Below are 114,034 nucleotides of genomic sequence, written 5' to 3' on the forward strand. Positions count from 1 at the left end.
CGGCTGACGGCACCGGGCTTGGCCTTGCCATCGTCAAAAGCCTGGTGGAACAGGCAAGCGGTGAGCTGGTGCTTTCCTCTCCTGTCTCCGGCCGGCAGGATGGCTTCGAAGCCCGCGTGATCCTTCCGGTCGAAACGGCCTGAAAACAAAAGCCCCGCCAGGAGACGGGGCTTTCTTGGAGCCGGTATGGCTGAGGCTCAATCCTCGTGGATATGGCTATGATCACGCGTATCGCGCATCTTCACATAGACCACCAGAGACAGTGCGATCATGATCGTCACATACCAGAAGAACCAGTTTTCATGTCCGATCTGCTTGAACTTCAGGGCCACGAATTCCGCCGTTCCGCCGAAGATCGTGTTCGCCAGCGCATAGGGCAGAGCCACGCCGAGCGCGCGGATATGGGCGGGGAACATTTCCGCCTTCACCACCGCATTGATGGAGGTGTAACCGGTGACGATCAAAAGCCCGACCAGCACCAGAACGAAAGCCATGATCGGATCCGTCGTCGTCGCCAGCGTACTGAAGATGAGATAGGTAAACAGCGTTCCGAGAATGCCGAAGCCCACCATCAACGGCTTGCGGCCCACCCTGTCCGACAGCGCGCCGGCAAGCGGCTGGCACAACATGAAGACGAACAGCGCCGCCGTGGTGATTTCCGTGGCACTTTCCTTGCTGAAGCCGGAGGTGTTGACGAGGAATTTCTGCAGATAGGTCGTATAGGCGTAAAAGGCGAGCGTGCCGCCTGACGTCAGCGCCATGACCATCATCGCTTCCCGCGGATAATGTTTGAACAGCGCCCAGCCGCTGGATTTCGGCTTGTCCGCCTCACCGGCCTTGGCGTTTTCGAAGGATTGCGTTTCGGCAAGTCCTCGGCGGATATAAAACACCGCAATTGCCAGCATGCCGCCGATGAAGAAGGGAATGCGCCAGCCCCAGGAGCCGAGCTGTTCCGGCGTCAGGACCCGCTGCAGCACCAGAAGCACCGCCAGCGCCAGAAGCTGGCCGGAAATCAGCGTCACATACTGAAAACTGGAGAAGAAGCCACGGCGGCTCTTGCCGGCCATTTCGCTAAGATAGGTTGCGCTGGCACCATATTCACCGCCGACGCTGATGCCCTGCAGGAGGCGGGCGAAAACCAGGATGGCAGGTGCTGCAATGCCGATCGTTTCATGGCCGGGCGTGATCGCGATCAAAAACGAACCGAGACACATCAGGGTAACGGAGAGTGTGAGGCCCGCCTTGCGGCCCTTGCGGTCGGCATAGGTGCCCATGAACCAGGCCCCGATGGGCCGCATCAGAAAGCCGACGGCGAAGACGGCGGCCGCGCTCAGCAATTCGGCGGTCTGGTTGCCGGAGGGAAAGAAGACCGGCGCAAAATAAAGGGTGAAGGCCGAATACACATACCAGTCGTACCATTCGACGAGGTTGCCCGCCGAGCCGCCGATAATCGATTTCAAACGGGTTTTCTGATCCGGCGCCGTGGCGGGACCATTTGCCATAATATTCACAGGTAAACTCCAATTCATCTTCGTCTGGAGATTGAAGGGCGAACGGAAGGTGTGATGATTTGTCGCTCTCGGGTGGGGGTATATACCCGCCATGCTGCGATGCGCAAGTTTATGCGGCATTGCAGCAAGAGGGCAGGAAAAGCGATGCTGGTGCCTGTCTTTCTGATCCCGGTCCTCCACACGGGATCCGCACAACAAGACGAAGACCATGATAGCGGGAAAAATAAAGCCACGCCATTCCGATCCGTCTTGTAAGCCGCCCACGCTCAAACTAAAAAATATCAATGATTTACGACATATCTGACATCCAGATCGAAAAGCTCCTCATCGCCGCCGCCCGTGCGGGCGAAGCGCTTGCGCGGCTGGACGAGCGGATCAGCCGCTCGCCGATGAAACAGGGCTTTATCGAAAGACAGGATTTCACCGATGCCATTTCCTCCATGTGGGTGGATGGTGAACTCGTGCATATGGAAGATCTGGTGTTGCATGATGCCCACATGGATGTGCGGGCACCCAGCCATGAAATGACGGCGGCACACCGGATTCTACGATCGAGACGGCTGATCTTTTCCAATGCGGCCGGCTGGGCCTTCACCGCGCCCGGCCTTGCGAGGTTAAGGGGCAAGATCGCACCTGCCGGTGCGGAGACCGTCGCACCATCACGGGAAACCTTGGATCGATCACCTGAGGAAGATGACGACGCCGTGGGAGAAACAGCGCTGGATGGCGCCTTTTCGGAGCTGGATGCGCTGCTGGCGCGAAGCTCCGCGACCCTTGATGCAATCACCACCGGCAACGCGCTTCCGACGATACGCAGGGAGGAAAGCCATGACATCATCAACGAACCCGACTGGGACGAGGATGAACGGCTGAAAGAATGGTGGGACGTGCATGCGCGCACGCAGGAATTGCCGGCAATCCTTCGCACCGCCATTCTGCTCGATGCCTGGAACATCATCGAGGTGCTGCAGCGCAGCCCCTGGCTCGGGCGGCTTCTGGCCGCCGCCTTCCTGCGTGAAGGCACTGTCACGCCAGATCACCTGCCGGCACTGAGCATCGGTCTTCGCGCCGTGCCGCGCGAACGCCGGCACGCGCGAAACCAGACACAGCGCCTCTCTGCCCTGCTTGACTGCTGTTACGAGGCGGCACAGGCCAGCCTGAAGGAACATGACCGGCTGAGCCACGCAAGGGAGCGCATGATGCGCAAACTGACCGGCCGGCGCTCCTCCTCGCGGCTGCCCGAACTGGTGGAGCTCGTCGTCTCCCGGCCGGTCGTGTCGGCGGCGATGATCGTCAAGGAACTCGGCACCACGCCTCAGGGGGCAATCGGCCTCGCCAAGCAGCTGGAATTGCGGGAAGTCACGGGTCGCGGCCGTTTTCGCGCCTGGGGCATGCTTTAACCGTCACCGCACTCTGCAAAGGCCCCGAAAACGGCGATATCTTAGGCCTCTTTTCTTGAAAACCGCCGCGGCAATGCGGCGATCACGAATCTTAACAAAATTTAACTATTGCGTAGGTGGGCGAAGCGTCTATGTTCCCCGCTGCGTTGCAGCACGATTTCTTCTCCGGCAACGCGGTCGCATTCGGCCCGGCAACTTTTCTGTGCCGCCCGCATTTAAGTGTCCACCATGAGGGAGATGCAATAATGACAATTTCAATTACACAACCTGATTCCGATCACGAAACCGATGCTCCTTTTGCAAAAAAAGTTCTGATGGCGCGCACGCTTGCCGGCTATACGGTCGAACAGCTTGCCGTCACCTGCGGCCTGACCACCAGCGAAATCCGCGCGCTGGAAGAAGGCACCGACAGCGATCCGCTGCGCATCCGCCGCGTTGCCGCCGCCCTGCATATTCCTGTCGAAACCGTTATCTGATCGTCCGCCGCGAACGGTCACTGAAACTCTGAAGCGCCGCCGGGGACGATGTTCACGGGAACATCGGGGCGGCGCGCTTGGCCCTGCGTCCACAAATCTCTTCCGGAACATTTTCCGCAGCGCTCTCTTAACATTTTCGTTATCCGGCACCACATGGGGTTCACGAGCGACCATGGTCGGCATGATTGCGCCCGTGCGAGAGCGGCAACAACCTCCGGAATCCTGCCATGACACTAAGCCTTGACACCGAAGAACGGGTTTCTTCCGCAGTGGATGAATTGTGGCCTGTGGAGAGGACCGAAATCCTTGACTGGCTCGTCACTGGCACCAAGGACGAACGCTTTATCGACGAGATATTCGTGGAGCTTTGCGACAGGCTGCGGGCGAGCGGAGTTTCCGTCGCAAGGGGCGTGCTTGCTTTCCGCATTCGCCATCCGCAATGGCTCGGCGCGCGCATTCTGTGGAAAGCCGGCCTGCCCACCGCCGATATCGCCACCTATGGCTATGGATCGGAAAATACGCCCGAATATCTCAATAGCCCCATCAACGACATTCACCAGGGCGCCACCGAAGTCCGCCACCGGCTGACCGGCGAAGAAATCGACGAGCCGGGCTATTCCATCTATGAAGAGTTGCGGGCCGAAGGGCTGACGGATTATTGCGCCTGGCCGATCGAACACACCTTCGGCAAGCGCCATGTGGCCACCTTTTCGAGCGACCGGCCGGGCGGATTTACGGAAGCGGAAGTCCTCGCCCTGAAGAACCTCCTGCCCGCCCTGGCGCTGGTGAGTGAGATTCGCCTGAAAAACCGCATGACCCGCACCCTTCTCGAGACCTATGTGGGTCCACATGCGGGTGAAAAAATCCTCAATGGCGCAACGACGCGCGGCAGCGGCATCACGGTGGGTGCGGCGATCCTGATTTGCGACCTGCGCAATTTCACCCATATTTCCGACCTCTGGCCGCGCGACGATGTCATCGAGCTTTTGAACGGCTATTTCGACGCCATGTGTGATCCCATCGAGGAAGCCGGCGGTGAAATTCTGAAATTCATGGGCGATGGGTTGCTGGCGATTTTCCCCCTCAGCGATCCCAAGGCCTGCGAAAACCTGCTGAAAGCCATCGTCAGCGCGCGCAAGAGCCTCGTCGCGCTCAATGAAATCAATTGCCGGAAGGGCCATGATCCCCTGGGTTACGGTATCGGCGTGCATGTCGGTGATGTCATGTATGGCAATATCGGCTCGAAAACCCGCCTCGATTTCACCGTCATCGGCCCCGCCGTGAATATCGCCTCACGGCTGGAAACGCTGACCAAGGAGACCGGGCGCAACGTGCTTTTCTCCGAAGAATTCGTCCGCATGGCCGGGAATCGCGACGCGCTGGAAAATCTCGGCCCCTGGCTTCTGCGCGGCCTCGAAACCCCGGTCGAGGTCTATGCGCTTCCGCCAGAGACGGACACGATCGCCCCTTAAACCGGTCGCCAGACCCCTTCGTCCCGCAATCCCCCGCAAGGCCTTTTGGCAAGGCGGGGGATTTTGCTTTCTCGACCTGCTTCCCGCCCCTCGCCCCCTGTCAAAACGCTTGACACATCTGCGATGTCGATCTAGCAAAATAGAACATATATTCCATATCGAAACACTACTTGCATTCATATTCTGTCTCTCCAGGAGTGAGGGACGGGTGTGAGAAAACGGAGGAAAGATGGTTACGAAATTGGCACTGCTCGGCGCTGGACGGATCGGCAAGGTCCACGCCAAGGCGATCACCACCGACAGCCGTGCGAAGCTGGTGGCCGTTGTCGACGCCATGGCTGGTGCTGCCGAAGCCATCGCCCGCGAGGCGCAGTGCAAGGTGAGCACGATCGACGAGGTTCTGGCCGACAAGACGATCGATGCCGTCATCATCTGCACGCCGACCAACACCCATGCCGACCTGATCGAGCGTTTCGCCCGCGCCGGCAAGGCGATTTTCTGCGAAAAGCCCGTTGATCTCGATGTCGCCCGCGCGGAAGCCTGCGCCAAGGTGGTGGAAGAGACCGGCGCGAAGGTGATGCTCGGCTTCAACCGCCGTTTCGATCCGCATTTCCAGGCCGTTCACAAGGCAATCGAAGACGGCCGCATAGGCAAGGTGGAGATGGTCACCATCACCAGCCGCGATCCCGGCCCGCCGCCGGCCGACTATATCAAGGTTTCCGGCGGTATTTTCCGCGACATGACCATTCATGATTTCGACATGGCCCATTTCCTGCTCGGCGAGGAAGTGGAAAGCGTGTTTGCCACAGGCTCCGTTCTCGTCAATCCGGAGATCGGCAAGCTCGGCGACTTCGACAGCGCCAGCATCATCCTAACGACAAAAAGCGGCAGGCAGGCCATCATCTCGAATTCACGCCGCGCGACCTATGGTTACGACCAGCGCATCGAGGTGCATGGTTCGGAAGGCTCGGCAGCGGCCGAAAACCAGCGTCCGGTTTCCATCGAGATCGCCAATGCGGACGGTTATACCCGCCCGCCGCTGCATGATTTCTTCATGACGCGTTACACGGCGGCCTATGCGGCGGAAATCGCCGCCTTCATCGACAGCATCGAAAACAATGTCGCGCCTTCACCTTCCATCAAGGACGGCCTGATCGCGCTGAAACTTGCCGATGCGGCGCTGAAGTCCACCGCTTCCAAGGCGGCCGTGAAGATCGGCTGAAGCCGCGCCTATCGTCACCTTGGATTTGTCCCGCGGGGATCTCGCGGGACATAACATCCTTGGTTGCGGTCTTGGAGCGGAATGCAGCCGACGCGGCCCGCGCGCGGCGAGAAGAATCCTTTCCAGCCCAAAGACTTGGGGACTGACTGGATACCGGCTCAAGGCCGGCATGACGAAAAGTAAGCATCGCGCCCATCTTGCCCGCACGGCATCGGCCACCAACTCCAATTTGCCCTTCTAAAAAGCCGGCGTCCGGACTTGCATGGCAGCTATTCGGAAAATAAGGTTGTCTGACAAGGTTCGGCCGTAACATATGGCCGACACCCACCTCATTCACCCCGAATACTCTTTTGCCGGCGGCAGTCGGATAGCGGTTTTCTTATGCCATCAGCCAAGACCGGTTTTCTTTATGCGCTTGTCGCCTTCACGATCTTTGCGGCGCAGGATGGCATATCGAAACATCTGGGCAGCGCCTATCCGCCCGTCTTCGTCGCCATGCTGCGATACTGGGCTTTCGCCGTCTTCGTTTTGTTGATGGCTGCAAGGTCGGCCGGCGGCATTCGCGGTGCCGTCATGGCCAACCGTCCCTGGCTGCAGATCAGCCGCGGCGTGCTGCTTGCCGTGCAGATCGTTTTTTCCATTTTCTCCTTCGCCGTCGTCGGGCTGGCGCATAGCCATTCCATCCTCGCCTCCGCACCGTTGATCGTTGCGGCACTGTCCATGCCTTTGCTGGGAGAACATGTGGGCTGGCGGCGCTGGTGCGCCATTTTCGTTGGCTTCATCGGCGTTCTCGTCATCCTCAAGCCGGATGGCGACGGTTTTGACAATAAGCTGATCATCACCTTCGTGGCCGCCTTCATGCTTGCGCTCTACAGTGTCCTGACACGCCTCGGCAGCAAGAGCGATTCAGCCATGACCAGCTTCTTCTACACCGGGGTGGCCGGCGCAGCGGCGCTGACGCTGGTCGGCCCGTTTTATTGGGCCAACCTCGCCCCTCAGGATTGGGGATGGATGCTGGCGCTGTGCATTACCGGCATGAGCGGCCATTATTGCCTGATCAAGGCGTTCGAACTGGCGGACGCAGCCTCCGTGCAGCCCTTCTCCTATTACCAGCTGGTGCTCGTCTCCATTATCGGCGTCACCATCTATGGCGAGGTGGTGACGTCCAATATGCTCATCGGTGCAGCCATCGTTATTGCCGCCGGCCTCTTCACCATCTGGCGGGAGCATGTGGTTGCGCGAAGGAACCGCCGGGAAGCCAATTAGGCCGGCTGGCGATCACCGGTTGGGACGAGAGCCGCCTGACAGCGCAGTAACATGCCGAACAGATCGCGCGGTTCATCCGGATCGGCCAACAGGTCAAGCTCGATATAAAGCCCGGTGGCAGCCAGTTTCGAGCGCACGTAACGCAGCGCCGAAAAATCCTCCGTCGCAAAACCGACGCTATCGAACAGCGTGATCTGCCTGTCGCCTGCCCGCCCTTGCTTTTCACCTGATATGACCTGCCAGAGCTCGGTGACCGGATAATCCGCCGGCAATTGCTGGATTTCGCCTTCAATGCGTGTCTGCGGCGGATATTCGACGAAGATATCCGATCGCAGCAGAATGTCCCGGTGCAGTTCCGTCTTGCCGGGGCAGTCGCCGCCGACGGCATTGATGTGGATGCCGGGCCCGACCATGTTGTCGGTCAGGATCGTCGCATATTGCTTGTCAGCCGTGACCGTGGTGATGACGTCAGCCCCTTCGACCGCCTCTTCGGCAGAGCCGCAAATCTCGATGGCAAAACCCTGCCCGGCGAGATTGCGGGCGCATTTTTCACTGGCGGAAGGGTCGATATCGAAAAGCCGCAGCGTATCGATGCCGAGAATGGCCTTGAAGGCGCGCGCCTGGAATTCGCTCTGTGCACCATTGCCGATGATGGCCATGGAGCGGGCATTTGGGCGGGCGAGATATTTCGCCGCAACAGCGGAGGTGGCGGCGGTGCGCAGCGCCGTCAGGATCGTCATTTCGGTCAATAGCAGCGGATAGCCGTTGCCGACGTCGGAAAGCACGCCGAAGGCCGTCACGGTCTGGCGGCCCTCCTTCATGTTCTTCGGGTGGCCGTTGACATATTTGAAGCCGTAAAGCGTGCCGTCGCTGGTCGGCATCAGCTCGATGACACCCTCCTTCGAATGCGAGGCTATGCGCGGGGTCTTGTCGAAGCTTTGCCAGCGGCGGAAATCCTCTTCCACCACATCGGCCAGCTCACGCAGGAACGTATCGATTCCCACTTTGAGCACCAGCTTCATCATGTGATCGACGCTGACAAAAGGCACGATATTGAGATTTGGTATCACGGTCATCGCATCACCCCTTTCAGCCGGCCCGCGTCGGGCGGTCCATGACGCGTTTGCCCATCAGGCTGGTGGCGAGATCCACCATCAGGGTCGCCGTCCTGCCACGCTCATCGAGAAACGGATTGAGCTCCACCAGGTCGAGACTGCAGACCAGCCCGCTATCATGCAGCATTTCCATCACCAAATGCGCTTCGCGGAATGTCGCGCCGCCCGGAACCGTTGTGCCGACAGCGGGCGCGATGGACGGTTCGAGAAAATCCACATCGAGACTGACATGCAGAAGCCCGTTTGCCGCCTGAACCCGCGCCAGGAATTCGCGCAGCAGAACGGCAACCCCATGCTCGTCTATCGAACGCATGTCGTGAACGGTGATGCCGCTCTTTTCCAGCGCAGCCCTCTCGGCCGGATCGACGCTGCGAATGCCGATCATGCCGATATTTTCTTCCGCAACGGCATGGGAAAGCGGCGGGAAATAGCCGGAAAAGCCGTCACGTCCGCTGAAATAAGCGACCGGTGTGCCGTGCAGATTGCCGCTGCGGGTGGTCTCCAGCGTGTGATAATCGGTATGGGCATCCAGCCAGAGCACGAAAAACGGCCGGCCCGTTTCAGCCACCCGACGCGCCATGCCGGCGACGGTTCCGGCCGAAATCGCATGATCGCCGCCGAGGAAGATCGGCACGGCATCCGCGCTTTCGCGATAGGCAGCCTCCGTCAGCGCTTCGGTCCAGGCCACGGTTTCGGCGAGATGATGTACAGCCGGGTTGGGATGGCAAAACTCCCTGAGCGGCGCCGGCGTCACATTGCCGGTATCGACCACCCGATGCGCCAGTTCTTCGAGAGCATGGGCAAGCCCTGCGACACGATAGGCACTTGGCCCCATCTCGCAACCCAATTGCCCGGCCCCGATCTGCAACGGCGCACCAACAAGCCTGATATCCATTCCCGTCCTCGCTTTCCCAACCGATCGTTGCACTAGACCATGGAGACATGGCAGAATGAACATCAAATATTGGCAATATTATTGAAATGATCTACCATTCTGGTAAAATTCTTTTATCGAAATGGCATAATGGACACTCTCGACGAACGCCTCATCACCCTTTTGCGCCATAATGGCCGACGCAGCATTTCCGATCTGGCGGTGGAGACGGAAACCTCGCGCGCGACGGTTCGCTCGCGCATCGAAAAAATGGAAAATGACGGTTCCATCATCGGTTACACCGTCATTCTGCGAGCCGACGCCGTGGAGGCCGCTATCCGCGGTATCATGATGATCGAGATTGAAGGCCATGTGACGGACCGCGTCATCCGCACCCTCGGCGGCTTTCCGGAAATCTCCGAAATCCATACCACCAACGGCCGCTGGGACCTGATCGTGGAACTGAATGCCGCCACCCTCAGCGATTTCGACGCCGTGCTGCGCCGCATCCGCCTCGTGCCCGGCATCACCGGCAGCGAGACCAGCCTGCTGCTCTCCACCCCCCGCTCCACCCGCGCGAGACTCTGACCCGGCGAGGGAACGCAAAAGCGGGATAAAACGCATTTTTCGATTTTTTCGACTTGCGCGCCGCAATAAATCATCTATATGACGACCCACCAAAGCGAACGCGGCAACGCGCTTCCGGCTTTTGGGGAATAGTTCAATGGTAGAACGACGGACTCTGACTCCGTTAATCTTGGTTCGAGTCCAGGTTCCCCAGCCAATCCCTTCAAAATACCCTTAAATCTTCGATTTTCCCCTCGTGCCTGATATCATTTGGCACTACTCACCTGCGCCTGATACCGCAGCGACAAGAGCCCTGATGGCCGATGCGTGAGACGGTGTCCGCGCACGAGACAGAAGAACGATGTCCGAGGGTGGCAACGGTGGCAGGCCGAGTTCGGCGCCGCGATCAGGCAGGCCTCGGGCGCTGATGTCGCCAAGGGCGGCGACGCCTGCACCGGCAAGCACCCCTTCAAGAAGCACCGAGCAGCTTCCGGCAGTGAATGCATCGCGCCAGGCCACGCCGGCCTTTCCAAGCTCGGATATTGCAATATCCCGGACACCACATCCAGGCCCAAGAGACACCAGCGGAACGGCGCTGTTGGCGCGCGGCCGAAAGTCCGGAGCCACACGCCATCCCAGCCTGTCGGTGCGCAGCACTTCACCGTCGGACCCGCCGCCATTGCGACGGATGATGGCGGCATCGGCCAGGCCGGATGCGAAGCTTTCCTTCACCTGGCGAGAAAACCCCAGGGTTACGTCGATGACCGCATTCGCCGGCAGCGATGCGCGCATCGCTCTTATCGCGGCCGAGAGGCGGGTCCCGATCGCGTGATCACTGGCCGCCAGCGCGAAATGCAGCGGCGGCTCGTCACTGAAGTTCAGCGCGTCCTCATGTTTGGCCAGCAGCTCGCGCGCCTTGGGCAGAAACACCTGCCCGTCCTCCGTCAGCCGAAGGTGGCGTGGCGAGCGGTCTATCAACCGTCTGCCGAGGCGCTGCTCCAGCATCTTCAGTTTCTGGCTGACGACGGGCTGCACGGTCCCCGCAGCCTCGGCCGCCCTCGTCAGGCTACCCAGTTCGACGGAGAGAATGAAGAGGCGCACGCTTTCAAGGTCAATCATATGAAATCGCTATAAATGGAATAATAATCATTATCTTCTCATTATGATGAAATCTGCGCAAGGTGGTTTTCGGCAACAAGGAGATAACACCATGCCCATGATCAAAGCCCGCTACACCAGACCGCAGAATACAGCAGATCCAAAACTGGAAGTCGCAGCGCTCCTGTCCCGGCTGACCGCTGAAATCCTGCACAAAGACCCCGCTGTCACCGCCGTTCTCGTCGAAAGTGCCGATCCCGCTGACTGGATCATTGCCGGATCGAGCGTCGCCGAACAGAAGGTCGCAACATTTTATGTCGAGGTCTCGATTACCGACCACACCAACATAAAGGACGAGACGACCGAATGGGTGCGCCGCGTTTATGAAGAGATGAACAGGCTGCTTGGCCCCGTGCACGAAGCAAGCTATGTGCTGGTCCACGCCGTGGATGGCGACGCCTATGGTTATGGCGGGCAAACGCAGAACCAGCGATGGGCGCGCAAGCACGCATGATAGGGCGAGACGATGAGGCAGGCCCGCGGAGCAGTGGAACGAGATGGTAATCTATGAACTGGCTGCCGTGGGCGCCGCAACCTGCTGGGCGATGACGGGGCTTATTTCCGCCCGCCCGGCGGGACATCTTGGCGCGCTCGCCTTTAACAGGACAAGGCAACTTTTTGTCGCCTCGGTGCTCGGTCTTTACGTCCTCGCATCGGGAACCTGGCGGGATTTGCAGCCGGACGCGTTGTGGGCGCTGCTGCTGTCCGGCTTCATCGGCATCTTCGTTGGCGATACGCTGCTTTTCACCTGCCTGAACCGGCTGGGGCCGCGCCGCTCGGGAATCCTGTTTGCGCTCAATGCCCCGATCGCCGCCGTGCTTGGCTGGGCTGTTCTCGGCGAACAACTTTCCGCGACGGCCGTCGCCGGCATTGGCCTTACCCTTGCGGGCGTTCTGCTCGCCATCCTCTTCGGCAAACGCAAGTCGCAGCTGCACGCATGGGAAAGCGTGAAGGGACCGCTCTGGCTAGGCGTGCTCTTCGGCCTTCTCGCAGCGCTCAGCCAGGCCGTCGGCTCCCTCATCGCAAGGCCGGTCATGGCCTCGGGGGTCGATCCCATTGCCGCATCCATGCTGCGGGTCGGCGTCGCCGCCATCTGCCTTACCACCTTGACGATGCTCCCCATCAAGGCCGTCAAACCCAATGGGTCGTTAACCGTCAGCATTTTCCTGCGGACGGTGCTGACCGGCAGCATCGGGCTTGGTTTCGGCATGACACTGCTGCTTTTTGCGCTGTCCGGCGGCAAGGTCGGCATTGTCTCGACGCTCTCCGCAACAACACCCGTCATCATCCTGCCATTGCTCTGGCTGCGAACGGGCGAGCGGCCGGCATCCGGCGCATGGGTGGGGGCCGCGCTCGTCGTTATCGGCATGGCGCTGGTGTTCTGGCGCTGAAACGCGCCGCGTCACCTCATTGCGATAGCCGAGAGGCTAGACGCGATAAACCACCGCCCCGCCCGTCATGCCTGCACCCGCCGCGGTCAGAAGCAGGGTTTCGCCGCTCGCAAAGGGCCGTTCGGCATTGGTGATGGACAGCGACAGCGGGATGGTTGCAGCGGAAGAATTGCCGAAGCTTTCTATGGTGCGGACCGTCTTTTCCCGCTCGATACCGAGATTTCCGCAGACGGCATCGAACATCCGGGCATTGGCCTGATGCGGTACGAAACGGCCGACATCGGCTGCGGTCAGTTGCGCCTCATGCAGCACACGCTGAGAGGTCTCTGTCATCAGCGCTACGGCGCGGGAGAAAACCTCCCGGCCATCGCGCATCGTCATCAGGGCATCTTCGCCAGGCATACCGGCGAAAAAAGGCTGGTTACTGCCGCCTGCCGCGATCTGAATGAGATCGTAACCGCTGCCATCGGCAACGAGATCGGCCGATAACAGCCCTCGTTTCACCTCCGGGCAAGGGGTCAGCACCACGGCGCCGGCGGCATCGGCAAACAGGACGGCGCTCGCCCTTTCCGCCGGATTGATGCGGCGGCTCAAAATATTGGCGGCGACGACAAGGACGGCGCGGCCGTGGGTGCGGACAAAACCATCCGCGAGGGTGAGCGCATAAAGAAAACCGGAGCAGGCCCCAGCAAGATCGATCGCGCCAGAGCGCGTCAAACCGAGCCTGTGTGCCAGCAGCGGTGCGGAGGGCGGCAGAAGATGGTCCGGCGTGGAGGTGGCAAGCAGCGTCAGCGCGATGTCATCGGCATTGGTCTTCGCATCCTCCAGGGCCATCCGGCCAGCCCTTTCGGCAAGGCCGCTCAACGTGTCGTCCGCCTCCGCCCAATAACGGGAGCGAATGCCGGTCCGCCGCTCGATCCACCCGGCCTCCAGCCCCAGACTGGCCTCTATCTCGGCATTGTCGACGCAACGGGCCGGAACGGCGTGGCCAAAACCGGCCATGCGGGAAGAGCGTGTCTGCATTGTCAGGACTTTCGCAATGGTCTGGACATCGCCATTTTCATTTGTCGACGCCGTAAGATTTTGCCGATGCGACATCGGTAACGATCCCGGCGACCTCATCGATAACGTCGAAGGCGCGCGTCAGATCATCAGCCGTCGAACAATAGGGCGGCATCAGATAAAGCACGTTGCCGAGCGGACGGATGAGAAAGCCGCGCTCACGGAACAGCTGCCGCATGCGTGGACCGGCCTCGGAAAGATAACCACCGGCCGGCACCACGAGATCGAGCGCGGCAATGGTGCCCGCCTGCCGGATGTTGGCGAAACGGCCATCATCGGCAAAGCGCTTGATATGATCGCCCAGCGTCTGCTGTATTTGCCCGATGCGCTGGAGAACCGGTTCATCCCGCCAGACCTGAAGATTGGCGACGGCGGCGGCGCAGGCGATCGGATTGGCCGTATAGGAACTCGAATGGAAAAAAGTCTTGCGGCGGTCGGTCGAAAAATGAGCATCGAAAATCTGCGCGCTGCACAGCGTCGCCGCCAGCGGCAGCGAACCGCCGGTCAGCCCCTTGGAGGTGCAGAGAATATCCGGTGAGATTGCCGCCTGCTCGCAGGCGAAGACGGTCCCGGTCCTGCCCCAGCCGGTCATCACCTCATCGGCGATGACGAGGCAGCCATGGCGTTCGGCGATCTGCTTCAGCCCGGAAAGAACATCTGCGCCATAAATCTTCATGCCACCGGCACCGAGCACAAGTGGCTCGATCAGCAATGCGGCGACACGGCCCGAACGGCAGTAAGCCTCGAACATATCCAATGTGCGCTGTTCCGTGCCCGCCTCCGGAAAGGCCAGCCGGTCGACGCCGAAAAGCAGCGGTTCATAGGCAGCGTTGAACACGCCGCGTTCGCCGGTCGACATGGTACCGATGGTATCGCCGTGATAGCCATGCTCCATCACCACGATGCGATCGCGCTTTTCACCGCAATTGTGGAAATAACCGAGCGCCATTTTGAGCGCCACCTCCACCGCCGTCGAGCCGCTATCGGAATAAAACACATGGCTCAGTCCGGCGGGGGCAAGCTCGATCAGCCCACGGGCGAGCGTCTCGGCCGGTTCATGGGAAAACTCGGCGAAGATGACCTGATCCAGGGTCTCGGTGGCGGCGCGGATGGCCGCCATGATCGCCGGATGCCGGTGCCCATGGCTAATGACCCACCAGGATGAAATGGCGTCGAACAGCCGATTGCCATCCTCATCGACCAGAAACGCCCCTTCCGCTGAAACCACACGTTTCATCGGCGGTTCCAGCCCATGCTGGGTGAAGGGATGCCAGACGCGGGAACGGCTCATGCCGGCACCTCCAGAAAATTAGCGAGATTGAAGTGTTGGGCGAAGGCCTGATGTAATGCCTCGGGCGTCAATTCCGGCAGGTGCGGCAACCGGCCGAGCCGGCGCACCGCGCCGATATCGGTTATGACACGCTCATTTTCCCTGTCTTCATCGCCGATGAAAACCACGCCATGCACCGGAATGGCGCGATGCCGCAGCGCCTCAAGCGACAGCAGCGTGTGGTTGATGGTGCCAAGCGCGGTTCTGGCGCACAGGATGAGCGGAATTTGCCAGCGGGCAAAGATATCGGCGAAGAGCACCCTGTCCGTCAGCGGCACCAGAAGCCCGCCTGCCCCTTCGATGACAAGCGGCCCGTCCAGTCGCGGCGGCTGTAAAAGCGCGGGATCGATCGCGACATTATCGAGACGCGCCGAAAGATGCGGCGAGGCAGGGGTCTTTAGCCGATAGGCTTCCGGCAGGATGCGCGTGCGCGGCACGCCGGCAAGCCTTGCCACCGTCTCGCTGTCGGTTTCTTCCTCGAGACCTGACTGCACGGGCTTCCAGTAGTGGGCCTCAAGAGCATGGGTGAGCGCTGCCGCAAAAACTGTCTTGCCGATGCCGGTATCCGTTCCGGAAATCACGAAACGCAGGCTCATGCCGCTTCCTCCCGCATCGAAACGGCAAGCAAGCCGACCATGGCGGCAATCTGGCTTTCATCCACGTTGAGCGTGATGGCGATGCGTAGCCGCGCCGTGCCTTCCGGCACCGTCGGCGGGCGGATCGCCCGAACATCGAATCCGCCGTGCCGCAGCCGCGCAGCGATCTTCAGTGAGCGGGCATTGTCGCCGATCATCACCGGCAGGATCTGCGAGCCGCTGGGTGTCACACCCAGCTGGCGGTGCAATTCTTCGCCGGCAAAACCTACCAACTCGGCCAGTCGCGACCGCCTTGAGGGTTCGTCCGCGACGATGCGCAGGGCTTCCCGCACCGCCGCCGCCATCAGCGGCGAAGGTGCGGTGGAATAGATGAAACCGCGGGCGCGGTTGACGAGATAATCGGCAAGAACCGCAGGCAGGCTCAGAAGCGCGCCGGAGGCACCAAGCGCCTTGCCGCAGGTGTGAAGCGCCACCACATTACCCCGGCCTTCCAGTTGCGCGGCGAGACCACGCCCACCGGGGCCGAAGACGCCGGTGGCATGTGCTTCATCGACGACGAGAAAACCGCCATGCCGTTCGGCAAGATCGGCCAGGGCTGCAAGCGGCGCGCAATCGCCATCCATGGAATAAAGGCTCTCGACCGCGATCCATGGCCGGCCGCTACCGCCCGCCTGCCGCCAGCGGATTATCTCCCGCTCGAAAGCCTCCACCTCATTATGCGGCACGGCCATCGCCTTCGCCTTGCCCCCCGCAATGCCATCATGCACGCTGGCATGGATCAGGGCATCGCAGAGCACGATATCGTCCCGCAACGGCAGGGTGGAAAAAAGCGCGACATTGGCGGCAAAACCGCTGCCGAAATAGATGGCTTTTTCGGCCCCGAAAAACGCCGCCGCTTCCGCTTCCAACGACTCGTGCTCGGGGTGATTACCGCGCAGCAGCCGGGAGCCGCCGGAACCCACCGGCACCCCCTTATGAATGGCCTCTGTGATTGCCGCCTTCAGGCGCGGCGCTTCGGCAAGCCCGAGATAATCGTTGGAGGTGAAATCGATCCCCTCCCGGGGCGCAAGCGCACGCAGGCGCGATTTGCGGCTAAGGCCGGTAAGCTTCGCCTCATAGGGAGAGAGCGCCGCAATATTCACCGGCAGCCTCCCGCCTCGGAAGACTGCAGCTCCATCGGCTTCAGGCCGAGCCGCCGGAAGAGCGCGGTATCCTGATCCTCCCCCGGATTATCCGCCGTCAGCAGCGTTTCGCCGATGAAGATGGAATTGGCGCCGGCGAGGAAACACAGCGCCTGCGTCTCATCACTCATTTCCGTGCGCCCGGCCGAAAGCCGCACATGCGAACGCGGCATCAGAATGCGCGCGAGCGCAATGGTGCGCACAAAATCGATCGGATCGACGGGGTCGGCATTGGCAAGTTTCGAGCCCGGGATCGGGATCAGCATGTTGATCGGCACGCTTTCCGGCGGCACCGGCAGGTTGGCGAGCGTCACCAGCATCGAAATCCGGTCTTCGACCGTTTCGCCCATACCGACAATGCCGCCTGCGCAGACCTTGATGCCGGCATCGCGGACATTGGCGAGCGTTTCCAGCCGGTCCTCGAAGGTGCGGGTGGTGATGATCTGAGAATAAAACCGCTCTGATGTGTCGACGTTGTGATTGTAATAATCCAGGCCGGCATCGGCCAGCCGCTCGGACTGTTCCGGCGTCAGCATGCCGAGCGTCATGCAGGTTTCCATGCCGAGCGCTTTCACGCCCTCGACCATAGCCACCACGGCCTCCATGTCGCGCTCCTTGGGATTACGCCAGGCCGCACCCATGCAATAACGCGTCGCCCCGCCGTCCTTCGCCTTGCGTGCCTCGGCCAGCACCCGTTCCACTTCCATGAGCTTGGAAGCCTTGAGACCGGTCGGATTGCGGGCGGACTGGCTGCAATAGCTGCAATCTTCAGGGCAGCCGCCAGTCTTGATCGACAAGAGCCGGCTCATCTGGATCACGTTCGCATCGAAATGACAGCGGTGCACCTGCTGCGCACGGAACAGCAGGTCGCTAAACGGCAAATTATAGATAATTTTTGCCTCCTCAAGAGAGGAGTTGGTTTGAACCGCCGGAATTGGGGCTAGTTTTCCGTCAATTTGCGTCGCAAGCTGGTCCATAGGTCGACCTTTTCCAAAAATAAATAGATAGAACTTCTTTTTATCTATTTTTTTCGGGCGGCATTTTGCAAGCACTTTTTTCGAAAGCGTTTTCCAGCACCGAAGACAGAAGGGATCAAGCGCGGTCGGACACCCCCGTTTTGGCGTAGAAATTGATTGAGTACGCACATGCTCACCAAAAGATCGGGCAGGCCCATAGCGCGAAAAGATCGCAATTGCTAAGGGTGGGCATGATAACACTTCGTGCCTCCAACAGCCGTGACGCGGCCCGCATCCTCGACATATGGAGCAGGGCTGTCGATGCGACCCATGGCTTCCTGCTTCCGGCGGATCGCGCCGCGATCGGCGAGGAAGTCAAAGCGTTCCTGCCGCAAGTGTCGCTGATGCTCGCCGTCGATGCAGCCGACCATGCCCTCGGCTTCATGTTTCTACATGAAGGGCATATGGAGGCGCTTTTCATCGATCCGGACCACCACGGCAAAGGCATCGGCAAGGCTCTGGTAGAAAGCGCGCTGGCGCTTCACCCCGCGCTGACCACCGATGTCAACGAGCAGAATGGCGAAGCACTGGGCTTTTATCGCCGGCTGGGTTTCGAGCCGACGGGACGCTCCGACCTCGACGGACAGGGGCGACCCTATCCGCTCGTCCATCTTCGATTTCGCGCAACGGAAAAATAGACCGCCGGCATCGTCGGGGAGGGCAAGGCCACGAACACCATCATCCGTTTCGCAACCGATGATTTTCTGCCCGAGCACCGCTTCGACCAATGGCGGGAGGTGCGCGGCAAAAGCCTGTTCGGCGTGACCATCGAACTGGCACGGGATCTCCGCCACAGCTTCAAGGGTTCGTTTCAGGCGCGGGCGCTCGCCGGTGCCGTCGTAACCGAAATGCGCGCCTCCTCCTACCGTGTCAACCGCACCGAGGCCGATATTGCCCGCATTGCCGGCGACAGCCTCTGCATCGGCTTGCAGGTGAAGGGCTCTGGATTTCTGCATGCCGGCCGAGACCGGGTTCATAACGTTAGCGGCGGCGATATCACCATCAACTATTCGGACCTGCCCTATGATGCGATACCGGGCGACGAGGCGGCTTTTCACTACAGGATGCTGAAAATCCCGGTACACTATGAGGTCATGCTCGGCCAGCCGACCGACGACCTGTTTGCGACGCGTTATGCGGAGAATACCGCCGTTTTCCGCCCGTTCCGGGCGCTTTTCGATGCGCTCAACGCCGATCACACCAGGCTTATCGACCCCACCCGTGATGTGGCCCACTCGGCCGTTCCGCGCGGTGGATCTCGCAGGGTTTTTACGAGGAATATGCCCGCACGCAGGCCCGCAAGCTGCTCATTCTCGATGAGGCCTTCATCGATTTCGTATGAAATTGGAGAGACGATCAGCCTCACAACAAGGTTTTCATCAATGGTTATGAAGTATATCCATTGACAAATCACGGCATAGCGGCTTTTCTAGAGCACATGCGTGATACGTTGCGAGCATCGAAATTGCTGGCCCTTATGTTTAGACTGGTGATGATCCTATCACTGGCGGGCTACAGCGTTTCCACCGTCAACGCCGCAATGCATGGTCCCGACACCGGGGGAATGCAGCACGATCAATCCGCCATGATGGACCACGGCAAGATGATGGATCATGGCGGTTCGGCCATGACGTCAGACAATCATGATAACCACGACATGGCCGACAGCGACAGTGGGGTCAAAAAGCCCGCGAAGCCGCAATGTTGCGGCGATTTCTGTCTCGGCATGGCGGTTCTGATTGACCACGACAGCATTGGCACGCCCGTCATCAGCAGCATCCGCTCCTTCCTCGACGACAGCAAGGCACCGGGCCAGAGCCCGCTGCTGCACCGTCCGCCTAATATCTGAACAGGCAAAGCCCGCCTTTGGGCAATGACCGTGCGTGAGCGGCTTTAGCGCCGTCGCGCCGCTGCATCTCCTGTTCGGAAAACACCCATGAACCCGATCCATATTGTGGTCGCGGCGCCCCTGCTTCTGGGCGGCTGCACAGCCACATCCGTGATGAATAATGCCGCCTCCTATGACGACGCGGCAAACCCGACGCTTGGCGTCGCCCCTTTCCGCTACCAGACCCCGGTCTCGGGTTACACGGCCCGCATGCCGGTCGATCCGAAACCCTGGCGCGACCAGAACGATGCGCAGGCTCCGAAAGGAGGCGCATCATGATGCCACGCTCATTCCCACTCCGATCAAAACTTGCGGCAATCCTGTCGTTGCCGCTTTTCCTCAGCGGCTGCGTATCCGCCGCACAATATGCTTCCCGGGACGCCGGTTTTACGACTGTCTCGGCGAAGACAACAGAGGCGACAGGAAAACAGACCGCATGGGTTCAGAACCGGGCCGAGGCACGGGCAACAGAGGCCCGCGTCAAAACGCTGATGGCAGCCAGCAAGACCCTCGACGTCGAAACGGCAGTGCAGGTCGCGCTGCTGAACAATAAGGGCCTGCAGGCAGCTTACGCCGATCTGGGCGAATCGGCTGCCACCGCATGGCAATCGACCCTGCTGGTCAACCCAAGCATCGGCCTGGGGCTGACGGGTATCGGCACGCCGGGCCTCAGGGCCTACAAGACAATCGAAGGTGTCCTCACCAGCAATATTCTGGCACTCACCACGCTCAAAAAGAATGTCGAAATTGCCGATACCGGCTTTCGCAAGGCGCAGCTGGGTGCGGCGCTGAAAACGCTGCAACTGGCTGCGGATACGCGGCGCGCATGGATTTCCGCCGTGGCGGCTTCGGAAAACGTCGGCCAGTTGGCCCAGTCGCAGACCGCTGCGGCCGCCGCTTCGGAACTTGCCACCAAACTCGGTGAGTCAGGCGCGATGAACAAGGAAGGCCAAGCCCGTGAGCAGGTGTTTTACGCCGAACTCACCGGCCAGATCGCCAAGGCAAGACTGGAAGCCCGTCTTGCCAGGGAGGAACTGACGCGACTGATGGGCCTGTGGGGATCAGATATCGAATACAGCATCCCCACCCGCCTGCCGTCACTTCCCAAGGCACTCGCCCAGCGCGACATGATCGAGGCCGAGGCGCTGCAGCGTCGGGTGGACTTGCAGATGGCCAAGCTCGACCTGGAGGCAACCGCACGGTCATTCAAGCTCACCGAAGCGACCCGGTACGTCAGCGATCTCGCACTAAGATCCGGTTTCGAGACCGAGCGTGAAAAGGATGAAGACCGCATAAACAAACGAACGACCGGTCGCGCCGAACTGGAATTCGTCATTCCGATCTTCGATTCCGGTCAGGCCCGCATGCGGGAATCCGAACTCGCTTATATGCGCGCCGCCAATCTGCTGGCGGAAAAAGCGGTCAATATCCGCTCGGAAGCCCGCTCCGCCTATCAAGCCTATCGCTCGACCTACGACATCGCCCGGCACTACCGCAACAGCGTGGTGCCGCTGCGCAACCGGATCGAGGAAGAATCGATGCGGACCTATAACGGCATGCTCACCAACACTTTTGAGCTGCTGACCGACAGCCGGGAAAAGGTCAATTCGAACCTGCTCGCCATCGATGCCAAACGCGACTTCTGGCTCGCCGAAGCAGGGCTCGTTCCGGCCATTTATGGCGGCGGTTCGGGTGTGGCTGGCGGAGAGACCGAGGTTGCCGCCGCGTCCGGTGGCGGCGGTGGCGGACATTGAGAGAGGAAAAGACCATGTTCAATAGAAGACAACTTCTGGGCGTCAGCGCCGCAATGGTCTCCTCGGCGGCCTGGGCGAAAACCTCAAACAGCAGCCTGCCGGAAGCGGCACTAATGGAAACGGCGGCGACGCAGGCACCGGTGAAGCCAACCACCGGTCCCGATTACAATCCGGTCGTCACCATCAACGGCTGGACCCTGCCCTTCCGCATGAATAACGGCGTCAAGGAATTCCATCTTGTCGCCGAGCCGGTGGAGCGCGAAATGGCCGAAGGCATGACCGCCCGCCTGTGGGGCTATAACGGCCAGTCTCCCGGCCCGACCATCGAGGCCGTCGAGGGCGACCGGGTGCGCATCTTCGTCACCAACAAGCTGCCGGAACATACGACGATCCACTGGCACGGCATGATTTTGCCGTCGGGCATGGATGGTGTGGGCGGTCTGTCGCAGCCGCATATCCCCGTTGGCAAGACCTTCGTCTACGAGTTCGACCTCGTGAAATCAGGCACCTTCATGTACCACCCGCATTCTGACGAGATGGTGCAGATGGCCATGGGCATGATGGGCTTCTTCGTGATCCACCCGAAGGATCCGACCTTCATGCCGGTCGATCGCGACTTCGTGTTCCTGCTCAACGCCTTCGATATCAATCCCGGCGCCTCCGTCCCCAAAATCATGACGATGACGGATTTCAATCTGTGGGCTTGGAACAGCCGGGTGTTCCCGGGGATCGATCCGCTGGTGGTTTCCAAGGACGACCGGGTGCGCGTGCGGGTCGGCAACCTGACGATGACCAACCACCCAATCCATATGCACGGTTACGATTTCGAGGTGACCTGCACGGATGGCGGCTGGGTGCGGCCGGAGGCGCGCTGGCCGGAGGTCAGCATCGACATCCCCGTCGGCGCCATGCGGGCCTATGAATTCGACGCCAAATATGTCGGCGACTGGGCGATCCATTGCCACAAGTCGCACCATACGATGAACGCCATGGGGCACGACGTCCCCACCTTCATCGGCGTCGACAAAAAAACCGTCGCGGAAAAGATCCGCAAGGTCCGGCCGGACTATATGCCGATGGGCACCGCCGGCATGGCCGACATGGGCGCGATGGAAATGGAAATCCCTGAGAACACCGTTCCCATGATGACGGGATGGGGACCGCATGGCCCCATCGAAATGGGCGGCATGTTCTCCGTGGTGAAGGTTCGCGAAGGCATCTCCGCGGGCGATTACTCAGATCCCGGCTGGTACGAAAACCCGCCCGGAACCCAGGCCTGGGAATGGACCGGCGCACTGCCGGAGACGCAGAAAACCACCGACCCAAAAACGCAGATCACGCCGCCACCGATGAAACACGGCTGAATACGACAGAATCCCATCAAACCCCAACGCACTACAACCAAGGAACAAAGACATGACCAGACTGAAACTCGCACTTCTCATCGCCACTTTCGCCACGCCAGCCCTTGCATCGGGCACCCACGGCGGTGGCCATGAAGCGATGGCGATCGGCGAACCCGGCGACAAGGCCAAGGTGACCCAGACCATCCAGGTGACGATGAAGGAAACGCCTGATGGCAAGATGATCTTCACCCCCGGCAAGTTCGAGTTCAAGAAGGGCAAGACTGTGCGTTTTGCCGTGAAGAATATCGGCGAACTGGACCATGAGTTCATCCTCGACGAACAGAAAGCCAATCTGGAGCACAAGGCCGTCATGGCAAAGGCTCCGGAGATGGAACACGACAATCCGAACGCCATCAGCCTCGCGCCAGGCGAAAGCGGCGAAATCGTATGGAAATTCACCAATGACGGCATGTTCGAATTCGCCTGCCTGAAACCCGGGCATTACGAAGCCGGCATGCGCGGCGATCTCAAAGTTTCGGCAAAGTAACCCATTCAACAAGGATCACGACCATGAAAACCATCGTTAACATCACCCTCGCCGCAGCACTTCTGCTCACCGCTCCCTTCAGCGCCTTCGCCCAGGAATTCACCAAAGGTACGGTGAAGAAAGTGGATGTTGCCGCCAAGAAGGTCACCATAACCCATGAAGACCTGAAAAACCTCGACATGCCTGGTATGACCATGGTGTTCCGCGTGAAGGACGACGCCATCCTCGCCAAGCTCAAGGAAGGCGCTGATATCGAGTTCATCGCAGAACGTGCCGATGGCAAGCTTATCGTCGCCCAGGTGAAATAAGACAGCTGAAACCAGCCCAAAAAACCGAAAGGGCAGCTACTATCCGTTGCCCTCTCCTCGCTGGCGGCCGAAGACCACGAAACTGAGCCCGGCAAGCAGCCAGACACCAATGCCCGCATAAAGCATGACCAGACCAAAACCGTCTGCAAGCGCTTGATGAAGGAGCGTTTCTGAAACGCCCTGCGCCGATGCACGGGCGGTTCCGGCCGCAATCTTTTCCGCAAGCGATTGCAGGCCATTCATATCCATGCCCGCAGGCAGGTTTGCCCGCAACGAAGCCCGGACGCCCTCCACCAGAATGAAGCCCATGATGGGGATGTTGATGGCAAGCGAGATCATGCGGGCGCTCATGTCGATGCCGGACGCCATGCCGGAGCGGGCGGGGGAAACCGCGCCCGTGGTGGTGTTGGTGACCGGCGTATTGGTCAAGCCGAGCCCGATGCCGGCAAGAATGCAGCCGGGCAGCATGCTAAGCCAGCTTGCATTTTCGATGCCGCTTCCGAATTTCATCAGCATGAAACCGAGACCGATGGTGAACAACCCGGCCGGAATGACAAGGCGCGGCTGATAACGCAACGACAGGCGCTCTGCGAGCGGCGGCACCACCAGCGCCGGCAGCGTATAGGCAAGCAGGCCGAGGCCGGCGGTGACACTGTCATAACCGAGGCCGGCCTGAAACCAGATCGGCAGATAGATCATGAACGGCCAGAAGCTGATATTCATCGCCGCCGAACCGATGATCGCCCCGGAAAAAGGCCGGATGCGGAACACGGAGAAGTCGAACATCGGCCTTTGCGTGCGCTTTTCAGCGACCACGAAGGCAATGAAGCTCGCAACCGAGACACCGAGGATAAGAAGTGCCATGGGGCTTGCAAAACCAAGTTCGGGTCCCTGCGTGATGAAAAAGGCAAGGCAAAAGACGGCAACCGAAAGTGTGGCCATGCCGGCAAGATCAAGACGCGCCGCCTCCGGATCGCGCGATTCTCCCACGCCACCAGCGGCAAGCAGCCACGTCACGATGCCGAGCACCACATGAACGAGAAACACCCATTCCCAGCTCCACAGCGCGACAATGGCGCCGCCGATGATCGGGCCGAAACCCAGCCCAACGCCGGAGACGATGCCCCACCAGCCGAACGCCATGCCACGCTCCCGGGCCGTGCGGAACTGGTGCGACAGGATGGCGATCTGGCACACCAGCATCGCCCCACCGCTCAAACCCTGAAGGAAGCGGGCACCGGTCAGCACGGAAACATTCTGCGTCATTCCGCAGGCGAGGGAAGACAGCGCAAAAGCGGCAATACTGCCAATAAAGACGCGTTTGCGGCCGAAACGGTCGGCCAGCGCACCTGTTGTCATCAGCACCACGGTCACGCCGATCGTATAGGCGTTCATGATCCACTGAAGCTGGCGGAAATCCGCCTGCAACACCTCCTCGAGTGTGGGCAGGATTGCCGGAACACTGGAGATTTCCAGTCCGAACATCAGGGCGGAGAGACAAACTGCAGCGAGCGCCATGGCGCTTCTGCTGCCAGCCTGTTCGGTAACAGCAAGGGTCATTCTTCAGCCTTTCGTGGGTGGAGGCACACAGGCGCCATCCGCTCAATAAACCAAAGGCAAACTAGTCAAGGCTTGACCATAACGGAATTGGATGATTGATTATTTCAGAGACAACAAATTGGAATGACAGAGATGAGCACGCTGGATGTGGAAGCCGTCGAGGCCTTCGTCACCATCGCCGATCTGCAGAGCTTCACCCGCGCCGCCGAAACGCTTGGTACCACCCAGGGCGCCATCAGCGTCAAGCTCAAACGGCTGGAAGACAGGCTTGGTCAGCGACTGCTCGAAAGAACACCGCGTTCGGTGCGCCTGTCCGCCCAGGGGGCGGTGTTTCTTGCACCCGCCCGCGAATTTCTCGCGGCTCATGATCGGGCACTGGCAGGCCTTTCCTCGCCGCGCCGCCGTTTCGGCCTCGGCATTGCCGCGCATGTGGCAGGGCCAGAGGTGCCAACGCTTCTCGCGCGGCTCAACGACCACGACCCCGGCCTTACGATTGAAGTGCGGATGGACAATTCCCGCTCCCTGCTCGATGCCTTTGACCGTGGTGAAATCGATGCGGCCATCATCAGGCGCGAGGACGACCGGCGCGACGGCGAGGTGCTCGGACCGGAGCATTTCGGCTGGTACGCAACTCCGCAATTCGAACATCGTCAGGGCGAACCGCTCCGACTGGCGGCACTTTCACCCGCCTGTGGCGTGCGCAACATCGCCACCCATGCCCTGGATGCGGCGGCGATTGCCTGGACGGAGGTCTTTCTCGGTGGCACATCGTCGATGGTGACCGCAGCCGTCTCGGCCGGGCTTGCGATTTCCGTCTTTTCCTGCCGTCTTGCGCCACCCGGCACAGTCGAGGTCAGCCAGCGTTTTCGCCTGCCGCCTCTGCCCTCCAGCGAAATCATCATGTTCTCGACCCTGACCGACAGCAGGTCCCGCGAAGCGTTGCGAACACTTGCCGCCGCCTTTCGAGAGCACCGGCCGGGAGCAATTTCGCCTGATATCGGCTAAGCGGCAAGCGTGAATTCTTCCGGCTTCAACTTTCCGCTCCGCAGGAGATGTTGCAGGGCATAGGAAACTGAAAGCGCATCATCGAGCGCATCGTGGCCCTGCAAAGGCGGATGCTCAACGCCGTAATAGTCGGCGAGACTGTTGCTGGGCGTTTTCGCCAGGTCCTCGACCGGCATCCCCGCCGCAAGCAAGAGCCTGACGGCATTGTCGAAGCGACGGGCAGGCATGGGCGGCTGGATACCCGCGACGTAAGTGCTGATCGCCATCATATTCAACTCGTCCTTGCCCCATGACCAGCATTGGGCACCTTCGGAGAAGCTGTCGAAACTCGAGAGGGCTTCCTGCAAAGGAACGCCTTCCGCTTCAATGATCTCCTCGGTGATACCCGTTAGCCTGGTGAAGAACGGATCGATCGCATATCGCCTGCCACGACGGTCGACCGCAGAGACAAGGACCTTATAGGTCTCCAGAAGCGGAAATCCGCGCTCCAGCCCGAGCTTGACGGCACCGATCTGCGCGATGACGGGATCGGGATCATGGGCCGCACACCAGAATCTGCGTTGCGACCCCTCCAGGCAGAGGAACTCGCAGTCGAATATGATTGCCTTTTTCATCGATGGCTCTCCCGCCAAAAAAACAGGTCAGCCGGAACCGGAAGTGGCGACCCCCATGTCAAATTCAATAGCAGTCCCACATAATCGGATGTGGCGGGCTTCGTTTCAATTGCAAATTAACGCTATCTGCTTGTCGACAATTCCCGGCGGAGAACTTAGCATCGGATGGAAATGACACAGCCGATGCCTCTGTCGGCCCATTCGCCGCAGTGGAGTATTCATGTCCCTTCCCCAGAAAATCGGTTTCATCGGAACGGGTGCCATCACCGATGCGATGGTGCGCGGCCTGCTTGCCAAGCCCGCCGCCGTACCGCATGTCATGGTGTCCCAGCGCAGTGCGGATATCTCGGCCACCTTGGCCAGCGATTTTCCGCAGGTGATCATCTCCGGCGACAATCAGATGATCGTCGATGGCTGCGATACCGTCATGCTGGCAATCCGCCCGCAGATCGCCGAAGAGGTCATCCGGCCTCTGCGGTTCCGGGACGGGCAGAAGGTCATCAGCGTCGTGGCTGCAACCAGCCGCGACGCGCTTCTGGACTGGATCGGTGCGGATGTGCGGCTCACCCAAGCGATCCCGCTGCCCTTCGTCGCCCGGCGCAAGGGCGTCACCGCCATCTATCCCGCCGATACGGATACCGCCGCGATCTTCAACGTGCTCGGCAATGCGGTGGAATGCGCGACAAAAGCGGAATACGACCTTCTGGCCGCCGCCAGCGCGCTGATGGCCACCTATTTCGGTATCATGCAAACGACGACGGAATGGCTGGCGGAGAACGGCCTGCCGGAAGAAAAAGCGCGGGCCTATGTCACGCCCCTCTTTGCCGGTCTCTCCGAAGTGGCAGTGCTATCAGGCGGAAAGACTGATTTCACCGAGATGAGCCGCGAATTCGCCACCAAGGGCGGCCTCAACGAGCAGGTCATGCAGGACTTCGACAGAAATGGCGGTTCCAATGCGCTGAAAGAGGCATTGAGCCGGGTGATGCAGCGGATCGCGCAATAACCGGCAGGCTTTAAAGAACGAGAACGAAAAAGGGGCCTTTCGGCCCCTTTCTGTTTATGCTTTTCCTGGACGATTGATCGTGAGGAAGTGGCGCACGACAGGCTTTTCCAGCCCGGAATGGTAAGCAAGCACCTTGCCCTGCAAATCCGCATCGGCATGGGAAACCCGCTTGTGCTGGCGCAGATGCTCGGCCCAGGATTCCACCATGAACCATTCCACGATCTTCTGCGGATCGGCGGAGTCTTCGGTGACACCCCAGCCATAGGCTCCATCGCGGCGGCGCTCCTGGGAGAGTTCGTCCAAGGCATGCAGAAAAGCCGAACGGTGATGCTTCTCGACAATATATTCGATCAGGATCAGAACCGGGCCGCGATCATGGGCCACAGGCTCGGCCACGAGCGGTTCGGGCCAATGGTTGGACGGCACCATATCCGCATCACCCGCAGGCAGTTTCAGGCGATGCATGATGAGGCCGGCGATGAAGAGACCGGCTGCACCGATCAGCAGGGTGCCCGGCACACCCGCGGCTTCACCCACGGCACCCCAGCCGATGCTGCCCGCCGTCATCGCGCCATTAAAGACGGTGAGATAGACGGCCAGACCACGACCCCGCACCCAGTTCGGCAAGATCGCCTGCGCTGCGCCATTGAGCGTTGTCAGTGCCGTGATCCAGGCGCCGCCGAGGAACAGCAGGATGATGATGGCAAGCCATTTCGGCGGTGCGAATGACAGCCCGGCCATGACGAGCGCGGTGATGAGGGCGGCGCCGAGAAGCAGGCCATCGGCATCAAAACGGGCACGCAGCTTCGGCATGACCAGCGCACCGGCGATCGCACCGGCCCCGACGGCGCCGAGCAGGATACCGTAGAAACTCGCATCTCCACCCAGCAATTGCCGGGCGACCAGAGGCAACAGCGCCCAGACGGCACTGGCGAAAGCAAAGAAGATCGCGGCCCGCAACAGGACGACATGCAGCGGCCGGCTGGCGCGGGTGTAACGAAGGCCGGCCCGGAATGCACCGAAGAAATTCTCCTGAAGTGCATCATTGGCGTTCTTCGCCCGTGGCCACCATAGAAGAGCGGCGATGACAAAGAAATAGCTGGCGACATCGGCACCATAGGTAAAGGCAGCACCGAAGGCCGCAAGCAGGATGCCGCCGACAGCGGGGCCGATGGAACGGGCGATGTTGATGCCCAGCGAATTCAGCGCCACGGCGCTCTTGATGTCCTCGCGCTTCACCAGTTCCGGCACGATGGCCTGCCAGGTCGGTCCCATCAGTGCCGCACCGATGCCGCCGAGGAAGGTGAGGCCGATCAGGGCGCTGACGGACAACATGCCGGTATGAGCGAGAACCATAAGGGTGACGCTGACCGAGGCCAGCAGCAGCTGGACTGCGATCAGGAATTTGCGGCGGTCGAGAATATCGGTCAGCACACCGGCCGGGATCGCCAGAAGAAAGATCGGCAGGGTTCCGGCCGCCTGAACCAAGGCGACCGCCGCCGGTGAGGCCGAAAGATCGGTCATCAACCATGAACTGGCGACATCACGCATGAAGCTGCCGGTATTGCCGAGCACCGTCGCGGCCCAGAGGACGGCGAAAACCGGCTGCGCAAGAGGAGCAAAGCTGCTCGCGGAGGATTTTTCGGCACTCATTTGCCTGTTCCTTTCGTGAGATCGATTGCAGCGACGATAACAAAGGCGCCGGCCAGGCCGAGATGTTCGAAGAAGGCATTGGTGGCCATCATGCGGTCCATGCCGGGTGCCATTTCCCAGAACCGCAGCGCGATGAAGGTCGCAAGAAGCGTGAAGCCCGAAAGCGCCAGAACACCCGCCCAGCGCAGGACACCCGATACCACCATGGCGGAGGCGGTAAGTTCAAAAATAATGACAAAGACGGCAAATGCCGCCGCCGGCTGCAGGCCAAAATGGTTCATCTCGGCAATCGCGCTGGGGAAATCGAAAATCTTGGTGAGCGGCCCCTGAATATAGGCCGAACAAAGCGCCAGAAGTGCCACGGTTCGTGTGACAGGCGCGGCGACGATTTCAGCAAGAAGCCCGCGAAGGCGAAGGGTCGAAGATGGGTCAGTCATTTAATGCTCCTGCGATCTGGCCGTCGATATGTGCGGCGCCGCGTTCATCTGATGGAGCGATATTGGCGCAAAGGATTGCTGCCAACAATTGCACTAATAGTTTCGATATAATTGCATAATCTGCAATATTCTTTTTGTTGCCGTCCGAGGTTTGCAGTCAACGGGCGGCGGCATGCGTCGCCCGTTGCATTTCTCTTGTCGATCGGGCTCAGACTGCCCAGCAGGAGCAGCCCAATGCGCCGAAGAAGCCCTTCAGATCGGCAATCGGCAGTTTCGATGTCCAGGCACCGGCATGGTCGTGACCATGAACACCACAATCACTGGCGCAACCGCAGGAGGTGATGGCGGCGCGTCTCAGCGAGTTCTTTCCAGCACCCTGCGGCTCGCCCCAGGCGGCATAACCGCCGAAGGTGCGGACCGGCGACCAGTCGGGCATGGCGGGCGGAATATTGCTCTCGTCGAGCACCCTGAAGTCGCCTGCACCGTAAACGATCTTGCCTCCCACCATGGTCAGTTCCGAGGTGAGGAAGGAGATTTCATCTTCCGCGCAGGAGAAATAATCCTTGTCCGGCACGACGAGATCGGCGAACTGCCCTTTTTCGATGCGGCCCTTCTTGCCTTCTTCGTTCGAGAACCAGGTGACCTTTTCCGTCCACATGCGCAGCGCTGTCTCACGGTCGAGGCAATTGGCGCGCGGATAGAGCTGCATACCGCCAACGGTCTTGCCGGTCACCATCCAGAACAGCGACACCCACGGATTATAGGAGGCAACGCGCGTTGCATCCGTGCCCGCCGAGACATTCACGCCCTTTTCCAGCATCCGCGCAATGGGCGGCGTGGCTTCCGCCACGCCCTGGCCATAACGTTCGACGAAATATTCGCCCTGATAGGCCATGCGGTGCTGGGTGGCGATGCCGCCACCGAGGGCGGCGATGCGATCGATCGAGCGATCGGAGATGGTTTCGGCATGGTCGAAGAACCAGTTCAGCCCTTCGAGCGGGATATCCCGGTTGACCTTTTCGAAAACATCCAGCGCCCGGGAGATGGTCTCGTCATAGGTGGCGTGCAGACGCCAGGGCCAGCGATTTTCCGCCAGAATCCGGACGACATCTTCGAGTTCGCCTTCCATCTCCGGTGGCATATCCGGCCGCGGCTGACGGAAATCCTCGAAATCGGCAGCGGAAAAGACCAGCATTTCGCCCGCACCATTATGCCGGAAATAATCGTTGCCCTGCTTGTATTTGACCGATGACGTCCAGTTGAGGAAGTCCTCCTTTTCCTGCTTCGGCTTCTGCGTGAACAGGTTGTAGGCCAGCCGAACCGTCATCTGGTTCTCATCCGACAGCTTCTGGATCACCTCGTAATCGTCAGGATAATTCTGGAAACCGCCACCGGCGTCGATCACGCCGGTCACACCCAGCCGGTTCAGCTCGCGCATGAAGTGGCGGGTGGAATTGACCTGATAGTCGAGCGGCAGTTTCGGCCCCTTGGCAAGCGTCGAATAGAGAATGCCGGCATTCGGCTTGGCAAGCAGCAGACCCGTGGGATTGCCGTTGGCATCGCGGGTAATCTCGCCGCCGGGCGGGTTCGGCGTATCCTTGGTATAGCCAACGGCGCGCAGAGCTGCGCCGTTCAGCAGTGCCCGGTCGTAGAGATGCAGAAGGAAGACCGGCGTATCCGGTGCCACCGCATTGATTTCCTCGATGGTCGGCAGACGCTTTTCAACGAATTGATGCTCGGTGAAACCACCAACGACGCGCACCCATTGCGGGGCCGGCGTGATTGCCACCTGACGCTTCAGCATGTCCATGGCATCGGCAAGCGAGCGAACGCCGTCCCAGCGCAGTTCCATGTTGAAGTTCAGGCCGCCACGAATGACGTGGGTGTGATTGTCGATCAGGCCGGGTAACACGCGCTTGCCCTTGAGATCGATGATCTTCGTTTCCGGCCCGGCAAGGGCCATGACCTCGGCATCGCCTCCCACTTCAACAAACAGACCATCCTTGATGGCGACTGCCGTTGCATTCGGATTGCCGCGATCAAGTGTCGTGACGCGGCCATTGTGAAGGATGGTATCTGGATGCATGGACGAAGCTCCGCTCTTGATGGGATCAGCGGCCTTAGCCGGTGAAAACAGATTCGGAAAGGCGAGACTGGATGCCGCGCCGAGGAAAGTGCGTCGTGTCGGCATCAGCTTTTCTCCCGGTTGGTCGGCTGCTGCGTCTGCACGAGATCAGTGGTTTCAGCGCCACCCTTGGGCATATGCCCGAACATGTGCGGCTTGATCTGGTTGAACCACGAAACGGCGGCCGGTTCCCTGTCGATGATCGTCCTTGCGAAGGGAATGATCTGTTCTCCGACCAATATGCCCAGCAGGCCGACAAGCGCAATGACGGGCGGCGCAGGCGAGCGCACGTTAAGCAGGCTGTAGACGATGCCGACCAGCAGGCCGGCGCCAAGGGACAGAAAATAGACTTTCATGGAAACCTCCTTTGGATGGATAAAGCCGCGCCGGCCGGGATATTAATCCCGCCGGCGCGGCATGGTTGAAAGCTTATTTCGCGGGGTTCGGGCCGATGCGCTTGCCGTGCTTGACGCGCTCTGCACCGCCGTGGACATGGGTAACGGCATAATCGATGCCCATGCCGTAGGCGCCGGAATGTTCCTTCACCAGCGAGGTGACGGCATCATAGGTTTCCTTGCGTGCCCAGTCGCGCTGCCATTCCAGCAGCACCTGCTGCCAGGTAACGGGAATGACACCCGCCTGCACCATGCGGTCCATGGCATATTTATGCGCGTCGAGAGAAGTGCCGCCTGAGGCGTCCGCCACCATGTAGATCTCGTAATCCGCGACATCATGCAGCGCCGAGAGTGCGAAGGTGGTGTTGCACACTTCCGTCCACAGACCGGAGACGACGATCTTGTTGCGGCCGGTGGCGGCGTTTTTCGCCAGCGCATCGCGGACATTCTGGTCATCCCAGGAATTCATCGAGGTCCGTTCGAGAATATCGTTTTCCGGGAAGACCGCGAGCAGCTCCGGGAAGGTGTTGCCGGAGAAGCTTTCCGTTTCGACCGTGGTGATGGTCGTCGGGATGTTGAAGATCTTTGCCGCCTTGGCGAGGCCGACGACATTGTTCTTCAGGGTCTGGCGGTCGATCGACTGCACACCGAAAGCCATCTGCGGCTGCTGGTCGATGAAGATCAGCTGGCTGTTTGCGGGAGTAAGGACTTGAAGCTTCGACATGGTGGTTCTCCGTTCAGGTAGTGATTGCCGGTCTACGGCGGTGAAATGGACAAGGCTTCGCCGGCCGGCTGCCCATCAGGGGCAGCCGTCTTGAGAAGGCGGAATGGTATGGTCAGTCGATACGGATCAGCGATCCGCCTATGCGGCGAGCGACACCAGGTTCGCCTCGATCTGGTTGCGGAAAGGCTCGTAGCGGCTGGGCAGCTTCAGCGCTTCGCCCAGATGAGCCGTATCCTCGTCGCGGTCGAAACCGGGTTCGTTGGTTGCGATCTCGAACAGGATCCCGCCCGGGGTGCGGAAATAGATCGCCCAGAAATAATCGCGATCGATGACGGGGGTGACCTGGTAACCAGTATCCATCAGGGCCTTGCGCACTTCCAGCTGCTTTTCGCGGTTTTCGACCGCAAAGGCGATATGGTGGACCGAACCTGCTCCCTGACGGGCAAAGGGCGTATTCGGCAGGGTCGCAAGATCGATCGTATCGGCGCCGTTGCCGCCGGGAATGACATAACGCGTCACATTGCCCTCGGCATCCGCCCGCTCATATCCCATGAAGCGAAGAAGTTCTTCGGTGGCAGTCGTGTCATTCAGGTTGAAGCGTGCACCGGAGAAACCGCGTATGGCGTTCTCCTCGGAAATGCCCTCGGCCTGCCAGGCGGCGCGTCCATCATTTGCCGTTTCGATCAGGGCCAGGGCATCGCCATCGGGACCGGTGAAACGCAGGCGATTGGCGCCGAAGACCGTGTCGGCTTGAATGCCGGCGGCGCCCTTTGCAATCAGCCGGTCTTTCCAGAAGCCCATGGCACCCTTCGGGATGGAGAACTGCGTCTCGCCCACCTCGCCGACGCCGGGGCGGCCCGCCATCATGTGGTCGAAAGGAAAATAGGTCATCACCGTGCCGGGCGTTCCCGTTTCGTCACCATAATAAAGGTGATAAACGCTGGGTTCGTCGAAGTTGACGGTCTTCTTCACCCGGCGCAGGCCGAGCGTATCGGTGAAAAAGCTGTTGTTCTGCCGCGCATCCGACGCCATCGAGGTAACGTGGTGCAGGCCCTTGATATCCTTGATCATCATCGGCGCCTTTCTTGGTCGCTGTGTTTGTTTCGATGGACAAAGATGTAACCCGCTTGATCACATCACGGAATTGCAATATTTCTCTCGAATGAATTGCGATTTTTGAAATAATGCGATGAACGATCACAAAGCTCTGAAAATCTTTCTGATGGCGGCCGAGAAGCGCAATTTCGCGCAGGTCGCCCGCGAACTCAGCATGACGGCCGCCGGCGTCACGCGAGCCATTGCCGCGCTCGAATGTGATCTCGGTGTGCAACTATTCGTCCGCACCACCCGGCAGGTATCTTTGACCACGGATGGCGCCGTCTTCGCCGCGCAGATACAGCCCGCAGTCGAGGCGCTGGAGAATGCCCGGCGCGATGTCCGCAACGCCCACAAGGCCGATGAGGGGCGGCTGAGGATCAGCGCGCCGACATGGCTCGGCAAGACGGTACTGCCGCCGATCCTGTCGGGTTTCCGGGAATTGTATCCGAAAATGTGTTTCGAGATTTCCCTGTCAGACGGCCTGGTCGATATTGTCGATGACGACTACGATCTGGCGATCCGCATTTCCTCGGCCCCGTCAGACAAATTCACCATCTGGCGCAAGATCAGGGCCGTGCCGAGAATTCTGGTGGCGGTACCGGGCAGCCGGTTCACGCAGATGAAACATCCAAGCGACCTCACCCCTGACGATTGCCTTGCCTATAGCGGTGAAAGCCGGCGGGAAAACTGGATCCTCTCGGATGGCGGGTCGAGCATCACCATAACGGCCGGTCGCGCCTTCAGCGCCAATAATGGCGAGGTTCTGGCCGATATGGCAGCCGATGGCGCAGGTGTGGCCATGCTGCCGGGATTTCACATCGCCGAACATATCCGCAGCGGCCGGCTTGTCCATATTCTGCCGGGCTGGGCTCCGCCGGAACTGTGGCTGACGCTCTATTATCCGCCCTATCAGACACTGCCGCCCCGCATCGCCACCTTCTCGAAATTCTTCGAAGAACAGTTGACGGCCCATATGGTGGCGCTCGACTAAAGCCGGCACGTTCCAGCATGACGACGCACGGAAGAGCGGCGGTTATAAGAGTGAACTGACTGCAATCGCCGGAAGGCTCTTTCGACACCCGTTTACGGAATGTCGTCATCAGCGTGTGGCTGAATTAGCCTATTTGTCGCATCTGCCCGGCTGAAGCATTGTCATGGCCTAAAAACAGCTTCCGATTTTAAAAAACTCTAATCCCAGCGTAGAGAATGAAGAAAAAAACGATTTTTCAACCGCGGCTGGCAAGCGTTACATAAGCTCATTAGCCCCTATCAAGCATCGTTATTCAGTTTAGGACGAGACCGGCAATCAGAACCCGATACCCCTGCCATCTTAAAGTCATGCTACTTATACGGTAGCGAACGCATCTGGCTTCTGGCAGTGAAAGATGGCCAAACCGACACTTGTCCGCTTTATTTTATACTTCACTAGAATCTAAAATATGCATCTATCAAGAATAGATGGCGCCACTCTAAATATTAACTCGGCTTTAAATGTTCGCCTGATATGACACGCACGTCGTGAGCTTCTTAAGCGGCAAGAAATTATTAGCGGCATTCGCACAAGCTAGCGTGGAAAATCCGGGTCCGATCTCCGGCTCGAATTGCATGAAGCGTTTCCAGCGCAGGTTCACATGAGCCATGTTCTCCACAATTTCGCTTTATTTGCGGATGCCGGATCCCTGTCATCATGGGCAGTGTCTGGCAGCAGATAGGCGTGACCATCCGCCATTCGGTAAAGGACACGTTCATGACTTCGATCCTCTCTTCATTGTCTGCTGTGCAGATTTCCAAGCTTTCCACGTCGACGATCGCCAGCCTGACGTCGGAAGACGTGAATGCTCTTGATAGCACCAAGATCAAGGCTCTCTCTTCGTCTCAGATCGCCTCGTTGAGCACGGATAACCTTGCTCTTTTTAGCTCCGAAGACCTCCGCGCCATTTCGGTAACGGCGGTCAAGGGCCTGACGCTCACCCAGATGGCGAAACTGAGCTCCGCCCAGGTCAGCAGCCTGTCTTCGTCCCAGGTCACGGCACTTTATGCCAGCCAGATCGACGCCATGTCGACCGACCAGATCAAGGCTCTCAATTCGTCTCAGATTGCAGGCCTCAGCTCCGCCCAGATTGCGACGCTCAGCAGCGACGAACTGGCCCTCTTTTCCACCGACGAGATCAAGTCGATCAGCGCCAATGCCATCGCAGGTCTTTCAACAGCAGCCATCGCTGCTCTCAGCACCGACAATGCAGCCGCACTGACGAAGACGCAGATCGCCGCCTTGTCTTCCACGCAGTTCAATGCGCTGAGCTCTGGCAGCCTGGCAACCTTCTCGTCAGACGAAGTCAAGGCGATCAGCAACAAGATCCTCGCTGGCCTCGATGTCACCAAACTCAGCACGGGCAACATCGCTGCCCTCAGCAAGGCACAGGTTTCGGCGCTTTCGACGACGCAGTTTGCAGCCATGTCGACCGACCAGATCAAGGCCCTCACCTCCGAGCAGGTCGCCGGTCTCAGCTCCGCGCAGGTTGCGACACTCAGCAGCGACGAACTGGCTCTCTTCACCACAGACGAGATCAAGGCGATCGGCGCCAACGCCGTTGCCGGCCTGTCTGCCGCAGCCCTGGCGGCGCTTACCACCGACAATGCATCTGCACTGACGAAGACGCAGATCGCAGGTCTGTCTTCGACACAGCTGAATGCCCTGACCTCCGCCAACCTTGCCACCTTCTCTGCAGATGAGATCAAGGCCATCAGCACCAAGGCGCTGGCCGGTCTCGATGTCACCAAGCTCAGCACCGGCAACATCGCAGCGCTGACCAAAACCCAGGCCGCATCGCTGTCCTCGACGCAGTTCGCAGCCATGTCGACCGACCAGATCAAGGCCCTCACCTCCGAGCAGGTCGCCGGTCTCAGCTCCGCGCAGGTTGCGACGCTCAGCAGCGACGAACTGGCTCTCTTCTCCACCGATGAGATCAGCGCCTTCAGCGCCACTGCCGTCGCTGGCCTTTCCACAGCAGCTCTGGCTGCCCTCACGACCGGCAATGCCACCGCACTGACGAAGACGCAGATTGCTGGCCTGTCCTCGACACAGCTTAATGCCCTGACATCGGGCAGCATCGCGACTTTCTCCGCCGATGAAGTCAAGGCAATCAGCACCAAGGCGCTGGCCGGCCTCGATGTCACCAAACTCAGCACCGGCAACGTCGCTGCCCTCAGCAAGGCACAGGTTTCGGCGCTGTCGACGACACAGTTTGCAGCCATGTCGACCGACCAGATCAAGGCCCTCACCTCCGATCAGGTCGCCGGTCTCAGCTCCGCTCAGGTTGCGACGCTCAGCAGCGACGAACTGGCTCTCTTCTCCACCGACGAGATCAAGGCGATCGGCGCCAACGCCGTTGCCGGCCTGTCTGCCGCAGCCCTGGCGGCGCTTACCACCGACAATGCATCCGCACTGACGAAGACGCAGATCGCGGGCATGTCGTCCACGCAGATCAATGCCCTGACCTCCGCAAACCTTGCCACCTTCACGGCAGACGAGATCAAGGCGATCACCACCAAGGCTCTCGGCGGTCTCGATGTCACCAAGCTCAGCACCGGCAACATCGCCGCGCTGACCAAAGCGCAGGTTACATCGCTTTCCTCGACGCAGTTTGCAGCCCTGTCGACCGACCAGATCAAGGCTCTCACCTCCGAGCAGGTTTCGGGCCTCAACTCTGCCCAGGTTGCGACACTGAGCAGCGACGAACTCGCTCTCTTCACCACCGACGAGATCAAGTCGATCGCCGCCAACGCCGTTGCGGGTCTGTCTGCCGCAGCCCTGGCTGCCCTCACAACCGACAATGCATCCGCATTGACGAAGACGCAGATTGCTGGCCTCTCATCCACGCAGCTCAACGCCCTCACCTCCGCAAATCTCGCTACCTTCACGGCAGACGAGATCAAGGCGGTCACCACCAAGGCGCTGGCCGGCCTGGATGTCACCAAGCTCAGCACCGGCAACATCGCCGCACTCAGCAAGGCACAGGTTTCGGCGCTGTCGACAACACAGTTCGCTGCCATGTCGACCGACCAGATCAAGGCTCTCACCTCCGATCAGGTTGCCGGCCTCACCTCCGCGCAGGTTGCAACGCTGAGCAGCGACGAACTGGCTCTCTTCTCCACCGACGAGATCAAGGCGATCGGCGCCAGTGCCGTCTCCGGTCTGTCTGCTGCGGCTCTGGCGGCGCTTACCACCGACAACGCAGCGGCACTGACGAAGACCCAGATTGCCGGCATGTCTTCGACGCAGCTCAATGCCTTCAACTCCGCGAACCTCGCCACCTTCACGGCGGACGAAGTCAAGGCGATCACCGCCAAGGCTCTCGGCGGTCTCGATGCCACCAAGCTCAGCACCGGCAACATCGCCGCGCTCAGCAAGGCACAGGCCGCAGCATTGTCCACGACGCAGTTCGCAGCGCTCTCGACAGACCAGATCAAGGCCCTCACATCCGAGCAGGTCGCAGGTCTGAACTCTGCTCAGGTCGCGACGCTCGACAGCACCGAGCTGGCCCTGTTCTCGACAGACGACATCAAGGCCATTGGCGCCAACGCCGTTGCCGGTCTTTCCACGGCAGCTATTGGCGGTCTCAACAGCGCGCAGGCTGGAGCACTTTCGCCCCAGCAGCTGAAGGTCATGAACGATGCCCAGGTCGAGGCAGTCATCAAAGCCTATAAGACCGTCTAAGACTTAAGAACCCAGACAACACACGACGCGGCCAAAAGCCGCGTCGTCGTGCATTTGAAATAACCTTACAGAATGCTTCAAAAGAGCTATCAGTATCTGTCAGCGAAAATATTCATCGCCGCGCCGACCTTCAAAATTGCCTTTCTTTTCAGTGAAGTACGCGACAGTTCTATCCACCATAAACCGCAATAAACACCCTTGCGATTGGCGATTATTACATCGTACTTTCTTTCCGATACTCCATGCGTGAGGGGATCGGCAATGTTGTTGGATCAACCCTTCAATCATCATGAGAACGGCGGGATGAAACACCCCCATCCGCAGAACATGTGAGCAAGCATCGCTTCGCATGACTGCGCCAGCGCTTCGGAATCTGCCGTTTAACTAGAGGGTCATTTCACCTCCCCGGGCCAGCTGCCGATCCGCGCAAGCAATCCGGCTTTAAACACATCCAGCCACAGGCAAGTTATCTGCGATAGCTAAAGACGGCCCATCAACAGGCTGTTTTATCTTCGACCCTTTGTCGCCTTGCCGCAGGATGTCATGACCGCCAACCACGTCTCTCCTTCAAACGACGCCGCCGCTCCCAGCGCCCTTGATCTCGCGCGGAACCAACGGTTGAGCCTCATGGATCTGCTGAGCGTATCAGAGGCGCTCAATGCCGCCGGCCAGCAGGCCGCTGCGGCGGAGCTTTACAAGACCTGGGTCGCATTCAACGACAATAATCCGACGATCCATCTCGCCTATTTCAACTATGCCGTCATGCTGAACCAACTCGGCGACCGCGCAGGTGCGGTACAGGCGTTCCGGGCGTGTCTGAAGGCCAATCCGGAATTTGCTCCCGGCCACATCAATCTCGGCCGCGCGCTTGAAGATGCCGGGTTGATCGGCCACGCGGTGGAGCAATGGTCGCATTATGCCGAGGCGACGAAAAATGTCGACGCCGAGACGATCGGCCATCGGCACATGACCCTTCAGAACATGGGCCGGGTTCTCGAAGGCGCCGGCAAGCTCGAAGAGGCCGAAACCGCTTTGCTGCAGGCATTCGAACTGCGGCCGGAACTGCCGGAAGCAGGCCAGCACTGGGCATCGTTGCGACAGCGCCAGTGCAAGTGGCCGATCCTCGCTCCTTCGAACCACATTCCTGCGCGCAAGATGCTCGATGCGATGTCGTCGCTGACGCTGAGCTGTTACGCCGACGACCCGATGTTCCAGCTGGCCAAGGCTTACCGCCTCAGCAAAACGCTGATCGGCGCGCGTCCGGACCTCAGCCGTTTTCCGCGAAGATCACCGAAGCAGAAATCCGGCACCGGTCAGCGTCTGCGGGTCGGTTACCTCTCGTCGGATCTTCGCGATCATGCCGTCGGCTTCGCCCTTTGCGAAGTTCTGGAACTGCATGACAAGGACAGCCTCGAAGTCTTCGCCTATTATTGCGGCAATGTCCGCGGCAGTGACAGCACGCAGGAGCGTATCAAAGCCGCAGTCCATTGCTGGCGGGATATTCACGGTGTGGATGATGCCACTGCCGCATCACAGATCATCGCCGACGAGATCGATATATTGATCGACGTGAATGGCTACACCAAGGACGCCCGCGCGAAAATCTTCGCCTATCGTCCTGCACCTGTCATCGTCAGCTTCTGCGGTTACCCCGGATCGATGGGCAGCCCGTTCCATCAATATCTGATCTCTGACGGCTACATGATCCCGCCGGAGAACGAAATCTATTATTCCGAGAAAGTGCTGCGCATCGCCTGCGACCAGCCGCTCGACCGCAAACGGCCCATCGCCGCCCGGCCGAGCCGTGCCGACGTCGGACTGCCGGAGGATGCCTTCGTTTATGCCAGCTTCAACGGCATGCAGAAGATCACCGAAAACTGCTTCGCACGATGGATGACCATCCTGTCGGAGACGCCCGGCAGCCTGCTATGGCTGCTGACGGGTGATGACGACGTCAATCAACGCCTGCGAGATCTTGCGGAAAAAAGCGGCGTTGCGTCCGACCGGCTCGTCTTCGCGCCGAAGGCCCAGAACCCGCAGCATATTGCCCGCATCGGTCTTGCCGATCTGTTTCTCGACACATTCCCCTATGGCGCACATTCCACGGCATCGGATGCGATAACCTCCGGCCTGCCCGTCCTCACCATGTCCGGCAAGACCTTCGCCGCCCGCTTCTGCGGCAGCATCGTCAACGCAGCGGGCGTGCCGGAGATGATCTGCTCTTCACCGGAAGATTATGTCGCCCGTGCCATCGGTTTCGAACGAGACCGCCAAAGCCTTCTCGAGGTCAGGGAATCGATCGCCCGGCAGCGCGAGACAAGCGTCCTGCGGGATATCCCTGCCCTCGCACGGCGTCTGGAAGAACTCTTCTGGCAAATGCAGGGCGAATGCGAGCGCGGCGAGACCCCGGTGCCCGATCTCAGCAATCTCGATATTTATTATGAAGCGGGCGCGGAAGCGCTGCTGGAAAATATCGAGTTCGAGGACGAACAGAGCTACCGCGAGCGTTACCTGAAGAAGCTGAGGCAATGGCACGATTATGCGCCGATCCCCTATGATAGCCGCCTCTGGCAAAAACCGGGTAATTGAGCGCGGGATCAAACGGCATCGGCCAGGACAAGCGCCATGCGGCGCCCGGCAAATCTTGACCGCCTGCGGGGCGACGGATGAACAGGACTGAGTTACCAATGATCGCGGACGAAAGAATTGTCATTGTGGGCGCCGGGCTTTCCGGCGCGGTCATTGGCCGGGAGCTCGCACTGGCGGGCCATCTGGTCGACATCATCGATGCCCGCGATCACATTGCCGGCAATTGCCATACCGAACGCGACGGCGAAACCGGCGTCATGGTGCATGTTTATGGTCCGCATATTTTCCATACCGACGACCGGGAAGTCTGGGACTACGTGAACAGCTTCCAGACCTTCATGCCCTACAAGAACCGCGTCAAAACAACGAGCAGCGAGCAGGTCTACTCCCTTCCCGTCAATCTGCACACGATCAACCAGTTCTTCGGCAAGAATTTCCGGCCCGATGAAGCGCGAACCTTCATCGAGGACAAGGCCGACAAATCGATCACCGATCCACAGACCTTCGAGGAACAGGCGCTGCGTTTCGTCGGCCGCGATCTCTATGAGGCTTTCTTCAAGGGATATACCGAAAAGCAATGGGGCTGCTCGCCGACGGATCTGCCGGCCTCCATCCTGAAACGCCTGCCCGTGCGCTTCAATTACGACGACAACTACTTCTTCCACAAATATCAGGGCATGCCGGAAAGCGGTTATACTGACATGATCGAGCGCATCCTCGATCACCCCAATATTACGGTAAAACTCGGCACGCGCTTTGACCGCGCCGAAGCGCCGGCCACCGGACACGTCTTTTACTCCGGTCCGCTCGATGGCTATTTCGATTTCGAATTCGGCCGCCTGGCGTACCGGACGCTCGACTTCGAACGGTTCACCTATGACGGCGACTACCAGGGTTGCGCGGTGATGAATTACGGCGACGTGTCGGTACCCTTTACCCGCATCACCGAACACAAGCATTTTTCGCCGTGGGAAGACCATGCCGGCTCCGTCTGCTACCGGGAGTTTTCCCGCGAATGCGGCCCGCAGGACATTCCCTATTATCCGATCCGGCTGGTCGAGGACAAAGAACAGCTCGCCGACTATGTGGCGCGGGCCGAACGGGAGGCGTCGGTCACCTTTGTCGGACGGCTCGGGACCTACCGTTATCTCGACATGGATGCGACCATCCGCGAAGCGCTCGACACTGCCCGCCTCTATCTCGCCAGGCGATCAGAGGGCGGTTCCATGCCGGCATTTCTGCATTCACCCGTCTGAGATTTATCGGCCGGCGAGCACGCCGGTGTCCGAGCCTCTGCTGTACTGAACTCAATATTGCAAAGGGCGATCGGCGGAAGCGCAACTTAAGGTTCAGGCAAGCCCGATTGCGTACTCAACATCTGAAAAATGATGGACCTGAGTAACCGATGCTCTTCCGAGGGCTGGGGCAGGAAATTCATCTGTCGAGGCTTGGGCTTTAGGATTTTCCAGACATGACGTCGATCATTGCTTCCCTGAATGTCAATCAGATCAGATATCTCTCGACAGAGGCGGTCGCAGCCTGGACAACCGAGGACGTCGCGTCACTCTCCACAACGCAGATCAAGGCGCTCTCATCGGATCAGATCGCGGCATTGGATGTGGAGGATGTGAAAATCCTCAATTCTCAGCAGCTGAGCGCCATTTCACAGGGCGCCATTGTTGGTCTGACGCTAGACCAACTCAACATTCTCGACCAATACGCCATCAAAAGTCTGAGTGCGAGCCAGGTTTCCGCGCTGACGACCACCCAGTTTCATGCCCTGACGACGGATCAGGCAGAAGCCCTGACCTCCTCCCAGGTGCGCGTCCTCAGCGCAGCGCAACTTGCGGCGCTGAGCGCAGAGGATATCGCAACCTTCTCGACCGCTGACATGGCGGCGATCACGGCCAAAGCCATGCCGGGCCTCGGCACGGAGGTGATCGCGGGACTTACCCCGGATCAGATCGCGGCGCTGAACATCAGCGCGATCGCAAGCCTGACGACCGAACAGATCGCGATCCTGAGCCCGCAGCAGGCCGAAGCCCTGACCCCGGCCCAGGTGAGAGTGTTGAGCTCGCTTCAGCTCGCTGCCCTCGGCACAGACGATATCGCCACCTTCTCCGCGGCCGACATCGCCGCTATTACCGGCAAGGCCATAACGGGCCTGAGCATCGAGGCAATCGCGGAACTGACGGCGGATCGCGTCGCCGCTCTGAATGCAAGCGCGATTGCCGGTCTGACGACCGAGCAGATCGAGGCCCTGAGTACCGCCCAGATCGCCGCCTTGACGACGGCGCAGATTGCCGCACTCAAAACGACCCATGTCGCGGCCTTGAGCACGAGCCAGGTCGAAGCCCTGTCACCGTTACAGGTGCGGTCGCTGACTGCGTCACAGCTCGCGGTCCTGAGCGCGGAGGACATCGCAACATTCTCCACCGCCGATATCGCCGCGATCACGGGCACAGCCATGCCCCGCCTGAGCACGGAGGCGATCGGTACTCTGACGCTGGATCAGATCGCCGCGCTGACGACGGCCCAGCTGAACGCCCTCAGTTCGGCACAGTTCCAGGCCCTGAGCGCCGGTCAGGTCGAGGCCCTGTCGGCCACTCACATTGCGGCCCTGAGCACCGGCGTAATCGCTAGCCTGACAGCCGATCAGATCGAAGCCTTCAGCACCCGGCAGGTCGAGGCCCTCTCCGCGGCACAGGTGAAGCTGCTGAACTCGGCTCAAATTGCAGCCCTGAGCCCGGATGATATTGCGACATTTTCGACCGCCGATATTGCGGCGATTGCCGGCAAGGCAATATCAGGCCTGAGCACCGGCGCAATCGCAGCGCTGACCACCGCTCAGATCGCCGCCCTGACGACCGGTGCGATCGCCAGCCTGACAGACGACCAGATCGAAGCTCTGAGCACCAGTCAGGTCGCGGCCCTCTCCCCGACACAGGTGAAATCGCTGAGTTCAACGCAACTCGCTGCCCTGAGCGTGGAGGATATCGCGACCTTCTCGAGTGCCGATCTTGCCGCGATTACCGGCAAGGCCATGTCGGGCTTGAGCACGGATGTCATTGCAGCACTGACCGCCGCTCAGATCGCCGCCTTCGGCGCCAGTGCGATTGCCGGCCTGACGTCCGATCAGGTCGAAGCCTTGAGCGGCAGCCAGGTCAGCCTTTTGTCCGCCACGCAGATCAAGGCGTTGAGTTCAACGCAGGTCGCCGCCTTGGGTAGCGATGTCGCTGCCTTGTCCACCAGCCAGACCGCCGTATTGAGTGCGGCAAGCATCAAGGGCCTGACCCCGGAGCAGATTGCAATCCTGCGCGCCGATCAGGTCTCGGCTTTGACCACGGCCCAGATCGCGGCTCTCAGCTCGGGACAGATAACGGCGATGGGCGCCAGCAACATCGCATCGCTTTCCGTGGCCCAGATCACGGCCATAAGCACGTCAAGCATGACCGGACTTTCAACCGGCCAGATCGCAGCGCTCAGCACCGAGCAGATTCCCAGGCTGTCGAGCAGGCAGATGGCAATGTTGAGCTCGGCACAAATTGCAGCCCTTGGCACCGAGGCCGTAGCGGCTCTTTCGACAGCACAGATTTCCGGCCTGAGCGCTGCGGGTATTTCTGGGTTGAGCAAGCAGCAAGTGGCGACATTCAGCACCGCCCAGGTTGAAGCCCTGACGAGTGCGCAGATCCTCAATTTCAGTTCCATGCATATTGCCGAACTGGGGACGGAAGATCTGGCGAAATTCACCACCAAGGATATCGCTGCGATTAGTTCAAGTGCGATCGCGGGATTGTCGGCGGAGGCAATAGCCTCCCTGACGACTGCTCAGATTGCGGCTCTGAACACGCAAAGCGTCAATGCGCTGAGCACCGCGCAGATTGCCGCCTTGACGACCGCTCAGGTTGAGGCCTTGACCTCCAACCAGGTCAGTGCACTCACCTCGAAGCAGATCGCGGCCTTGAGCACGGATGACATCGCAACATTCTCGACCAAGGACATTGCCGCGATCAGTTCGGATGCGATTGCAGGCCTCTCCGCCGATACCATTGCGTCGCTCGCAACAGGCCAGATCGCCGCACTGAATGTGAGAAGCATCGCGGCGCTCAGCACCGTGCAGATCGTGGCCCTGACCAGTGCTCAGGTCGAGGCATTGACCACCGTTCAGGTCGGCGCGCTCAGTTCTACGCAGCTCGCCGTCCTGAGCACGGACGATATCGCAACCTTCTCGACGAGGGACATGGCCGCGCTCGGTTCAAGTGCGATCGCCGGCCTCTCGAAGGACACCGTAGCGTCGCTAACGACAGCCCAGATCGGCGCGCTGAGCATGGCCGGTATCAGCGGGCTGAGCACGGGGCAGATCGCTGCATTGACGGGTGATCAGCTCAACGTCCTCACCAATACCCAGATCGCCGCCCTCACCTCCAAGCAGGTTGCGGCGTTTGATGTGAGCGACATCACGGCACTGTCGACAGGCCAGATCGCCGCCCTCAGCGCGGCGGGTGCGGCAGGTCTCACCACCGATCAGATCGCCGCCCTGAGTACCGATCAGGTCGGGGCGATGACCAGCGGCCAGATCGCGGCTCTCAGCGCAAAACAGATCGCCGCTCTCGGCACCGACGACATTGCGACTTTCTCGACCGGGGACATTGCCGCACTCAGTTCGAATGCGGTTGCGGGCCTCTCAAGCGACACCGTGGCATCGCTGACGACAGCACAGATCGCGGCGCTGAGTTCGGCCGGTATCAGCGGGCTGGGCACCGGACAGATCGCAGGCCTGACAAGCGAACAGGTCAACGTCCTCACCAATGCCCAGATCAGCGCCTTCACCTCAAAGCAGGTTGCGGCACTTGAGGTGACCGATATCGCCTCGCTTTCAGCGGCACAGATAGCCGCCATCGGCGCCGCAGGCGTGGCAGGCCTCACCACGGATCAGATCGCCGCCTTGAGCACCAGCCAGGTCGAGGCCCTGACCAGTGCCCAGATCGCGGCCCTGAATTCGAAACAGATTGCGGCTCTCAGCGCCGACGATCTGGCTATCTTCACCACCGCGGAAATGGCCGCGATCGGTTCTGGTGCAATCTCCGGCCTGCCGGCATCGACCATCGCATCCCTGACGACGGCCCAGATCGCGGCCCTCGGCGCGGCGGCCGTATCGGGACTCACCACCGACCAGATCGCCGCCCTCGGCACCGGCCAGGTCGATGCCCTCACCAATGCGCAGATCGGCGCCCTCACCTCCAAACAGGTTACGGCACTCAGCGTTTCCGGCATCGGCTCGCTTTCATCAGCCCAGATCGCCGCTCTCAGCACAGCGGGCGTGGCGGGCCTCACCACGGATCAGATCGCGGCCTTGAGCACCAGTCAGGTCGAGGCCCTGACCAGCGTCCAGATCGCGGCCCTGAGTTCGAAACAGATTGCGGCCCTCGGTGCCGATGATCTTGATATCTTCACCACCGCTGAAATCGCCTCGATCGGCTCCAGTGCGGTCGCTGGCCTGTCGGCGTCGACCATCGCCTCCCTGACGACGGCGCAGATCGCGGCCCTCGGCACCGCGGCCGTATCGGGCCTTACCACCGGCCAGATTGTAGCCCTCGGCACCGGCCAGTTGAACGGCCTCACCAGCGCACAAATTGGCGCCCTCACCTCCAGACAGGTTGCAGCCCTCAACGCGACCGGCATCGCCGCGCTGACGAAAGGCCAGATCGCCGCTCTCGACGCCAAGGCTGTCGCGGGCTTTGGCAGCGCGCAGGCAGGCGCGCTGAGCGTCGAACAGGTCGAAGCCCTGTCCACCCGTCAGATTGCGGCGTTGACTTCGGATGCACTTCAGGGACTGTCTACCGACATGCTCGAGACCTTCTCGCCGGAGGAACTCGCAGCGATTGGCGCAAGCGCGATAAAGGGGCTGTCCACGAACTTTATCGCCGCGCTTTCCACGGCAGAGGTTGCCGCCCTGAGTACCGCAGGCGTCTCCGGATTGACCAGCGAGCAGGTCGATGCCCTTGGTAAGGACAGGATCGAAGCCCTGTCCACCAGCCAGATCGCCGCATTGAGCTCGTCCGGGCTCGCCGGACTGTCACTGGAGGATATGGGAACATTCTCCAGCGGCGAACTTGCTGCAATCAGTTCAACGGCCATCAGGGGCTTGTCCAATGGCGTCGTCGCGTCCCTGTCGTCAGAGTCAATAGCCGCTTTAACGACAGGCCAGGTGGCGTCGCTGAGCTACGGCCAGGTGGCGGCAATGAATGCTGCACAAATCGGCGCGTTGTCGACATCCCAGGTCAGCGCCCTCAGCGCAAGGCAGGCGGCCGCGCTTGGTGCAGACGACCTCACGACATTTTCAGCCGAACAGATCATCAGCCTGAGTTCAAGCGCGATCCCGGGATTGAGCACCAGCACACTCGCTGGCCTGACGGCTTCCCAGGCCGCAGCCTTCACGCCCGGCCAGATCGCCGCCATGACATCGGCGCAGGTGACGGCGTTGAACAGCAGCAATCCGGCAAACAGCTCCGTGCAGGAGATCGCTTCCTTCCTCTCGACCCCCGCGGCGGCGACGTCTTCGGCGCAAGATAATACGGACAATACCAGCGGATCGGTCGGCACGTCGACCACGGCGCAGGACCAGTCCGACGTCGCCTCAGCCATCCTGTCTTATCTTGATGTCTGAGCGGTCCTTTCCCTGACGCAGCGGACAGGATTGTTCGCGAAACGCTAAAAAAAGGAAACGGGCGTCACCGCAAGGGACGCCCGTCAATGCGAATAGCCTTGAGAACGATCAGCGTCCGTGCTGTTTGCGCCATGCGGCAAAGGCGACCTGATGCTCTTCCTTGGTGCAGGGGTAAAGGCCGATGATCGTCTGGCCGGCCTTGACCTGCTCCACCACGAAATCTTCGTAAGCCGTCATTTCCACCGCTTCCGTCGCCACTTCATCGGCAATGCCGGCGGGAATGACGATGACGCAATCCGCATCGCCGACGATGATGTCACCCGGGAAAACCGGCGCGTCGCCGCAGCCGATCGGGCCGTTGATCTCGATCGCCTCGTGTTTGGTGAGGTTGGTGGGGCTGGAAGGCCGGGTGTGGTAGGCCGGAATATCCAGCTCGGCAATGGTGGCCGCATCCCGGAAACCGCCATCGGAAACGATGCCCGCTCCACCGCGAACCATCAGGCGCGTGACCAGAATATCGCCTGCCGAGGCGGCGGAGGGATCCTTGCGGCTGTCCATGACAAGCACATGGCCGGGCGGGCAGGTTTCGATGGCGACGCGCTGCGGATGGGCGGGATTGCGGAATTCCACCAGCTGATTGCGATCCTCGCGTGCCGGCATGTAACGCAGGGTGAAGGCCGGGCCGACCATATTCTTGCCCTTGTAACCCAGCGGGCGCACGCCCTGGATGACCTGGTTGCGCAGGCCGCGCTTGTAAAGCGCCGTCGCCAGCGTGGCGACGGAAATCGTCAACAGTTTTTCGCGCGTTTCATTGTTCATGTCTGTCTCCTCGCAATGGCCGAATAATGTATTTCAAGTTCTGTGAATGGGCTCGTCTATGAAGATGCCGCCCTGATATTTCGCGATCGCGGCCTCCGGGTCGGGGCGCGGCACATCGCGTTCGATTTCCGCCAGGTAGCGTGCGGCATTGTCGCGCCGCTGCCAGCCGAGAAAATCGACATGGGAATTGTCCCACCAACTGTCGTCATTGGCCGAAACGCCCCAGATGACCGGGCATCCGAGCTTCGGCACGCGGAATGCGGCCTCGATCAGCGAAACGAAGTCGCCGTAGCTCAGCCAGGTGGACAACATCCGCCAGTTGGAAGGTTTTTCTTCGCAGGAGCCGATGCGGACAATCGCGGTCTCCTGACCGAATTTGGAATGATAGAGGCTCGCCATCGCCTCGCCGAAAATTTTCGAGACGCCATAAAGACCATCCGGCAGAAAGGGCGTCTCAGGGGCAAGCTGCTGACCCTGCGGATAATAACCGATCGTGTGGTTGCTGGAGGCGAACAGAATGCGCGGCATGCCGTTCAGCCGTGCCGCCTCATAGAGATTGTATACCCCACGCAGATTGGCGGCCTCTATCGGGTCAAACGCCCTCTCGACGGAAACGCCGCCGAGATGGACGATGCCGTCGCAACCCTTGACGAGATCGTGCACCGCCTGCTCGTCTTCGAGCGCGCAGGAAACGAGTTCCTCGTGAGCTGCCGGCGTACCGAGGTCAACAACGTCGGAAAGGCGGATGGTCTCGGCGACATGGCCAAGCCGTGCCCGCAGCATGCTGCCCAGCTTGCCGCCGGCACCGGTGATGAGCAATCGCTTCAACATGTCACGTCCTTAGAAAATATCGGGCTCGCCGGCAGTGCGGCCGAAATCCGTCTGCAGGAAGTCGAAGTCGCAACCCTGATCGGCCTGGGTGACGTGCTTGGAAAAGAGATAACCGTAACCGCGTTCATACCGTGGTGCCGGCGCCTGCCAGGCCGCCCGGCGACGAGCGATTTCCTCTTCGCTGACCAGCATGTCGAGGCGACGCTGCGGCAGGTCGAGACGCACAATATCGCCGGTTTTCAGGAGCGCCAGCGGGCCGCCGACGAAGCTTTCCGGCGCGACATGCAGCACGCAGGCGCCATAGGACGTGCCGGACATGCGGGCATCGGAAATACGAAGCATATCGCGATGACCCTTTTTGATCAGCGCCTTTGGGATAGGCAACATGCCCCATTCCGGAAAGCCCGGACCGCCGAGCGGACCGGCATTACGCAGCACTAGCACATGGTCGGGCGTTACATCGAGATTCTCATCGTCAATGGCGGCTTTCATCTCGGGGTAGCTGTCAAACACCAGCGCCGGGCCCTGATGCACATGCAGTTTTGGATCGCAGGCCGCTGGCTTGATGACGGCGCCGTTAGGGCAGAGATTGCCACGCAGCACCGCAAGCGATCCTTCCGCATAGACGGGATTGTCGAGCGAGCGGATGACGTCGTCATTATAGACTTTCGCACCTTCGAGATTTTCACCCATGCTGCGGCCGGTCACGGTCAGTGCCGAACAATCGAGACGGCTTTCCAGCTGCTTCATCAGTGCCCGCAGACCACCGGCGTAAAAGAAGTCCTGCATCAGATAGTCCTTCCCGGAAGGGCGGACATTGGCGATGAGTGGCGTAACGCGACCAAGTTCGTCCAGCTCGTCCAGCGTCATCGGCACACCGGCGCGGCGCGCCATGGCGATGAGATGCACAACGGCATTGGTGGAGCAGCCGGTGGCCATCGCGACGATGGCCGCGTTGCGGAAAGCTGCCGCCGTCAGGATATGGTCCGGTGTCAGATCTTCCGACACCATCTCAACGATGCGGCGGCCGCAGGCGGCGGACATGCGCTGATGTTCGGAATCGACCGCCGGAATGGAGGAGGCGCCCGGCAAGGTGATGCCAAGTGCGTCGGCAATGGCCGTCATGGTCGAGGCCGTGCCCATTGTCATGCAGACGCCGGCAGAGCGGGCGATGCCGCCCTGCACGCCACGCCATTCCTCGTCCGTGACATTGCCTGCGCGGCGCTCATCCCAATATTTCCAGGCGTCCGAACCCGAGCCCAGAACCTTGCCGGCATAATTTCCGCTCAGCATCGGGCCGGCGGGCAGATAGATCATCGGCACACCTGCTGAGATCGCACCCATGACGAGGCCCGGCGTCGTCTTGTCGCAACCGCCCATCAGCACCACGCCGTCAAGCGGATGCGAGCGGATCATTTCCTCCGTCTCCATGGCCAGCATGTTGCGGTAAAGCATCGATGTCGGCTTGGTGAAGCTCTCGTCCACCGAGAGCGACGGCATTTCGACCGGGAAACCACCCGCCTGCAACACGCCGCGCTTCACATCCTTCACCCGTTCAGGGAAATGCGAATGACAGGTGTTCAGCTCCGACCAGGTGTTGAGGATACCGATGACGGGTTTGCCGACAAAATCCTCCTCCGCATAACCAAGCTGCATCATGCGCGAACGGTGGCCGAAGCTGCGCAGGTCGTCGGGGGCGAACCAGCGGTCGGAACGGAGTTTTTTATCGGTCATGTCAATGGTCCTGCGTTGCGGGTTGCGCCAAAGGCTGTCAGTCCTGCCGGAGCGTCAGCCCGCTCGTCGTATCGAAAAGATGGATGTGTTCCAGCGGCGCCGACAGGCGGATGACTTCGTCCGCCGATGTCGAGGTCTGGCCGGAAAGATGCAGCGTCACCCGGGTGCCATCACCCAGAGTGCCGTAAAGATAGGACTCGCCGCCGAGCTGTTCGGCGGTGCGCACCGACATGGTCAGTGCACCTTCGCCACCCGCCTGCACATGGTTTGGACGGATGCCGAGCGTCACTTTCTGACCGGGCTTATAGGCAAAACCGGTCTGCGGCAGGGGGATCAGTTCGCCGGTGGCGATCTTCAGGGACGGCGTTGCATCCGACGTTACTTCGCCGGCAAAGAAGTTCATCTTCGGCGAGCCGATGAAGCCGGCCACGAAGAGATTGGCCGGGCGGTTATAGAGATCGAGCGGCACACCGAACTGCTCGAGCTTGCCGGCGCGCAGAACCGCGATCTTGTCAGCCATGGTCATGGCCTCCACCTGATCGTGCGTCACATAGATCATGGTATTGCCGAGCCGCCGGTGCAGGCTGGAAATCTCGCCGCGCATATCGACGCGCAGCTCCGCATCAAGGTTGGAAAGCGGCTCGTCGAAGAGGAATACGCGCGGCTCGCGCACCACGGCGCGGCCGATGGCGACGCGCTGGCGCTGACCACCCGACAGGTCCTTCGGGCGACGCTCCAGCAGCTGGTCGATCTGCAGCATCTTGGCGACCTGGCTGACCTTCTCGGCGATGTCCTTTTTGGGGGTGCCGATATTCTCAAGTCCGAAGGAGAGGTTTTCGCGCACGGTCATATGCGGGTAAAGGGCATAGGACTGGAACACCATGGCAAGGCCACGATCCGCGGCCGGCACCGTGTTGACCACGTCGCCGCCGATGACGATATCGCCGCCGCTCAGTTCCTCGAGACCCGAGATCATCCGCAGCAGGGTGGACTTGCCACAGCCGGAAGGGCCGACGAAGACACAGAATTCGCCGTGCTTGATATCGAGATCGATACCCTTGATCACATCGAGGGCACCATATGTCTTTTTGACCTGACGAAGCTGAATACTTGCCATTGTCGTATTTCCTCCCTGAGGATTATTTGCCGCCAGTCGATGCAATGCCGGTGGCGATGTATTTTTGCAGGAACATGAAGACCAGCGCGATGGGTGCAAGCGTCAGCACCGTCATGGCCAGAAGGTTGCTCCATTCCGTCGTCATCTCCCCCTGGAAGGAATTGAGCGCCAGCTGCAGGGTGAAGTTGTCGTTGCGGGTCAGCACGATCAGCGGCCAGAGGAAGTCGTTCCAGCGCCACATGATCGCCAGGATCGCCAGAACAGCAAGCGCCGGGGCCGAGAGCGGCAGGATGATGCGCCAGTAGATCTTCCACTCGCTGGCCTTGTCCATGCGCGCCGCATCGAGGATTTCATCCGGGATCGTCAGCATATATTGCCGGAGCAGGAAGACGCCGGTCGGTGTTGCGGCACCCGGAATGATGACGCCCCAGAGACTGTTGATCAGACCGAGCTGGCTGGTGATGAGAAACAGCGGCACGAGCACGACGGTCTGCGGGATCATCAATGTGCCGACGACCAGCGCCAGCACCACACCCCGGCCCTTGAACTCGTATTTCGAGAGCGCGAAGGCCGCCATGGAATTGACGATCAGCATGATGAGGGTGGAAGTCACCGTGATGAAGGTCGAATTCCAGAAATAAAGCGGGAAATTGAAACGCTGGAAAAGCTCGGTGTAGTTTTCCGTCGCGAGCGCCACCTTTTCGGCCGGCTTCAGCTCGTTGAACTGCATTTTCAGCACTTCCGCCGGCTTGGCGGGATCGACCACCTGGGCCACGAGGCCGATGCGTCTGATCATGCCGAGCTTGCGGCCATCCTTGTCGACATAGGCCGGCAGCGGCGCCGCCTGCCCATCCACAACAACGGTTTCCTGGCTATAGGGCAAAAGGCGCGGCGGGAAGCGCTGGAGATCGGCTTCCGTCTTGAACGAAGAGAGCACGAGCCAGACGACGGGACCGAACATCATCAGCACGGCCACGCCGAGATAGGCGTAGGACAGCCAGTCGGTCCAGTGCAGCTTGCCGTTGCGGCCGCGGGTACGGGTCAGAAATGCGCCAATCCTAGCCATCGACCTTGCTCCTGTTTGCCCGGAATTGCAGGGCGGTCAGCACCACGAGCACCACGGCGAGCAGCAGCGAAGCGGCAGCCGCAAGGCCGAAATTGCGGGGCGTCCCGGCAAAGCCGGTCTGATAGATGAACTGAATAATGAAGGTGGTCGCCGAACCCGGGCCGCCACCCGTGAAGGCAAAGACTTCATCGAAAGTCTGCACGCCCTTGATGAGCGACAGGACGAGAACGACAAGCATGGTGGGTGCGAGCAGCGGCAGGGTGATGCGCCGGAAGATGCGCCATGGGCTTGCCTTGTCGAGCTGCGCCGCCTCGTAGACATCACGCGGGATGGCCTGCAGGCCGGCGAGAAGAATGAGCGTATAGAAGCCCATATGCGCCCATACCGACAGGAAGACGGACCAGCCGAAGGCAAGATTGGCTTCAAGCAGCCAGTCCACCGAACCGAGGCCGAGCCCCTCCATCGCAGCATTGAGAACGCCGAAACGCTGGAGAATCCACTTCCAGATCAGCGCGACCACGACGGGCGACAGCAAAACCGGGAAGAAGAACACCGCACGGAAGAAACCCCGCGCCCGGATATCGCGGTTGAGCACGACGGCCGTGATCAGCGAAAAGCCGACCATGAAACCCACCTGCAGCACGACGAAGAACAGCGTGTTCCAGACGGAGCGCCAGAACAGATCGCGCTGACAGGAATTGGGATCAAGGTAATTCTGACAGGAAAGAAGGACCGAAAAGTTTTCGCCGCCCACGGAAGGGCGCTCCGAAAGCAAGATGTGTTCGCTGCCGGTCACGGAATAGGCCATGTTCAGCGCGATCGGCAGAAAGGCGAAGACCGCGAACAGGATCAGGTTGGGTGTCAGAAACACCCAGGCGATCCGCCGGTGGCCAAGAACCTTCTGCAGGAAGGCAAAGGGCAATTCGACAATGCCCATGACGGGCGCAAGAAATTTATACATGAGGGTCCTCCTTCGATCCGGCGCGGCGCGGCATGCGCCACGCCGGAAGGCGATGGATCACTTCGCCTGTTTCAACGCTTCCTCAAGGTCCGTCTTCGCGCGGGCCATGGCTTCATCAACGGTGCTTTCACCGACGATGGCCTGCGTGATGCGCTGGACGGAGATGTTGAACATGGCGCGGTTGTTCTTGTAGCCCTGATAGGCATAGGCAATCGGGCTGAGGCTGGGGATCTGGTCCAGCCAGGCATTCATGGCCTTCTGCGTCGCAGGCGTTGCACCGGTATAGGTCACGCCCTTGTCAGCCACGGACTTGTTGGCCGGAACGTTGCGGGTGCGAACCGTGAAGTCGAGATAATTCTCGTCCTGCGCCATGAAGTTCAGGATATCGGCAACGATCTTCGGGTTCTTGGTCTGCTTGAAGCCGACGATGCCGGTACCACCAGGCATGCCGGTGCAGGCGGCGCCACCACAAGGCTGCGGCACGACTTCCCAGTCGAACGCATCACCCACCTGGCTGTCGAAACGCGCGGTCTGCCAGCTGCCGGAATAATAATAGACCAGCTGGCCGTTGATGAATTCCTGGGCGGCGTCCCGATAGGTATTGCCGCCCTGCCCGGCCCAGACGTCACGCGCCATGGTGCCGTCCTTGTTCCATTCGACGAATTTCTTCACGAAAGTGGTGAAGCCTTCATCGACCAGGATGGGCTTGCCATCAGCGTCGAAAATCTTCGCGCCGTAGGAAATGGCCGGGCCGGCAATACGGTGGCCGGAGCGGTCGATTGCCATCGGATAAGGTGTGCCGGTCGCCTTGGCAACGGCATTGGCGGCCTTCGCCCAATCGTCCAGCGTCGCATCCTTGCCGGGTACGGCCACATTGGCCTGATCGAACAGGGTGCGATTGATAAAGGCACCGGTGATGGTGAGCTGGGTATGCATGCCGTAGATGCCCTTGTCGTCAGGGCCGCTGCGGTACCATTTCAGCACGTTCGAGAAATTGTCTTCCCAATATTTCGCGTCCACATAGGGCGTGAGATCGAGATAATAGCGGTTGAGACCACCAAGGTCGGTCACCGTCGCGAAATCCGGGCCGCTGCCGCCGGCGAGCTGAACGGGCAGGCCTTCCAGCAGTGCCTTGTAGGGCACGACGTCGGTGACGATCTTGACGTCCGGATGCTGCTTTTCGTAACGCGCGAGAATGTCCTTGAGGATTTCGCAGCCGTTTCCGTCATAAGCGCAGGTAAAGCGCACTTCCTGGGCCGCCTGGGCTACGCCTGCAAAGGACGCCGCGCCCAGGGCGAGCGCCAATGCCATGCTGTATTTTCTGGTCATCTGGTTTCCTCCCGTTAGATGATTATGCGTTGGCGGATGCGCGCGGGGCCCACCCCTTGATCCACTCGCCTTCGGCAGCGTCGGACAGGCGAACCGGCTTTCCTTCCCGGACCGAGCGATAGATGGCGGTGACGAGTTCGATGGACTGCAAGCCGTCATTAACAGTCACTTCCTTGCCGCCACGTCCTTCCATCGCGTCGGCAATGGCTTCGACAAAACCGGCAAAGCCGTTTTCGCCATCGGCCACACCTGCCAGAACGGCGTCGATCTGGTCCTGCGTCGTCGGTGCACGCGCGATGAAGCGCCATGTGTCTTCAGCCGGGCGATAGGGCAAGGTGCCGCTTTCGGCGGTGAAACCTTCAAAGCAGAAGCGCAGGCGCGAGGTGTCTTCGGCCGCGCCGAGTGTAACAGAACTCGTCGCCAGGGCACCGCTTTTCATGCGGAAGCTGAGGGCTGCGCAGTCTTCGGTTTCGATCGTGTTGACGCGCGTGTCGGCCATGGCAAACACTTCATCGATCGGGCCGAGAATGTGGCAGAGAAGATCATGGGCGTGGATGGCGTGGCCGAGGATTGCGCCGCCGCACTCGCCCTTCCACGTACCGCGCCACGGAATGTCGTAATAGCTGGCGCCACGGTTCCAGTGAACTTCCGAGCTCGCGACGAAGGCCTTGCCGGCAAGACCGGCGTCGATCAACGCGCGCAACTGCCGCATGGCCTGTCCGAAACGGTACTGGAAGACCGGAAACACGCCACGGCCGGTCTTCTTGACGGATTCGATCAGCGCATTTGCTTCCTCGAGCGAACGGACGAGCGGCTTTTCGCAAACCACGTCCTTGCCCGCCGCATGCGCCTTCAGCGTCACGGGGAAATGCAGGTGCGGCGGCAGGCAGACGTCGATGAGCTGGATGCTCTCATCGGCCAGAACCTCGTCGAGAGCGGTGGTCAGGCGGATGGAGGTATCGTCGCCGGCAACGGAGCGGGCGCGCTCCAGATCGAGATCGCAGATCGCCTTGACGACGAAGCGCTTCGGCAGGGCCCGATAACCGCTCAGATGCTGGGCGCCGATGCCGGCGCCAATGATGGCAACACCGATCATTTCAAAGCTCCCTCAGCCTTGGCCTGTGCCTGCAGCGACAGGTCGCAGACCTTGAAGACGTGTTCCTGCGTCATCGCCGTTTCCGTGCGGTTACGGATGTCGTCGCACACAAGACCGAAATACGGCAGGCCCGCACCGGAAGCGTCGATATATTCGCAGCGATCGCCATTCACGAGAACGAGGCGGTCGGTGCCTTCGCTATTGCCGACATCGACATATTTACGCAGTTCGATGTAACCTTCGGTGCCGAGGATGGTCAGGCGGCCGTCACCCCAGGTCGGCAACGCATCCGGCGTATACCAGTCAACGCGGATATAGCCGTGGCCCTTGTCGCCGCGCAGCACAACTTCGCCGAAATCCTGAAGGCCCGGATCGTGAGGGTTGGCATAATTGGCAACCGTGGCGGACACGATCTCGACCTCGGTCGAACCCGTAAAGAACATGAACTGATCGATCTGGTGGCTGGCGATATCGGTGAGGATGCCGCCGTAAGCTTCGCGCTCGAAGAACCATGTCGGACGGATCTGGCGGTTCAGACGATGCGGGCCGAGGCCGACAGTCTGGATGACGCGGCCGATGGCGCCCTGCGCGACGAGTTCAGCCGCCTTGGTCACGCTTGGAACTTCAAACCGCTCGGAGAAATCGACGGTCCAGATGCGCTTGGTCTTTGCCACGGTCTGGCGAAGGCGATCAAGCTGTTCGAAGGTGGTGCAGCCGGGCTTGTCGGACATGACATCCTTGCCGGCTTCCATGGCGGCAATCGCGAGATCGGCACGCTTGGACGGAATATCGGCGATCACAACGAGATCGATACTGCCATCGGCCAGAAGCGCCTCTTTCGATGCTGCACGCGGCACATCCGGGAAGCGCTTGACGAAGCCTTCCACGACATCCGGTTCACCTTCGGTCCACCAGCCGGCGAATTCCGCGCCAGCATCCAGCAGGTTCTGGGCCATGCCGAAAATGTGCCGGTGCTCTATGCCAAGAGCGACGAACTTGATTGCTTTAGTCATCCTGCAGTTCCACTTCCTTGCCGGTATCGGCCGAGTTGATGATCGCGTCGATCAATCTGTGAGACAAAAGAGCCGCTTCACCGGTGACGACCGGCGAGCGTCCTGAAGAGATGGCGTCTGCGAAATCCTCGAAGACGCCCTGATGCCATTCATGCGTGAAAGCCATGGGGTCGGCGCCGCCGCCCGTACCGGAGGCCGCGCCACCGAAGGTCTCCTGCCGGCCGTCGCGCCAGTCGACATGCAACAGGCCCGAGGCAAGCCGCAGGCTGGCATTGTCGAAGTGGAGCAGGATCGATTCCGCCGCACCGGGAAAACTTGCCGTGCTCGCCACCAGAGAACCGACGGCGCCATTCCTGAAGCGCAGGCCGGCGGAAACATAATCTTCGGTTTCCATACGGTGAAAACGCGTCGTTGCCGCCATGGCCTGAACGCGGGCGACAGGGCCCGTCAGGCTCAATGCCAGATCGATCGTATGGATTGCCTGGGAGATCAGGACACCGCCACCGTCGCGTGCCAGCGTGCCGCGGCCGGGCTCGTCATAATAGGATTGCGCACGCCACCATGGCACGCAAATTTCGCAGAGACCGAGCGCTCCGAGCGTACCACCGTCGACGAGTTCACGGGCTTTTTGCGATGCCGCCCGCATGCGGTGCTGGAAGATGATGCCGAGCGTAACGCCCGCGTCGCGACAGAGGGCGACGAGACCATCGGCTTCCTCAGTGTTACGGGCGACGGGCTTTTCCATCAGAATGTGTTTGCCGGCTTTCGCGAGCTGTCCGACGATATCGATGCGGGCATTTGGCGGCGTCGCGATGATCGCGAAATCGACATCCGCATCGCGCGCTGCGTCTTCGATCGAAGAATAAACCGCAACTTCATATCCGGCGTGTTTCGACGCTTCGGCAGCCAGCGCCTTGGCGCGGCCGGAACCGCCATCGACGATACCCTTCAGACGAATTTTTTCCGGACTAGCCGCACAGGCGAGCACATGCGTCTTCGCCACCATTCCGGCACCAACGATGACGCAGGTCTTGATATTTTGCATTTCGGGAGCCTCCTTCCCAATGCGCGATCAATTGCATACCGGTATGCCGGTTGTCAACAGACTTGTGTTCCGGTATACCGGTTTTGAAAACGCTGGAGGGTATATGCCGAAAATTCCCGTGACAGGCGGCACCGTGCCGACGATGGAGCGACTGGATCTCAACCGTCCGGTGGTTGACCAGATCTATGCCGCGCTGAAATCCGCCATCCTTTCGCGGGAGTTTTTTCCCGGCCAGGCGGTCTCGGAAAACGAGATCGGACAATCCTTCAGTTCCAGCCGGACGCCGGTGCGCGAGGCGCTCAGCCGGCTGAGAGATGACGGCCTGATCGTCACCCTGCCAAGCCGCGGCACCTATGTTTCGAAATTATCGGAAAAGCACATCCGCAGTGCGCAGTTCATCCGCGAGGCGCTGGAGGTGGCTGCCGTTGGCAGGTTGTGCCAGATCGGCATTACGCCGGAAGCCGAACAGGAGATCGAACACGCCCTGAGCGGCCAGCGTGCGGCCATGCACAGGGGAGACCGGAAGGCCTTCCGGGTGCATGACGACCAGTTCCACAGCGCGCTTGCGGCCGCGACGGGACTGGAAAGACTGGAGACCCTGCTGATCCGCGAAAAATCCGGACTGGACCGCTTGCGTGCGCTCGCCATTACCGACGAGGCGCATATGGCGCGGCTGCTTTCCGAACATGAGGCGGTGTACGGCGCGGTCAAGGCCGGGAACGAGACCCTCGCGGCCGAAGAACTACGCAAGCACCTGAGGCGCGTCCTCGGCATTCTCTCGCAGGTCTTCGCGAACCATCAGGACTATTTCGAATAGGCTGCGGCATCATTTCAACGGTTTGAGCATCATGAATACGGCAAATCCCGAACAAGCCCTTGCCATGTCGCAGGCAAAACTTCTGTGCGACACGATGAGCACGCTGGCGGAATCCCCTGTTTGGGACGAGCGGCGGCAGGTGCTTTTCTGGTGCGATATCCTCGGCAAGACGGTGCGGTCCGCAGCACTTGAGCCCGGCCGATATCGCGAATGGCCGCTTCCTCACACGGTGTCGAGCCTCGGGCTTTGTGAAAATGGCGATCTCGTCGTCGCCTGTGGCATGGATATCGTCATCCTCGATCCCGATAGCGGCAGGACGCGTCTCCTCCACTCCATTCCGGCGCCGGAGGGCATTCCCTGCCGGCTTAATGATGGCCGTGTCGGCCCCGATGGCGCTTTCTGGGTGGGAACCATGCACAATGTTCCGCTCTCAGACATGAAGCCTTACGGCGAACTCTGGCGGATCACCGCAACGAGCGCCAAGCGCATGCAGACGGGGCTGACATGCCCGAACGGTCTGGCTTTCTCCCCTGACGGTTGTATCATGTGGCAGAGCGATTCCGTGCAGAAATGGATACGCAGACGCAACTTCGACAGGGTAAACGGCCTGTTCGACGAGGGTGTGCTGGTAGCTCAGATGACGGAAGAAACCGGACGGCCCGATGGCGGCTGCCTCGACAGCAGCGGCACCTATTACAGTGCGGGCGTTTCTGCCGGCATGTTGAATGTCTTCGCCGAAGATGGCGGTAAACAAACCGCCGCGATAAAGATGCCCGTGCCGCACCCGACAATGCCCTGCTTCGGCGGACCCGATTTCAGCACTCTTTTCGTCACCTCGCACCGCCACAACATGTCGACAGAGCGGCTCGAACAGGCACCTTTCTCGGGCGGCGTGTGGATGATCCCAACACAGACAAAAGGATTTGCACCCTTCAGATTTGAAGGGTGACGCTGGCCGTCCAACCCGTGCCGGGTTGAGGTTCGGCCTATTTCGCCACGACGAGCGCGGTTCTCATCTGTCGGATAATTGCAGAACGTCCATTTGAAACCGCCGACACCCGCCTGATAGGTGATCTTCGGGTTGGAGAAAGCCGCGTTCTCCTTTTTGCATGTCTGCGAACGCGGCTCCCCCCGGCGAATATCGCAAGACACAGGCGGGTCCCACGGCAGCTGACGGAATTCGCTCCCTGGCATGGTGCTGCCCGGTCCTGAACGTCATGCTTTCACCAGTTGGATCAAGCCTCGTCGCCATTTCCAGCCCTTTCACAGACCGGTTGTACGCGCGTCTCAAAATGATGGATTATTCTCGAAAATAAAACCTTTTCAGCGTGTTACGAATCCGTAGCGCGACCGGCGGCTCGTTTGTTCCGGAGGAACAATATCAGGCTTTTCTCCGCACGGCACGATCGCTCTTGCAGTCGTGTTGATCGACCCTTGGATGCTATCGCGATCGTTCGCGTGACGTGAGATCAGGATCTCGAGTTCATCCGACAGGCCAATGAGGCCGGATACCACGTCAAACCGAATTGTCTGAAGGCGACAACTCATATTCCGCCGGGAGCGCCGAGGCTGGACCCGTCGAAGAAGCGGGAGTAGCGATAGGGGCGGGGATCGGAGATCGGCACATCGCCGGTGATGATGTCAGCCGCCAGGTGGCCGGCCGCTGGCCCCAGGCCAAAGCCGTGCCCACTGAGACCGGCTGCCACGAAAAACCCCGGCAGGGACGGCACTTGAGAAATCACCGGCATGGCATCAGGCATCGTATCGATCCAGGCACCCCAAGCCTCCGCGACTTCCACATTCTTGAGTGCCGGATAAATCGCTTTCGCTTGCGCAACGGTCGCTTGAACCATTTTTGCATTGGGAGCGGGATCCAGCACACGGATGCGTTCGAATGGAGAGATGGAATCGAAATTCCAGCGCGTAAGCGCTTCCGGTCCCTCAAAGAATGAGCGGCCCATACGAATACGCAGAGCCTTCATGTGTTTTTGGAACATGGGAAGGAACTGGATCGCGTAGCGAAGGCCCTGCGGTGTGATCTCGACAGTCCCGCGTCCACTAAGGGCCATCGTGTAGCTGCCATCCAGACGGCGGGTCAGTGTGACTTCAGGGTTGTAAAAACCGCCCTTGACGATGTCGGCGGTTGGCTTCGTCCGCAGCGTCGTCTGGCGAACGCCTGCCTGCGGTAAATCTATTCCATGCCGCCGGCAGAACATGGAAGCCCAGGCGCCTCCTGAACACAGAACCATATCAGCACGGATCAGGCCTTTCTCGGTGATAACGCCCGACACCCGGCCGCCGCTGATATCGAGGCCGCGTGCGGCACAATCCTGATGAATAACAGCACCATTCTGCCGGGCGCCCTGCGCCAGTACGGGCGCGGCGCGGGCAGGCTCCGCCTTGCCGTCGGTCGGAGAATACACGCCGCCAATCCAGTTCCTGGTGCTGCCGGGGGTCATTTCTCGTGCTTGCGCGGCGGTGAGCATGTGGGTTTCGAAGTCGAACCGGCGCGCCACCTCACGCCACCTGTCCCATTGCTCCACGTCGGCCGGGCGGGTGGACGCATAGACCAATCCGTTACGACGAAAGCCCAGATCCTCGCCGATCTCTTCGCCGAGACGATCCCAGAGTTGCATGCCCTTCATGGCAAGCGGCAGTTCGCGAGCGTCGCGGTTTTGCTGCCGGCACCAGCCCCAGTTGCGGCCGGATTGTTCGCCTCCGATCCAGCCTTTTTCGACCAGTGCGACCTTGTATTTGCGTTTGGACAGAAAATAGGCAGCCGCGCTTCCGACAATGCCGCCGCCAATCACGACGACATCAACTCTTTCCGGAAGCCGTTGATCGCTTTGAATTCTGTGAATTGTGGGGCTCATTATCCTACCGCTCCAAATCAGTCTGGGGTCGATGCAAAATCAAACTGCGCGCCGAGTTCGGAGAGAGGGAACATGGAAGTCATCAGTCATGGCTTTGTGATCCTGCGAATGAAGCACCGATTGTAGCCAACCTGACCTTCAGATGCTATTTAACAGCCTTTCATGTTGTATTAAGATCGACCTTCATGATCACATCTCAGGACCTCGAATTTTTTCGCATCGTCAGCACCGCCCCATCATTGGCAGCGGCGGCGCGGGCGCTCGACGTGACGCCATCGGCGGTGACGCAGCGGTTACAGCAATTGGAGCAACGGCTGGGTGTACGGCTCCTGGAGCGTACCAGCCGTCGACTGCACCTGACCGAAGAGGGCCAGTTGTTGGCGCAACGCGGCGTCGAAATCCTCACCAATATGGAGGAGATGACCGAACAGCTGCTGGAGCGTCGCCAGGTCGTGACGGGGCATTTGCAGGTGGCCGCGCCCTTTGGTTTTGGCAGGCTTTACATTGCGCCTGCGATGGCGCAGTTGCGGGAGCAGCACCCTGAGGTCAAACTCACTTTGTCACTGTTTGAGGATCCCGTCAGCCTGCGCAGCGATGCCTGGAACGTATTGATCCATGTTGGGCCGCTGACGGACTCCAGCCTTATCGTCCATCGGCTTGCGCCCAACCGCCGTATCCTCTGCGCCGCGCCGTCGTATCTTGAGCGACATGGTGTGCCCGATCGGCCAGAAACCTTGAACCAGCACGCCTGCGCCGTTATTCGGGAAGACCACGCCGATGTAACATTGTGGCGGTTCAGCCATCAGAAAAAGCCGCCATTGACCTTGCGAATCCAGCCGGCGATGAGCAGCAATGATGGCGAGGTTATCAAGCAATGGGCGCTCGCGGGACTTGGCATCATCATACGTTCGGAATGGGACGTTGCGGAGGATTTGCGGAGGGGGCGTCTTGTGGCGTTATTGCCGGACTGGCAACTGCCGGATGCGGACGTCGTGGCACTGCTGGATGCCCGTAGTGGGCGCGTTGCACGCACGGTCTGTTTCCTGCAGATATTGAAGCAGCAGTTTCAACCTGTGCCGTGGCGAACTCAGCACGAGAATCATTCCGCTCCGGCATTAATCCCCGGATGAATTCCCTGTAGCATTGATGTCCATGCGCAATGCAGTTCGAGCACCAATCGCTCTCTTGGTCCGGAATGGTGGAGGAGCGTCAAGCATCAGAACCGCCGGCGCAAGGCCGTGCGGTTCCAACACCCGATTGGCCCCCGCATCAAGAAAGCGGCGGGCTGACTTCATAAGCCGGATCAGTCGACCGACAGGGTAGAAGTAAGCGTAAAATAGTTCAGCGGGTGCGTTTTGTAGTTTTTAACCTTTGAATTATACGCGTCATAAGCCGTCTCGTTAACGAGGAATACGGTAACAGCCTGGGCCTGAATTGTTTGTGCGACCTCACGATAAAGAGCGGTACGCGCTGCCGGGTCGTTAAGCTTGTAGATTTCTTTCAGCTTGACCTCCGTTTCAGGCGAGCAATAGTGAGACATATTGTAGCTGCCTTCACAGCTATAATCTGCATTCAGATAGCCCGCAGGCTCCGCCGCATCGACAAGGTAGCCACGCGACAAGAGCATCATATCGTAATTGCCGGAAAGCACGTCGCGCTCGACGGCGTTATATTCGGCGGCTTTTATTTTTATCTCAATTCCAATGGCGCCAAGCTGTTCTTGGATAATTGCCGCAACATCCTTGAACTCGGTGCGGCTGGTGTAGGCGATGAGTTCGAGCTTGACCGTTCCAGGCTTGACACCAGCCTCGGCGAGAAGTGCTTTAGCCTTTTCCACATCGTAGGGAAGGCTGGTTTCCCGTAACGCCCACGGATCGGTCGCTGCAAACGGACCGATTGCAGGTTTCACCGCGCCTTCGTAGATAGTGTCTGCGATGCCCGCTGTATCGATTGCCGCCTGGATTGCTTGGCGGACTTTGACGTTATCAAACGGAGCCCTCTTGTTGTTCATCAGCATCATGGTTATGCGCGGTGCATTCAAAGCCTCGATCTTGACGCCGGGCGTGTTCTTCAACTTTCCGACCACAAGCGGCGGAACCAGACGGATAAGATCGGCTTCACCGGTCCTGATCTGTAGAACGCGGCTATTCGCATCGGGTATGAATTTGATTTCCGCGCCATCAAGCTTGGGCTTGCCGCCCCAGTAATTGTCATTGCGCTTGACGACCATTCCCTGCAACGGGTCGACCTCGGTAATGATGAAGGGACCAGTGCAGGTGCCCATGGGATTTATCTTGCCGTCTTTATATCCAGATGGTGAAAGGATGGAGGTCGCAGCGCTGGCCATTTGCAGCGGCAGCAGGAAGGACGGTTCGTTGGTGGTAATACGAACGACGTTATCAGTCACCGCTTCGACCGATTTGATCTGCTTGGGCGAAAACGCGCGGGCCGGAACGGATGCTTTCAAAAGATTATTGAGAGCGTTGGCGACTTTAGCGGCATTGAGCGGCTGGCCGTCTTGAAATTTCACGTTCGCCCGGAGCGTAAAATCCCAGGACGCCGGGGTCGTTTGCGTCCAGGACGTCGCGAGCCAAGGCTGCAACTTATTTTCGTAGTCGGTGATGGTTAGCCCCTCATAACATCCCGCACGTGTTCCAAGATTAGAATCATCGGAGGACATGAGCCAATCCGTCCGGACGTTCCAGTAATCGACCACTCGGATAGTTTTGGGACCGACGTTCTCGGCAGCAACTCCACTCGATATCGCCGCTCCACAAAGAGCGACGGTCAGCGCACGGAGATATTTGTTCCCTATTTTCATTGTTCCGTTCCCTTTTTTAATTATGTGTTAGCTTCAAAGCGTCTACCGCCTGCCCAAATCGCAATGCCCTGATTGTCGATGTTTCAGGCTCTTCCTCCAAACGCTCATTTTGGGGAAAAAATTAATGTTGTCGGCAATGATGGTGCTACGGAAATTTAAGCATCGATAAACTCTACCCGCTCCATCATTAAGGCGCCATTTAGCAGGCATTGATGTTGCGTTAAGTTATACCTGCATCATTCGCGTGCGATCCGAAGAAGCTGAGGCCCGGGAAAGACAGAAATGGCCATACAACCAAGACAGGTGGAGGCATTTCGCGCCGTCATGATGACCGGCAGCATGACCGCTGCAGCCGAGATGCTGTGCATCACTCAACCGGCCGTCAGCCGTCTGATCCGGGATTTCGAAACCCAATTGGCGTTGCGTCTTTTCGAAAGGCGGGGATATCAGTCCGTCCCTACGCCAGACGCCATCACTTTGTTCGAAGAAGTCGAGCGTTCGTTTGTCGGTCTTTCGCGCATTTCGGATTTAGCCAAGGCCATAAAGGCGAATCTGGCCGGCACATTGCGCATAACCGCCATGCCTGTATTGATGGGCGGCGCGCTACCCCGTTTCGTGGCTCGCTTCATGAGCGACAGGCCGAACATTCACGTTTCCCTCGCAGGTCTTCCGTCACATCTGGTCATCGAAGCGGTAACGGCGGGCCAGGCGGATCTGGGCTATGCAGACGGGCCGCTCGACCAGCCAGGTCTCGACATCGACACGATAAATGTTGCGGCCGTCGTTATCATGCCCGAGCACCACCGCCTTGCCGGCAGCCCGGTAATAAGCGCGGCCGATCTTGCCGGAGAGGCTATCGTCGGCATGGGAATGCATACACTTTTCCGCTCTTGGGTCGATGCGGCCCTGACAAACGTGTCCTATCGGATTGTCGTGGAGGCAACGCTCGCGCAAATCGCCTGCATACTCGTGAGCGAGGGCGTCGGGATCAGCATCGTCAGCCCATATGCTGCCGAGGAATTTCTCCAACGTGGCCTGATCGCCAAGCCGTTCACACCCCGCATCGAGGCCGGCTTCGTTTCGATCCGTCCGCGACAACGACCGGCCGCTGCCCTTGCCAGCGCCTTCCATGCCGAGTTTTTGGCGCATGCCCGTAAATGGCATTCCTGAATGACGTGGTGCCTCCGGTCGAGCTGGCATCACATTTAGACATAGATGCATGCCTGAATGAAAATTGACCTTATGTCTCCATGGTGCCACCTTTCAAGCGACTAGCTTGGATTGGAACATGATTGAGCCGGATGTTTTAGTTGTCGGCGGCGGCCTTGTCGGTGCCAGTATCGCCTGGGGTTTGGCGAAGGCGAGATTGCGGGTCGCAGTCCTTGATGAGGGTGATGTCGCATTCCGCGCCGCAAGGGCGAATTTCGGCCACGTCTGGGTTCATGGCAAGGGCGTGGGCAAATCAGAATATTCAAACTGGACGCAAGCGTCCGCCTTGTCGTGGCCACTGCTTTCCGACGAATTGAAGCGAGAAACGGGGATCGATCCCGGCTTTACCAGACCGGGAGGGTTTTCCCTGCATTTGTCGGAAGCTGAATTGCAGCGCCGCATCGATAATATGGAGACGCTGCTGAACCAATCCGGCATCGAGCGCTATCCCTACGAGATACTGGATCATCGGCAGACAAAGGCCCATCTGCCCGCAATCGGGCGCGATGTGGCGGGATCCACCTATTGCGAGCTCGACGGCCATGTAAATCCTCTGCGCCTGTATCGCTCCCTCCACACTGGCCTTCGCAACTACGGCGCTGCGTATCTGTCCAATCATATCGTTGATCGGATCACCCACCGGAACGGCGCATTCACGGTTGGGGGGGCTTGGGGTTCCATGACCGCAGGACGTGTCGTTCTTGCAGCAGGGCTTGGCAACAGCCGATTGGCGCCCATGGTCGGCCTCAACGTCCCGCTTGTTCCGAACCGCGGACAAATCATCGTGACGGAGAAAGTCATGCCTTTTCTGCACCATCCGGTTGCGACCATCCGGCAAACGGATGAGGGCGGGGTGATCATCGGCGAGAGCAAGGAAGCGACGATGGATCACTTGCGGCCCCGCGCCGAGGTAACCACCGTATTGGCGGATCGCGCCACACGCATGTTCCCGATCCTCGGTGAACTTAACGTGGTGCGCATATGGGCTGCCTTCCGGGTCATCACCCCCGATGGTTTCCCGATCTACGAACAGTCACGCCTCTGTCCGGGGGCTTTTGCCGTGTCGTGTCATTCCGGAGTAACCCTTGCCGCCGGCCATGCCTTCACCGTCGCCGATCATATTGCACGTGGCGTCTTGCCATCCGCCCTCTCCCTCTTTTCCTCGGAGCGCTTCGATGTTTCGGCGACTGCCTGATCACCACGGTGAAATTGTCACCCTCACCTTCGATGACAAGCCTTTCACTGCGATGCGCGGCGATAGTCTTGCCGCAGCCCTTCTCGCCGCCGGCGTCACATACCTCCGGACGACACCCGTTTCGGGAGCGGAACGCGGACCCTATTGCATGATGGGCGTTTGCTTCGAATGCCTCGTGACGGTCAATGGCAGAAGCAACCGGCAAGCCTGCCTGGTAGCGGTGGAGGAAGACATGCGGGTCGAAACGCAGCGCGGAAAAGCGTCACATCCGGAAAGGACAGGCAGATGACCGTAGAATATGTGACGGGCGTTTCAGACCTCGAGGAGGTCTACGATCTCGTGATCGTCGGAGCGGGACCGGCCGGGCTCAGCGCTGCGACCACAGCATCCGCATTCGGCTTAAAGATACTGCTTTGCGATGAGAATGCGACCCCGGGTGGCCAGATTTATCGCGGCATCAGCGAAGCAAGTGCGGCCGCGAAAGCGCGCCTCGGTGCTGACTATGCGGCTGGTGCGGCGATAGCCGCCCGATTCCTGAGTTCACCCTCGTCCTATGCGCCGCGAACCACCGTGTGGAGCATTGCCCCTCATGAAACCGGGGAGCAAAGACAATCCGGCCTTGAACTGGGCCTGTCGCTCGCGGGCGCGGCGCGATTGATCACCGCACGTCGGGTGATCCTGGCGACCGGTGCGCTGGAGCGCCCGTTTCCAATTCCCGGTTGGACGCTACCCGGGGTCATGACGATCGGCGCGGCCCAGATCGCGCTGAAAACCGCAGCGCTCGTCCCGAATGGACGCACCATCATCGCCGGGACCGGCCCACTTCTCTATCTCCTCGCATCCCAGTTGATCGATGCCGGTTCGGCCATCAAGGTGGTGATCGATACAACGCCGAAGGACAATCACAGACAGGCCCTTGCCCATGCGTTCGATTTCGCGCGATCGGCCTATGGGGCGAAAGGCCTGAAACTGCTCGCAGCGGTTCATCGATACAGCCGCGTCATTCGCAACGTCAAGCGGCTCGCGGCGGAAGGAAACGGCCGTCTGGAAGAGGTGACCGTCACCCATTCCGGAGGGACGGAGCGTTTTCCGGCGGACCTTCTGCTGTTGCACCAGGGCGTCGTGCCCAATCTCAATCTATCACTCGCGGCAGGCTGCGACTATGCGTGGGATGACAGCAGGGCGACGTTTGAGCCGGACATTGACGAATGGTGCGAAACATCGATGCCCGGTATTTCCATTGCTGGAGATGCCGGCAGGATCGTTGGTGCGGTTGCCTCCGCATTGCAGGGTGAAATTGCCGGGCTGGCAGCCGTCTGGCGCTTGGGCAGGCTCGCAGCTATGGAGCGGGACGACCGTGCGGCCGCGGTTCGCGCAAGGCTTCAAGGGGCGCTTCGCGGCCGCGCCTTCATCGACAGGCTTTACAAGCCAAGCGCGGCTTTCCGCGTGCCGGAAAAGCCTGACACGATCGTCTGCCGGTGCGAAGAGGTCACGGCCGGCAGCATACGGGAGGCCGCTTCCCTCGGGGTACCCGGTCCCAATCAGATGAAGGCGTTCCTGCGCTGCGGGATGGGACCTTGCCAGGGCCGTCTCTGCGGACTGACGGTGACGGAGATCATCGCCGGGGAACGCGTGATTTCCCCGGCCGAGGTCGGCTACTACAGGCTTCGGCCGCCTATCAAGCCTCTCGCGCTCAAGGAACTTGCGGCGTTGCCAAAAACAGATGTGGGGATAAAAGCCGTGACCGGTTAGTGGAGAAGCAGGTTTGACTGGGTTCAGGGATAGAAACCCAGGATCGACTTGATCTCCAGATATTCTTCCATGCCCTCTGTTCCATATTCCCGGCCGTTGCCGGATTGCTTGTATCCACCAAAAGGCGCGTTGGGGTCCCACGCTGGATAATTGAGATGCACCTGTCCAGATCGGATCTGCTCCGCCACCATTCGCACAGTTTGAAGGTCCGTCCCCTGAACATGGGCTCCCAGACCGTAGACCGTGTCGTTTGCGATCTCTATCGCCTCTTCGAGCGTATCGTAAGAAATTATGGACAAGACGGGTCCGAAGATTTCCTGCTGGGCAATTTGCATTTTCGTATCTACGTCTGAAAAGATCGTCGGCTGCACGTAAAAGCCGGTATCCAGGCCGTCGGGTCTGCCGGTCCCTCCGACGACAAGTTTGGCGCCCTCATCTATGCCGATCGATATCATCCGCTGAATCCGGTCAAACTGCGCGCGGTTCGCGACCGGGCCGTGTGTGGTACGCTCCGATAACGGGTCGCCCACAACTATTTCCAGAGCCGCTGCCGATGCCAGTTCCTCGATGTGCTTCTGGTGCGAGCGCGGCACGATCATGCGGGTCGGCGCGCTGCAGGACTGCCCCAGATTTCGAAACGCTGCAGCGACGCCCAAAGGCACGGCCCGCGTCATATCCGCATCCGCAAGGATGATGTTCGGCGATTTTCCGCCGAGTTCCTGTGCCACCCGTTTTACTGTCGGAGCCGCCGCCTGTGCGACCAAAATGCCGGCTCTGGTCGAGCCGGTGATGGAAATCATGTCCACATCGGGATGTGCGGACAAGCCAGCGCCGACAATGGTGCCTTCGCCGTTGACGAGGTTGAAAACGCCAGGCGGAAAGCCGGCATCTTCGACGATTTCGGCAAACAGCAACGCACTAAGGGGCGAAAGCTCGCTCGGCTTCAAAACCACCGTGCATCCCGCCGCCAAAGCGGGGCCGACCTTCGCGGTTATCTGGTACAACGGCCAGTTCCACGGTGTGATCAATCCGCATACGCCGATCGGCTCGCGGAGGATCGCCGTATGACCCCGTTGCGAAAGAAACGAATAGTTGGCCGCATTGTCGCGAGCCACCTTGATATGTTCGGCAGCAAGGGGAACTTGAACGCTTCGCGCATAATTGATCGCCGCACCCATTTCCATCGTCAAAGCTTGCGCCAGAAGTTCTAATCTCTGTTGCATCAGCTGATGGACGCGATTGAGAAGTTCCGCCCGGTCTGCCGGACCGGTTCGAGCCCAGTCGAGGAAAGCGCCTCTTGCGGCTGCAACAGCGAGCGCAACGTCTTCTTCATTGCCGAGCGCTATTTCCGCAAATTCCAGCTCGGTGGCAGGATTAGTGACGGCGACCCTGTCTGAGCCGCTGGGAAGGACCCATTTGCCATCGATGTAAAACTTCTTTAGCCGTCCGGATTGTTGCAGGTGCTGAAGAGGTGATGTCATCGGCCGCGATCCTCCTTTCAATTGTCCGCTGAGAGCGGCGTTTCATGTGTGCCGCGTTTGGCAAGCAAGTGGCGGGCGATGTAAAGATCCTGCAACGACAAACCGGAACTGTCGAAGATGGTGATGGCACTATCGGAGGAACGGCCCGGCCGACGCCCCGCCAGCACATCGCCCAGTGCCGTGACCTCCAGATCGGCCGCAGCATGCTGGAATTCGCCGATGCTGCGCGCCTGTTCGGGAAGATCGCAGAACAGGTCGCCGCGGGCAAACAGCGCCGGCGGTAATTCCTGTTTGCCGCGGGCATCGGAACCCATGCTGGCGACATGCGTTCCAGGTCGGACCCAGTCAGCTTCGAACAATGGCGCCCGTGACGATGTCGCAGTAACGATGATGTCCGCTTCCGCGCAAGCATTTTGCGGTGCAGCCACCTCGGCATTCAAGCCATGTTGGCGCAATGCGGATCGCATCTCTTCAGCCTGTTCGCCATTGCGTGCAACGATCATCACACGGCGAAGAGAGCGCACACGCGCCAAAGCCATGCATTCGTAGCGCGCTTGATGACCCGCGCCGAAGATCGCAAGCGTTTCGGCATCCCGGCGCGCCAGTTTGTCGGCCGCAACAGCATCGGCGGCGGCGGTGCGGTAGGCATTGACTGTGCCCGCCTCCATCGCCATGCCGATCCGTCCGGTGTCTTGATCGAACAGCAGGATAAGCGAATTATGCCGACTGAGGCCAAGGTCTCGGTTTCCCGGCCAGTAAGAGCCGACTTTCAGCCCGGCCAACTCTACTGTTGCGGCTGCCTTGACCGAAAAGCGGTTGTCGGTCGAAGAGCCATGGCCGAGTACGACTGGAAAAGACGCGGTCGCTCCGTCGCAAGCCGCGATCAGCGCTTCCCATGCAGCGGTAAAGGCCAGATCATGCGTTACAAGCGTTGCGGATTCTTCTTCGGATATGAACAGCATAGCAAACTCCTTACCAGCCGCTGAAGCGGGGCCACTGGGCAAGCGTCGTGGAGCCGTCAGCTGGCAGCACCGTATAGCTGGCGAATTGCGCACCTGTGGCGCAGGCGTGATTGGGCAAAATGCGTAGCTGGGTTCCAAGCGGAAGATTTGGCAAGCGTGCCGAGCTTCCAGGCCTCAGAGCCAGAATACCATGCTCCTGGTTCGCGGATTTAACGATCAGATCGTCAATCACATCGCCATGAATGTCACAAACGACGCCATATGCCTGGTCGACCGCCTGGCTCGCCGTGCCGCGATCGCGCGACAGGGCCATCCAGCCGGCATCCACAATAATCCAGCCGCGTTCCTTCTGATAGCCGATCACAGTCGTCAGCACGGAAAGCGCGATATCGTCCAAGCTGCAGACGCCGATGCCAGCCATAACGAGATCAAAAAAGACATATACCCCGGCCCTGACTTCCGTGACGCCGGACAGATCACGGGCGAAGTGGGCTGTCGGCGTCGAACCGACACTGACCGTCGGACAAGGCAGTCCTGCGGCTCTCAAGGCTTCCGCCGCAGTAACGGCAGCCAGGCGCTCGCGCTCCGCGAAGGCCGCCAGCGCTTCGGCACCCACCACGCCATAGCTTTCGCCGGCGTGAGTAACGACGCCGCGCAGCACAGCGCCTTCCTCGTGCAAGATACGGCCAATATCGATCAAGGCGGGATCGTCCGGCTTCAAACCCGCGCGGTGACCATCCGAGTCAATCTCAATCAACGCCGGGATGCCATCTTTCGCCCGGCGGGAGGCCTCAACCACGGCTCTTGCTTGTTCGGGCGTGTCCAGCACGACGGAAAGATCGCAGCCGCCAGCACGAAGCGCAAGCACCCGGTCCAGTTTTTGCGGCCCGATGCCGACGGCATAGAGGATATCCCGCACGCCTGCCGACGCGAAAACTTCCGCCTCCTTCAGGGTCGAGACGGTAGCCGGACCGTTGCCGCTCGAGAGGATACGCTTCGCGGCATCGACCGATTTCACCGTCTTGAGGTGCGGACGTATCGAGACGTTCAAACTGTCGAGGTGCCGCTGCAATCTGGAGATGTTCCGCAACATGCGTGCTTCGTCAACAATGAGGCTAGGGGTGGAAATCTTACTGATCGCGTCGGCGTTTGTCATAACTGCAGGTCCTTCAACTGGGGAGACTGTAGCCCATACGACATTCACCTGCTATTTAATGGCTCTACATATTGTATTAAGTTGGAGCTTCATCAACTGCTCGCTGGGCAGTCACGCGACTGCATGCGGCTGTGGACGAGGGCGCCCGCAACCCGAGAAGAAGAAATGATGCGCGTTCGCCCGCACTCTTTAGGCCCGCCTCCAACCGCAAAACAGAGCATTCCACTGAAATTGTACGAAAAAGAGCAGGGAAATCTGTCTGGCAAAAACATACTGGTGTTTCCAGCGATGTGAGACACATGATGCAGCTGAAAGCACCCTTTTTCTCGGACAATGCCACCGACCTTCCCTTCTGGTGGGAGGAGGCGCGCCCGTCGCCCGTCCAGACCGATGATCTTCCGTCGTCTACCGAGGTAGCGATCGTCGGTGCTGGCTTCACCGGCCTTAACGCAGCTCTTGTCCTTGCGCGGGCTGGCAAGCAGGTCAGCGTGTTTGAAGCGGACGAGCCAGGCTATGGCGCGTCGTCGCGAAACGGCGGCTTCCTCGGCCCCGGCTGGGCCTTCTTCGACACCGGAATGCAGTACGGCGCTGACACGGCGCGGCAAATCGTCGAGGAAAGCATCCATTCGCTCCACCACGTCAAGGATGTCGTCGCGATGGAGAAGATCGACTGCGATCTCAAGGAGGTCGGATATTTCAAAGGCGCTATGACGCCTCGGGTCTATGACGCCATCGGTCGCAACATGGACCGCATTCGCAAGATCATCGCCTGCAACGCCCATATGGTGCCGCGCTCCGAGCAGCACAAGGAGATTGGCTCCGACCTTTATCACGGCGGCGTCGCCATGCCCGGCTATTGCGGCATCCATCCGGCCAAGTATGTGAAAGGCCTTGCCGAGGCCGCCAAGCGTCTGGGCGTAAAAATCTACAGCAATGCGCGCGTTTCAGACCTGGAGAGAAAAAACGGGGGATTTTCCTTCAAAGTCGGCTCGCGGACAATTGCGGCGCAACAGATCCTGCTTGCTGCGAACGGCTATAGTGGCTCGCTTCTGCCACACCTGAAGCGCCGTATCATTCCGGTGGGAAGCGGCCTGATCGCAACCGAACAACTGCCCGTGGAGGTCATGGACCGCCTGATGCCCAAGCGGCAGATGCTGGCTGGTAGCCAGCGCGTCGTCACCTACTACCGCCCCTCCCCCGACGGCACACGCATCGTCTTCGGCGGTCGGGTTCTCAACATGAGCGGCACCCACGAAAGCGCCGTTGCGAATGCCAAATATATTCGCAGCCTTCTGCTGGCGGTGTTCCCCGAACTGGAATCGGCGAAGATTACCAACTACTGGCATGGCCAGCTCGGCTTCACTTTCGACCATCTGCCGCACGTGCAGACGATCGACGGAATGTATTTCGCCGGCGGGTACAACGGGACGGGCGTTGCCCGTGCAAGCTGGCTCGGAAGCAGGGTCGCCTACGAAATGCTCGGCTCCGATCTTGGGAAAACTGTCTATCGCAATCTCCCCTTCGACGGGCGTCGGTTTTACAACGGCAAGCCTTATTTCCTTCCTTTGGCCGTCTGGTATTACGGCATGCTGGACAAATGGGATCAGCGATAACGCCGGTTACTCCTTTCGACGATCTCGCTTGAAGCCACGCCGCGATGATCGCCCGCAACATGCTTCGTATGAATTCCCGTTGAGCAGCGCGAACCGCCGTCATCCACCAGCAGAGCCTTCCTTACTGCCCTTCCAGTTGATGTACGCTGATAAAGCAGGGCCGTCCCGCAAGTCGCAGCGACAGGTTAACCGAGATCGGAGGCTGTCAGGATATTCATGTTGCGACGCGATTTGGCGTAGACCTTCTATGCCGTGGCATAGGTGGCCGTGCGCATCGTGTCGAAAGAGGATAGGCACTGGGCTTCCGACATGCTCATGGCGTGTCCCCGCTCGGCGCGCCGTACCGTCTTCCAGTGGCAGCCAAGGTTGGATTACGCTAGCAGCGCGACGCACAGGCACCACCCTGCCCGGCCGTTGAGGTCCGACAGGGTGGCCCGGCTTACAGCGGCGATGAGACCATCCGCGTCGCCATCTCCCACAGACGAAAGGCATTATCCGCATCGACCGCGTATCTTGCGACGCCCTTGAATGGTCCCGCTCCGCGTTCATCGATGACATCGGCTTCCTGGCAGTCATCGAAATATCTTCCGGAAATGCCTTCCACGAGCGGCGACCCCGCAAGCAGCACCGAAGTGGCTGCCCCTTGCTCTATTGTCTTGCGCAGATGCTCGGGCGTCCGCAGGCCGCCTGTGTGTTTCTGAAGTCCGGTTGCTATCGCTCCGGGGTTGAGAGCATTCGACGTGATACCGTCGCACGCCCACGCCTGCGTAATGCCGACGGACATTAGGATGCAGGCCGTCTTAGACTGCCCGTAGGCCAGCAGCGGATCGTATGGAATGAAGCGGAAATCCGGATCGTCCCAGAACACCGGCGCGAACAGGCTGCCGGTCGAGGCGACGTTGACGACGCGTGCGCCGTTCGCCTTCGCCAGATGCGGCCGCAAGCCGAGCGCGAGAGCGAAATGTCCAAGGTAGTTCGTGGCGAACTGCATTTCCCGCCCTTCCGCAGTTCTCTGCAGTTCCGGAATGGCCATGACACCCGCGTTGTTGACGAGGATGTGCAGAGGGTCGTTCCAGCTCTCGACGAATTCTCGGACCGACGACGGATCGGCGAGATCCAGCCGACGAACGCGCAGGCGAGCCTCGGGCATCGCCCGCTTCAACTCGCCGACAGCTCTCTCGGCCTCGTCCGGCCGGCGAGCCGCGATCGTCACGGCCGCGCCTGCGGCGGCGAGAGCGCGGCTGGCCTCCAGCCCGATGCCCCCTGCTCCTCCGGTCACGATGACGTTCAGGCCGGCCAGCTCGACACCCGCGAGGACATCGGCGGCGGTTGACGAAAACCCGAACGGGATGGGTGAAGTCATGGTCATTCTCCTTCAGACATTCGACTTGTCCCGAAGATAACAACGTGGCATTCGTGAACTAGATGACGAACGCTACACGCAATGATGAGTTAATTCGAACAGTCGGCTCGCTCCCTCCTGGCGAACTTGCGGCCTTCCTTGCGGTTGCCGAGCACGGAGGGTTTCGTGCGGCTGCGAGGACGCTTGACCAGACGGCGTCGGCGCTCAGTCACGCGGTGGCCGGACTGGAGAGGCGTCTCAAGGTGAAGCTCTTTCACCGCTCGACGCGGAACGTGTCGCTGACAGAGCCAGGCCGACGACTTGCGGCGCGGCTCTTGCCGGCACTTGGAGAAATAGGTCTAGCGGTCGAGGAGCTTCACGAACAGGCCGCATCGCCGTCCGGGCTCGTGCGGATCAACTGCGACGCCAACGCCGCCGAACAGGTTCTGATGCCGCTGCTGACCCGCTTCATGAAGCTTCAGCCGGCAATGCGCTTCGAACTTAAGTCAGAGGGTAGATTGGTCGATATCGCGGAAGGCGGCTTTGACTGCGGCGTCCGGGCGGCGGAACTCGTTCCCGGTGATATGGTGGCGATCCCGATTGGCCCGGACCAGCAGCACATCGTCGTGGCCTCGCCTGCCTATCTGGATGCATCACCGCCTGTGAGGACTCCATCCGATCTTGCACGACATCAGTGCATTCAATTACGGATGGCCAGCGGGGCAATCTACAGGTGGGAGTTTCAGCGACGCGGCGAGAACATCATCGTGCCGACCTCTGGCAATCTCGTTGTCGACCAGTCCCGGCTTCTCATGACAGCTGCTCTTTCTGACTGCGGCCTGGCATATGTAACGCGTTGGCTGGCGGCGGAAGCGCTCGCCGACGGGAGCCTCCGCCAAGTGCTTGCCGACTGGACGCCGCCTTATCCAGGTCTCTGCTTGTACTATCCGCGGCATCGCCATCTTGGAGCCGGGATGCGTGCGTTTCTCGACTTTTTGAAACTCCAATCATCAGACCCAAGCCATTGACGAGAGATCAGAACAAACGCGCCGGCTGAAACAGGAGCCACTCATCGGATTTCACGCAGAGAATGTCGGATCTGCCCAAAGCAAATGATCGGTATGAGGGTCGACCGCGGAATGTCCGTTTTAGGATATGTCCTTGGGATTTTACGAGGCTGGAACGTGGTCATCGACGGTGAGGCCTGATTGAGGGCGACTGGCGTCGCCGAAGATCTAACGCGCCGATCTGATACTGACCGGGGGAACTCCGAATTGAGCTTTGAATGCCCGGCTGAATGCGGCCTCGGATTCGTATCCCACCTGTCTTGCGACGTCGCTCACACGCGCATTGGCCTCACGAAGCAGGCTATGCGCAAGGGTAAGCCGCCAGCGGTTTTGGTACGACAACGGCGCTTCCTTGACCAGAAAAGAGAACCTTTCGGCGAAGGATGATCGAGACATTCCGACCTCACTCGCGAGATCGGCCACGCTCCATCGGCGGAACGGTTCGTCATGAATGGCTTTAAGGGCGCGGCTGATACGGGGATCCGCCAAAGCGCCCACCCATCCAGTATCTCCGGGATTCCTGGTCTGCGCCCAAGTACGGATGACGCGGATGATCAGCACGTCAATGAGGCGGGAGATCATCACCGAGGAGCCAGGATGCACCGTCTGGGCTTCCATCATCATGAAATGCGCCAGCCCCTCGAGCCATCCGCCGGTTTGACCACCCGACTTTTCGATGTGGATCACCGCCGGCAACGCTGAGACGACCCATGGCACGGTCGCGCTTTCGAAGTGGAATACCCCGGCAATAACCTTGGTCGGCTCACCGTCGCCGCCGTGGCGGAGGCCCAGCCGCTCGGTCGTGAATTGCGCATCCATCAGGTCGCGAGCATTCACTGCCGGCGCATCGCTGCCATCGCTGAGGATATGCCCCACACCCCGTGGCAGCATGAGCAGGTCACCGGCAATCGCCTTTACCGAGGGTTCACTCCCCATCTGGGCGATCAGGCTTCCCTCCAGCACGACGAAGAAGTAGGCCGAGCCGGGCTCGAAACGCAGTGCCCATGGATGGGTCAGATCCGCAGAGAACACGAGTTCGCCCTGCAGCCTCAGCAACTCGAGCATCTGCGACAAAAGATCAACCCGAGAGGCGAGCATGCCCTCAGAAGCCGACGATCGGGCATGTGTTGCGGGGCTTCGATCATGGTCTTCCATCGCAATAATCCGTAGGTTTTGGGTGTCTCAAAACGATAATACGCAGACAGTGCAAAGTTTTACCCGCAGACGACGGATCACCCGACCCGACAGGGCTACCACTGGAAAACATAGCAGATCATCCAGACCGATCAACCGCGCAGACGCGCCGCAAATGGAACCTCAAAAATGAAAACTCTTCTCACGTCCGCCCTGATGCTCTCATCCACCATCCTGGGCATCGCACCGGCCTTCGCCCAGTCTTCTCCCACGCAAGCCATCAAGAACATTGTGCTGGTGCATGGCGCCTTCATCGATGAGACCAGCTGGGACGGCGTCGCAGCTATTCTTACCGCCAAGGGCTATAAGGTGACCGCCGTCAAGAACCCGCTGACCTCGCTGGCCGACGATGTCGCCGCCACCAACGCAGTTCTCGATGCTCAGGATGGCCCGACCGTGCTCGTCGGTCATTCCTGGGGCGGCGTGGTCATCGGGGAAGCCGGCAATAATTCCAAGGTCGCATCGCTGGTCTATGTGTCCGCGTTCGCACCGGAAAAGGGGGAGACGATTTCCGCGCTGGCCGCGAGTGGTCCGGCCACGCCGGGCGTCAAGGCCATCCGACCCGACGCCAAAGGCTATCTGACGATCGATCCCGCCGTCTTCCCAAGCGCCGTGGCTGGCGATCTGCCCAAGCAAATCGGCGAGCACCTGGCGGCCCACCAGATGCCCATCAATCATATTGCCTTCGATACTCCGGCCGAAGTCGCCGCCTGGCACGACAAGCCGAGCTGGTATGTTCTTAGCTCGAAAGATCTCACTCTCGATCCTCACGCACAGGAATTCTTTGCCGAGCGCATCAAGGCAAAGCTGACCAAGGTTGATGGTAGCCATGCTTCTCTGGCGTCGCATGCCTCAGAGGTCGCCGCTGTCATCGAAGCGGCAGCCGGAGCCAAGTAATCGCGAGCTTCCGCGACACCCGAACACTTCTGGTGACGACGTCACCGCACTACATACCCCGACTTTTTCGAAAAGTCGGGGTACACGACGCCCCCCTGCTCCAGATAGGCGGACAGAATAATGCTAGTAGCCTCGCAGATCAGGGATCCAGTGTACCGCCGATCTCACTACTGCCGTGCACAAGATTAAGATAACTCGATCAGCGCTATCGGGAGAGTCCTTGACCGTCCCGACAGCGCCAGTCGATCACTGCTTCTTTGCCGACACTGTCGTGGCAGCCTGATCGATTGTATCGGCAACCACAGTCGGTTGTGTCATGAACAGGGCATGGCTCGCCGACACTTTGGTGATCTTCGCCTTGATGCGCTCTGCCATATGGATCAGCATAGCCTGATCGAATGCCTTATCTTCTTTGGCGATGACGGCCCAGCTCGGCTTGGTCCGCCAAGCAGCATTCTCGAGCTTGGTACCGAACGCCGACATGTTGATCGGCACCTGCGAAGCGCTCATGAATGTAGCTTCGGCATCGCTGACGTCATGTGCGAAACCGGCTTTGAACTTGGCCGGGCTGACATATCCAAACCCATCCTCTGTCGTTTCGATGACAAATTCCGATGCGGGAGCAAACCCTTCATATTGCTGCGCCGTTGTCTCGCCAGCATCCGGGGAGAGCGCAGAGACATAGACGAGGCCTGCAACCTTCGGATCGATGCCCGCTTCCGTGATGACCGTGCCACCCCAGGAATGTCCTACCAGTATAACCGGGCCATCCTGCCGTTCCAGTGCACGTTTGGTGGCGGCGACATCGTCCGCCAGAGAGGTCAGAGGGTTCTGCACAATCGTGACGCGATAGCCTCGTTTCATGAGATTGTCGTAAACACCCTTCCAGCCGGAACCATCAGCAAAGGCGCCGTGAACCAGAACGACGTTTTTCACGGTTTGATCTTTGGGAATGGTGTCGGCTGCATTCGCCGCCGGCAAAGCAACTGACAGTGAGGCTGCAGCAGCGATTGCGGAAATTGTTGCGATAGGCTTGCGTGTCATGGCGTTCTCCTCGGTTTTTGCGATAACTGTTATCGCGATATCTATTAAGTTTCATACCCGAACCTGCTCGTCAACATAATTCTTATCGCGATATTTGTTTTTGTGATAAGTTCGTTTATATGAACATCTACAGGAGTTCAGAATGACCAAACGCCACAACGATCCCCCGCCCCTGCGCGACCAGCTATGCTATGCGATTTACAGTGTCGGCATCGCTATCCAGCGCGCATACAAGCCGCTGCTTGACGAGCTCGGACTGACCTATCCGCAATATCTCGTCCTGAACGTGCTCTGGGCGGAAGACGAGCAGACGGTAGTGTCGATTGCAGATCAGCTAGCTTTGGAATCCAGCACGCTCACCCCGCTCTTAAAGCGGCTTGAAGCAGCAGGACACCTAAGTCGGACGCGCAACCTGAACAACGAACGGCAGGTCCTGGTGGCGCTGACAGACAAGGGCCGTGCCTTGCAGCACAAGGCAGGCTGTCTCAGCGATACCTTGCTGGCAGCCTCTACCCAAACACCCCCGGAACTGGCTGCCTTGAACCGTGACGTGCGGCATCTTCGTGACGCGATCTACTCGCAGATCGGCGGGTGGGACGCACCCACCTGACCCGCAGGAGCATTCGATGGCCAGTTCAAGCGGTCGGAACCGTCCCACCGTCGATCACATGCTCGGTTCCCGTAATCGATGCGGCCCGATCCGATGCAAGGAACGCAATGAGATCAGCAACCTCTTCCGGTTTGGCCGGTCGCCCAAGCGGTATGCCGCCGAGGGAGTTCATGATCACCTGCATTGCCGCGTCGTACTCGATGCCGGCTTCCTTGGCGATGCGGAGAGCCAGACCGTTAGCCCCCGGATCGGCGATCCAGCCGGGAGAGACCCGTACCACCCGCACACCCTTCGGAGAAACCTCTTTGGAGATGCTTTTGCTGTAGGTGTTGAGGGCTCCTTTGGCCGAAGCATAACCGGTCGTCGCCTCAGGCAGCGGAAGGTTTCTCTGGATCGAGGTGACGTGGATGACGACACCGCTTCCCTGAGCGACCATTCCGGGGATGAGAGCGCGATCCAGCCTGACCGCCGGGAAAAAGTTGAGGTTGAACTCTTTCTCCCATTCATCGTCGGTGAGGGCGGTGAAGCCGCCTGAAGGGGCCGAAGAACCGCCCAGCACGTTCACGAGAATATCGAGGCCGCCGAGTTCCCGCTGGACTGCATCGACAACGGCTTTGACTCCCTCCGTGGTGGTCAGGTCGGCTTCGACAAACGCCGCTCCCGCCAAGTCAGCAGGCTTCTTACGAGCGGTAGTCAGTACGCTGGCACCAAGCTCTTTGAACAGCGCCACGGTAGCAGCGCCGGCGCCCGAAGTCCCGCCGGTGATGAGGGCGCGACGGCCCTGCAAGGTGAGGAAGTTTGTCATACGGCGATCTCCAGTTCGGCGACCTTGTCGTTCGCGAGGACGAAGAAGAAGCGCAGATCAATGGGGCTGCCGGGGAAGTCGCCGGCGGCATGGGCCGTTACCTGGGTTTTTCCGTTTTCGGTGGTCATGAGGAAGGGCTCGACCGTGTAGCTGTATTGCTGAGCTTCATCAGCCATCCATGCGCGGATGGCATCACCGCCCCTGTGGGTCTTGCCCTTGTCTTTCACGATGCCGTCGTCGGTGAATGTGGCAGCGATCGCATCTGGGCTGCTTGTCCGGTCGGCCTCGAAATACGCCTCGATGGCCTTGGGTAATTTGAGTGTCATGGTTCCACCATTCCTGGTTTCAGCCTCTGCCAGCTGAGGGCGCCGCCCCCCTCTGGAGGACGATGACGGTAATTTAAGATGAGTTGGTTGACACGATAACCAGGATAAAAGAGGATGAGGAGTTTCGGAAAGAGGGATAATGACACGTTCTGTTCTCGTCGATCTGGACGCCGTCCTCAGCATTGCGCGCCTGGGCTCGTTCAGGGCTGCCGCGCTCGAGCTCGGCATGTCCACCACAGCATTGAGCAACGCCGTTGCAAAGCTGGAGCAGCGTCTCGGCGTTCGCCTGTTCAACCGGACAACGCGTAGCGTTTCGCTCACCGACGCGGGAAAAACCTTTGCCGAGCGGGTTGGCCCGGCAATGATGGATATCCACGATGCCATGCTTACGGTCCAGTCTCTCCAGGCAACGCCGGCAGGCACATTGCGCATCAATGCCTTCGCGACGGCAGCCCGGGAGGTGATGGAACCGCTCATATTGTCGTTCATGCAGCGCTACCCCCAGGTCCATATCGATCTGGTCACGGAAGGACGGATCGTTGACATCGTTGCGGCGGGCTTCGACCTAGGCTTGAGGCCAGCCGATCTGGTGCCGACCGACATGATCGCCGTGCCACTCGGTTTGACGCGCTGCAATGCCGTTGTCGCATCACCAGACTTCCTGCGCGCACATGGCAGGCCAACCGTACCAGCGGACCTCTACCGGTTTCGCTGCATTCGTGCCCGTCTGCCCAATAACGCCTTGTTTCGGTGGAAATTTGAAAAGGACGGGGATGCTATGCAGATCGATGTGCAAGGCTCGATCACCCTCGACGAGTCAAGCCTGGTCAGGATAGCGGCTCAAAATGGCGTCGGGCTCGGATACGTTATGGAGGCGGATGTACGCGATGACATAGCAGCCGGCCGCTTGGTGCGCGTTCTCGAAGACTGGACGCCCGCGTTGGCGCCGTTAGCGCTGTACTACCCCGGCAGGAAAAACCCACCGGCCGCCTTCAGTGCGTTCGTTCAGGCTGCGCGAGAATTTGCCATCGATAATCGTCGGGCGAATTAGTCAGGTTTCATCGACATCATCGCTAAACGCGACCATAATTTGGCGCCCGTGTTGTTGTGAAGCTTTGTCCGGAAAACGACCGATTTGCGGACACCGAGAATATTCAGCTCGCACGCCACACTTACCTGATACTTTGCCGCTGACGAATTCATGATGTGAGTCGATTGCTTCTCGATCAACTGTGGCGAAACTGAAGTAACTTCTGCCGTTTTTTCAATGGCTTGGCGGCCCACGCAAGCACACTAAGAAATGCCGGGAGACTTTGATGAAGTCTCAAATTAAATGCCAAGCGAAATCCAAACGGCCGCATTCTTGCGATTAAGTGCCAAACGACAGCCGCCGTCGATTGACGGGGTGCAACACGTTCTCTCCAAAATTGCGTCTCGGGTCCGGCTCCAGTCTGCCCGCTAGGGATAGCAAATAGCGCGCTGGTCGCAGGACAAGAATACCATTATTAGCGATCGTCGGCGATCACGACCTTCCCTCTGGTGCGCCCCTTCTCGACATAGGCCAGCGCCTCTGCAGTCTGCGCAAAGGGAAACACCTTGTCCACGACCGGACGGATGAGGCCGGCGTCGATCAATTTGGCGATCTCGGTCAGTTGTTGACCATCCGCGCGCATGAACAGAAACGAATAGTCGACGCCACGGCTCTTTGCCTTTTTCAAAATGTTACGGCTAAGCATCCCCATGACGAAGCGCAGGACCAGATTCAGCCGCAGGGACTTGGCAAAGGGAACGTCGGGCGGACCGGAGATCGATATCAGCTTTCCGCCCGGTTTCAGGACGTTCAACGACTTTGCGAGCGTCTTGGCATCCTGGCTGTTCAGCACCAGGTCGTAACCGGACAGCACCTGTTCGAAGTCCTGCGTCCTATAGTCGATCACCACATCCGCGCCGAGGCTTTTGACCAGTTCGGCATTCGCAGCACTCGTCGTGGTCGCGACGGTTGCGCCCAGATGCTTGGCGAGCTGGATGGCGAAGGTGCCGACACCGCCGGAACCAGCCTGAATGAACACCTTCTGACCGGGCTTGACCTTGCCGACCTCGACCAGCGCCTGCCAGGCGGTCAGGCCGACGAGCGGGATCGACGCTGCCTGTTCCATGGAGAGACTCGTCGGTTTCAGCGCAAGGTCTGCGGCATCGACCGCGATCATCTCTGCGAAGGTGCCGGCCCTCAGATCGCGCGGACGGGCATAAACCTCGTCCCCAGCCTTGAAGTTACGCACATTGGCGCCGACGCGGATGACTGTTCCGGCCAGATCGTGGCCGAGAATGAAGGGGAGGCGATAGGGCACGAACAGCTTGAATTCTCCATCGCGCAACTTGGAATCGAGGAGGTTGATCGCGGTGGCATGGATACGAACCAGAACATCATCGGCGCCGATGACCGGTTCAGGCATATCGGCGAGGCGCAGGGGGCCGTTCTTCTTGTATTTGTCTACGACGAAGGCTTTCACGGTCGTTCTCCGGTTTGAAACGATTGTCAGCTCAGGCAGCCAGGAAAGCCAGCGCTTTCGGCACGAACTCGGAATGGTATTGGAAGATGCCACCATGACCGGCATCACCGTAGATCACCAGTTCGGCATGCGGGATACGCTTGGCCATATCGCGACTGTTGGATGTCGGGACCATGATGTCATTATCTCCATTGGCGACGAGAACGGGAACAGTAATCCGCCCCAGATCCTGCGGTGCCTGACGCCCCCAGGCCTTGATCGCCGCAAGCTGGCGCAGGAACGCGCGCGGTGTCGGATCCTTGTCGCGATCGATCTTGCGCTCTTTCAGGCGCGCCAGAAAATCTTTTGCTGCCCGACGTCCATTGGCGGTCGAGGTGAAGAACAGATAGGTCTTCGGGTCGTGCAGCGTCAGCATGCCCTTGAGGATCAGGGGCCATGAGACAGCGCCGACCCGCTCAATACCCACGCCACCCGCAGGCCCCGTGCCGGTCAGGATCAGCTTGCGCACCAGACCGGGGGCCTTGAACACAATATCCTGCGCCACGAAGCCGCCCAGCGAAAAGCCCAACAGGTCAATCGTGGCAAAGCCCAGCTTGCCGATGACAGCCAGTACATCACGGGCCATCTCATCGATGGTCACGGGGGCCAGCCCGCCGGAAAGGCCGATCCCCCGGTAGTCCAATGCAATCACGTGATGCGAAGCGGCAAGTCCATCGACAATCCGCGGATCGAAATTGTCGAGAACAGCGCCCCAGTGATTGAGCAAGACCAGCGGGACACCGCCGCGCGGACCAAGCTCGCGATAGGCAAAGCGAATGTTCTCCACGGTGACGAAGCGGTTGGCAGCGTCGCGGTAGTGGCTGGTCGATGCTGTCGTCATTGATGCGTCGATCATGATTGGCCTGCTTACGCCCGCAATCGGGCCGATGGAATGAGAATACTGTCTCAGGCGATGTCGAACAGTTTGCGCCGTGAGCTTATATCGAGAGCTGGGCCGCAGCGAGGTGCGGCCCCTGATGTCTCAACTGCCAGATGTCTCGGCAAAGCGGGGATAGTCGGTGTAGCCCTCAGCACCGCCGCCATAGAGCGTGGCCGGGTTGATATCAGCCAGCGGCGCGTTGCTCTGCAGCCGTTCCACGAGATCCGGATTGGCGATGAATGGACGGCCGAAGGCGATGAGATCCGCCTTGCCATCGGCAAGATGCGACGCAGCGAGCTCGAGACTATAACCATTGTTGGCGATATAGGTCTTGCTGAATCGGCGGCGCAGTGATCCATAATCAAAGGGTGCAACATCGCGCGGGCCGCCCGTGGCGCCCTCGACGACGTGGATGTAGGCGATGCCGAGAGCATCGAGCTCGTCGACGATATAATCGTACTGCGCCTGGGGGTCGCTGCAGGAAATGCCGTTGGCGGGTGAGACCGGCGAAATCCGGATCCCGGTGCGCCCGGCGCCGATTTCCTGTGCGACCGCTGCGGTGACTTCCAGTAACAGACGGGCGCGATTTTCCACGGAGCCGCCATAGGCATCCGTTCGGACGTTGGCGCCGTCCTTGGCGAACTGTTCGAGCAGATAGCCGTTGGCCCCGTGAACCTCGACCCCGTCGAAACCCGCCTTGATGGCATTGGCGGCGGCCTGACGGAAGTCGTTGACGATGCCCGGGAGTTCATCGATCTCCAGCGCGCGGGGTTCTGAAACCTCGACGAAAGCATTGTTGACGAAGGTCTTGGTCGAGGCACGAATAGCAGACGGCGCTACCGGCTGGCCGCCATTGGGCTGCAAGTCGACATGGCTGATGCGACCGACATGCCAGAGTTGCAGGATGATGCGACCGCCTTTGTCGTGAACGGCGGCAGTCACCTTGCGCCAGCCGTCGATCTGCGCCTGGGTATAGATACCGGGCGTGTCCTGATAGCCCTGCCCCTGCTGGGAGATCTGCGAAGCCTCGGTAATTATGACCCCTGCCGAAGCGCGCTGGGCATAATACTCGGCGCTCAGATCGCCGGGCACGAAACCCGCACCGGCACGGTTGCGGGTTAGCGGCGCCATGACGATGCGGTTGGAAACCTGAATGGCACCGAGGGCGTAGGGTTCGAAAAGTGTCTTGTCGGTCATGATTTACCTATGGTGTTTGCTGTGCTGCGGCGTTGGCGCGCTGGCTGGGGGACGCTCAGACGGGGTTCCGATACCGTTCGCCGGGCAGTGCATTGCCGAAGTTGGCCATCATGGTCTTGCGGGCGAGATCGAATGCCTCCCACTGGCCGGCATCCGGAAGCGGCGGGATGGTAACCGGCTCGCGGCGGTCGAACCCGACCAGGGCTGCATCCACGAGATCGCCCACTTCCATGACATTGCTCAGGGCGTTGACGTCGGCGCCGACATGCCCCCAGATCTCGGTCCGGGTCGTCGCGGGAAGCACGGCCTGGACGTAGACGCCCTTCGGTCCGAGTTCGTGCGCAAGCCCCTGCGACAGGAACAGCACGAAGGCCTTTGTCGCGCCGTAGACCGTCATCGCGAATTCCGGCGCGAGGCCCACGACGGAACCGATATTGACGATTGCGCCCTCGCCGTTCTTGGCAAGACGGGGAGCGATGGCGCTGGAAAGCCGGACAAGTGCGGTCGCGTTGAGCGCAATCAGCTTGGTCATGTCGTCGACGCTCTGGTCGACAAAGGTTCCGGCGATCGCCGTTCCGGCATTGTTGACGAGAATGCCGATGCGCTCATCGTCACGCAGCCTGGTTTCGACCTTCACAAGATCCGTCGCCTGGGTGAGATCGGCCGGTAGAATATCGATCCTCACACCAGTTTCCTGGCCCAGACGACTCGCGAGCGCCTCCATGCGAGCCATGTCTCGGGCGACCAGCACGAGATCATGCCCGCGCCGGGCGAAGCGCTCGGCATAGGTGGCGCCAATGCCCGTGGAGGCGCCGGTAATCAGGACGGTAGGAATTTGGCTCATCGGATTGCTCTTTTCTCTGCTTGAACCTATATTCATGACGATCATCATGATTGATTTAAATATGATGATCATCATGTAAAAGTCAACGGGCGTTGCGGAGAATTGTGAAAATGAAGGTCAGCAGAGAACAGATGGCGGAGAACAAACGCCGGATTCTCGACGTCGCCAGCCGGTTGTTCAAGGACAAGGGTTTCGAGTCGGTCAGCGTCGCTGAAGTCATGAAGGCGGCCGGACTGACCCATGGCGGGTTCTACGGGCACTTCACTTCCAAGGACGATCTGGTGGCGCAGACGCTGGCGCACGCTCTAGCGGCAGACAGTTACGGAGACGGCGAGTTCAGCGATTTTGTCCGATCCTATCTCGCGCCTCGCCACCGCGATAATCCGGGCAATGGCTGCCCAACCGCAGGCCTCGCCGCCGCCATTCGTCACCAGACGCCAGCCGCGAAAGCCGCCATGACCGAAGGGTTGCGTGCGCAGATCGCTCGTATCGAGAAGGCACTCCCGAAGAAGGGTTCAACCGACACGCGCCGTGCAGCGATCGGAAGTTGGGCGGCGATGGTGGGAGCCGTCATCCTCGCCAGAGCGGTCGATGACCCTGAATTATCAGACGAGGTTCTTGATGAGACGCGCGCATGGATCGACAGCCGCGTCGAATAGGTCGCACGGGGCCGAGCAGACGTCGTGACGATCATCGCCATCGTATTTCACTCTATCTGATCGACCGTACATGGTTCATCCGCCGCCAGCAGCGCTGTTCTACAAGATTGACTGCGGTCCGTTGCTAAAGAGGCAGGCTTTTATTTTATGACACCAACCTCCATGGATGACATGAGACAACGATGATCAATCGGGGCGCAACCGACGGTGTGGCTCAGGCGATGGTCGATATGCTGACTGCGAAGAACGAGGGGATGGATCATGTCCTCCCCAGAACGACGACGCTACTCACGCCCACCACATTCCGGCAATGAGTCGAATCGCTCATCAAACCATCGATCAGTGCTTGAAGACCGCGCAAGCGCAGTTTGTCATGTCCTGCTCTGAACCGTGTCGGCCAAACCGCTCGCAACAGACGCGGTGACATTTTCTGCCACGATACGGCCGTCTCTGAGTTCGATCGTTCTGTCGAAGAGATCCTGCACACGCGGATCATGGGTGACCACCGCCACGCCCGCACGCCTCGTATCGGCGATCTGTCGAAACAAAGAGATCACCTGGCGTCCGCGCACACTGTCGAGCGCCGCCGTGGGCTCGTCAGCAAGGATGAGGGCAGGATCATTTGCCAACGACCGCGCAACGGCCACACGTTGCTGCTCGCCTCCCGACAGCCGCGCCGGAAGATTGCCGACGCGGTGCGCAAGATCGACGCTGCCGAGGAGGTGCGAAGCATAATCGCGCGCGGCACGTGCTGGCACATCGTCGATCTCAAGCGCCAACGCCACGTTTTCCACCGCCGTCAGAAACGGAATGAGATTGGCCTTCTGGAAAACGAAGCCGATATTGTTGCGCCGGAAGTCACGGAGCCTGTCGAGGTCAGCACCCGGCTCTAAAACGAGCCGCTCACGGATGTAGATCTCTCCCGTTGTGGGCGGCTCCAGAAGCCCGGCAATCAGCAGCAGTGTGCTTTTGCCGGAACCACTAGGTCCCAGTATGCCAACGACTTCGCCCGGATGAATATCGAACGAGACGCCGTCAAGGGCGCGCACCACAGTCTCCCCGCTACGGTAGTGGCGGGCTGCGTTGCGGACGCTGAGAATCGGGCTCACGCTCATGACAGAATTTCCTGCGCCCGAACTTTAAGAGCTCTCGAAATGCCGAGCAGGCTGGCAAATCCGCAGATAACAGCCATGGCAAGCGCGAGTATGCCGATGTCAGGGAGATCGATCACAACCCTGCGCGGAAAATAGGGGAAGATCAAATGGGACAGGACAAGACCGAGAACCAAGCTGCCTGCCCCAATCAGATAGGACTGCAGGGCGATCATGCCGACAATCACGGAGTTGCGTGCGCCGATCAGCTTCATCATGGCGATCTGATGTCGCTTTTCCATGGTTAGCATGTAAATGATGAGCGAAACGACGATGGCCATCACAAGCATAAGGACTGCGGTGAAGGCGAGGATCTGCACTCTCAGCCGCCAAAGCCTCTGGTTAAGAAGCAGGCTTTCCTGATCGGCCTTGCTCAGAACGTTTGCGTCTCCCCAGGCCATGATCGCCGCGCGGACGGCCTTCTCGTCAGCAGCCTGCTTGAGCGTTACCAGCGTCGCGGCAATCTTGCTGTCCTGTTGCACCGAACTGCCGCTTGCACCGCTTCGGCCAGCGTCTGGCTCCTTTCGGGCAAGCATCACCTCTTCGCTTGTCCGTCGTTGAGCGATCGCCATGGCATCGTTCACGGCAACGAAAAGTAGTCCGTCACCGCTCATGTCGACCATCCCTCGCGCCAGGCCAACGATGGTGTAATCGTCCTGTCCCAGCCGGACTCGATCACCGAGACTGAGCCCGATGCTTGCGTCTGCAATAGCCTCGAAGTGGCTGCTTTCCAGATATCGACCTGCTGTCAGCAGCACCCATTCGCCTCGGTCCTTGGGATAATCGATCCCGGTAATAGAGGCGCGCATTTGCCGACCGCGAAAGGAAAATTGCTGGCTGATCTGCACAAAGCGGCGGACGCCAGCCACGCCGGCAATGCCCTCCACCCGGCGATCCATATCGGAGGATATCGCAGAGCTTTCGGAAAAGGGACCAGAGCGGCCTCCTTGCACCACCCAAAGATCGGCGCCGATCCGGTCAATAATCACCAAAGCATCCGCAACGATGCCCCTGTAGAGACCAATCATACCGATAGACGCGGTGACCAGAAAAGCCACGCCTGCGGCGGTCATCAAAAAACGTCCCAGATTGTGGCGAATGTCCTTGAGGCCGATATTCATGGCCGGGACTCCGACTGGGCGACAGGCATGAACGCATAGACCCGCTTTGGATCAGTCATGACAACATCTCCTTTATTGAGACCACTGCGCACCTCAACCAGGTTTCCGCCAATCGATCCGAGTGCCACAGGCCGCCACGAAGCGCGGCCTCCAGCGGCCGTCCATACCCCAGGATGCCCATCGTTTCTAACAATTGCCGAAGCTGGAACGGAAATGACGTCTGACCTGCCTTCAAGAGCGATGACAGCAATACCACGCTGCCCAATCGCCCAATTCGATGGCAGTCGCTGCGGCGTGATGTCGACGGTGAACTCTCGCGTCTCGGTATCGACCTCCCGCCCAATGCGGAGGACTTTGCCGTCGATAGGAAGCTCACCTTGCGAATTGAACGTGATTTTTACGTCTTGGCCTTGGGATAGCGAAGCAATCGCGCTTTCATCAAAGCGGGCCGTCAGCACAATGCTTGAAGGATCGACAAGTTCAACAATCGCGGTACCCGGTGAAACGACATCGCCGAGATTGAGGTCTCGGGCAACCACAATACCGTCGATCGGAGCCTTGATGACCGACTTGTCCAACTGTGCCTGATTCATTTCGACCGTTGCAGCGGCTTCGGCCTCCTGCGCTTCGGCCTGCCGAATAGAGGATCCCGCCTTGGATAGATCCGCCTCGCCTTGCTGCACCGCAGTTTGCGCCGATTCCAGCGCTGACCGCGACGACACGCCGGTGGTCTGCAATTCCTCCTGACGGGCAAGCGTCGAACGGGCATTCGCAAGCGTGGCTTCAGCACGCCGGCTGTCGGCTTGGGATGCCTCCACGGCCTTGCGTGTCGCCTCTTGCGAGGCACGCGCGACGCCGAGTTGCGCTCTCAGATCGTCGGCGCTGATTTCGGCGATGATATCTCCCTTCCGCAGCACGTCATTCCGGTCGACATAGAGAGTCGTAATGACGCCCTGCAAACTGGAACTGACTTTGGCCTTGTTGATCGCGTCCAAGGTGCCGGGGCCTTTTATCTCCGCTTGGAAGAAGTCCGGACCTACCGACATCAACTCTGCAGGCTTGGGCACCAGATAGCGGATCGACAGCAGAATTGCCGTTACCGCGAGGAGGCCGACGGCAAGCAGCGCTACCGTCCTGCCTGGCCGACGTGGGGCAGAAGGAGGCCGGACGACGCTCTCGGGCTTCGGAGCTTCAGGGGGCCGATCTCCGATTGGGGCGATTGAGGTCAACGGCGTCTGACTGACAGTCTTTTCGTCGCCAGGTTCACCCGTTCGTTGACGGGTGACGTCTTCACCCTGCGAGCCCTCTTTCCTCGGCATATTGGCTGTACTTGGATGCAAGTGACTACACTCCAGACATGGTATGATCATGGCCCCTCGCCTTCATGCTTTGGCATGATAGCTATCGCATCGGGCGTCGGAAAAAGAGCAGCGGCCTTAGAACGATGGCGTAAGCATGGGATCGAAGCGCCTGGCGACGGCGGGGGCTCGCTGCCAGGCGCAGTCCGCCCGCTCTCCGTGGGGCGGCGGCGAGCGGAGACGAACCTAGTCCGGTTTCTTTGGCATCAGTTTCCCAAGCGTCTCAGAGCAGGATTTAGAAAGTTGTTCCTTTTTGCTCTGGACGCAGCCCATCAGCTGACCACCTCCTGGCCGCAGGCCGGGGCAAAGTCTTTGGAAGTCTTCGCCACAATCCTCCCGGATCTGCAGCCTCTGAGACATCGAGAGTTGCTGGGCGGAAACGTTCGAAGCAGCCGCAAGGGAGAGGATAAGGGTTATTGCGTATCTGTTCATGGTAACGCTCTCAAAGTTCGGTTTGGGTTCTGAAAGGGACTGTCAGTCGCGGGAGACTGAACCATGGCGGACCCAGACACGACCAAGCGGTCCACGATTGATCGAGGTTCCGCTGCAAGTCCCGTTGGCGCAATGGCCGAAGGCGACATGGCCCGGGCTGACAACCGCACCACCGCAGCCGCGATCGGTGCAGCCCGCAACCGCGCCACCACGGGGCGGAGGTGCTGCGGGGCGATAATACGCGTTCCACTGGCCGTACCACGGGCGGCCGACGTAATAGGTGTTCCAATATGTCTGGTTGAAGCTGACGACGGTGATACCCACGGCCGGCGCAACTACCGGCGTCACCACCGTCGGCGCGCCGCGATAAAACACCTGGACGTAGCTCGCCGAGACCCATCCTCGCTCACGTCCCCAGGACACGTCGCACCATGTCGTATTCCCCGTGCAGCCGTAAACCGTCAGGGCCGCCCGCGATGGAAGCCCGATAACGACCGGGTAGGCTGTGCTCGGACCTGCCCGCATATTGACATTGGTGACGGCGACCGCAGACATGGCGGCCGATGCCTGACCCGGCATCATGGTGCCGGCCAGGGCGGCCAATCCCACAACCAAGCCAGGCAGCATCGTTTTCCAGTTTCGCATCAACATTCTCCTGATTGATATGGCGCCCGGTGACTTGATGTGTCGACGTTGACCCAGCAGGGGGCGCCCTGTTGATGTCGGGCATGGGCCTAACGATCGACTTGCGGAGATATAGAGGTCGGCCGTAAACCGCCTTTGAACAGCTCATATCGTTTTGTTTCAGTTTGTTAACGAGCTGCAAGCGCTTGTAAAAATGCGAAAGGATGCTTGCCTTTAACGCCTGATCCAACAAAACTGGGGACATGGAAGCGCCCAGCCCATTGATCCTGATTGTTGAAGACGATGTCGAGATCCGCACACTTTTGGCGGAGCTTCTCGTTGCCGAAGGTTTTGTCGTCAGTCAGTCCAGCAACGGTCGCGAGATGGACGACGCGCTCAACAAAGCGGTTCCAGACCTTGTCGTCCTTGATCTCATGTTGCCGGGAGAGGACGGCCTTTCGATCTGCCGCAGGTTGCGAACGAACAATACCGTCCCAATCCTGATGCTGACGGCCAAGGGTGATGAGATCGATCGCGTCGTCGGCCTGGAAGTCGGGGCCGATGATTACCTGGTTAAGCCGTTCAGCCCGCGGGAGCTTACTGCCCGTATCAGGGCGATTTTGCGCCGCGCCAATATGCGCAACCCGATCGTCACCGTCCCATCGCGCCGGTTCACCTTCGACAATTTCGTGATCGACCTTGATGCGCGCCAGCTCGCGGACAATGAGGGTGTCCCTCTGGTCCTGACCAGCGCGGAGTTCGATCTGCTAGCGTGCTTCCTCAACCGGCCGCGCCGTGTCCTGACGCGCGACCAAATTCTGGACTGGACACGGGGGCGCTCGGCCGAGCCATTCGATCGCACCGTTGACGTCCTGATTTCACGGTTGCGGAAGAAATTCGAGACGGCGAGCCCCGGCTCCAACCTGATCAACACGGTGCGAAACGGTGGGTACCTATTCACCGGGCTCGTTCAACAGGTGCCGTAGTGCCATCCCTTACTCTTGCCCGTCGCCTGTCGGCCATCGTCATCGTTCTGATGCTGATTGTCTGGCTGATCATGGTTATGGGCTCTTACCTCGGTAAGGATTGGGAGGAGCAGAGTTTTCGACCGTCACCTGAGCGGCTGGCTGCGATAGTCGAGGCGGTGGAAGACGCGCGTCCCGATCAAAGGTCGGGCGTGCTTGCAGCGCTGAATACGCCGATCTTGTTCATCCACGTCGCTGAGGCTTTTACCGAAACTGCCTCAAGCGACGTATCCCGAAATGTAAGCGACGAGCTTGCCCAGCAATATCGCAGTCGCCTTGGCAACCGGGACTTTACCGTCTCGCGCTTTGCCGCATCGCGAGCGCAAAGCGACATTCCCCATTTTCCCTGGAACGACAAGTCGACGTTTGAATTCCGAATTGGCATGCGCACCGGCGAAACGCTGATCATACACAATACGTCGCCGGTGATCGCCACGCCATTCGGACTACCGATCGGCCTAGGCGCCGGTCTTCTCGGAAGTATTGCGGCACTCGGAGCTTTTTTTGCCCTCTACCGGGAGATCAGGCCGCTTGGCGAACTGGCCCGCGCCGTTGATCACATCGATCTGAATGGCGAGACGATCAAGCTTCCCGACACGAAGGGGCAAAGCACCGAGATCAGAGCCCTGGTTACAGCTTTCGATCAGATGCAGCATCGTCTGGCGCAGTTGATGCGGTCCCGAATGGCCATGATCGCCGGGATTTCTCACGATGTCCGCACGTTCGCAACGCGGCTACGGCTAAAGATCGATGCCATACCCGATGCGGACAAGAGAGATCGGGCAATCCGCGACATCACAGACATGATACGCATGCTCGACGATGCGCTGCTCGCTGCCCGGATTGGAGCCGGTGATCTTCCACAGGAACTCATTGATCTCACCCCGCTTGCGCGCAGTGAAACAATCGAAAGGCAGAAGTCAGGGGCGGACGTCAGCTTTCTTGCTCAGGCGGGCGGAAGTACGTTCATCCTGGGAGATCCGCTGTCGCTGAGACGGCTGATCGGCAATCTGATTGACAACGCCATCAAATACGCAGGATCAGCACGCGTCTCGGTCATGGTCGTTTCCGGATATGCGGTGCTTTCTGTCGAAGACGATGGTCCCGGCATCCCCCCCGACTCGGCCAATCTGCTGACCGAGCCCTTTGTTCGCGGCGACGTTTCCCGCAGTCGCGACACCGGTGGCGCGGGACTGGGGCTGGCGATCGCCAAGAACCTTGCCCGGGCGCATGGAGGCGATCTCTCCATCAGCACCGCCAAGAGTGGCGGCGCGCGGATCGAGGTTCGGATCCCGATATACGAATATTAAATGCTATGTATTTCAACCCGCCGCTCGAGCCTGTTTCATGAACGTGAAAGGCTTCGGTCGTAATTACACCGACCACAAGTCTGTATTTTATCTGGCGGTGACTGAATGGGGCCGCGGCACTGCGCACCTGCTCACAATGTCTTCAGTGGCCCAACAATAATCTTCCAGTCAGGATGATCCGGCCGGCCGGCCGATCTGGCTGCCTTAGGTATCGCCTGATTCAGATTGCCGATGAGCGTGAATCAGGCGCCCATTGATTGGCAAAACCAGTTATAAATTATGCTCGTGCCGCCCGTTGATCACTGTCGCGCGCGACCCATCAGTGATTTCAGCGCCGCCGCAGTTGTTGAAGCCCCACGCTCTATCCCAGCCTTGGCAGGGTGTTGCTGCAGCATTTCAGGAATATTACGTTTTGTTGCAGCAAGGCTGGATGGGCATCGTGCTTCACTGTCGCCTCCGGAAGGAGCGCTGGTTCGGAATAGTTCAGTCTCCTTGGCTTCGCAGAAAGACGGAAATCCTCTCTATCCATCAGTCGAGAGGGTTAGGGATTTCCACGCCTCGATTTCCTGTTGCAGCCGCTCGATCCGCGCCGTAACGTGCTTGAGAGCATCGCTGCCAAGGAGAAGTTGCGGCGGAGGATTGTCGGATTCAAGGAGCGTCAGCACGGCGGCGGCGAGCTTTTGCGGATTACCGAGTTGCTTGCCGCTCACCGCCTGACGAGCTTCGCGGATCGGATCGAACAGGATATTGTAATCCGCAATAGAACGTTCCGTGCGGACCATCGAACGACCTGCCCAGTCCGTGCGAAAGGAACCGGGGCAAAGAGTTGTAACGTGCACGCCGAATGGCGCCATTTCCGAACGCATGACCTCGGAAATGCCCTGAAGCGCGAATTTGCTGCCGCAGTAATAAGCGATTCCGGGCATTGTGATCATACCACCCATCGATGTGACATTGACGATAAAGCCGCTGCGGCGCTCACGGAACCTCGGAAGAAACGCCTTGGCCACCGCGACGGCGCCAAACACGTTCACATCGAACTGGCGGCGCATCTCCTCGATCGACGATTCCTCGAGCACCCCCTCGTGCCCGTATCCCGCATTGTTGATCAACACATCCACTGCGCCGTGTTCTTCCTCCGCCTCCTGAACCACGAGCGGAATGCGGTCAAAATTGGTGACGTCGCAAAGGATCGGGTGAACCGCGGGCAAGTTCTTCGACAAAACGTCACGTGAGGCTTCGGAGCGGATGGTTCCGATAACCGAATGCCCGGCTTCGATTGCAGCAGTTGCGATGGCCAGCCCAAAGCCTGAGTTCGCCCCAGTGATGAAGAATGTCTTCGGCGACATTTAAAACTCCTTGATTAACCGTGGATGTGACAGATAATCTAGAGCCATCACCACTTCGATTGCGGATCCTCTTAAAGTTTTGCCAATTCCTATGATCTGCAAAAAGCCACCCACCGTACATGATCAGCTTGTGCTCCTGGTCGAGCAACTGGCTCCTCGTCTCGGGTATAATCAGACTGCGCTTGGTTGTATCCGTATTCTCCGCACGGAAGCGGTGCTGAATGACATTCCGGTTCTTTATAAGCCGGGGGCCGTGTTCGTGTTGCAGGGAAGCAAATACGGCACGCTGGACGGAGAAATCTATCTCTATGACGAGGACCACTATCTCGCCGTTTCGGTGCCCGTTCCGTTCCGGATGACGTCCAAGGCCAGTCCGCAACGGCCACTGCTCGCGATCTATCTGGAGTTCGATATGCAGATGGCGGCTGAGATCGCCATGCAGGTCGAAAAGCTCGCCGGCCCCCCAGACGCTAAGCCGAAAGGACTCTTCTCGAGCAGAATGGATAGCGGTATCGGCGACGTCCTACGGCGCCTGTTGATGGCTCTCGGCAGCCCGGTCGAGGTCGCCGTGCTTGGAGGCTCCATCCTGCGCGAACTGCATTACCGGGTCATGTCGGGGCCGCAAGGCGGCGCGGTGATCGCGACCCTGCAACGGAAAGGGACTTCGGGCAAACTTGTCGAGAGCGTGGCTTGGCTGCGGCAGAACTACGGTTCTGAAATCGCTGTCGCTGACTTGGCCAGAGCGGTGGGCATGAGCGTTCCTTCTTACCACGTCCATTTCAAAGACCTGACGGGCTCGAGTCCCATGCAATATGTGAAAGCACTGCGGCTGCACGAGGCGAGACTTATGATCGCCAGACAGATCGGAACAATCGCGGAGGCCGCGGCTTCAGTCGGCTATGCCAGTGCCGCGCAATTCAGCCGCGATTTCAGACGGCATTTTGGGCGTACTGCATCGGAAGAGGTGAAGTGGGTCCAGCATCACCTAGGTGAACAGGTCCGACCATCGCCCGACGAACTCCTGCAACCCGACCGGTGGTGAAGAGGTCGCACAGCCATGAATTTTGTCTGGAAACTGGGTGCTGTCTTCATCGATACCAAGTAGAAGCCGAAGGCTCTGCTTGACCATTATTGGGAGATGATGACCAGCCGCTACGGCGATTGGGAGGAATTGGGGGATCTGTTGGTTGCGGGCCCCGAGCGCAAGGAGACTTGCAAATCCCGGCGCCCTAGAGAAAATGATCCAGCTAAAGCAAAAACTTGCATGGCCTGTGTCATGCGTCGGGTATAGTTTCATCTCAACGCACTCGATTACGCAGGCTTCCCTTGGATCAGATACTCGCCATTCGAACGTTTGTCCGCGTCGCCGAGGCAGGCTCTTTCGCCAGGGCGGCGGACACACTGAACCTGCCCCGGTCCTCTGTCAGTAAACTTGTGCAGGATCTTGAGTCGCATCTCGGGACAAAGCTGGTGGAGCGCACCACGCGGTCGGTCACGATGACAACCGAGGGCATCGCCTATCACGAGCGCGCGCTGAAGCTGCTTGCAGATCTCGATGACATGGACGGCACTGTCGCCGGTTCCCGCAGCGCGCCCAAGGGAAAGCTGCGTGTCGACATCGGCTCCGTGCTGGCAAACCAGATCCTCATTCCCGCCCTCCCAGACTTTCAGCACCAGTACCCTGATATCGATCTCATGCTTGGCGTCAGCGACCGCCCCGCCGACCTCATCAGCGAGGGGATCGATTGCGTCATTCGCGGCGGGGCGCTGGGTGACTCCTCGATGAAGGCGCGGAAGCTCTGCGAGCTGGACTACGTGATTTGTGCATCGCCCGCCTATCTGGATGGACTGCAGTTGCCGGAGCGGCCTGATGATATCGAGAGGCATCGGATCGTCAGCTACTTCTCCGCATCATCTGGAAAGAGATTTCCGTTGCGCTTTCAGCGCGGCGAACAGCGAAGTGAGTATCTGCCGACCTCCAGCGGCATTTCAGTCAACGAGAGCACCGCACACCTGAACGCGCTACTCGCCGGGCTAGGGATCGGCCAGAGCTTCGGTTTCCTCGCACGACCTCATTTCAAGACCGGCGCGCTGGTGGAGCTATTGCCCGATTGGAAGCCGGACAATCATCCGCTGCACCTCGTCTACCCGGCGGATCGATTTCCAAACCCGCGCCTGCGCGCCTTCACGGGATGGGCGGCAAAGATATTCGAAGCCGTCGATGCCAGACGCAATGGGACGGCAGAAACCATCCATCCCCATGGATAATGTCTCCATCCGGAGCGGCTTCTCGCTGCCGGACTGACGAACTAACTTCTCCTCATCGGACGGCGACGAGGTCAACAGCCAACGCCAGCCCCTGAATAGTTTCAGAACTTCAACAGGCCGCGCATTCGGGCTGAACCCTTCCGCGCGCCCAGCACCAGGAGAATAAAATGACCAACAGACTTGAAAACAAGATCGCCGTAGTCACTGGAGCAACCAGCGGCATCGGCCTCTCGACCGCCAAGCTTTTCGCCGCCGAAGGCGCTCGCGTCTACATCACCGGCCGGCGCAGGGACGCGCTCGACAAGGCAGTCGCCGAGATCGGCCATGGCGCGGTCGGCGTGCAGGCGGACTCCGCAAGCAACGCTGATCTCGACAAGCTGTTCGCCCAGGTAAAGGCGGAACAGGGACGCCTTGACGCCCTCGTCGTCAACGCTGGCGGTGGGAGCATGCTCCCGCTCGGTCAGATCACCGAGGAGCAGGTCGACGACACCTTCGGCCGCAACGTTAAGGCCGTCATCTTCACGGTGCAGAAAGCGCTTCCGCTTTTGGGCAAGGGCTCCTCCGTCGTGCTGACCGGCTCGACGGCCGGCTCGGAAGGCACGGCTGCCTTCTCCGTCTATTCCGCGTCCAAGGCCGCCGTTCGCAACCTGGCCCGCTCCTGGGCGCTTGACCTGAAAGGCACCGGCATCCGCGTCAACGTGGTCTCGCCCGGCGCGACGCGCACCCCTGGCCTCGTCGAGCTTGCCGGTGACGACAAGGAACAGCAGCAGGGCCTGCTCGACTATCTCGCCTCGCGCATCCCGCTCGGCCGCGTTGGCGAATCCGAGGAGATCGCCAAGGCAACCCTGTTTCTCGCTTCAGACGATTCGAGCTTCGTCAACGGCGCCGAGCTCTTCGCCGACGGCGGGCAGGCCCAGGTCTAACCCCACAGCAGAAGCGGCTGACAACCGCTCCACTTCTTATTCTCAAGGAGAGCCCGCGATGCGCGCCGCAGTCTATTTCAAGCATGGGAAGCCTGAGGACGTTCTTCAGGCAGTCGACGTCGAAGATCCCAAGCATCCCGAACACAACGAAGTGCTGATCCGGGTGCTTCTCCGGCCGGTCCACCACGGCGACCTTCTCGGCATATCGGGACGCTACCAGCCCGGAGCAGTGGTTTCGAAAGAGGGCGTGCGCGTCGGCTTTGAAGGCTACGGCCTCGTCGAGGAAGCCGGCGATGGCGTCAATCTGAAGCAAGGCACCCGCGTCGCCTTCTTTCCAGGCCGCGGCGCGTGGAGCGAGAAGGCGATCGTCTCGGCTGAATATGTTACCGAAATCCCCGATAACGTATCAGATGAAGCCGCAGCGCAGCTTCACGTCAATCCGCTGACAACGGCGCTTCTCTTGCGGGCCGTCGAGGCATCCGGTGCGAAACCGGGCCGCGACGTCGTCATTCTCACTGCCGCCGGATCCGCAGTCGCCAGGCTGGTGATCGGACTGCTGCTCGATCGCGGCTTCGACGTGGTCGGGATCGTCCGGCGCGAAGCCGGCGTGAACGATCTCAATGTGGTTTTTCCGGATCTACCGGTTGTTTCTACCGACAAACCGGGCTGGCAGGACAAGGTCGTTGCGGCAACCGACGGCCATCCCATCGGCGTCGTGCTCGACCCTGTTGGGGGCGAGACGGCCAGTGCGGTGATTGGCCTCCTCGCCCAAGGAGGCAGCCTTGTGTCCTACGGCGACCTTTCGCAACAGCCGATCTCGGTCCCTGCGCTTTATTTTTCGACCCGCGACATTCGCCTATCGGGCGTGACGGTCGGGCGGTGGGCGGGCCTGCCTGTCGAAATCCGCAAGGCCGATATCGAGCTGGCGCTAGAGCTTGCAGCCAGCAAGCCGGAGCTCTTTCAGGCCGAGCAGACGTTCGATCTCGCGGATGTCGGCACGGCCGCCGCACTGGTCGAGAAGCCCGGCAAATCCGGCACGGTTCTGATCGCGTCGCGCTAGGCGCCGCGCAACCGAAATACACCATCAGCCAGCCAAAGGAGAAAACGGCAATGGCCGACCACGACAAGACCCTGCCGACGAATATGCTCGTCAGCGCCTATTATCGCGTTCACCCGGATGATCGGCGGGCCTTCATCGACGCGGTAATACCTGACATGAAGGCGGCAGCCGAGATTGAGGGATGCATCTTCTACACCTTCGCGCAGGATCTGACAGGCCACAATCATGAAATACCTCTAAGCCAGGGAACCAACTGAACGAAATTTCCGTTGCCGTCACGATTATTTCTTCGGAGGCGCGTCATGAAATTCAAGCTGGCTTTAAGCGTAGTTCTAAGCGTTACCTTTACGGCGGCAGTCGCGGAAGCACGGACCCAATTGTATCTTTATGGTACTGTCCCAGTGACAGGTAACCACACACTCGAGGTTGCCTATCGTGCCGCCCTCGACAGGTGCAGTTTCGAATCCTACCCATCATATGACCACGCGGGTCTTTATGCAGGCGCCTACGGTTCTGCCGAGGCGCGCAGTTGCATGTACCGTAAGGGTTTCGTCTTTGAAAATGGTGAGCCTTTTGCATACCCTGTGAGGAAGGCAACTTACTTTTATGGTAACTAGTCGTTGAAGGGGGCGACTTGATGTATTCACGAGACCTGACCCCACGGTGCCGTCATTGCAGTTGATTGGCGCGATTGCGTCTTGAAAACTGGCTCCCGAATATCGATTTTCAGGCTAACCTGGAGGTCGACATGATCTACATTATTTTCGCACTATGTGCGCTCGTGGCGACGTTCTTTGCGTGTCGCTATTTCGCCGCCAAGACTCTGCTTGTCGAACAGGAAATCGACAAAGCTATCGCGCGGCGATTTTTGTCTAGCGAGAAGGCTCTCGAGCTTGCGAAACTGCGAGAGGAGAACGCCGTTGTCCGAAATCTCTTGCTCGACCTTCTGGAGAACGAAGCGGATTTTCCAGTTCAGCCGGCAACGGTGTCGAAGGACGATTTACGCAGGATGAGCGTCGCCAAGATCCAGCGGTATCGCGAGATACTGGCCGAAAGTCGGCACTTGCTGCAACAGCGTGAGGCCAAAGACGTTTTTCAACACTCCAGCGCATTGAAGGCTGACCAACGGAAGATGTGACGTTAGAAAAGGTCGAGCAGAGAACTTCAGAAAGCCGTCTCTCGAAAGGACGCCTGCTGCCGGCCCAAAGCTCTTCTGCGGATGCGACGGCCTCTATCAATGGTTTTGCCTGAACCATCTGGAACTCTCCACGCGATTTGAATATCAGGATATTGCCCGTCGACCTGCACCTTAAATGGTGCGAAGGGGAAGGCCGCAGTTACACGAAAGCTCACAAGGAACCCAAATGTCTATCACTGTACAGAGAACAATTCCTGCTGAGCGAATGCTCCAGTTCCACCAAATGGTTGATCGGTGGCTGGGAGAAGGTCCGATCAAGCTTGCGACGAACGCAACGATAACCGCAATGGACAATGCCGGCATCCCGAAGGCCGAACAGGCGGCGATTATCGAGGATCGGGATATCATCATGAAATATAATATGCGCCTTGGTGTAATCAGCGAGGTATTTGGCCCAGCCATTGATAAAGCAGTGGGGTCGTACCGCTCGGGAAGTGAAGCTCAGGATGAAATCGCTCGGCTGATTGTGACCGCGATCGGTATCCGTCAGGACGATGACAGTGAGCTGATCACATTCACCTTCACGACCCAAGCCGAAGCAGATGTATTCGACAAAGCTACTTGATGGACTGCGTGTCCTGCCGCTCCTATGTCTTTATCGCTGACAAGTAAAAATGCAGCGGCCCGGTTCAGCGTCGCCTGATGCTAATGACATTCCGTTACGCTGTGCTGCTGCTGACGCATTTTCCAGACGAATCGACGAAAGCTGCCCTTTCTTCATCCGCTGATCGGCGACCAGCGGTTCCATCCTGGTCTATCTCGGAGCGCGGCCTGGTGTGACCTCGGCATGCTATGTAAGACAGGCTGCCACTTAATTCTTTTTCCGCCCAATCGAGACCGTCGCTGTCCTTCCAGTAATCAGTCGAACCTCCTTAGGGACATCATCGATCTCGATCCGCACGGGAATTCTCTGGGCGAGCCGCACCCATGAGAATGTCGGAGCCACACTTGCGAGTGAGCCGGCCGTATCGCTCCGTTCCCGGTCCTCGATACCCGCGGCAATTCCGGCGACGTGTCCGGTGAGCCACTCGGCTTCACCCATGATCTTGATCGCAACGGGGTCACCGACATGGATTCTCGGTAGCTTGGTTTCTTCAAAATATCCCGCAAGATAGATGGATTGTCTTTCCACCAGGACACCCACGGCATTTCCAGCCTGGACGTAGTTTCCCTTGCGAAGGGAAAAATTTGTAATCGCCCCGGATGCCGGCGCCTTCAGCGTTGTCCGCTCAAGATTCAGCTTTGCCAGATCCCGCGCGACCAGCGCCGATCGATAGGCAGCCTCTGCCTGGTACATCCGGCTTTCCGCCTGCTGCCGCTCTTTGAGGCTCGCAGCCTCCTTCGATGCAAGCAATTGATACCGTTCGAAATCGATTTTCGCTAGCTCTGATGCCGCCCTCGACCCCGTGACCTGTGTTTCTGCCTCTCGCAACGCAAGCTCGAAACGATCCGTTTCGATGCGAAACAACGGCGTTCCTTTCTCAACCTGCGCATTATCCGACACAAGCACCTCGGTGACCGGCCCCGAAACATCCGGTGCAAGTCGAACTATATCGGCACGGACATGGGCGTCTCGCGTCCACGGCGCCTCCATGTAAAAAGACCAGATGTGCCAGCCCAGCACGGCAGCACATGCCACCATGGACAGCGTCAGGAGGACTTGACCGGAAGTGAACGCCAGATTTTTCATAGTCATTGAAACCAGCCGATAGCGGCGGAAAATCCGCCGACAAGTGAGATATAAAGTGCGAGGTTGAACAGAGAGCGATGCCAAACCGCGCGATAAAAACCTATCCGGCCGAGAAAGAAGGCGAGAACGCGCAACCCGACGTAAGCAGACAAAGCGAGCGCTGCGGAGGATGGCAGAAAGACGCCATAGAGATCGAGGTCTTCCATCAAGCGGCTTTACCTCCTGTAAACAGTAATTCAGGAGCGGGCCTGTCGGCGGCCGGAGCAATGCATAGGCGAAGAGCGGCAGCGTGGATCAGAACCTCGTTATCCATTGCGGTGGTGACGGCAAGGGAAAGGATGAGATCATCCAGCGCCCGCACGGCGTCTTCCAAGGAGGTCTGTCGATCAGCCGGGAGGCTGCCGTACAATACTCTGACTGCGCGGAAGACCGATCCTGCGGCGAGACGAATATCGACCGACGCTTTTGCAACAAGCTCTTGCATTGCAATCAGATGCAGGCCTGCGCGGATATCCCGTAAAGGGTCGCAATCGCCGACGTTAGAAGTCCGCGGGAGTTTTGCCGCTCTCGAGGCAAACAGGCCGACTACGTCGACCATGCGATGTCTTGTAACAAGCCGGCCGGCGTGCTTGCCAACGGCGATATTTGCGACGTGCCTGCGGGTGACGGAAAAAAGTCTTCTGGCGTTTGTTTCGGCTTGCACAGATCGAAAGATACCACAGACCGCAATCGTCCAGACCATCGCCAGAATGGTCGCTGCCGTCGCATTCGCGAATGTGGTGAAATCAGTCCTCGGATATGCCTGAAGCGTGAGAAGAAGCGGGAAATTGATGCAAAGACCCATACCGACAAATGCGAGCGAAGGCACGGCGAGGCATATTCCCGCCGGTATCAGAAACACTCCCAGAGCAGCGACAAGCGGTACAAAACTGTCAATCGCCGGGAGGATCGCATAGCCATACACGAATGCCGCGATCGCAGCGCAGATCGTCACATTAGCGAATTTGCGCATGGCTGGGACCGGATCGTCCATCGTGGCAAGGAGGCAGCACAGAACGCCCGATATCTGGGCAAGCGTCATACCGTCGGACCAGCCAGTGGCGATCCAGAAGAAGAGCGACGTCGCAAGGCACACCGCAACTGCAAGCGACGATAGCAACGCCATTCCGATATCACGGTGCGGTGCGGGGATTCTGAGGGGTAAGCGAGCCGCTGCGCCTTTTTCGCTTTCAATCAGGTTTCGAAGATTGAAGCACTCCTCAGAGAGCCGAAAAGCAGTCCGCAGCTCCCGGGTATAATTGGCGAGAAGAAGTTTTTCCCATGTTGGGGGCTCGACCGACGAGGTTGCAGCGACTGTGACCTCAAGCGGAGGCGAACCAACCTCGGTGATCGTTGCCAAAGTCTTTTCGTGAAAGGACGGATCAAGCCTGCAAAGCGCTCGTCGCAAATCCTCCAGCTCGCTCAGCAACGGAAGGAAGGCTACCATCCTGTGCTGCAGCGACTTCACCAACGCCACTCTGCTTCGGTATCTTGAGCCGTCATACTGAAGATGGACCGCAAAAGAACGCAGATCGGCCACCTCCGCTGCCAGCGCATGGAACTCCATCCTGCTCTGGGCTTGGTCTATTTCGCCGGCTGTCGCTGCAAGCGACTTCTGCGCCCTCGCCATCCAGCCATCGATCCGGTTAAGAAGGGTTGCCCCGACATGAACCGGAAAAACAACGTGACTGACGATCGAAGCGCATATGATCGCGAGTCCGATTTCCTCTACGCGGGAAACGACAATATCGAAAGCATTTGCGGGAGTGTTGACCAGCGGTAGTCCCGCAAGAAGCACCGTATACCCCGCCAACAGGGCAACATAACTACGTGGCGTGCGATCAAGAAGACTGAAGAGAGTGCATGTGGAAACCCATAGGATGATTGCGCCAGAGAGCAAGATCGGCGCATTTACGAGGTTCGGGACCATCACGATTGTCGCGCTGCCGCCTATCAGTGTTCCGAGCAGCCGATACGCCGACTTTGATGAGATCGCGCCGGACAGGGGATGAGCGACGATGTAAACGGTTGCAACTGCCCAGTAAGGTCGGTTCAAGTCAAAGCTGAGGGCTATAAGATACGCCAGCATAGCCGCGAGGAATGTTTTCAGTGAAAAGATGACGTTCCCGCTGGTGACAACTGGCCCGGCACTCAAATGTCCTCTCCTGTCCGGGAGGTATTCTGCTCCACACCCGGCTCGTCGCAGGTGGTCCTGGGCGGCAGGTCATAGATCGCTGGCGAGACATAGCAAAAGAATGGCGCGGCGAGGCAGGCGTGCAGATAGGCTTCAGCCTGATCGGCGCACTCATGGATCGACGTGCCCTCCGGACGACGGCCGACAAGCGCGGCGGCTTTTAAAAGAATATAATCCGTGATTGTCTTCAAAAGACCGGCCCGTGGCGCGTTTGTTTGCGTCGGGTATGGCGGCAGAATCCAAAGACTACGAGGCCCTTTTCGAGATAGACGAATTTCGGTTCTGACAATGTCAGACCACCATCGGTCGTCGATTTTTTGAAGTGCCATGATCGTTCTCCCGCCTGTTTGCCGGATCAACCTATCGACAACCCACGCAGAAGAATTTAGATATACGATCAAATGATCACTAAATTCCACCAGTCGCAGATATCCCTTGCCGGTGCCCTGGCCGACCATGATCTTGAGAACTCCGCTGCTCCCGTGCGCGCCGTGAGAATCGATGTATCGCAGAACGAACGCGAGGCTCCCGAACATCAGCACCGCAAGGGCCAGCTTGTCATGCCCCTGCGGGGAGGCGTGACGTGTCGCGTCCCGAGCGGCATGTGGATGGTTCCGCCTCACTGTGGTGTCTGGGTTCCAGGGGGCATGCTTCACAGCAATGTGGCCACGGCCAACGCGCGTTTGTTTTTCCTGTTCATCGAGCCGGGGGCCGCCGATTTACCGAACCGGTGCTGCACGCTTTCCCTGTCACCGCTTGTCAGGGAACTGATCATCGAGATGGCCGACCAATCCGCTGCTGGGACCGCTGACTCAGAACTCATGACAACGCTGCTTCTGTCGGCCTTGTCGCGGATGCCGGTCGAGCATCTTCATCTCCCGCTGACGGACGAGCCCCGGCTTGCACGCATTGCATCGGAATTGGCGGGCGATCCTTCCGACCGCAGCACGATGGCGCAATGGGCAAAACGAATGGCGATGAGTGAGAATTCGCTCGCCCGTCTCGTCCAAAACGAGACGGGCCTGACCTTCGGCCGCTGGCGACAGCAATTGCAGGTGATTGTCGCAATCCGAAGCCTTGCAGCGGGGGCGACGGTGCAGCAGGTTTCGGGGGACCTTGGATATCAATCCGTGTCTGCATTCATAACCATGTTCAAGAAAGCGCTTGGCACATCGCCTGCCCGATATCTGGGAAATTTCGACCGCTGGACATCAGAAGATACAGCGACACCTGAGAGGAGATAAAGCATGTTCACCCACGTCATGATCGGCAGCAACGACCTGGAGCGGGCCAGGAAATTCTACGATGCCATCTTCGCCGCTCTGGGCGGCAAGCCCGGTGAGATGGACGCGAGAGGCCGACTGATCTACGCCCATGAGGGTGGGCGACTCATGATCACGAAACCGATCGACGGCAAGCCGGCGACTGCTGCCAACGGCGGAACGATCGGTATTGCGGCCGCAACCCCCGACCATGTTTTGGCCTGGCATGCTGCCGGCGTCACGCATGGCGGCATGGCAATCGAGAGCCCGCCGGCGGCGCGGCCGAACGGGGCGTTCGTCGCATATCTTCGCGATCCTGATGGAAATAAACTGACCGCGCGGACGCCTCCGACGACGTGAGGCAGGCCGCCTCACGCTCGGTTGGTTTCGTGAAATGAAGCAAACCGGCATTGGTCCGGATCGGAACTTAATGAGCCATTTGCTCGCGCAGGCGGGGCGTGATCCAGTCCAGAAAGCGTCGCACCTTCGGCGACAAGGGATCGGCCGGCCCGTGAATGACATTAACGGGCAGCGGTTCAGGTGCGAACTCGGTCAGAATTTCCTGCAGGGCGCCGGAACTTAGCTGATCGGCAACCTGGTAGGAGAGCACCCGGATGATGCCGATGCCAGACACGGCCGCCTGAATTGCGGCCTCTGTCGTGTTGACCGCAAGCCTGGGTCGGGGTTCGACATTGAAGGTGGCCCCGTCGCGGCGGTAACGCACTTCGGGCGCGGTCGCGAAGCCCTGGAAACTAATACCGTCGTGATGGGCGAGGTCGTCGGGGTCAAGCGGAACTCCTCGCCGGGTGATATAGTCCGGGCTGGCGCAGACGAGCCGGCGGACTGCGCCGACACGTGTTGCGATCAGCGCGCTGTCGGCCAGATGGCCGATGCGCAGCGCCACATCGACGGGTTCGTCCGCCAGACTTATCTGGCGGTCCGTCAGCGTCAGCCGCATGTCGATTTCGGGTTGCTCCTTCAGGAATTCCAGCACTACAGGCAGAACGTGGCGCTCCCCGAAAGCAATCGGCGCCGTCATATGGAGCCCTCCGCGCAGCGCGCCGTAATCGCCGCTGGCCTGCCGCTCGGCCGCGTCCAGTTCGCCCAGGATACGCCGTGACGCGGCGACGTAATTTCGTCCTTCATCCGTCAGGGTCAGGCCGCGGCGGGTACGCAGCACCAGACGGGCGCCAAGGTGCTTTTCGAGGTCGGCGACCTTGCGGCTGACCGTGGCGAGCGGCGCCTGCAATCGCCGTGCACCAGCCGAGAGGCTGCCGGCATCCACCACCGCAAGCAGGACTGACATCGCTTCAAACCGGTCCATTCTATCCTTCCATAAATTGGGAGGTAATCTCCTGAAATCGCAGGATACCGTATCGGTTTTGGATATCCTAGCTTTGATGATGTCGGGGGCCTTCCCTCATTGCCACAATAAGGAGAAAGACATCATGCCCTATCTTTCGCGTCGTGCCTTCGCCAGCGCTCTTCCTCTTGGCCTCCTCGGGGGAGGACTCATCCATAGCGCGCAGGCCGTCGCCGCAACACCGGACCAGGTCGCCAGGCTGGCCAGCGTACTGCCGCTGGCGCAGATCCGCATCGGCCGCTTTACAGTAACGGCGCTGACGGATGGTTATGCGGATATGCCCTACAACTTTTTCCCAGGACGGGAACCGGTCCAGGTGGAACAGGCGGCTGCCGCCCAGTTCACCGCCAGGCCAAGCGGAGTGCGGTTTCTGTTCAATCAGTATCTTGTCGATGATGGCCAACGCCGCATCTTGATTGATGCCGGTGCCGCGGGCTCGATCGGGCAAACCGGCAACCTGCCGCAAGCCCTCGCCAGGCTCGGTCTGCGGCTTGATCAAATTGACGCGGTGATCGTGACGCACATGCATCAGGACCACATGGGCGGCCTGATCGCCGGCGGCAGGAACAACTATCCGAACGCGGAGGTCTATATCGATCGGCGCGATGTGAAGCATTGGACCGACCCGGCCAAGCGTAGCGGCGCGCCTGATTATCTTCAAACCAGCTTTCAGATGGCGGAAGAGGTGGTGCGCCTCTATCCCAGACTTCAGGCGATCGACGGAGAGCGCGAAATTATGCGCGGCGTCTCGATTGTCGACCTGACCGGCCACACACCCGGTCACATCGGTGTTCGGGTGGAGGATGAGGGAAAGAGCCTTGTCATGGTTTCAGACATGATCTTCCCGGTCGTACATCCGGGAGCGACCGATGTGTTTTTTCTGTTCGAACAGGACCGGGCAGCGGCCAAGGCGATGCGCCAACGCTTCTTTCCTCGCGCCGCTTCGGAAGGCACGCTCATAGCCGCGACGCACATGCCGTTCCCGGGGCTAGGTCACATCGTTGCCGATCGGGGACAAATCCGCTGGCAGGTCGCGGACTGGGCTTTGCAAGACTAAGGCCGGTTTCGGGCATCTGGAAAGGCAGGTGGAAATGAGCAAATATCTCGATATTGCCGCGACTCCTTCCGTCGTGGCCGCGCAGGATAAGTATGGAAGTGCGGAGCAATGGGCGCGGATTGCGGCGCGCAGTGACGCTGATGAAACGGCCCGGAGCCAACGCCTCGGTCCGGCAGAAACAGCCTTCATTCGAGCGCGCGACGGTTTTTATCTCGCCAGTGTCTCGGAGACGGGCTGGCCTTACGTCCAGTACAGGGGCGGACCGGCCGGTTTCCTCACCACTCTCAACCCGACACTGCTGGGCTTTGCGGATTTTCGCGGGAACCGACAATACATCACGACAGGCAATATAACAGCGAATGACCGCGTCTCACTGTTCCTGATGGACTACGCGCACCGGCAACGCCTGAAAATCTTTGCCCACATGCGGATCATCGACGCAGAAGATGATCCTTTGCTGGCAGAGAGGCTGACCCTGCCCGGCTATCCCGCTCGTGTGGAACGTCTTGTGCTCATCGCCGTGGAGGCATTCGACTGGAACTGCCCCCAGCATATAACGCCGCGCTTTACACTTGCCGAGTTGGAGCATTGGCGAATGGAGTGAACAGGGTTGCTGCCCCAATGCCTCGGGACTTTATCGAGCCGAAGGGGCAGTGAATGGCGCGGGGCTGACAAAAACCGCATTCCAAAACTTCGAGGCATTTTGGCGATAGTTCAGGGTATTGATGGAAAGATCCCTTTCCAAAGCAATCGTTTCACGCAGCTTGTTGACTGCTTCAGCACGCCGAGAAAATGTGCCAGCGAAGATTTCGTTTCAACAGCTGAAAAAACAACGAGGCAGATGACCGGCTTCTCCAGGCAATCTCCGCAAAAGCTGCATTGCTAGCACCGACGTTTGGGACATCCGGCGTTTTTTTCGCCATGCGCCCAATCAATAACCACCGGTGAGAAAAATCGTTTCGCCCGTCATGAAACTACACGCCTCCGACGCCAGGAAGACAGCTGCCCCCACCATCTCTTCCGGTCGTCCGGCCCGCCCCATCCAGTTCAGTGCGCTTACATATTCATTCCAGCCGTCCGGATCCTCAACGCGGCGGTGGGCATTGCGGTCCGTATCGATGAGGCCGGGCGCAAGGGTATTGAGCAGCACGTTATCGCGCGCGTAATCTCTTGCCTGGCTTTGGATCAGATTGTGTTGCGCAGCCTTCGTTGCCGCATAAGCGGTAACCACGCTTTTAGGCCGCAACTGATTGACTGATCCTATGGAAACCACTCTGCCCCATTTGCGGCCCGCCATGCGCGGCAGGGCCGCTTGCAGCATATTTACCGTCGAGCCCAGATTGACCGCCAGCTGAAAGGCCAGATCGTCCGGCGTCAGTTCCGACAGCACGGCGTTGATCTGGGCACTGGCATTGATGACAAGAATATCGACCGGTGCAATCGCCTCGGCCCGTTCGATGAGATCACGACCGGCACCGGGCTGGGAAAGATCGCCTGCCAGTTCCTGCGCCGTGCCGCCGCCTGCGACGATCCGGTGCTGCACGGCAGCTGCGGCACCCGGCTTTACGCCGTGCAGAATGACATGGGCGCCAGCGCCCGCCAGCCCCTCGGCAATGGCGGCGCCTATGCCACGGCTTGAACCGGTGACGAGCGCCGTGCGACCCTTCAATCCAAAGACGCTTTCGAGACGCATGCTTTATCCTTCAAACAGCGATATGCGCGCGCCGGCAATTCCCGGACGGCAGGAAAACAGGCCGCCGGAGAGCGGCGCATCGGCGAGTGTGGAGGCCGGCAGGCGCGTGCGGGCGCTGGTGATGAACAGCGTCGACAGATCAGGCCCGCCAAAGGCGATGCTGGAAGGGCGCGGCACCGGCATGTCAATCACCTGGTCCAGCTTGCCGTTTGGAAGATAACGGCGCACGCACCAGCCATCCCAGATGGCGCACCAGACACCACCTTCGGCATCCACAGCCAGACCATCCGGCCGGCCATCGGCCACGGGAATGCGGGCGAATTCTCGGCGCTGCGACAAGGCACCCGTCGCCGGATCGCAATCATAGGCGTGGATGAGGCCGGGCACGGTATCGACGAAATAGAAGGTCCTGCCATCGGGGCTCCAGCCGAGACCGTTGGACACGATGATGCCGCCTTCCTTGCGCTCGGATGCGCCGTTTGCGTTGATACGATAAAGCGCACCCGTGGGCTTGGAAGCATCGATGCGCATCGAGCCGACCCAGATCGCGCCATCCGGCCCGCATTTGGCGTCGTTCAGGCGGTTGTCGGCGATGCCCGCTTCCGGGCTGACGAAGGCTGTCAGCCTTCCGGAGGCGAAATCCAGCCATTCGACGCCATCCTGCGACGCCACCAGCAACCGCCCGCCGGTCACCGGAATGACGGCGCTGACCAGCTTGCCTGTCTCGCAGGTTTCGTTGCGGCCAGTGGCGGGATCGAAGCGGTGCACTGCCGGATGCAGGATATCCACCCAGTAGAGCGCGTTTTCCCCCTCGTGCCAGACGGGGCTTTCCCCCAGCTGCGCACCCCATGGCAGAATACAGCTGAGTTCGGCGCTGGGGCGGCCCGTCGCCGAGCGCGGACGTGGCCGCGAGCTGATCGCCACGGCCCCGGCGGCACCGGTAATGCGGCGGGCGGCGGCAATCAATTCACGTCCAGCGGGATGGATATTGGAGGAATCCAGCCGCGATGACGGCCCGAGTGCAACGAGCACGCCCATCGGCGTATTGTCCCGGCCCATGACAGGGGCGGCGACCGAATTCACCCCCGGCAGATGCTCCTCGTAGGAAATCGAATAACCCCGCGCCCGCGTCAGCGTCAGATCGGCCTGCAGCGCATCGAGGCTGGTAATGGTTTTGGGTGTCTGCAGATCGAGCGTCAGGCGATCCAGCAGGGCGCGGCCGACGGCGGGATCCTGAAAGGCGAGCAACGCCTTGCCCGGTGCGGTGCAATGCAGGGGAACGCGGCGTCCCACCTCGACGCGCACCGAAAGACCGTTCGGCGAACGTTCGGCGAGATATTGCGTCATGGTGCCGTCAAGCCGGCACAGTGCAACCGTCTCCCCCAGTTCAGCCGCCAGTCGCTCCAGTTCCGGGGTCGCCGCCGAGACGAGATCGAAGCTCTCCCAGACCTTGTGGGACATTTCCAGAAAACGCTGACCGAGAACATAGGTGCCGCGGGCCTCATCCTGACGGACGAGGCCATAAGCGATGAGGGTGCGCAGGATGCGCGCGAATGTCGGCTTCGGCAGACCGGAGGCGCGCAACAACTCGGCAAAACGCGGCGGTTCGGGCGCATCGGCGACCATGTCAAGCAAGGTCAGCCCCTTGGCCAGTGCCGCCGTGCCGCCCGGCGTCTCCGGTTTCATCGCCTCTGCTCCTTCGCGAGTCGCTGCCGCCGTGCGGCCGCCGCGTCGTCCAGCATCCGGTCCATCGTCCATTCCGCCTCAAACCCCAAAGTGTTTCTGATCCGCTCGTTGGACGTATGGTAATAAACGCCGTCGCCGGGAAAATCGACTGTCACGATGGGCAGGCCGGTCAGCACCGCAATTTTCGGCAGAAGCGCGGCGAAATCGGCCGGTTCGTCGGCACCCAGATTGAAGGTCCCGCCCGCCGCCGCGGGGTGATCGAGAGCGAGCAGAATGCCCGCCACCATGTCGCGCGTATCGGTTATATGCATCCGGAACGGTCGGCCGTTTTCGTTGCGCGCCAGAATGTGCGACGGCTCACCGATATCGCGGGACTGGAGCAATTCGGCGATGGCAGTGTTTCCGAAATTCTGCTGCTGGCGAATGCGCGGCCGCAGGAAAAACCGGGGACCGGAAAAGAAACTCTCCTCATCCAGCAGTTCCGCCGCATCCTGTGTATGCGAAAACCGCAGGATCACCGTTTCCATCGTGCCGCTTCGCTGGTGAAAGCGCACCAGTTCTTCGCCCAGAAGCTTGGTCAGCCCATAGGGTGAATTGGGGCAAAGCGGATGGTCCTCGGTGACCGGCAGGAATTCCGGCCGGTTTTCCGGATAGACCTCGCCCGAGGAGGCGAAAACGAACCGCCGCACGCCGGCCGCCGAAGCCGCATCCAGAAGCCGGCGCGTGCCTTCGACATTGACCGCGAACATGCGGTCGCGATCCGCCGGAGCCCAGGACATGAAGGCGCCGAGATGGAGGACGTCGCTCACGCCCTTGATGGCTTCTGACAGTGCCTGCGCATCCTCCAGCGATCCGACGAC

103 protein-coding genes, 1 tRNA gene and 2 pseudogenes (2 of these 106 running past the window's edge) are annotated in these 114,034 nt (G+C 59.8%); 51 read left to right on the plus strand and 55 right to left on the minus strand.

Going from position 1 to position 114,034, the window contains the following annotated elements; translation table 11 throughout:
- Positions 1–143, plus strand: the final stretch of a protein-coding gene (locus NYR50_RS18275) for a sensor histidine kinase (protein WP_174010990.1). It extends 1,195 nt beyond the left edge of the window; only the last 143 of its 1,338 coding nucleotides appear in the window; its start codon lies beyond the left edge, outside the window; the stop codon is at positions 141–143.
- A 54-nt stretch (positions 144–197) separates the two neighbouring features.
- Here the strand turns inward: NYR50_RS18275 and NYR50_RS18280 are convergent, their stop codons facing one another.
- Positions 198–1,502 (minus strand): MFS transporter, encoded by a 1,305-nt coding sequence (locus NYR50_RS18280; RefSeq protein WP_418138271.1) that lies wholly within the window; start codon positions 1,500–1,502, stop codon positions 198–200.
- A 293-nt stretch (positions 1,503–1,795) separates the two neighbouring features.
- Between NYR50_RS18280 and NYR50_RS18285 the strand changes: the two genes are divergently transcribed.
- The 5 genes from NYR50_RS18285 to NYR50_RS18305 all read left to right on the plus strand — a co-directional run bounded on the left by NYR50_RS18285 (position 1,796) and on the right by NYR50_RS18305 (position 7,347).
- Positions 1,796–2,911: an RHE_PE00001 family protein gene (locus tag NYR50_RS18285; RefSeq protein WP_174010988.1), complete on the plus strand. Its 1,116-nt coding sequence runs from the start codon at positions 1,796–1,798 to the stop codon at positions 2,909–2,911.
- 245 nt (positions 2,912–3,156) lie between these two features.
- Positions 3,157–3,387 (plus strand): helix-turn-helix domain-containing protein, encoded by a 231-nt coding sequence (locus NYR50_RS18290; RefSeq protein WP_174011256.1) that lies wholly within the window; start codon positions 3,157–3,159, stop codon positions 3,385–3,387.
- A gap of 227 nt (positions 3,388–3,614) precedes the next feature.
- Positions 3,615–4,859: an adenylate/guanylate cyclase domain-containing protein gene (locus NYR50_RS18295; protein ID WP_174010986.1), complete on the plus strand. Its 1,245-nt coding sequence runs from the start codon at positions 3,615–3,617 to the stop codon at positions 4,857–4,859.
- A gap of 229 nt (positions 4,860–5,088) precedes the next feature.
- Positions 5,089–6,081 carry an inositol 2-dehydrogenase gene (gene iolG, locus NYR50_RS18300; protein WP_174010984.1) on the plus strand — a complete coding sequence of 331 codons (993 nt, stop codon included), beginning with the start codon at positions 5,089–5,091 and terminating at the stop codon, positions 6,079–6,081.
- 381 nt (positions 6,082–6,462) lie between these two features.
- Positions 6,463–7,347, plus strand: a complete 885-nt coding sequence (locus tag NYR50_RS18305; RefSeq protein ID WP_174010982.1) for a DMT family transporter — start codon at positions 6,463–6,465, stop codon at positions 7,345–7,347.
- Here NYR50_RS18305 and NYR50_RS18310 read toward each other — a convergent pair.
- Together NYR50_RS18310 and rocF are read right to left on the minus strand one after the other, a co-directional pair.
- Positions 7,344–8,423 (minus strand): ornithine cyclodeaminase, encoded by a 1,080-nt coding sequence (locus NYR50_RS18310; protein ID WP_174010980.1) that lies wholly within the window; start codon positions 8,421–8,423, stop codon positions 7,344–7,346. The two genes, NYR50_RS18305 and NYR50_RS18310, sit on opposite strands and share 4 nt — an antisense overlap.
- Before the next feature lie 13 nt (positions 8,424–8,436).
- Positions 8,437–9,357, minus strand: coding sequence for an arginase (rocF, locus tag NYR50_RS18315; RefSeq protein ID WP_174010978.1), 921 nt, complete (start codon positions 9,355–9,357; stop codon positions 8,437–8,439).
- 129 nt (positions 9,358–9,486) lie between these two features.
- On the opposite strand from rocF, the gene NYR50_RS18320 reads away from it, so the two are divergent.
- Together NYR50_RS18320 and NYR50_RS18325 are read left to right on the plus strand one after the other, a co-directional pair.
- Positions 9,487–9,924, plus strand: a complete 438-nt coding sequence (locus NYR50_RS18320; RefSeq protein WP_092772908.1) for an Lrp/AsnC family transcriptional regulator — start codon at positions 9,487–9,489, stop codon at positions 9,922–9,924.
- Between the two features lie 122 nt (positions 9,925–10,046).
- A tRNA-Gln gene (locus NYR50_RS18325) sits at positions 10,047–10,120 on the plus strand.
- A gap of 59 nt (positions 10,121–10,179) precedes the next feature.
- On the opposite strand, the gene NYR50_RS18330 is transcribed toward NYR50_RS18325, so the two are convergent.
- Positions 10,180–11,022, minus strand: a complete 843-nt coding sequence (locus NYR50_RS18330) for a LysR family transcriptional regulator (protein ID WP_418137773.1) — start codon at positions 11,020–11,022, stop codon at positions 10,180–10,182.
- 91 nt (positions 11,023–11,113) lie between these two features.
- Between NYR50_RS18330 and NYR50_RS18335 the strand changes: the two genes are divergently transcribed.
- Both NYR50_RS18335 and NYR50_RS18340 read left to right on the plus strand, forming a co-directional pair.
- Positions 11,114–11,515 carry a tautomerase family protein gene (locus NYR50_RS18335; RefSeq protein WP_174010974.1) on the plus strand — a complete coding sequence of 134 codons (402 nt, stop codon included), beginning with the start codon at positions 11,114–11,116 and terminating at the stop codon, positions 11,513–11,515.
- Between the two features lie 43 nt (positions 11,516–11,558).
- Entirely contained in the window at positions 11,559–12,452 is an 894-nt protein-coding gene (locus NYR50_RS18340) for a DMT family transporter (protein ID WP_174010972.1), read from the plus strand.
- A 36-nt stretch (positions 12,453–12,488) separates the two neighbouring features.
- Here the strand turns inward: NYR50_RS18340 and NYR50_RS18345 are convergent, their stop codons facing one another.
- Genes NYR50_RS18345 through bioB form a run of 5 tightly spaced genes read right to left on the minus strand, consistent with a single transcriptional unit; the run spans position 12,489 to position 17,598 of the window.
- Positions 12,489–13,475, minus strand: a complete 987-nt coding sequence (locus NYR50_RS18345) for a beta-ketoacyl-ACP synthase III (protein WP_174010970.1) — start codon at positions 13,473–13,475, stop codon at positions 12,489–12,491.
- 37 nt (positions 13,476–13,512) lie between these two features.
- Entirely contained in the window at positions 13,513–14,805 is a 1,293-nt protein-coding gene (locus NYR50_RS18350; protein WP_174010968.1) for an adenosylmethionine--8-amino-7-oxononanoate transaminase, read from the minus strand.
- Positions 14,802–15,440, minus strand: a complete 639-nt coding sequence (gene bioD / locus NYR50_RS18355; RefSeq protein WP_174010967.1) for a dethiobiotin synthase — start codon at positions 15,438–15,440, stop codon at positions 14,802–14,804. Before bioD ends, NYR50_RS18350 begins: the two co-directional genes overlap by 4 nt.
- Positions 15,437–16,582 carry an 8-amino-7-oxononanoate synthase gene (locus NYR50_RS18360; RefSeq protein WP_174010966.1) on the minus strand — a complete coding sequence of 382 codons (1,146 nt, stop codon included), beginning with the start codon at positions 16,580–16,582 and terminating at the stop codon, positions 15,437–15,439. Before NYR50_RS18360 ends, bioD begins: the two co-directional genes overlap by 4 nt.
- Positions 16,579–17,598 carry a biotin synthase BioB gene (bioB, locus tag NYR50_RS18365; protein ID WP_174010965.1) on the minus strand — a complete coding sequence of 340 codons (1,020 nt, stop codon included), beginning with the start codon at positions 17,596–17,598 and terminating at the stop codon, positions 16,579–16,581. The genes NYR50_RS18360 and bioB overlap by 4 nt, the downstream gene beginning before the upstream one ends.
- Before the next feature lie 230 nt (positions 17,599–17,828).
- Between bioB and NYR50_RS18370 the strand changes: the two genes are divergently transcribed.
- From NYR50_RS18370 to NYR50_RS18405, 8 genes and pseudogenes are all read left to right on the plus strand, one after another.
- Positions 17,829–18,275, plus strand: coding sequence for an acetyltransferase (locus tag NYR50_RS18370; protein ID WP_174010964.1), 447 nt, complete (start codon positions 17,829–17,831; stop codon positions 18,273–18,275).
- Between the two features lie 210 nt (positions 18,276–18,485).
- A pseudogene (locus tag NYR50_RS18375) lies at positions 18,486–18,833 on the plus strand (AraC family ligand binding domain-containing protein); the annotation flags it as partial.
- A 242-nt stretch (positions 18,834–19,075) separates the two neighbouring features.
- Positions 19,076–19,486, plus strand: a complete 411-nt coding sequence (locus NYR50_RS18380) for a hypothetical protein (protein WP_174010963.1) — start codon at positions 19,076–19,078, stop codon at positions 19,484–19,486.
- An 87-nt stretch (positions 19,487–19,573) separates the two neighbouring features.
- Positions 19,574–19,804: a hypothetical protein gene (locus NYR50_RS18385; protein ID WP_174010962.1), complete on the plus strand. Its 231-nt coding sequence runs from the start codon at positions 19,574–19,576 to the stop codon at positions 19,802–19,804.
- Positions 19,801–21,279: a TolC family protein gene (locus tag NYR50_RS18390; protein WP_418137774.1), complete on the plus strand. Its 1,479-nt coding sequence runs from the start codon at positions 19,801–19,803 to the stop codon at positions 21,277–21,279. The genes NYR50_RS18385 and NYR50_RS18390 overlap by 4 nt, the downstream gene beginning before the upstream one ends.
- 14 nt (positions 21,280–21,293) lie before the next feature.
- Positions 21,294–22,643 carry a multicopper oxidase family protein gene (locus NYR50_RS18395; RefSeq protein WP_418137775.1) on the plus strand — a complete coding sequence of 450 codons (1,350 nt, stop codon included), beginning with the start codon at positions 21,294–21,296 and terminating at the stop codon, positions 22,641–22,643.
- A gap of 52 nt (positions 22,644–22,695) precedes the next feature.
- Positions 22,696–23,172 carry a cupredoxin domain-containing protein gene (locus NYR50_RS18400; protein WP_418137776.1) on the plus strand — a complete coding sequence of 159 codons (477 nt, stop codon included), beginning with the start codon at positions 22,696–22,698 and terminating at the stop codon, positions 23,170–23,172.
- Between the two features lie 23 nt (positions 23,173–23,195).
- On the plus strand, positions 23,196–23,480 hold the full coding sequence (locus NYR50_RS18405; RefSeq protein WP_418137777.1) for a copper-binding protein: 285 nt from the start codon (positions 23,196–23,198) through the stop codon (positions 23,478–23,480).
- Between the two features lie 39 nt (positions 23,481–23,519).
- Here NYR50_RS18405 and NYR50_RS18410 read toward each other — a convergent pair whose 3' ends face one another.
- On the minus strand, positions 23,520–25,040 hold the full coding sequence (locus NYR50_RS18410) for an MFS transporter (protein WP_174010955.1): 1,521 nt from the start codon (positions 25,038–25,040) through the stop codon (positions 23,520–23,522).
- 132 nt (positions 25,041–25,172) lie between these two features.
- On the opposite strand from NYR50_RS18410, the gene NYR50_RS18415 reads away from it, so the two are divergent.
- Positions 25,173–26,045, plus strand: coding sequence for a LysR family transcriptional regulator (locus tag NYR50_RS18415; RefSeq protein ID WP_174010953.1), 873 nt, complete (start codon positions 25,173–25,175; stop codon positions 26,043–26,045).
- On the opposite strand, the gene NYR50_RS18420 is transcribed toward NYR50_RS18415, so the two are convergent.
- Entirely contained in the window at positions 26,042–26,659 is a 618-nt protein-coding gene (locus NYR50_RS18420; RefSeq protein ID WP_418137778.1) for a 3'-5' exonuclease, read from the minus strand. The genes NYR50_RS18415 and NYR50_RS18420 overlap by 4 nt on opposite strands.
- A gap of 220 nt (positions 26,660–26,879) precedes the next feature.
- Here NYR50_RS18420 and NYR50_RS18425 point away from each other — a divergent pair, with 220 nt between their 5' ends.
- Positions 26,880–27,662, plus strand: coding sequence for a pyrroline-5-carboxylate reductase (locus tag NYR50_RS18425; protein ID WP_418137779.1), 783 nt, complete (start codon positions 26,880–26,882; stop codon positions 27,660–27,662).
- A gap of 54 nt (positions 27,663–27,716) precedes the next feature.
- On the opposite strand, the gene NYR50_RS18430 is transcribed toward NYR50_RS18425, so the two are convergent.
- The 6 genes from NYR50_RS18430 to NYR50_RS18455 all read right to left on the minus strand — a co-directional run bounded on the left by NYR50_RS18430 (position 27,717) and on the right by NYR50_RS18455 (position 34,067).
- Complete coding sequence (locus tag NYR50_RS18430; RefSeq protein WP_418137780.1) at positions 27,717–29,315, minus strand: MFS transporter; 1,599 nt, start codon at positions 29,313–29,315, stop codon at positions 27,717–27,719.
- Positions 29,312–29,752, minus strand: a complete 441-nt coding sequence (locus tag NYR50_RS18435) for a DoxX family protein (RefSeq protein WP_418137781.1) — start codon at positions 29,750–29,752, stop codon at positions 29,312–29,314. Before NYR50_RS18435 ends, NYR50_RS18430 begins: the two co-directional genes overlap by 4 nt.
- Positions 29,753–29,960: 208 nt before the next feature.
- The gene (locus NYR50_RS18440) at positions 29,961–31,943 is read right to left on the minus strand and encodes an amidohydrolase family protein (protein ID WP_418137782.1); all 1,983 of its coding nucleotides are present in this window, start codon (positions 31,941–31,943) and stop codon (positions 29,961–29,963) included.
- Entirely contained in the window at positions 31,943–32,233 is a 291-nt protein-coding gene (locus NYR50_RS18445; RefSeq protein WP_418137783.1) for a XapX domain-containing protein, read from the minus strand. Before NYR50_RS18445 ends, NYR50_RS18440 begins: the two co-directional genes overlap by 1 nt.
- A gap of 73 nt (positions 32,234–32,306) precedes the next feature.
- Positions 32,307–32,996, minus strand: a complete 690-nt coding sequence (locus NYR50_RS18450; protein ID WP_418137784.1) for a hydrolase — start codon at positions 32,994–32,996, stop codon at positions 32,307–32,309.
- Between the two features lie 138 nt (positions 32,997–33,134).
- The gene (locus NYR50_RS18455; RefSeq protein WP_418138272.1) at positions 33,135–34,067 is read right to left on the minus strand and encodes a VOC family protein; all 933 of its coding nucleotides are present in this window, start codon (positions 34,065–34,067) and stop codon (positions 33,135–33,137) included.
- Positions 34,068–34,185: 118 nt separating this feature from the next.
- Here NYR50_RS18455 and NYR50_RS18460 point away from each other — a divergent pair, with 118 nt between their 5' ends.
- From NYR50_RS18460 to NYR50_RS18480, 5 genes are all read left to right on the plus strand, one after another.
- The gene (locus NYR50_RS18460) at positions 34,186–35,085 is read left to right on the plus strand and encodes a LysR family transcriptional regulator (protein ID WP_418137785.1); all 900 of its coding nucleotides are present in this window, start codon (positions 34,186–34,188) and stop codon (positions 35,083–35,085) included.
- Positions 35,086–35,781: 696 nt separating this feature from the next.
- The gene (locus NYR50_RS18465; RefSeq protein WP_418137786.1) at positions 35,782–38,811 is read left to right on the plus strand and encodes an ice nucleation-like protein; all 3,030 of its coding nucleotides are present in this window, start codon (positions 35,782–35,784) and stop codon (positions 38,809–38,811) included.
- Positions 38,812–39,354: 543 nt separating this feature from the next.
- Positions 39,355–41,400, plus strand: coding sequence for a glycosyl transferase (locus tag NYR50_RS18470; protein ID WP_418137787.1), 2,046 nt, complete (start codon positions 39,355–39,357; stop codon positions 41,398–41,400).
- A gap of 98 nt (positions 41,401–41,498) precedes the next feature.
- Positions 41,499–42,656: a UDP-galactopyranose mutase gene (gene glf, locus NYR50_RS18475; protein ID WP_418137788.1), complete on the plus strand. Its 1,158-nt coding sequence runs from the start codon at positions 41,499–41,501 to the stop codon at positions 42,654–42,656.
- Between the two features lie 215 nt (positions 42,657–42,871).
- A complete protein-coding gene (locus NYR50_RS18480; protein WP_418137789.1) occupies positions 42,872–48,067 on the plus strand; it encodes a beta strand repeat-containing protein in 5,196 nt (1,731 codons plus the stop codon).
- Between the two features lie 108 nt (positions 48,068–48,175).
- On the opposite strand, the gene NYR50_RS18485 is transcribed toward NYR50_RS18480, so the two are convergent.
- Genes NYR50_RS18485 through NYR50_RS18530 form a run of 10 tightly spaced genes read right to left on the minus strand, consistent with a single transcriptional unit; the run spans position 48,176 to position 59,078 of the window.
- Entirely contained in the window at positions 48,176–48,886 is a 711-nt protein-coding gene (locus NYR50_RS18485) for a ribonuclease activity regulator RraA (protein ID WP_010973471.1), read from the minus strand.
- A 33-nt stretch (positions 48,887–48,919) separates the two neighbouring features.
- Positions 48,920–49,717 carry an NAD-dependent epimerase/dehydratase family protein gene (locus NYR50_RS18490; protein WP_418137790.1) on the minus strand — a complete coding sequence of 266 codons (798 nt, stop codon included), beginning with the start codon at positions 49,715–49,717 and terminating at the stop codon, positions 48,920–48,922.
- Between the two features lie 9 nt (positions 49,718–49,726).
- A complete protein-coding gene (gene araD / locus NYR50_RS18495; RefSeq protein WP_418137791.1) occupies positions 49,727–51,451 on the minus strand; it encodes an L-arabinonate dehydratase in 1,725 nt (574 codons plus the stop codon).
- A 37-nt stretch (positions 51,452–51,488) separates the two neighbouring features.
- Positions 51,489–52,568 carry an ABC transporter ATP-binding protein gene (locus NYR50_RS18500; protein ID WP_418137792.1) on the minus strand — a complete coding sequence of 360 codons (1,080 nt, stop codon included), beginning with the start codon at positions 52,566–52,568 and terminating at the stop codon, positions 51,489–51,491.
- Between the two features lie 22 nt (positions 52,569–52,590).
- Positions 52,591–53,634 carry a carbohydrate ABC transporter permease gene (locus tag NYR50_RS18505; RefSeq protein WP_143242125.1) on the minus strand — a complete coding sequence of 348 codons (1,044 nt, stop codon included), beginning with the start codon at positions 53,632–53,634 and terminating at the stop codon, positions 52,591–52,593.
- Positions 53,627–54,595 (minus strand): carbohydrate ABC transporter permease, encoded by a 969-nt coding sequence (locus NYR50_RS18510; protein ID WP_006313660.1) that lies wholly within the window; start codon positions 54,593–54,595, stop codon positions 53,627–53,629. The genes NYR50_RS18505 and NYR50_RS18510 overlap by 8 nt, the downstream gene beginning before the upstream one ends.
- Positions 54,596–54,652: 57 nt before the next feature.
- Positions 54,653–55,924 carry an ABC transporter substrate-binding protein gene (locus NYR50_RS18515; protein ID WP_092734265.1) on the minus strand — a complete coding sequence of 424 codons (1,272 nt, stop codon included), beginning with the start codon at positions 55,922–55,924 and terminating at the stop codon, positions 54,653–54,655.
- 22 nt (positions 55,925–55,946) lie between these two features.
- Positions 55,947–57,020: a Gfo/Idh/MocA family protein gene (locus tag NYR50_RS18520; protein ID WP_174010921.1), complete on the minus strand. Its 1,074-nt coding sequence runs from the start codon at positions 57,018–57,020 to the stop codon at positions 55,947–55,949.
- Positions 57,017–58,033, minus strand: coding sequence for a Gfo/Idh/MocA family protein (locus tag NYR50_RS18525; RefSeq protein WP_174010919.1), 1,017 nt, complete (start codon positions 58,031–58,033; stop codon positions 57,017–57,019). Before NYR50_RS18525 ends, NYR50_RS18520 begins: the two co-directional genes overlap by 4 nt.
- On the minus strand, positions 58,026–59,078 hold the full coding sequence (locus NYR50_RS18530) for a Gfo/Idh/MocA family protein (protein WP_418137793.1): 1,053 nt from the start codon (positions 59,076–59,078) through the stop codon (positions 58,026–58,028). The genes NYR50_RS18525 and NYR50_RS18530 overlap by 8 nt, the downstream gene beginning before the upstream one ends.
- Before the next feature lie 103 nt (positions 59,079–59,181).
- Between NYR50_RS18530 and NYR50_RS18535 the strand changes: the two genes are divergently transcribed.
- Positions 59,182–59,895: a GntR family transcriptional regulator gene (locus NYR50_RS18535; protein ID WP_174010915.1), complete on the plus strand. Its 714-nt coding sequence runs from the start codon at positions 59,182–59,184 to the stop codon at positions 59,893–59,895.
- 31 nt (positions 59,896–59,926) lie between these two features.
- Positions 59,927–60,844: an SMP-30/gluconolactonase/LRE family protein gene (locus tag NYR50_RS18540; protein WP_418137794.1), complete on the plus strand. Its 918-nt coding sequence runs from the start codon at positions 59,927–59,929 to the stop codon at positions 60,842–60,844.
- Positions 60,845–61,218: 374 nt separating this feature from the next.
- Here the strand turns inward: NYR50_RS18540 and NYR50_RS18545 are convergent.
- Together NYR50_RS18545 and NYR50_RS18550 are read right to left on the minus strand one after the other, a co-directional pair.
- Positions 61,219–61,401, minus strand: a pseudogene (locus NYR50_RS18545) (hypothetical protein); the annotation flags it as partial.
- Positions 61,402–61,439: 38 nt separating this feature from the next.
- On the minus strand, positions 61,440–62,768 hold the full coding sequence (locus tag NYR50_RS18550) for an NAD(P)/FAD-dependent oxidoreductase (RefSeq protein ID WP_174010911.1): 1,329 nt from the start codon (positions 62,766–62,768) through the stop codon (positions 61,440–61,442).
- Positions 62,769–62,953: 185 nt separating this feature from the next.
- On the opposite strand from NYR50_RS18550, the gene NYR50_RS18555 reads away from it, so the two are divergent.
- Positions 62,954–63,898, plus strand: coding sequence for a LysR substrate-binding domain-containing protein (locus tag NYR50_RS18555; protein WP_418137795.1), 945 nt, complete (start codon positions 62,954–62,956; stop codon positions 63,896–63,898).
- A gap of 173 nt (positions 63,899–64,071) precedes the next feature.
- On the opposite strand, the gene NYR50_RS18560 is transcribed toward NYR50_RS18555, so the two are convergent.
- Positions 64,072–65,589 carry an ABC transporter substrate-binding protein gene (locus tag NYR50_RS18560; RefSeq protein ID WP_418137796.1) on the minus strand — a complete coding sequence of 506 codons (1,518 nt, stop codon included), beginning with the start codon at positions 65,587–65,589 and terminating at the stop codon, positions 64,072–64,074.
- A 282-nt stretch (positions 65,590–65,871) separates the two neighbouring features.
- Here NYR50_RS18560 and NYR50_RS18565 point away from each other — a divergent pair, with 282 nt between their 5' ends.
- The 4 genes from NYR50_RS18565 to NYR50_RS18580 all read left to right on the plus strand — a co-directional run bounded on the left by NYR50_RS18565 (position 65,872) and on the right by NYR50_RS18580 (position 69,745).
- Entirely contained in the window at positions 65,872–66,759 is an 888-nt protein-coding gene (locus tag NYR50_RS18565; protein WP_418137797.1) for a LysR substrate-binding domain-containing protein, read from the plus strand.
- Between the two features lie 118 nt (positions 66,760–66,877).
- Entirely contained in the window at positions 66,878–67,993 is a 1,116-nt protein-coding gene (locus tag NYR50_RS18570; RefSeq protein ID WP_418137798.1) for an NAD(P)/FAD-dependent oxidoreductase, read from the plus strand.
- Complete coding sequence (locus tag NYR50_RS18575; protein WP_418137799.1) at positions 67,974–68,282, plus strand: (2Fe-2S)-binding protein; 309 nt, start codon at positions 67,974–67,976, stop codon at positions 68,280–68,282. Before NYR50_RS18570 ends, NYR50_RS18575 begins: the two co-directional genes overlap by 20 nt.
- Positions 68,279–69,745 carry an FAD-dependent oxidoreductase gene (locus NYR50_RS18580; protein ID WP_418137800.1) on the plus strand — a complete coding sequence of 489 codons (1,467 nt, stop codon included), beginning with the start codon at positions 68,279–68,281 and terminating at the stop codon, positions 69,743–69,745. The genes NYR50_RS18575 and NYR50_RS18580 overlap by 4 nt, the downstream gene beginning before the upstream one ends.
- 23 nt (positions 69,746–69,768) lie before the next feature.
- Here the strand turns inward: NYR50_RS18580 and NYR50_RS18585 are convergent, their stop codons facing one another.
- Genes NYR50_RS18585 through NYR50_RS18595 form a run of 3 tightly spaced genes read right to left on the minus strand, consistent with a single transcriptional unit; the run spans position 69,769 to position 73,344 of the window.
- Complete coding sequence (locus NYR50_RS18585; RefSeq protein ID WP_418137801.1) at positions 69,769–71,226, minus strand: aldehyde dehydrogenase family protein; 1,458 nt, start codon at positions 71,224–71,226, stop codon at positions 69,769–69,771.
- A 17-nt stretch (positions 71,227–71,243) separates the two neighbouring features.
- Positions 71,244–72,188, minus strand: coding sequence for an ornithine cyclodeaminase family protein (locus NYR50_RS18590; protein WP_418137802.1), 945 nt, complete (start codon positions 72,186–72,188; stop codon positions 71,244–71,246).
- A gap of 10 nt (positions 72,189–72,198) precedes the next feature.
- Positions 72,199–73,344 carry a DSD1 family PLP-dependent enzyme gene (locus NYR50_RS18595; protein WP_418137803.1) on the minus strand — a complete coding sequence of 382 codons (1,146 nt, stop codon included), beginning with the start codon at positions 73,342–73,344 and terminating at the stop codon, positions 72,199–72,201.
- Between the two features lie 131 nt (positions 73,345–73,475).
- Between NYR50_RS18595 and NYR50_RS18600 the strand changes: the two genes are divergently transcribed.
- Positions 73,476–74,957 carry an NAD(P)/FAD-dependent oxidoreductase gene (locus NYR50_RS18600; protein ID WP_418137804.1) on the plus strand — a complete coding sequence of 494 codons (1,482 nt, stop codon included), beginning with the start codon at positions 73,476–73,478 and terminating at the stop codon, positions 74,955–74,957.
- A gap of 439 nt (positions 74,958–75,396) precedes the next feature.
- Here the strand turns inward: NYR50_RS18600 and NYR50_RS18605 are convergent, their stop codons facing one another.
- Entirely contained in the window at positions 75,397–76,320 is a 924-nt protein-coding gene (locus tag NYR50_RS18605) for an SDR family NAD(P)-dependent oxidoreductase (protein ID WP_418137805.1), read from the minus strand.
- A gap of 62 nt (positions 76,321–76,382) precedes the next feature.
- Between NYR50_RS18605 and NYR50_RS18610 the strand changes: the two genes are divergently transcribed.
- Positions 76,383–77,327 (plus strand): LysR family transcriptional regulator, encoded by a 945-nt coding sequence (locus NYR50_RS18610; protein ID WP_418137806.1) that lies wholly within the window; start codon positions 76,383–76,385, stop codon positions 77,325–77,327.
- A gap of 207 nt (positions 77,328–77,534) precedes the next feature.
- Here the strand turns inward: NYR50_RS18610 and NYR50_RS18615 are convergent, their stop codons facing one another.
- Entirely contained in the window at positions 77,535–78,521 is a 987-nt protein-coding gene (locus NYR50_RS18615) for an AraC family transcriptional regulator (RefSeq protein ID WP_418137807.1), read from the minus strand.
- Positions 78,522–78,689: 168 nt separating this feature from the next.
- Here NYR50_RS18615 and NYR50_RS18620 point away from each other — a divergent pair, with 168 nt between their 5' ends.
- The gene (locus NYR50_RS18620; protein WP_418137808.1) at positions 78,690–79,457 is read left to right on the plus strand and encodes an alpha/beta hydrolase; all 768 of its coding nucleotides are present in this window, start codon (positions 78,690–78,692) and stop codon (positions 79,455–79,457) included.
- A 246-nt stretch (positions 79,458–79,703) separates the two neighbouring features.
- Here NYR50_RS18620 and NYR50_RS18625 read toward each other — a convergent pair whose 3' ends face one another.
- The gene (locus NYR50_RS18625; RefSeq protein WP_418137809.1) at positions 79,704–80,501 is read right to left on the minus strand and encodes an alpha/beta fold hydrolase; all 798 of its coding nucleotides are present in this window, start codon (positions 80,499–80,501) and stop codon (positions 79,704–79,706) included.
- Between the two features lie 142 nt (positions 80,502–80,643).
- Between NYR50_RS18625 and NYR50_RS18630 the strand changes: the two genes are divergently transcribed.
- Positions 80,644–81,111: a MarR family winged helix-turn-helix transcriptional regulator gene (locus NYR50_RS18630; protein WP_418137810.1), complete on the plus strand. Its 468-nt coding sequence runs from the start codon at positions 80,644–80,646 to the stop codon at positions 81,109–81,111.
- Positions 81,112–81,136: 25 nt separating this feature from the next.
- Here the strand turns inward: NYR50_RS18630 and NYR50_RS18635 are convergent, their stop codons facing one another.
- Entirely contained in the window at positions 81,137–81,916 is a 780-nt protein-coding gene (locus NYR50_RS18635; protein WP_418137811.1) for an SDR family oxidoreductase, read from the minus strand.
- Entirely contained in the window at positions 81,913–82,242 is a 330-nt protein-coding gene (locus NYR50_RS18640) for a nuclear transport factor 2 family protein (protein ID WP_418137812.1), read from the minus strand. The genes NYR50_RS18635 and NYR50_RS18640 overlap by 4 nt, the downstream gene beginning before the upstream one ends.
- A gap of 139 nt (positions 82,243–82,381) precedes the next feature.
- On the opposite strand from NYR50_RS18640, the gene NYR50_RS18645 reads away from it, so the two are divergent.
- A complete protein-coding gene (locus NYR50_RS18645; RefSeq protein ID WP_418137813.1) occupies positions 82,382–83,293 on the plus strand; it encodes a LysR family transcriptional regulator in 912 nt (303 codons plus the stop codon).
- 454 nt (positions 83,294–83,747) lie between these two features.
- Here NYR50_RS18645 and NYR50_RS18650 read toward each other — a convergent pair whose 3' ends face one another.
- The 4 genes from NYR50_RS18650 to NYR50_RS18665 all read right to left on the minus strand — a co-directional run bounded on the left by NYR50_RS18650 (position 83,748) and on the right by NYR50_RS18665 (position 87,712).
- Positions 83,748–84,752 (minus strand): NADP-dependent oxidoreductase, encoded by a 1,005-nt coding sequence (locus NYR50_RS18650; RefSeq protein WP_418137814.1) that lies wholly within the window; start codon positions 84,750–84,752, stop codon positions 83,748–83,750.
- Between the two features lie 31 nt (positions 84,753–84,783).
- On the minus strand, positions 84,784–85,647 hold the full coding sequence (locus NYR50_RS18655) for an alpha/beta fold hydrolase (protein WP_418137815.1): 864 nt from the start codon (positions 85,645–85,647) through the stop codon (positions 84,784–84,786).
- Positions 85,648–85,773: 126 nt separating this feature from the next.
- A complete protein-coding gene (locus NYR50_RS18660; RefSeq protein ID WP_418137816.1) occupies positions 85,774–86,868 on the minus strand; it encodes an alkene reductase in 1,095 nt (364 codons plus the stop codon).
- Positions 86,869–86,923: 55 nt separating this feature from the next.
- Positions 86,924–87,712, minus strand: a complete 789-nt coding sequence (locus NYR50_RS18665) for an SDR family NAD(P)-dependent oxidoreductase (RefSeq protein ID WP_174010872.1) — start codon at positions 87,710–87,712, stop codon at positions 86,924–86,926.
- Between the two features lie 110 nt (positions 87,713–87,822).
- Here NYR50_RS18665 and NYR50_RS18670 point away from each other — a divergent pair, with 110 nt between their 5' ends.
- Positions 87,823–88,371, plus strand: a complete 549-nt coding sequence (locus NYR50_RS18670; RefSeq protein WP_174010871.1) for a TetR/AcrR family transcriptional regulator — start codon at positions 87,823–87,825, stop codon at positions 88,369–88,371.
- A gap of 371 nt (positions 88,372–88,742) precedes the next feature.
- Here the strand turns inward: NYR50_RS18670 and NYR50_RS18675 are convergent, their stop codons facing one another.
- The 4 genes from NYR50_RS18675 to NYR50_RS18690 form a co-directional block, all read right to left on the minus strand.
- Positions 88,743–89,486, minus strand: coding sequence for an ABC transporter ATP-binding protein (locus NYR50_RS18675; protein ID WP_418137817.1), 744 nt, complete (start codon positions 89,484–89,486; stop codon positions 88,743–88,745).
- Positions 89,483–90,643 carry an ABC transporter permease gene (locus NYR50_RS18680; RefSeq protein WP_418137818.1) on the minus strand — a complete coding sequence of 387 codons (1,161 nt, stop codon included), beginning with the start codon at positions 90,641–90,643 and terminating at the stop codon, positions 89,483–89,485. The genes NYR50_RS18675 and NYR50_RS18680 overlap by 4 nt, the downstream gene beginning before the upstream one ends.
- Positions 90,640–91,983 (minus strand): efflux RND transporter periplasmic adaptor subunit, encoded by a 1,344-nt coding sequence (locus tag NYR50_RS18685; RefSeq protein ID WP_418137819.1) that lies wholly within the window; start codon positions 91,981–91,983, stop codon positions 90,640–90,642. The genes NYR50_RS18680 and NYR50_RS18685 overlap by 4 nt, the downstream gene beginning before the upstream one ends.
- A 492-nt stretch (positions 91,984–92,475) precedes the next feature.
- The gene (locus NYR50_RS18690) at positions 92,476–93,078 is read right to left on the minus strand and encodes an SH3 domain-containing protein (RefSeq protein WP_418137820.1); all 603 of its coding nucleotides are present in this window, start codon (positions 93,076–93,078) and stop codon (positions 92,476–92,478) included.
- Between the two features lie 242 nt (positions 93,079–93,320).
- On the opposite strand from NYR50_RS18690, the gene NYR50_RS18695 reads away from it, so the two are divergent.
- Both NYR50_RS18695 and NYR50_RS18700 read left to right on the plus strand, forming a co-directional pair.
- Entirely contained in the window at positions 93,321–94,043 is a 723-nt protein-coding gene (locus tag NYR50_RS18695; protein ID WP_418137821.1) for a response regulator, read from the plus strand.
- A gap of 50 nt (positions 94,044–94,093) precedes the next feature.
- Positions 94,094–95,392 carry a sensor histidine kinase gene (locus NYR50_RS18700; protein WP_418137822.1) on the plus strand — a complete coding sequence of 433 codons (1,299 nt, stop codon included), beginning with the start codon at positions 94,094–94,096 and terminating at the stop codon, positions 95,390–95,392.
- A 521-nt stretch (positions 95,393–95,913) separates the two neighbouring features.
- Here the strand turns inward: NYR50_RS18700 and NYR50_RS18705 are convergent.
- Complete coding sequence (locus NYR50_RS18705) at positions 95,914–96,741, minus strand: oxidoreductase (protein WP_418137823.1); 828 nt, start codon at positions 96,739–96,741, stop codon at positions 95,914–95,916.
- Between the two features lie 91 nt (positions 96,742–96,832).
- Between NYR50_RS18705 and NYR50_RS18710 the strand changes: the two genes are divergently transcribed.
- The 7 genes from NYR50_RS18710 to NYR50_RS18740 all read left to right on the plus strand — a co-directional run bounded on the left by NYR50_RS18710 (position 96,833) and on the right by NYR50_RS18740 (position 102,755).
- Positions 96,833–97,783, plus strand: a complete 951-nt coding sequence (locus NYR50_RS18710; RefSeq protein WP_418137824.1) for an AraC family transcriptional regulator N-terminal domain-containing protein — start codon at positions 96,833–96,835, stop codon at positions 97,781–97,783.
- A 284-nt stretch (positions 97,784–98,067) separates the two neighbouring features.
- Positions 98,068–99,009, plus strand: a complete 942-nt coding sequence (locus NYR50_RS18715; protein ID WP_418137825.1) for a LysR family transcriptional regulator — start codon at positions 98,068–98,070, stop codon at positions 99,007–99,009.
- A 167-nt stretch (positions 99,010–99,176) separates the two neighbouring features.
- Positions 99,177–99,932 carry an SDR family NAD(P)-dependent oxidoreductase gene (locus NYR50_RS18720; protein WP_174010851.1) on the plus strand — a complete coding sequence of 252 codons (756 nt, stop codon included), beginning with the start codon at positions 99,177–99,179 and terminating at the stop codon, positions 99,930–99,932.
- 58 nt (positions 99,933–99,990) lie between these two features.
- A complete protein-coding gene (locus tag NYR50_RS18725) occupies positions 99,991–100,992 on the plus strand; it encodes a zinc-binding dehydrogenase (RefSeq protein WP_418137826.1) in 1,002 nt (333 codons plus the stop codon).
- Between the two features lie 50 nt (positions 100,993–101,042).
- Entirely contained in the window at positions 101,043–101,249 is a 207-nt protein-coding gene (locus NYR50_RS18730; protein ID WP_418137827.1) for a hypothetical protein, read from the plus strand.
- 491 nt (positions 101,250–101,740) lie between these two features.
- Complete coding sequence (locus NYR50_RS18735; RefSeq protein WP_418137828.1) at positions 101,741–102,130, plus strand: hypothetical protein; 390 nt, start codon at positions 101,741–101,743, stop codon at positions 102,128–102,130.
- Positions 102,131–102,356: 226 nt separating this feature from the next.
- Positions 102,357–102,755: a hypothetical protein gene (locus NYR50_RS18740; protein ID WP_418137829.1), complete on the plus strand. Its 399-nt coding sequence runs from the start codon at positions 102,357–102,359 to the stop codon at positions 102,753–102,755.
- A 246-nt stretch (positions 102,756–103,001) separates the two neighbouring features.
- Here the strand turns inward: NYR50_RS18740 and NYR50_RS18745 are convergent, their stop codons facing one another.
- The 4 genes from NYR50_RS18745 to NYR50_RS18760 are packed head-to-tail and all read right to left on the minus strand — an operon-like array spanning position 103,002 to position 106,442.
- The gene (locus NYR50_RS18745; RefSeq protein ID WP_418138273.1) at positions 103,002–103,880 is read right to left on the minus strand and encodes an efflux RND transporter periplasmic adaptor subunit; all 879 of its coding nucleotides are present in this window, start codon (positions 103,878–103,880) and stop codon (positions 103,002–103,004) included.
- A 2-nt stretch (positions 103,881–103,882) separates the two neighbouring features.
- Positions 103,883–104,086: a DUF1656 domain-containing protein gene (locus NYR50_RS18750; protein ID WP_174011242.1), complete on the minus strand. Its 204-nt coding sequence runs from the start codon at positions 104,084–104,086 to the stop codon at positions 103,883–103,885.
- Positions 104,086–106,074, minus strand: a complete 1,989-nt coding sequence (locus NYR50_RS18755; protein WP_418137830.1) for an FUSC family protein — start codon at positions 106,072–106,074, stop codon at positions 104,086–104,088. Before NYR50_RS18755 ends, NYR50_RS18750 begins: the two co-directional genes overlap by 1 nt.
- Entirely contained in the window at positions 106,071–106,442 is a 372-nt protein-coding gene (locus NYR50_RS18760; RefSeq protein WP_174010840.1) for a hypothetical protein, read from the minus strand. The genes NYR50_RS18755 and NYR50_RS18760 overlap by 4 nt, the downstream gene beginning before the upstream one ends.
- 72 nt (positions 106,443–106,514) lie before the next feature.
- Between NYR50_RS18760 and NYR50_RS18765 the strand changes: the two genes are divergently transcribed.
- Positions 106,515–107,357, plus strand: coding sequence for an AraC family transcriptional regulator (locus NYR50_RS18765; RefSeq protein WP_174010838.1), 843 nt, complete (start codon positions 106,515–106,517; stop codon positions 107,355–107,357).
- Between the two features lie 3 nt (positions 107,358–107,360).
- The gene (locus tag NYR50_RS18770; RefSeq protein ID WP_174010836.1) at positions 107,361–107,735 is read left to right on the plus strand and encodes a VOC family protein; all 375 of its coding nucleotides are present in this window, start codon (positions 107,361–107,363) and stop codon (positions 107,733–107,735) included.
- 67 nt (positions 107,736–107,802) lie between these two features.
- On the opposite strand, the gene NYR50_RS18775 is transcribed toward NYR50_RS18770, so the two are convergent.
- Positions 107,803–108,699 carry a LysR family transcriptional regulator gene (locus NYR50_RS18775; RefSeq protein WP_174010835.1) on the minus strand — a complete coding sequence of 299 codons (897 nt, stop codon included), beginning with the start codon at positions 108,697–108,699 and terminating at the stop codon, positions 107,803–107,805.
- 124 nt (positions 108,700–108,823) lie between these two features.
- Between NYR50_RS18775 and NYR50_RS18780 the strand changes: the two genes are divergently transcribed.
- Complete coding sequence (locus NYR50_RS18780) at positions 108,824–109,795, plus strand: MBL fold metallo-hydrolase (RefSeq protein WP_418137831.1); 972 nt, start codon at positions 108,824–108,826, stop codon at positions 109,793–109,795.
- A 34-nt stretch (positions 109,796–109,829) separates the two neighbouring features.
- Positions 109,830–110,399 carry a pyridoxamine 5'-phosphate oxidase family protein gene (locus NYR50_RS18785; RefSeq protein WP_418137832.1) on the plus strand — a complete coding sequence of 190 codons (570 nt, stop codon included), beginning with the start codon at positions 109,830–109,832 and terminating at the stop codon, positions 110,397–110,399.
- 327 nt (positions 110,400–110,726) lie between these two features.
- Here NYR50_RS18785 and NYR50_RS18790 read toward each other — a convergent pair whose 3' ends face one another.
- The 3 genes in view from NYR50_RS18790 to NYR50_RS18800 are tightly spaced (at most 3 nt apart) and all read right to left on the minus strand, a layout consistent with a single transcriptional unit that may run on beyond the window.
- Positions 110,727–111,488 carry an SDR family NAD(P)-dependent oxidoreductase gene (locus NYR50_RS18790; protein WP_418137833.1) on the minus strand — a complete coding sequence of 254 codons (762 nt, stop codon included), beginning with the start codon at positions 111,486–111,488 and terminating at the stop codon, positions 110,727–110,729.
- A gap of 3 nt (positions 111,489–111,491) precedes the next feature.
- Complete coding sequence (locus NYR50_RS18795) at positions 111,492–113,174, minus strand: SMP-30/gluconolactonase/LRE family protein (RefSeq protein WP_418137834.1); 1,683 nt, start codon at positions 113,172–113,174, stop codon at positions 111,492–111,494.
- Positions 113,171–114,034 carry the 3' portion of an NAD-dependent epimerase/dehydratase family protein gene (locus tag NYR50_RS18800; RefSeq protein ID WP_418137835.1) on the minus strand. 120 nt of this gene lie beyond the right edge of the window, so the window shows 864 of its 984 coding nt (coding positions 121–984); its start codon lies off the right edge, out of view — the gene reads right to left on this strand; its stop codon occupies positions 113,171–113,173. The genes NYR50_RS18795 and NYR50_RS18800 overlap by 4 nt, the downstream gene beginning before the upstream one ends.

Source organism: Agrobacterium sp. El2ro-1b (assembly GCF_048298475.1).
Taxonomy (GTDB): domain Bacteria; phylum Pseudomonadota; class Alphaproteobacteria; order Rhizobiales; family Rhizobiaceae; genus Agrobacterium; species Agrobacterium fabrum.

Bases quoted from the DNA above. Each gene is read 5' to 3' on its own strand.
- NYR50_RS18290 (WP_174011256.1), top strand. From the start codon at position 3,157: ATGACAATTTCAATTACACAACCTGATTCCGATCACGAAACCGATGCT.
- NYR50_RS18420 (WP_418137778.1), bottom strand. From the start codon at position 26,659: ATGAAAAAGGCAATCATATTCGACTGCGAGTTCCTCTGCCTGGAGGGG.
- NYR50_RS18585 (WP_418137801.1), bottom strand. From the start codon at position 71,226: ATGACATCACCTCTTCAGCACCTGCAACAATCCGGACGGCTAAAGAAG.
- NYR50_RS18740 (WP_418137829.1), top strand. From the start codon at position 102,357: ATGTCTATCACTGTACAGAGAACAATTCCTGCTGAGCGAATGCTCCAG.
- NYR50_RS18795 (WP_418137834.1), bottom strand. From the start codon at position 113,174: ATGAAACCGGAGACGCCGGGCGGCACGGCGGCACTGGCCAAGGGGCTG.
- NYR50_RS18575 (WP_418137799.1), top strand. From the start codon at position 67,974: ATGTTTCGGCGACTGCCTGATCACCACGGTGAAATTGTCACCCTCACC.
- NYR50_RS18520 (WP_174010921.1), bottom strand. From the start codon at position 57,020: ATGATCGGTGTTGCCATCATTGGCGCCGGCATCGGCGCCCAGCATCTG.
- NYR50_RS18400 (WP_418137776.1), top strand. From the start codon at position 22,696: ATGACCAGACTGAAACTCGCACTTCTCATCGCCACTTTCGCCACGCCA.
- NYR50_RS18645 (WP_418137813.1), top strand. From the start codon at position 82,382: ATGACACGTTCTGTTCTCGTCGATCTGGACGCCGTCCTCAGCATTGCG.
- NYR50_RS18710 (WP_418137824.1), top strand. From the start codon at position 96,833: ATGATCTGCAAAAAGCCACCCACCGTACATGATCAGCTTGTGCTCCTG.
- NYR50_RS18615 (WP_418137807.1), bottom strand. From the start codon at position 78,521: ATGGAAGACCATGATCGAAGCCCCGCAACACATGCCCGATCGTCGGCT.
- NYR50_RS18430 (WP_418137780.1), bottom strand. From the start codon at position 29,315: ATGAGTGCCGAAAAATCCTCCGCGAGCAGCTTTGCTCCTCTTGCGCAG.
- NYR50_RS18550 (WP_174010911.1), bottom strand. From the start codon at position 62,768: ATGAGCCCCACAATTCACAGAATTCAAAGCGATCAACGGCTTCCGGAA.
- NYR50_RS18440 (WP_418137782.1), bottom strand. From the start codon at position 31,943: ATGCCGACACGACGCACTTTCCTCGGCGCGGCATCCAGTCTCGCCTTT.
- NYR50_RS18625 (WP_418137809.1), bottom strand. From the start codon at position 80,501: ATGACACGCAAGCCTATCGCAACAATTTCCGCAATCGCTGCTGCAGCC.
- NYR50_RS18515 (WP_092734265.1), bottom strand. From the start codon at position 55,924: ATGACCAGAAAATACAGCATGGCATTGGCGCTCGCCCTGGGCGCGGCG.
- NYR50_RS18670 (WP_174010871.1), top strand. From the start codon at position 87,823: ATGAAGGTCAGCAGAGAACAGATGGCGGAGAACAAACGCCGGATTCTC.
- glf (WP_418137788.1), top strand. From the start codon at position 41,499: ATGATCGCGGACGAAAGAATTGTCATTGTGGGCGCCGGGCTTTCCGGC.
- NYR50_RS18455 (WP_418138272.1), bottom strand. From the start codon at position 34,067: ATGATCAAGGATATCAAGGGCCTGCACCACGTTACCTCGATGGCGTCG.
- NYR50_RS18505 (WP_143242125.1), bottom strand. From the start codon at position 53,634: ATGGCTAGGATTGGCGCATTTCTGACCCGTACCCGCGGCCGCAACGGC.
- NYR50_RS18445 (WP_418137783.1), bottom strand. From the start codon at position 32,233: ATGAAAGTCTATTTTCTGTCCCTTGGCGCCGGCCTGCTGGTCGGCATC.
- NYR50_RS18335 (WP_174010974.1), top strand. From the start codon at position 11,114: ATGCCCATGATCAAAGCCCGCTACACCAGACCGCAGAATACAGCAGAT.
- NYR50_RS18460 (WP_418137785.1), top strand. From the start codon at position 34,186: ATGAACGATCACAAAGCTCTGAAAATCTTTCTGATGGCGGCCGAGAAG.
- NYR50_RS18535 (WP_174010915.1), top strand. From the start codon at position 59,182: ATGCCGAAAATTCCCGTGACAGGCGGCACCGTGCCGACGATGGAGCGA.
- NYR50_RS18780 (WP_418137831.1), top strand. From the start codon at position 108,824: ATGCCCTATCTTTCGCGTCGTGCCTTCGCCAGCGCTCTTCCTCTTGGC.
- NYR50_RS18605 (WP_418137805.1), bottom strand. From the start codon at position 76,320: ATGACTTCACCCATCCCGTTCGGGTTTTCGTCAACCGCCGCCGATGTC.
- NYR50_RS18410 (WP_174010955.1), bottom strand. From the start codon at position 25,040: ATGACCCTTGCTGTTACCGAACAGGCTGGCAGCAGAAGCGCCATGGCG.
- NYR50_RS18705 (WP_418137823.1), bottom strand. From the start codon at position 96,741: ATGTCGCCGAAGACATTCTTCATCACTGGGGCGAACTCAGGCTTTGGG.
- NYR50_RS18370 (WP_174010964.1), top strand. From the start codon at position 17,829: ATGATAACACTTCGTGCCTCCAACAGCCGTGACGCGGCCCGCATCCTC.
- NYR50_RS18305 (WP_174010982.1), top strand. From the start codon at position 6,463: ATGCCATCAGCCAAGACCGGTTTTCTTTATGCGCTTGTCGCCTTCACG.
- NYR50_RS18320 (WP_092772908.1), top strand. From the start codon at position 9,487: ATGGACACTCTCGACGAACGCCTCATCACCCTTTTGCGCCATAATGGC.
- NYR50_RS18750 (WP_174011242.1), bottom strand. From the start codon at position 104,086: ATGGAAGACCTCGATCTCTATGGCGTCTTTCTGCCATCCTCCGCAGCG.
- NYR50_RS18385 (WP_174010962.1), top strand. From the start codon at position 19,574: ATGAACCCGATCCATATTGTGGTCGCGGCGCCCCTGCTTCTGGGCGGC.
- NYR50_RS18665 (WP_174010872.1), bottom strand. From the start codon at position 87,712: ATGAGCCAAATTCCTACCGTCCTGATTACCGGCGCCTCCACGGGCATT.
- NYR50_RS18695 (WP_418137821.1), top strand. From the start codon at position 93,321: ATGGAAGCGCCCAGCCCATTGATCCTGATTGTTGAAGACGATGTCGAG.
- NYR50_RS18745 (WP_418138273.1), bottom strand. From the start codon at position 103,880: ATGAAAAATCTGGCGTTCACTTCCGGTCAAGTCCTCCTGACGCTGTCC.
- NYR50_RS18660 (WP_418137816.1), bottom strand. From the start codon at position 86,868: ATGACCGACAAGACACTTTTCGAACCCTACGCCCTCGGTGCCATTCAG.
- NYR50_RS18680 (WP_418137818.1), bottom strand. From the start codon at position 90,643: ATGAATATCGGCCTCAAGGACATTCGCCACAATCTGGGACGTTTTTTG.
- NYR50_RS18785 (WP_418137832.1), top strand. From the start codon at position 109,830: ATGAGCAAATATCTCGATATTGCCGCGACTCCTTCCGTCGTGGCCGCG.
- NYR50_RS18510 (WP_006313660.1), bottom strand. From the start codon at position 54,595: ATGTATAAATTTCTTGCGCCCGTCATGGGCATTGTCGAATTGCCCTTT.
- NYR50_RS18425 (WP_418137779.1), top strand. From the start codon at position 26,880: ATGTCCCTTCCCCAGAAAATCGGTTTCATCGGAACGGGTGCCATCACC.
- NYR50_RS18280 (WP_418138271.1), bottom strand. From the start codon at position 1,502: ATGGCAAATGGTCCCGCCACGGCGCCGGATCAGAAAACCCGTTTGAAA.
- NYR50_RS18350 (WP_174010968.1), bottom strand. From the start codon at position 14,805: ATGAGCCGTTCCCGCGTCTGGCATCCCTTCACCCAGCATGGGCTGGAA.
- NYR50_RS18480 (WP_418137789.1), top strand. From the start codon at position 42,872: ATGACGTCGATCATTGCTTCCCTGAATGTCAATCAGATCAGATATCTC.
- NYR50_RS18610 (WP_418137806.1), top strand. From the start codon at position 76,383: ATGACGAACGCTACACGCAATGATGAGTTAATTCGAACAGTCGGCTCG.
- NYR50_RS18675 (WP_418137817.1), bottom strand. From the start codon at position 89,486: ATGAGCGTGAGCCCGATTCTCAGCGTCCGCAACGCAGCCCGCCACTAC.
- NYR50_RS18525 (WP_174010919.1), bottom strand. From the start codon at position 58,033: ATGACTAAAGCAATCAAGTTCGTCGCTCTTGGCATAGAGCACCGGCAC.
- NYR50_RS18500 (WP_418137792.1), bottom strand. From the start codon at position 52,568: ATGGCAAGTATTCAGCTTCGTCAGGTCAAAAAGACATATGGTGCCCTC.
- NYR50_RS18700 (WP_418137822.1), top strand. From the start codon at position 94,094: ATGCTGATTGTCTGGCTGATCATGGTTATGGGCTCTTACCTCGGTAAG.
- NYR50_RS18470 (WP_418137787.1), top strand. From the start codon at position 39,355: ATGACCGCCAACCACGTCTCTCCTTCAAACGACGCCGCCGCTCCCAGC.
- NYR50_RS18570 (WP_418137798.1), top strand. From the start codon at position 66,878: ATGATTGAGCCGGATGTTTTAGTTGTCGGCGGCGGCCTTGTCGGTGCC.
- bioB (WP_174010965.1), bottom strand. From the start codon at position 17,598: ATGGACCAGCTTGCGACGCAAATTGACGGAAAACTAGCCCCAATTCCG.
- NYR50_RS18655 (WP_418137815.1), bottom strand. From the start codon at position 85,647: ATGATCGACGCATCAATGACGACAGCATCGACCAGCCACTACCGCGAC.
- NYR50_RS18580 (WP_418137800.1), top strand. From the start codon at position 68,279: ATGACCGTAGAATATGTGACGGGCGTTTCAGACCTCGAGGAGGTCTAC.
- NYR50_RS18630 (WP_418137810.1), top strand. From the start codon at position 80,644: ATGACCAAACGCCACAACGATCCCCCGCCCCTGCGCGACCAGCTATGC.
- NYR50_RS18690 (WP_418137820.1), bottom strand. From the start codon at position 93,078: ATGCGAAACTGGAAAACGATGCTGCCTGGCTTGGTTGTGGGATTGGCC.
- NYR50_RS18735 (WP_418137828.1), top strand. From the start codon at position 101,741: ATGATCTACATTATTTTCGCACTATGTGCGCTCGTGGCGACGTTCTTT.
- NYR50_RS18310 (WP_174010980.1), bottom strand. From the start codon at position 8,423: ATGACCGTGATACCAAATCTCAATATCGTGCCTTTTGTCAGCGTCGAT.
- NYR50_RS18565 (WP_418137797.1), top strand. From the start codon at position 65,872: ATGGCCATACAACCAAGACAGGTGGAGGCATTTCGCGCCGTCATGATG.
- NYR50_RS18465 (WP_418137786.1), top strand. From the start codon at position 35,782: ATGGGCAGTGTCTGGCAGCAGATAGGCGTGACCATCCGCCATTCGGTA.
- NYR50_RS18490 (WP_418137790.1), bottom strand. From the start codon at position 49,717: ATGTTGAAGCGATTGCTCATCACCGGTGCCGGCGGCAAGCTGGGCAGC.
- iolG (WP_174010984.1), top strand. From the start codon at position 5,089: ATGGTTACGAAATTGGCACTGCTCGGCGCTGGACGGATCGGCAAGGTC.
- NYR50_RS18345 (WP_174010970.1), bottom strand. From the start codon at position 13,475: ATGCAGACACGCTCTTCCCGCATGGCCGGTTTTGGCCACGCCGTTCCG.
- NYR50_RS18295 (WP_174010986.1), top strand. From the start codon at position 3,615: ATGACACTAAGCCTTGACACCGAAGAACGGGTTTCTTCCGCAGTGGAT.
- rocF (WP_174010978.1), bottom strand. From the start codon at position 9,357: ATGGATATCAGGCTTGTTGGTGCGCCGTTGCAGATCGGGGCCGGGCAA.
- NYR50_RS18540 (WP_418137794.1), top strand. From the start codon at position 59,927: ATGAATACGGCAAATCCCGAACAAGCCCTTGCCATGTCGCAGGCAAAA.
- NYR50_RS18530 (WP_418137793.1), bottom strand. From the start codon at position 59,078: ATGCAAAATATCAAGACCTGCGTCATCGTTGGTGCCGGAATGGTGGCG.
- NYR50_RS18380 (WP_174010963.1), top strand. From the start codon at position 19,076: ATGCGTGATACGTTGCGAGCATCGAAATTGCTGGCCCTTATGTTTAGA.
- NYR50_RS18485 (WP_010973471.1), bottom strand. From the start codon at position 48,886: ATGAACAATGAAACGCGCGAAAAACTGTTGACGATTTCCGTCGCCACG.
- NYR50_RS18775 (WP_174010835.1), bottom strand. From the start codon at position 108,699: ATGGACCGGTTTGAAGCGATGTCAGTCCTGCTTGCGGTGGTGGATGCC.
- NYR50_RS18285 (WP_174010988.1), top strand. From the start codon at position 1,796: ATGATTTACGACATATCTGACATCCAGATCGAAAAGCTCCTCATCGCC.
- araD (WP_418137791.1), bottom strand. From the start codon at position 51,451: ATGACCGATAAAAAACTCCGTTCCGACCGCTGGTTCGCCCCCGACGAC.
- NYR50_RS18435 (WP_418137781.1), bottom strand. From the start codon at position 29,752: ATGACTGACCCATCTTCGACCCTTCGCCTTCGCGGGCTTCTTGCTGAA.
- NYR50_RS18770 (WP_174010836.1), top strand. From the start codon at position 107,361: ATGTTCACCCACGTCATGATCGGCAGCAACGACCTGGAGCGGGCCAGG.
- NYR50_RS18555 (WP_418137795.1), top strand. From the start codon at position 62,954: ATGATCACATCTCAGGACCTCGAATTTTTTCGCATCGTCAGCACCGCC.
- NYR50_RS18395 (WP_418137775.1), top strand. From the start codon at position 21,294: ATGTTCAATAGAAGACAACTTCTGGGCGTCAGCGCCGCAATGGTCTCC.
- NYR50_RS18415 (WP_174010953.1), top strand. From the start codon at position 25,173: ATGAGCACGCTGGATGTGGAAGCCGTCGAGGCCTTCGTCACCATCGCC.
- NYR50_RS18590 (WP_418137802.1), bottom strand. From the start codon at position 72,188: ATGCTGTTCATATCCGAAGAAGAATCCGCAACGCTTGTAACGCATGAT.
- NYR50_RS18790 (WP_418137833.1), bottom strand. From the start codon at position 111,488: ATGCGTCTCGAAAGCGTCTTTGGATTGAAGGGTCGCACGGCGCTCGTC.
- NYR50_RS18340 (WP_174010972.1), top strand. From the start codon at position 11,559: ATGGTAATCTATGAACTGGCTGCCGTGGGCGCCGCAACCTGCTGGGCG.
- NYR50_RS18725 (WP_418137826.1), top strand. From the start codon at position 99,991: ATGCGCGCCGCAGTCTATTTCAAGCATGGGAAGCCTGAGGACGTTCTT.
- NYR50_RS18405 (WP_418137777.1), top strand. From the start codon at position 23,196: ATGAAAACCATCGTTAACATCACCCTCGCCGCAGCACTTCTGCTCACC.
- NYR50_RS18390 (WP_418137774.1), top strand. From the start codon at position 19,801: ATGATGCCACGCTCATTCCCACTCCGATCAAAACTTGCGGCAATCCTG.
- NYR50_RS18620 (WP_418137808.1), top strand. From the start codon at position 78,690: ATGAAAACTCTTCTCACGTCCGCCCTGATGCTCTCATCCACCATCCTG.
- NYR50_RS18730 (WP_418137827.1), top strand. From the start codon at position 101,043: ATGGCCGACCACGACAAGACCCTGCCGACGAATATGCTCGTCAGCGCC.
- NYR50_RS18720 (WP_174010851.1), top strand. From the start codon at position 99,177: ATGACCAACAGACTTGAAAACAAGATCGCCGTAGTCACTGGAGCAACC.
- NYR50_RS18760 (WP_174010840.1), bottom strand. From the start codon at position 106,442: ATGGCACTTCAAAAAATCGACGACCGATGGTGGTCTGACATTGTCAGA.
- NYR50_RS18765 (WP_174010838.1), top strand. From the start codon at position 106,515: ATGATCACTAAATTCCACCAGTCGCAGATATCCCTTGCCGGTGCCCTG.
- NYR50_RS18635 (WP_418137811.1), bottom strand. From the start codon at position 81,916: ATGACAAACTTCCTCACCTTGCAGGGCCGTCGCGCCCTCATCACCGGC.
- NYR50_RS18450 (WP_418137784.1), bottom strand. From the start codon at position 32,996: ATGTCGAAGCTTCAAGTCCTTACTCCCGCAAACAGCCAGCTGATCTTC.
- bioD (WP_174010967.1), bottom strand. From the start codon at position 15,440: ATGAGCCTGCGTTTCGTGATTTCCGGAACGGATACCGGCATCGGCAAG.
- NYR50_RS18560 (WP_418137796.1), bottom strand. From the start codon at position 65,589: ATGAAAATAGGGAACAAATATCTCCGTGCGCTGACCGTCGCTCTTTGT.
- NYR50_RS18640 (WP_418137812.1), bottom strand. From the start codon at position 82,242: ATGACACTCAAATTACCCAAGGCCATCGAGGCGTATTTCGAGGCCGAC.
- NYR50_RS18330 (WP_418137773.1), bottom strand. From the start codon at position 11,022: ATGATTGACCTTGAAAGCGTGCGCCTCTTCATTCTCTCCGTCGAACTG.
- NYR50_RS18595 (WP_418137803.1), bottom strand. From the start codon at position 73,344: ATGACAAACGCCGACGCGATCAGTAAGATTTCCACCCCTAGCCTCATT.